The organism is Actinomadura harenae (assembly GCF_003696215.1).
Taxonomy (GTDB): domain Bacteria; phylum Actinomycetota; class Actinomycetes; order Streptosporangiales; family Streptosporangiaceae; genus Spirillospora; species Spirillospora harenae.
The window spans coordinates 1-113674 of the sequence record NZ_RFFG01000020.1 but is presented as its reverse complement, the minus strand read 5'-3'; the positions used below and the strand labels follow the sequence as shown (position 1 = coordinate 113674).

Below are 113674 nucleotides of genomic sequence, written 5' to 3'. Positions count from 1 at the left end.
CTGCGGGCCACCCTGCGGGGCGGCCGCCGGACGCGGAGCGGGGGCCGGACGCGGGCCGGGACGCGGTCCCGGAGCGGCCGGACGGGCCTCGCCCGCCGGGGAAGGGGCGCCCGCGCCGTTGCCCGAGGGGCTCGGCTTGGGCGGGGTCGGCCGGGGAGCCTGTGGCTTCTTCCCGGCCTTGGGGCCAGACTTGCCGGACCCCTGATTGAAAGCTTCTGCGAGCCTGCGAACGACCGGCGCCTCAATCGTGGAGGACGCCGAACGTACGAACTCACCCATCTCCTGGAGCTTGGCCATGACGACCTTGCTCTCAACACCGAACTCCTTGGCGAGTTCGTAAACCCGGACCTTCGCCACTGCACTCCCTACCTCGGTCCGGGGGTGCGGCCTCCGGACCGTCGTTACCTTGCCGTACTCATCGCGGCGTGCTCATCGAGCGCTCATAGCAATCTCGACCTGCTTCCGACTAGACGTCGCTTACTGTCCGGCCATCCTGCTGCTGCGCGGCGTATGCCGCAAGTGCGGAATCCAGCCCGCTGTGATCGAGCGCTCCCTGGACGCGAAAGGCCCGGGGGAACGCCCGACGCTTGACGGCGAGCTGGAGGCACTTCGGATCGGGATGCAGGTGAGCACCCCGGCCCGGTAGCCGCCCCTGCGGGTCGAGGACGATGACATCGTCCCGGACCACCAGGCGCAACAGGTCGGATTTGGCCGTGCGAACCCGGCAGCCCACGCACGTTCGTGCGGGGACCGCCCGGTCACCACCCATCAGTCTACCGCGCCGAGGCGTCGGCGGGACCGGCGGCCGGGGCCGCAGGCGAAGAAGATCCGGTTTCGCCGGATTCTTCCTCCCGCCGAGGGGTGCCTTCCGTCCGGTTCCGGGGCCCGCCGGCCGCGCCGGTCTCGGGACGTCCGGCGGCCTGTCCCGCCGGGCCCTCGGCCCCGCCCGCCGACTCGGTGTCGGAGCGGATGTCGATCTTCCAGCCGGTCAGCCGCGCGGCCAGGCGGGCGTTCTGCCCCTCCTTGCCGATGGCCAGGGAGAGCTGGTAGTCCGGCACCACCACGCGGGCGGTGCGGGCCGCCTCGTCCACCACGGTCACACTGTTGACACGGGCGGGAGACAGGGCGTTGCCGACGAACTCGGCCGGGTCGTCCGACCAGTCGACGATGTCGATCTTCTCGCCGTGCAGCTCGGCCATCACGTTGCGGACACGGCTGCCCAGCGGGCCGATGCACGCGCCCTTGGCGTTCACGCCGGGCTTGCGCGAGCGCACCGCGATCTTGGTGCGGTGGCCGGCCTCGCGCGCGATCGCGGCGATCTCGACGGTGCCGTCGGCGATCTCCGGAACCTCCAGCGCGAACAGCTTCTTCACCAGGTTCGGGTGGGTGCGCGACAGCTGCACCGACGGGCCGCGGTGGCCCTTGCGGACCTGCACCACGTAGGCGCGCAGCCGCTCGCCGTGCTCGTACCGCTCCCCCGGGACCTGCTCCTGCGGCTGCAGGACGGCCTCGAGCTTGCCCAGGTCGACCAGCACGTTCCGCGGGTCGTTGCCCTGCTGGATGACACCGGAGACGATGTCGCCCTCGCGCTCGGCGTACTCGCCGAGGGTCAGCTCGTCCTCGGCGTCGCGCAGCTTCTGCAGGATGACCTGCTTGGCCGTCGTCGCCGCGATGCGCGAGAAGTCGTCCGGGGTGTCGTCGAACTCCCGGACGACCGCGCCCTCGTCGTCGGTCTCGGTCGCCCACACGGTGACGTGCCCGGTCGCGCGGTCGAGCTCGACGCGCGCGCGGCCGGCCGCGCTGTCACCCCGGTGATAGGCGATCAGCAGCGCGTCCTCGATCGCCTTGACGGCGACGTCCAGCGAGATGTCCTTCTCGCTCTCCAGCAGCCGCAGGGCTGTCATGTCGATGTCCACGAGGCTCCCCCCTCTATTCCGGCTCGGCCGGAGAACGTGTTTCCTCGGCCTCGCCCGCGAGGTCGTCCACGGGCTCCCCGTCGCCGTGCTCGTCCGCATCGGCGTCGATCTCGGCGTCCATGTCCAGGTCGTTCAGGTCATCCAGGTCATCGGCGGCGTCGGTGGCGTCGGTGGCGTCCTTGCCGGCGCCCGCCTTCGCGTCCTTGCCGGCGGTGTCCGCGTCGGAGCGGAACTCGACCTGGACGTGGCCCGGGCCGAGGTCGGCGTACGCGAACTCGCGCCGCACCGGCTTGACCGGACGGCCCTTGACGCTCTTGCCCTTCGTGGGCGTGACGTCGATGACGACGCCGTCCTCGTCGGCGGAGACCACGCGGCCCTCGATCTGGCCGCCCTCCCCGTCCGTCAGCGGCGCCACGACCAGCCGCCCGGCGGCGCGCCGCCAGTGCCGGGCCTCGGTGAGCGGGCGGTCGACGCCCGGCGAGGTGACCTCCAGCACGTACGGGGCGGTGCCCATCACGTCCGAGGCGTCCAGCAGCTCCGAGGCCGCCTGGCTGAGGTCGGCGACGTCGTCGAGGCTGACCCCGTCGTCGCCGTCCACGACGATCTTCACGAGCCGGCGGCGTCCGGCCGGACGCACCTCGACCGCCTCCAGGTCGAACCCGGCGGCCGCCACCTCGGGCGTGAGCAGCCGGGTCAGCTCGGCGGCCGTCTCGTCGCGGGGCCGTCTGGCCCCGGCCTGCGCGGCCGGGCCCCCGGTCGGGGCCGCCGCGTCGGCACGGCCCCGGTGAGCGCTGCCGCCACGGGACTCGACGCTCATGGGACCTCCTCCTGTTGTGCGGAATCCACCGTGTGTCCGGTGACCCCTCAAGACTATCGACAGCCGGACACCTCAGCGGCCTTTCGGACAGCTCACCGGCGTGCCGCCGGGCCGCCGCGAGCGCCGGGATGTGGGATGCTTGGCCACTCCACCCACCCTCGTGATCCGGTGAGGAGTCGCGCGTGCCCGAGGCCGCGGCAGGGAAGGGCCTGTCCACGCGTCCGGCGGGGTCGCCGGCGGCATCGGCCGCGGAACCCCCCGCGGCGTCCACGGCACCGCCTTCAGCGCCCCGGACCGCGGCTTTGCCGCGCCGCTCGGTGCTGGGCGGATCGGCCGTCCTGGCCCTGCCCGCGCTGCCGCTGCTCGGCGGCTGCAAGGCGGTCGAGCCCGCGAAGGCCGACACGTCCGCGCTGCCCGTCCTGGTGGCCGCGATCACCGCCGAGCAGGACCTGGTGGCCCGGTACGAGGCGGCGCGTTCGGCGCACGGCGACCTGGCCTGGCTGCTCGACCCCGTCCTCGCCCACCACCGTTCGCATCTGGACGTGCTGCGCCGCCACTACGTCCCGGGGTCGGGACGGCGGGCCGGCGAGGGCGGCAAGATCCCCGCGTCACCGCAGGTCAAAGCGCCTGAAGGCGGGGTGGGTGCGGTGCTCGCCGATCTCCGGCAGGCCGAGACGGGGGCCGCGGCGCGGCTCGTGGCGGCCGTCGCGAAGGCCGACGCCGGGCTGGCGCAGGTGCTCGCGAGCATCGGCGCCTGTGAGGCCGGGCACGCCGAGGCGCTGGGGAGGGCGTCGTGACCGAGGTGACACCGGTCTCGGCGCTCCAGGAGGCGCTGAAGGCCGAGCACGCCGCCGTGTACGGGTACGGGGTGCTCGGGGCCAGGCTCCGCGGGACCACCCAGGACACGGCCCGCACGATCTGGGACGACCACCGGGCGCAGCGGGACGACCTGATCTCACGGCTGGCCGCGCGGGGCGTCCGGGGCGTGGCGGCGTCGCCCGTCTACAGGATTCCGGTGCGGCCGACGTCGGGACGGACGGCGGCGCAGCTCGCGGCGGCGCTGGAGCGCGATCTCGTGACCGCGTACGCGGGGCTCGCCGGGGTGGCGGATCCGGCGCTGCGGACGGTCGCGGCGCGCGAGATGCAGCAGGCCATGACGCGTTCGGTGCGCTGGCAGGCGATGGCGGGGACGGGCCGGACGACCGGGCCGTCCAGCGCGTTCCCGGGGCTGCCGGCGGCGTCGCTGGCCCCCGCGCCCGAGCCGGGAGGCACCGGCGGCTGATCCACCGGACGGTCCTATTCTGGGAACTATGAGGCTCTGGTCCTCGTTAGTCGGATTCGCAGGGTGCTGGGGCCATCGGGGGAAGGAATCCAGACCGTCATGTCCGTGACGCATGAGAAGTCCGCGCAGGGGAAGACCGCGCGTGGGAAGTCCGCGCGGGAGACGTCCGCTTCGGCGCCGGGGGCGGCGTCCTCGCTGGACGAGCTGAAGGCGGCCTACCAGGCGCAGCTGGCGCACCTGGCGGCCGAGCGCGACGAGGCCAGGCGCCAGGCGCGCCGGGCCAAGGCCGAGGCGGACGTCGCCCGCGCGAACCTGGCCAGCCTCCGGGCGCGGGTCGACCGGCTGCTCGGGTCCGTCCGCGACCAGCTCGGCCTGCCGCTCGCGACGGGCGCCGAGCCCACGCGCAAGCCCGCGGGCAAGGCCGCGGACGCTTCGGCGAAGGCGAGCGCGGAGCCCGCGGCCACGGCGGGCAAGGCAGGCAAGGCGGGCAGGGCCGCCGCCAAGGCCGAGAAGGCGGCGCGAAGGGCCTCCTGAGGTCTGTGGGCGGAGGCCGGCCTGGGGCCCGTCCTTCCTCTGTCGGGCGGGCCGGGCGGTCGATCTTCCGTCAGGCGGACCAGCGGTCGATGTGCGGGAGCAGGTCGCCCAGGCCGCCGTGCAGGACGGCGTCCGGCTCGGTCTCCCAGGTCGGGACGGTGCTGTTCGGCATGAGGGCGGCGCGCATCCCGGCCGACTTGGCTCCGTGGATGTCGTCGAACGGGCGGTCGCCGACGAAGACGCAGGTGGACGGGTCGTCCACGTCGACGGCGGCCATCGCGGCGCGGAACGCCTCGGCGTGCGGCTTGGTCCAGGGGATCTCGCTGGAGTAGACGGCGCCGTCCAGCAGGCCGAGCACGTCGTCGCGGGCGAAGATCCGCTCGTGCCAGTCGCGCGTCCACATGGTGTTGGACAGGACGCCGACCTTGACGCCGCGGGCCCTCAGCTCGCGCAGGAGGCCGGGGGCGGCGGGGTCGATGAGGGTGTGCGGCGTCCAGAGCTCGTAGACGGCGGTGAGCAGCGCCGCGCTGGGCTCGACGCCGGCCACGGCGAACACCTCGTCCAGGGTGGCGCTGCGGTGCTCGTCCGTACCGCGCCGCCACAGTTCCAGCTCGGCGGCGTTCAGGCGCTCGGCGGCGTCCGCGGCCTCGTCCGGGGCCAGGCCGGCGGCGCAGACCTCCCGCCACATGCGGGCGATGTCGATGTCGTGCCAGGGGGTCAGCGTGCCGCCCCAGTCGAAGATCACGGCCTTGACGCTCATGTCCGGAATCGTAGCCGCGAGGGGTGACGTCCCCGGCCCGGCTCGTGAACGCGGGCCGGGGGGCGTCCCGTCTCGCGGAACGCCCCCCGGGCCAGGGTGGATCAGCGGTCGCCCTTGGGCTGCAGGCTCTTGCGGTAGGCCCAGTAGACCATCCGCTTGCCGGCGTGCTCGGTGACGCCCCAGATGCGGTCGCCGCCCGAGTAGGGGTCGAAGGCGAAGGACTCGCCGCCGATCACTCCGGGGAGCGTGTACGGGTCGCGTCCGGCGCGGTCACTGATGATCCTGCCGGGACGGGTCGCGCCGCCGCCGCTGACGGAGTAGTAGACCGAGACGCCCTGGCCGGCCTTGTAGTAGGTCGCGACGCCCTGGACGTTCGGCGTGACCGTCCCGTAGACGGCCTTGGAGGTGACCACGCCGCCGCTCGCGGCCAGGGTCCCGTTCGAGGCCAGCGGCCACCGGACCACACGGATCGGACGGTTCGAGCTCATCCCGCCGGCGAGCTTGTACTCGGTGGTCACCAGGCTCGGCGTCGTGAAGGTCGGGTCGTAGCTGACGGTGCTGAAGCAGAGCTGCTTGTTCTGCGCCGACGGCTTGACGTCCCATGCCGGGCAGCTGCCGTTCGCGGTCCGGTCGAACTGGTAGCGGCCGGTCTCGAACAGCACGTAGTGCTCACCGTGCGCGTGGAACCTCCCGTCCGAGCCGACGCCCAGACCGCCGCCGGGCGTCACCTTGTAGGTGCGGCGGAGGTCGTAGACGCGCAGGCCCGCGGCGGTGTCGGGGAGGTAGGCGTAGTTGCCGACGATGGAGAGGCCGCCCGCGTGCTGCGGGGCCTCGGCGACGCCCTGGGCGCTCATGCCCCCGGTCGCGTGGCCGAGGTCGACGCTCACGTCCTTGGCCACGATCTTGCCGGACGCGTCGCGCGTCGGCACCGCGAGCTGGACGGAGTGGTAGCCGCCCGTCTTGGACACCTCGGGCCGCTTGCCGACGGTGAGGCGGGCCATGTCGGTGACGGGGCTCTTCGCCTTCGGGTCCTTGACGTGGTACCAGCTCAGGGCGAGGCCGTCGAGCCGGCTCGTCCTGCTGGTGGCGACGCCCTGCGGGATCCAGTTGGCGGACCCCTCGTCGTTCTTGCCGGTGCGGAAGTCGGGGCACCAGGCGCCGACCTTGACCTTGGCGTTGAGCGCCGCGACGGCCGTCTGGGCGGTCTTGGAGCAGCCGCTCTTGTAGGTCAGGCGGCGCACGTCGGTGCCGTCGGCGGCGACGTCGCGGAGCGAGACGGCCTTCATGGCGGTGCGCTTGTCCGCGACAAGGCGGTCCAGCGCGGTCAGCGCGGACGCGTCGGTCGGCTTCCAGGTCAGCTTGAAGGAGACGCCGGGGAGCGTCGAGGTCTGGCCGGGCGTCGTGGAGATCGCGGCGCGCGGCACCGCGGCGACCGTGTCGTCGGCGTCGTGGGCCGCGGCGATCCCGGTGGCGACGAGACCGGTGGCCAGTGCGCCGCAGGCGACGCCGAGCACGGTCGACACGCGCCGGGAGGGCATGCGGAGGGTGGGCATGCTGGGGGGCATGGCGTCCTTCCCAGGGGGCTCGGCCCCATGGACGGAGGGAGACGGAGGGAGACGGAGGGAGACGGGGGAACGGAAAGAGATCGACGGGCGAAGATCGCAATAAAGCGTAAGGAATCCGGCAATTCCCTGCGAGGCGGACACTCAGGACCGCGGGCCCGCTGTGACGGGACTCACGTTGCGATTTCGTGACCCGTGACAGGGAACACTCTTACCGATCACCGAGTTGCCCCTGCTGAGCGAGTTTGCGAGGTGACCGTGGCATGACAGCTTCCGTCGCGGCCCCCGTCTCGGATCCGGCGTCGGCGGAACGGCCGGATCTGCCGCTCGGGTCGTCCCGCGAACCGCGTTCACGGCGCGGACGGCGCATCGGAGCCCTCGTGCAGTGGGGGCTCGTCCTGGTCGCGCTCGGCTCACTCGTCGCGTTCAGCGACGAACTTCCCGACTTCCGCGCGATGTGGCAGGCCACCCTCGACGCGGACCGCCTGTGGCTGGTCGTCGTGGTCCTCGCCGAGGCGCTGTCGATGGGCGCGTTCGCCCGGCTCCAGCGGCGGCTGCTGCGGATCGGCGGGCACCAGATGCCGGTCCGCCGCGCGTTCGCGATCACCTACGCGGGCAACGCGCTGTCCACGACGCTCCCGGCCGGTCCGGCGGTGAGCGTCGTCTTCACCTTCCAGCAGTTCCGGCGGTCCGGCGCGTCCGCGCGGGTGGCCACGGCGGTGATCGTGGTCGGCGGCGTGATCACGACCGGGACGTACACGCTGATCGGGCTGCTGACGCTGCTCACCGACCCCGTCGCGCGCGGCCCGGCGCTGACCGCGCTGTCCTACCCGGCCACGGCCGCGGCGGTGCTCGCGCCCGCGCTGTTCTGGCGTCCGCTGCGGGTCCGGCTGGCCGTCCCGTTCCGGTGGGCGCACCGGCGGCTGACCGCGCACCCGAAGATCGCGCCCTGGGCCGACAAGCTGCTGGACGCGGCGCTCCTGCTGCGCCCGAGCGCACGCGACGTCGGCGTCCTCGCGGTGTTCGCGGTCATGAACTGGGTCTGCGACATCCTCGCGCTGTTCGCGGCGGCCCGTGCCGTCGGCCTCGACCTCAACCTGACCGGCGTGACGCTCGCCTACTTCGCCGCGCAGGCGGCGGGCAGCCTCCTGCCGCTGCTGCCCGGCGGCATCGGCGCGATCGAGTCCAGCATGGCCGCCTCGCTGGTCGCGCTGGGAGCGGCCGTGGCCCCCGCGGCCGCCGCCGTGGGCCTGTACCGCCTGGTCTCCTACTGGGGCGTCGTGGGCGCGGGCTGGGTCGCCTGGCTGGCCCTTCAGGAACGTGCGGGCGCTCGTGCGCGCGCGGCCCTCAGCCGGGTCGGACGCGTCGTCGTCGAGGGATGCGGGAGCTTCGCCTCCCTCACCCCGTACGGGCCCACTCCCCTGCCCCACTCCGCCGAACACCCTCACCACTGACGTCCGCGCGCGACGCGCTTCCGGGTGACGCCGTGACTAGCGTCCCAAGCGAGCGCTTGGTTATCTTGTCTCTGACAGCACAGCGGAACGCTCGGAGGCTCCATGTCGTCGCTACGGGTCAGCCTTGGTTATGAACTTGAGGTGCGTGGTCGCTCCCGCGAGGTGGAGCGGCAGGCGTTCCACAACGTCATGGAGCAGGTGGTGCTCGCCGACCAGCTCGGCTACGACACCGCCTGGTTCGTCGAGCACCACTTCACCCGGGGCTTCTCCCACTCGTCCGCCCCGGATCTGGTGCTGGCGGGGATCTCGCAGCGGACCGAGCGGATCCACCTCGGGCTCGGCGTGGTGCTGCTGCCGTTCCAGTCGCCGATCCGCACCGCCGAACGGGTCGCCACGCTGGACGTGATCTCGAACGGGCGCGTCGAGTTCGGCACCGGGCGCGGCGCGTCCCCGCTGGAGTACCAGGCGTTCCAGCGGCCGTTCGAGCAGTCGCGCAAGCTGTGGGAGGAGCACCTGGAGGCCGTCCTGGCGATCTGGGAGGCCGACGGGCGGCCGGTGACCCGCAGCGGGGAGTTCTTCGAGGTCCCGGACGTGGGGGTCTATCCGCGTCCGGTGCAGGAGCCGCATCCGCCGGTCTGGGTCGCGTCGACCTCGCTGGACGGGTATCTCGCCGCCGCGAGACAGGGGTTCAACCTGCTCGGCATGACGATGCTCAAGGGCCTGGACGACGTCGCCGAGGACATCGCGAAGTACAAGCAGTGCCTCGCCGACAGCGGCTTCGACCCGGACTCGCGCCGGATCGCGCTGATGATCCCCTGGTACGTCGCGCCCACCCAGCAGGAGGCCGTCGACACCGCCGCCGACGCCGTCCTGTGGTACCTGCGCAGGCAGATCAACCTGGTCGCGCCGCCCGGCTACACCGACGCGCGGCACGCCACCCACCGCGTCCTCGGCCAGCAGGCCGTCGGGATGCCGCCGGACGAGGCGATGGCGGTGCTCCGCGAGCAGACCATGGTCGTCATCGACGACGTGGCGGGCTCGCGGAAGGCCGTCGAGGCGCTCGAGGCGGCCGGCGCCACCGACCTGATCCTCCAGGCGCAGGTCGGCGGGCTCGCGCACGAGCACGTCTGCAACTCGATGAAGCTCTTCATGCAGGAGGTCGCGCAGTGAGCCGCTGGCTGACCAGGCACGGATTCCCGGCCGGGACGCGCGCGCGGGGGCCGCTGGCGGTCTCCTCCGAGGGCGACCTCGTCGTCCCGCTGCCGGACGACGCGGTCGGCATCGCCGCCGAGACACTGCGCGCGGCGGGGGTCGGGCCGTCCGACCGGGTCGTGGTCGCGCTGAACGACGACGGCGAGCCGGGCGGATCACTGATCGCGCGGGCCGCGGCATCGGTCGCGCAGGCGTCGGCGTCGGTGGGCGCGCGCGGGAGGATGCGGCTGCACTCGGCGCTGGAGGCCGTGGAGGCGACGACGCTGATCATCACGCCGACGGGCGCGATGGATCTGCTCGCGCGGCTGCACCTGGAGTTCCTGCTCGATCCGCTGGATCTGGAGCTGGAACGGATTCTGGTGGTGGGTGAGATTCCGTCACCGAACGCCGCGGCGCAGCTCGCCGCCGAGTTCGAGGCCGAGGTCCGGGAGCTGCTCGCCGATCCGTTCCTGGGCGTGCCCATTGCTTGGAAGCGGCCGTCCGATGCGGTGCTGACGGTTGTGCGGGACGGGGGGCTCGGGCTTGCGGCCCCGGACAAGGATGTGGTTCTGGAGGCTCCGCTTGGTGCAGGGGTCGCCGAGCTCGTGGTGTTCGCGGGTGACGAAGTGCGCCGCACGGGGTACGCGGTGCGGCTCGCGGGCGGAGAGGACGGAGTGCCCGCTCCCGCTCACACGGTCGGCGAACACGTGCTGGTCAGGGGGCGGTGGATCTCCGTCCCGAAGCTGGAGGCCGCGCTGTCGAAGATCGACGGGGTGGCGCGCTGGGACCTGCGGATCACCCGCGAGGGCACCCTCGACGCCGCCGCGCTCCACGTCCGGTTCAACCGCGACACGCTCGTGCGGAACCCGATGTGGAAGGGCCGCATCGCTCAGGCCCTGTACGCGCTGACCCCGGTGTCGATCGAGGTCGTCGTGGAGGAGGAGGTCGCTGAGTCGCGGCGTCCGGGCAACGTCACCGACGTCCGGGGACACCACCTCGGGCGCGACCGCTCCGCGCTGGGGGTGTGATGGACCTTGAGCCCGTCCCCGCGTGGGGGACGATCCCGCGCATGCTCCGGTCCCAGGCCGCGTACCATCCGGACGCCGAGGTGGTCGTGGCCGGGGACGTCCGGCTCACGATGGCGTCCCTGGCGGAACGGGCGTCCGAGGTCGCGCGTTCGCTGATCGCGCTCGGCGTCGGGCCCGGCGACCGGGTGGCGGTCTGGGCTCCGAACAGTCCGGACTGGGTCGTCGCCGCCTATGGGATCTGGGACGTCGGCGGGATCGTCGCCCCGGTCTCGACGCGTTTCAAGGGGCTGGAGGCGGCCGGGCTACTGCGGAAGGTCGGCGCGTCCGTGCTGCTCGCGGTTGAGGGCTTCATGGGGACGTCCTACCTGGGCATGATCGCGGACGCCGACCTGCCCGAGCTGCGGCATCGGGTCGTCCTGGGGGCGGGCGTCGCACCTTCGGGGGCGATGAGCTGGGACGGCTTCCTCGATGGCGGGGAGAAGACGTCGGCTTCGGAGGCCGAGGAACGGGCGCTCGCGGTCGGCCTGGACGACATCGCCTCGATCATGGCGACGTCCGGGACGACCGGCACGCCCAAGGGCGTCATGCTGCACCACTCGCAACTGCTGCGCGGGTACTGGGACTGGGCGGAACTCGTCACCCTGCGTCCGGGCGACCGCTATCCGATCATCGCGCCGTTCTCGCACGGCTTCGGGATCAACGCGGGCCTGCTCGCCTGCGTCCTGCGCCGCGCGACGATGATGCCGATCGCCCTGTTCGACCCGTCCGGGCTGCTCGATCTGATCGAGGAGAACCGGGTCAGCGTCCTGGCGGGCGCGCCGCCGATGTTCTTCAAGATCCTGGACGAGCTGGACGGGCGCGACGTGTCGTCCTTGCGCGTCCTGATCTGCGGGGCGGCCGCCGTCCCGCCCGAACTGATCCGCCGGCTGGTGGACCGGGTCGGCATCGAGCGGATGATCAACGCGTACGGGCTGATGGAGGGCACCGTCGTCTCGATGACACGGCCGGACGATCCGGTGGAGGTGATCGCCGGCTCGACGGGCCGTCCGGTGCCGGGCGTCTCGGTGCGGGTCGTGAACGACGACGGCGACGACCTGCCGTCCGGTTCACCGGGCGAGATCCTCGTCGGCGGGTACGGCGTCATGCGCGGCTACTGGAACGACCCGGAACGCACCGCCGAGGCCGTCGACGCGGACGGCTGGCTGCACACCGGCGACATCGGCATCGTGGACGACGCGGGCAACGTCGCGATCGTCGACCGCAAGAAGGAGATGTTCATCGTCTCCGGCTTCAACGCCTACCCGGCCGAGATCGAGGGCCTGCTGCTGACCTGCCCGGACGTCTCCCAAGTGGCGGTGATCGGCGTCCCGGACGACCGCCAAGGCGAGGTGGGCTGGGCCTACGTCGTCCCGCCGCCGGGGCAGGAGGTCCTGCCAGAGGCCGTCGTCGCCTGGGCGCGGGACAACATGTCGAACTACAAGGTCCCGCGCCGCGTGATCCCGGTGGACTCCCTGCCCGTGAACGCCAACGGAAAGATCGACAAACCCGCTCTGCACAAACGCGCCGCCGCCGAACGAGCGGGGTGAGTTCGGTTCAGCGCTGAGCGGCGTCGGGGCAGGTCTGCCGGTAGGGGGCGTCTGGAATGAGGCGTTTCCACTCGGTCGGGGTCAGCCCGCCTGCTGCGCGTTGGCAGACGGTGGACTGGGCGCTAACGAGGTCGATCCGCTGACGTTGCAGTGGGGCCCGCTGGTTGGCGATGTACAGGGTATTGCCGTCCGCGCTAAAGGCGAGGGCCATGGGGATGTCGCCGGAGACTGGGAGCGGGGAGCCGACGGGACGGTGCGAGCGGGTGTCCCAGAGCCGCACGATGCCGTTCGCGGTGGCGACGGCGAGGAACTGGCCGGCTGGGCTGAAGGCCATGGCCGTGACCCCGCCGGGCTCGGGCTCGGACCCGGCGAGGTCGCCCAGCCGCCGGGTGGCGTCGCCGTTCCAAAGGCCGACCCGACCGGCCCGGTCACCGACGGCGAGTTGCTTGCCGTCGGGACTGAAGACCATGACCACAGCCTCGCCCGGACGGTCCGCCGCAGGCCGAACCCGCCCTGAGGGAAGCTCGAACGCGAGGGACTGGTCGGTGACGAGAAGCCTGCCGTCGGGGTGCAAGGCCACGGCCGACAGCGTGCCTCCGATTCCTCGTGAGGGGATCGGCAGTGTCGCGACGGTGGCTCGACGGCGCATGTCCCACAGCCGCAGAGCGCCGGACTCGGCACCCGTGGGGCTCTCCAGGAAGAGCACCGATTCGGCCCCCGGGCCGAAGGTGACGCTGTTGATGGACCTGTCGCTCAGGCCGGTCAACGGTGTGGCACTCTGTCGGCGCAGGTCCCAGAGGGACATGCGGTTGCGTCCGGATTCGGGGCCGATCACGCTGCTGCCGAAGAGTAGTGAGTTCCCAGCGCCGTCAAAGGTGAGCAGCGGTTGGCACTGCGGGTCAAGGACTGGACGTGTGTAGTTGTCCCGGCACGGGACCGGCGGGAGGGTGGCGACGGTTCGTCCGGTGTCCGGGCGGGTCAGGCTGATCTGGAGGGTGCCGCCGTCCGGGATCGGGCGCATGCTGGCGAGCATCGTTCCGTCGCGGGCGAAGGTCGCCTCGGCGGCGGGGACATCCCGCCATGGGGCACCGGGATTCCGCAGGTCGAGGGTGTAGACCGTCCGTTCGGTGCCCGGAGGTCCGCCGATGTACCGAAGGCGCCCGGCGTGGGGATCGACGCGGATGTCGGTGGCCCGCTGGCCGGTGAGCGCGTGCCGGAAGACGGGCGTGTCGGGCCGGTCGAGCCGCCACAGCAGGATCTCCGCCCCGTCGGTGCCGACCAGGTGCGTGCGATCCTGGCTGAAGGCCGCTTCTTTCAGGGCGTTGTGGTCGACTCTGGCGGTCTGCCGCCCGGACGCGATATCCCAGACGCGCACGCCGTCGTCGTCGACGAAGGCGAGTCCCTTGCTTTCGGGGGTGAACAGGACGTGCTCCCTCAGACACTCGTAACCCGCTCGCGGAGCCCAAGGTGTGGGCAGACGGCGTCCGCTCCGGACATCCCAGATCCGGATCCGCTCGCCCGAGACGCACACCGCGAGACGGCGTCCGTCGGGGCTGAGCGTCGCGTCCGGGAAGACATCTTCGGTCAGAGGACCCGAGCGGCGTTCACGAATGAGCCGCCGGACGACGGAATACCCCTTGGTGGCATCGCCGCTGGCCAGACCGTTGTCCTTGCCGTGCACGCGCGGAAAGGACAGTTCGAGCAGCTTCTTCCCTTCGGACACGTCCCACAGGCGGACCACGTTGGCAGTGTTGGTCATCGAATACCCGATCACCCGGTCACCATCCGGCCCCATTTCCGCGCCCGCGTCGGCGGGGAACTCCCGTGTGACCCGGGCTGTGGTCAGATCACGGAGGACGAAGGTGCCGCGGGACCAGTCTCGGGGGAACACCGGGACGATCGGGGCATCCGAACGCAGGAACCCTGCCGACTCCGCGTCGCCGCCTAGGCCGGGCCAGAGGCTGACACGCTGCCCAGTGTCCAGGTCCCACCGGGTCGTCTGGTCGGCGCCGATGCTCGTCAGTGTCCGGCCGTCGGTGCTGAGCCTGCGGATCACCGCGGCTCCGCTGGTCGGGTCGGTGAAGGCGGCACTTTCCGGCTGCCAGGCGGCGGATAGGAGGGCTGAGCGGGACTCGGGGAGGTCGGCGATCTGGGAGGCGGCCAGGGACAGGCGCATCGCGGTGGTGGGGGCGGAGGAGCGCAGGCTTTCGGCGATGTCCGCGGCGCGGCGGGCGGCCGCCTCGGTGCGGCGCCGGTCGCCGATCTGGTTCTGCTGCCAGGCGACCAGAGAGGCCAGGACGGCGACGGCCAGCAGTGCGGACAGGACGACGTTCCGTGTGCGGCGTCGCCGACGGGCGCTTTCGCGTGCCGCGACGGAGCGGTCCAGGAACGTCCGCTCCAGTATGGTCAGGCCGTCCCGGTCGCCGGGGAAGCTGCGTTCGGCGAGGGCCAGGTTCGCGCCCCGGTAGAGCGCGCCGGAGTCGCGGCCGAGGGTCTCCCAGCCGTCGGCGGCTTCGGTCACCCGCTGCTGGACGCGGATCCGGTCCCGGTCCTGGTCGATCCATTCGCTGAGCCGGGGCCATGCCGTCAGGAGAGCCTCGTGCGCCAGGTCGGCGGTGCCCTCGTCGAGGGTGACCAGCCGGGCGGCGACGAGTCGTTCGAGCACGTCGGCGGCCTCGTCCCCCTCACCGACGCCGAGTTCGGCGACGGCCGTGGGACGGCGGGTGTCCTGGGTTCCGCTGCCGGGGGCGACCAGCCGCAGCAACAGGAGCCGGGCCACCTCGCGCTGCCGGTCGGTCAGCTCGTCGTAGAGGGCCTCGGCGGTGCGGGCGATCGCGCCCCGGATCCCGCCCGCCGCCTCGTAGGCGGTCTCGGACAGCGTCCGGCCGCGACGCCGCCGCCAGGTCTCCAGCAGGGCGTGGGACATCAGCGGGAGCCCTCCGGGTTCCCGCGCGACCTCGTCGACGATCCGGGCGGTCAGGGACCGTTCCACCACGAGCCCGGTCGCGGCGGCGGGCTTGACGACGGCTTCGCGCAGCTCGTCCGGGCCCATCGGCGTCACCAGGACCGTGCCGTCCTCGATCGCCTCGGCGAGGGCGAGGTGCTGGGCGCAGTGCCCGAGGAAGTCCGCGCGCACGGCGAGGACGAGACGTGCGTCGTCGTCCTCGTGGGCGAACTCCAGGAGGAGGTCGATGAAGCGTGCCCGCTCGTCCGGATCCTCGCGCAGGGTGAAGACCTCTTCGAACTGGTCCACGATGAGGACGCTGCGCGCGTTCTGCGGCTCGATGCGCGTGCACAGGTGTCCGCGTCCCGGTGTGACGACCCGGACGGCGGAACCCGCGTCTTCTAAGGCCGGGGCCAGCCCGGCGCGGAGCAGTGTGGATTTTCCGCTTCCGGAGGGTCCGACCACGAGGCTGACACTCCGGCTCTCGACCAGGGCGGCGAGCCGCTCCACGAGTCGGTCGCGGCCGAAGAAGCGGTCGCGGTCGGCGAGCTCGAAGCGCGCCAGTCCGGGATAGGGGCAGACGAGCCCGTCGTCGCGGGGCCGGTCCGCGATCTCTTCCGCTACCTCGTCCCAGCGCGACGCCCACTCGTCGGGGTCGCCGCCGCACGCGGTGACGTAGGCCAGGGCCACCTCGCGGGACGGGAGCCGCCGTCCCGCCGCCGCGTCGGCGAGGGTCGCGGTGGAGTAGTGGGCCTGGGCCGCCATCGCCCGGTAGGTGATCCCGCCCGCCTCGTCCCTCAGCTTGCGGAGTTCGAAGGCGAATCGTGCGACAGGTCCGTCCGTCGGATCCAGCGGTTTCTCACGACGCCCCAAGGTCGGTCCCCTCGTTCGTTCCCGGTCCCTGCCGCGCGGGCATGCACCCGGCCGCGCGCCCACATCTTGATCAAGATCGGGCGAGCCGTCCATCCGGGAAAACGCCTACTTCGCCGTCACGAGACGGATCCCCCCGCTTTGTCTGGAGTGACGGAGGGGACTGGCCAGACAATCCGGTGACTGACAGAACTGGAGAAGCCGCAGCTCGGAGGGGAGACACACCGGGCGGCGGCCACATGTCGCGAGTCACACCGCACGAAAGGACACCAGACACCCGTGAAGCACATCCGCATCACCCGTGGGGCCTCCGTCCTCGCCGCACTGAGCCTCGGCCTGACCTCCCTCGCCTCCGTGGCCACCGCGCCGGCCGCGTCCGCCACACCAGCGGAGTGCGCCTCGTGGCCACGCCCGTCCTCCCTCCCGCACGGCACCGTCATCCGAGAGGAGGCGCTGGAGGGTGACAAATCCATCAAGCTGGTGGTCGGTCAGATCAACGGCCGTCAGGCGGGCTGGGCGGTGATCGGCGGCTGGACGGGCATGCATGACTTCTTCTGGCTCGATGTCTCCACCACAGGGGGCAACGGGAACATGCAGTGCGGGCCGTTCTCCAGCTCCGGCCCCAATGAGCCTTGGTGGACGCCCGCGCACTACGCCAGCTCGGACCCGAACCTCAGGTTCCGCGCCTGCGCCCGGGCGGCGTGGACCGACTACGACGTCTGCACCAGCTGGTGGTAAGCCACTGATGGGCGCGACTCCTCGCGGTGCGGATGCGGGGCCCAGACGATCGGGGGAAGGAGCGGCGCTCAGCCGCGGTCGCGGACGGGGCGCCAGTTGATGAGGGTCTCGTCGTCGTGGTCGGTGAAGACGGCCTCGACGGCGAGACCGTCGTGGACCTCGGCGGGTTCGGTCAGGTTGCCGTACATGAGGAGGTCGTCGCCTTCGTCCAGGCGGACGGCGAGGATGGTGATCGGCTCGGTCATGGACGGGGCGAAGCGCTGGTGGTTGACGATCCAGGAGTAGACGCGGCCTCGGCCTGAGACGGGGGTCCAGGTCGAGGCGCGGGACCGGCAGGCGTTGCAGATCGCGCGGGCCGGGAAGCGGAGGCGGCCGCAGTCGGCGCACTGCTGGACGGTCAGTTCGTGTCGGCGGACGGCCTCCCACCAGGGGCGGGAGTCGCGGTCGGGTTCGGGGCGGACGATCACTGGTCGCTCCGGAGGACGAGGGCCGAGGTTCCGGCGAGGACGTAGCCGGGCTGGGCGGTCGAGAGGGCGGTCCGGGCGCCCGGGACCTGGCGGTCGCCGGCGTCTCCGCGGAGTTGGGAGACGGCTTCGGCGATGTGGTTGATGCCGTGGACGTACCCCTCGGACAGGAAGCCGCCGTGGGTGTTGACCGGCGGGCCCTCGCCGGATTCGACGTAGGGGCCGCCTTCGCCCTTGGGGCAGAAGCCGTAGTCCTCCAATTGGACGAGCACCGAGTAGGTGAAGCAGTCGTAGAGCTCGGCGACGTCGATGTCGGACGGGCCGACACCAGCCATCTTGTAGAGGCGTGGGGCCAGGCGGGCGGCTTCGGTGACCGTCCAGTCGGTGCCGGACGGAGTGGAGCCCGCACCGGAGAACATGCTGTCGCCGCCTCCCCAGGCGGCGGCGGAGATGAGGACGGGTTTGCGGCGGAGGTCTCGTGCGCGTGCGCGGGAGGTGACGACGACCGCGCAGGCGCCGTCGGTCTCCAGGCAGCAGTCGAGCAGGCGGAGGGGTTCGGCTATCCAGCGGGACGCGAGGTAGTCGTCCAGGGTGATCGGGTCGCGTTTCAGTGCGCGGGGGTTCTTCGCGGCGTTCTCGCGTTGGCGGACGGCGATACGGCCCAGTTGCTCGTGGGTCGTTCCGTAGCGGCTCATGTGCGCGCGCGTGTACATCGCGAACTGCTGCGGTGGGGCGAAGTAGCCGTAGGGGGCCTGGTACTGGACGTCAAAGATGGGCGCCGGGGCGCGTCCGGTGCCGCCCATGCGGAACTCTGAGCGGGCGTTGATGGCGCGGTAGCAGACGACGGTCTCGGCCATGCCGGACGCGACGGCCATGGCGGCCTGGGCGATGACGGAGTGGGAGACGCTGCCGCCGCCGAACTGGTCGAGGTACCAGGTGACCTCGGGGACGCCGAGGGCCGGGGCGACGACCCAGGGGGGCGTGCTGTCGCCGACGCGGTGGGTGGCGATGCCGTCGACGTCGTCCACGGTGAGGCCGGCGTCGGCGAGGGCGGCGGTGATCGCGTCCACGGCGAGGGTGAGCGTGGAGACGCCGGAGTCCTTGCTGAACGGGGTGTAGCCGACTCCGGCAATCGCGGTCCGGTCGCGGAATCCCGGCACGGGCGTCCTCCCTGAGATGCAGGCAAGCAAGCGCTTGTGTGACTTTACCATTCGGTGCGCTTGATCTTTCTGTCCGGAGAGGTCCGGATACGGGAAGAAGGCCCGAGGGCGCCGTGCTTGACAGTATCGAGAGGGCCCGCCTATCGTCCAAGCAAGCGCTTGGCTAAGAGAAGGGAACGGGTGTGATGGCCGAACACGCCACCGCGCTCCCGGCGACCGGGTCGGCCGAGCGACGCCACGGACCGGGAGTGGAACGCCGCATGCACGGATCCCCCAACGGGCACTCGGCCAGCGGTTCGGCGCCCGGAGCCGCCCGGACGGACGGCAAGGTCACCGACATCGACAGCGCCCGGTTCCGGTCCGTCCTCGGACGGTTCGCGACCGGTGTCGTCGCGATCACCGGCATCGACACGGCGACCGGCCGTCCCACCGGCCTCGCCGCCAACTCCTTCACCTCGGTCTCGCTCGACCCGCCGCTGGTGGCGTTCTGCGTCGCGCACACGAGCACGACCTGGCCGCGGCTGCGCGACGCCGAGCGGCTGTGCATCAACATCCTCAGCGAGCCGCAGCTCGAGGTCTGCAAGCGGCTGGCGCTCAAGGGCGGCGACAAGTTCGCCGACATCACCTGGACCGGGTCCCCCGGCGGCAGCCCGGTCATCGAGGGCGCGCTCGCCTGGATCGAGGTGTCGGTCGAGAACCAGCACGTCGCGGGCGACCACGTCATCGTCGTCGCGCGCGTCCACCACCTGGACAAGCACCACGAAGGCGAACCCCTGCTGTTCTACAAGGGGGCCTACGGCAGCTTCGCCTAGGAGTTCACCGGTTCCTCTTCCGGGTCGCGCAGGCGCGCGAGGACGTGCAGCGGGTCTTCGAGGACGTCGGCGAACGCGAACTCGGCGGCGCCGAGGAGCGTCGTGTCGTCGCCGAGCTGCGCCGTCCGCAGCCGGACGCGCTCGCGCGGCGCGGCCATGCCCTCCGTCGCCAGGACGCTGCGGACCTGCGCCGCCGACCCGAGGTAGACGTCGCGGAGCGTCCCGCCGAACACGACCAGGCCCGGGTTGAAGATGTTCACCAGGTTCGCCACGCCCCGGCCGAGCCACGTGCCGACCTGGTGCAGCGCGTCGCGGGCGACGACGTCGCCGCGGTCGGCGGCGTCCACGATCGCGCGGACGGCCTCCCGGCTCGTCATCCCGGTCAGGTCGGCGCGGCCCGCGAGGGTCAGCAGGGTCCGCTCCCCCACCTCCGACTCCAGGCAGCCGCGCGCGCCGCACGAGCACGGCCGGCCACCCGGGTTGACGCCCATGTGCCCGACCTCGCCGCCGTAGCCGTCCTGGCCGCCGAGCAGCCGTCCGCCGACGATGATGCCGCCGCCGACGCCGACGTCCCCGTGCAGGTAGACCATGTCGTCGCAGCCGACGCCCGCGCCGCGCTCGTGCTCGGCGATCGCGCCCATGTTCGCGTCGTTGGCGACGGCGACCGGCACGCCGAGCGCGAGCCGCCGGGACAGCATGTCGCCGAGCGTCACGTCCCCGACCCGCAGGTTCGGCCCGAACCGGATGACGTCGTCGCCGCGCCGGACGATGCCGGGGAACGCCAGCGCCGCGCCCACGCACACCGCGTCCCGGCCCGCCTTGCGGACGAGCGAGCGGGCCAGCCCGGCGAGCGTCCCGACCAGTTCGGCGGGCTCGACGGGGCCGCGTCCCTCGTGCGGGGACTCGCGCCGGTCGAGGACGACGCCGCCGAGCCCGACCCGCGCGACCGCGAGCCGGTCCACGCCGACGTCGAACGCCAGGACGTACACGCGCGTGGACTCGGGACGCACCACGAGCGACGGCCGTCCGGCGCGGCGGCCGGGGCTGCGGGGCAGTTCCTCCCGGACGAGCCCGGCCGCGGTGAGGTCGGCGGTCAGCGCCATGATCGTGCTGCGGTTCAGCCCGAGCGACTCGGCGAGCGTCGCGCGCGACGCCGGGCCGCGGACGTGGACGTACCGCAGCAGCGTGCCGAGGTTGTGCCGCCGGATGTCCTCCTGTGACGGTCCCGCCTTCATCCGCGGATCCCCAGCGACTCGCAGCGGCCCGCGGTGATCAGCTCGACGACCTGGGCGTGCGTGACATCGGCGGCGCGCACCTGCGCGACCGTCCGGCCCAGGTAGAGCGCGGCGATCCGGTCCGACACCGCGAACACGTCGTTCATGTTGTGCGAGATCAGGATGACCGCGAGCCCCTGGTCGGCGAGCCTCCGGACGATCTCCAGCACCTGCTGGGTCTGCGCGACGCCGAGCGCGGCGGACGGCTCGTCCAGCACGACCACGCGCGAGTCCCACAGCACCGCGCGGGCGATCGCGACAGTCTGCCGCTGCCCGCCGGACAGTTCCGACACCTTCCGCCGGACGGACCCGATCGTCCGCACGGACAGCTCGGCGAGGGTGCGGCGCGCGAGCTCCTCCATCGCCGTCTCGTCCAGGACGAGGCCCCGGCGGCGCTCGCGGCCGAGGAACATGTTCTGCACGATGTCGAGGTTGTCGGCGAGCGCCAGGTCCTGGTGGACGACCTCGACGCCGAGCGCGGCGGCCTCGCGGGGACTCGTCGGGCGCACCGGGCGGCCGTCGAACAGGTACTCGCCTCCGTCGATGGGGTGGATGCCGCCGACGCACTTCACCAGCGTCGTCTTGCCCGCGCCGTTGTCGCCGACGAGCGCGGTCACCTCACCCGCGTACGCGGTGAAGTCGACCTGCTGGAGGACTCGGACCGGCCCGAAGCTCTTGTCGATGCCGCGCAGGTCCAACACAGGGGTCTGTGACATTCCGGGGGGCTCCCACCAAGCCGCGCCGCCCGCGCGCGTGGAGCGGTCGTGGGCGCTGAGCGTAGCAGCCGGGACGTCCCGGCCCACAACCGCTCCCGCGCCGTCCCACGGGCCTGTTCCGGCCTCGGCCGGGGACGCCGTGAAGGGCGCGGCGGGAGACGCCGTGAAGGGTGTCGCGGGCGGGGCGTCCCGGACGGGAGTGGAGACGGGCGCGCCCCGGGGCCCCGCGTTGGCGGGGTCCCCGGGGCGCGGCCGGAAACGCATGACGCGTCCCGCTATCTTCCGGTCGCCGACCGGCGCCGGCGCGAGAGCGCGTCGATGCCCGCCGCCAGCAGCAGCACGCCGCCGGTGATCAGGAAGTTGGCGTAGGCGTCCACGCCGAGCAGGCCGAGGCCGTTGTCGATGATCGCGATGACCAGGCCGCCGAGGATCGCGTCCCGGGCCCGTCCGCGCCCGCCGAACAGGCTCGTCCCGCCGATGACGGCCGCGCCGACCGCGTACAGCAGCGTGTTGCCCGCGCCCGAGTCCGTCGCGACCGAGTTCAGCCGGGACGCCGCGACGATGCCGGACACCGCGGCCAGCCCGGAGGCGATCATGAAGACCGACATCCGGATCCGGGTCACGTTGATGCCCGCGCGGCGGGCCGCCTCGGCGTTGCCGCCGACCGCGTACAGGTGCCGTCCGTAGGCCGTGCGGTCCAGCACGAACGTCGCGATGATCAGCAGGACGGCCACCAGCGGCACGCCCCACGGGATGCCCGCGAGGGTGACCAGCGGGCTCGGCGCGCGGTCCAGGCTCAGCACGAACGTGCCGAACAGCAGGATCACGGCGACGACCAGCACCCGCGCCGCGACGAGCTGCACGGGCTTGCCGTGCAGGCCGCGCCGCCGCTGCCGGTCCCAGCGCCACAGCTGGCTCCCGGCGTAGCCGAGCGAGACCACGACGGCCAGCGTCCAGCCGAGCCAGATCGGCATGTTCTTGTTCGCGAGCGCGACGATGACGTCGTCCCGGACCGGGACGGTGCCGCCCTTGCCGATCAGCTTCAGGGTGATGCCCTGGAGGCCGAGGAACAGCGCGAGCGTCACGACGAACGACGGGATCCGGATGACCGACACCAGCCAGCCGATCGCGGTCCCGATGACGACGCCGACCGCGATCGCCGCGATGACCGCGACGTACCAGGGCTGGCCGGAGTCGACGATCAGCTTGGCCATGACCGCGCCGCACACGCCGCTCGCCACGCCCGCCGACAGGTCGATCTCGCCCAGCAGCAGGACGAAGACCAGGCCCATCGCGAGGATGGTCACCGGCAGCGCCTGCGTGAACAGGTTCGCGACGTTGCCCTTGGACAGGAACGTCTCCGGGCGGAGCCCGGTGAACAGCACGACCAGGAAGGCCAGGGCGAGGATCGCCGGGATCGCGCCCAGCTCGCCCGCGCGCACCCGCGCCCAGTAGTCGGAGACCGCGGAGCGCACGTCGAGCTGCCGGCGGTCGGCGGCGAAGTCAGCGTCCGCCAGCCTGGGGATGTCGGTGGACATCGCTTCCCCTATCAGATGGTCTCGGCCGCGGACGTCGGAGCCAGCCCGAGGTCGCCGGAGCGGCCCGCGGTGATGAGCTCCACGACCTGGCCGTGGGTGACGTCGGTGCGCTTGACCTCCGCCGCGACCCGGCCGAGGTACAGGGCGGTGATGCGGTCGGAGACCTCGAACACGTCGTTCATGTTGTGCGAGATCAGCACGACCGCGTGGCCGGTGTCGGCGAGCCTGCGGACCAGGTCGAGCACCTGCCGGGTCTGCGCGACGCCCAGCGCGGCGGTCGGCTCGTCCAGCACGACCACCTTGGAGTCCCACAGCGCGGCCTTGGCGATGGCGACGGTCTGCCGCTGCCCGCCGGACAGGCTCGACACCTGCTGCCGGACGGACTTGACGGTGCGGACCGAGAGGCGCGCGAGCGTCTCGCGGGCCTTCTCCTCCATCGCGTCCTCGTCCAGGACGATGCCCTTGCGCTGCTCGCGTCCGAGGAACATGTTCTGCACGATGTCGAGATTGTCAGCGAGAGCGAGATCCTGGTAGACGATCTCGATGCCGAGTTCGGCGGCGTCGCGGGGCCCGCCGATCTTCACCTCGCGGCCGTCGTACTCGATGACGCCGGAGTCGATCGGGTGGATCCCGGCGATGCACTTGATGAGGGTCGACTTGCCGGCGCCGTTGTCGCCGACCAGAGCCATCACCTCACCCTGGCGGAGGGTGAAGTCCACGTCGTGCAGGACGTGCACCGGGCCGAAGCTCTTGTTGACGCCGACCAGGCGCAGGACGGGTTCGCCGTTTTCTGCCACGTCATTCCCTTCGGGTTCGCCGTGCGCTCCGGAGCGCGCCCGGCCCGGTGGTGCCATGGGCCGGGCGCGTTCCGGTACTGCTCAGCGGTCGGTCGTCACTGGATGCCGGCGGCCGTGCACTTGGCCGCGTAGGCGCCCTTGCACAGCTCGTCCTTCTTGACGAAGCCGTCGTCGACGACCTGCTTGACGTTGTCCTTGAAGACGCCGATCGGGCTCAGCAGCATCGACGGGACGTCCCGCTTGCCCTGCGGGTCGTTCGTGGTGCCGTTGGTCTCGCCCTTCTGGCCCTTCATGACGTCGATGGCGAGCTTGGCGACCGCGTCGGCCTCCTGCTTCACCGGCTTGTAGACCGTCATGCACTGGGTGCCGTCCAGGATGTTCTGGAGGCCCTGCACCGTCGCGTCCTGGCCGGTCACCGGGACCTTGCCGGCCTGCGAGTTCTTCTTCAGGATCGAGATGGCGGCGTTGCCGACGCCGTCGTTGGCGGCGAGCACGCCGTCGATCTTGCCGCCCTGCTGGGTCAGCATCTGCTCGAAGATCGTGGCGGCCTTCTGGTTGTCCCAGTCCGGGACGGCCTGCTCGGCGACCTTCTTGTAGGTGGCGACCTTGTCCAGGACGCTGTGGGCGCCCTGGGCGAACAGCGTCGCGTTGTTGTCGGTCGGGGCGCCGTTCAGGTAGGCGATGTTCGCCTGCTTGTCGCCCAGGCACTTCTGCAGGCCCTTGCCGAGCTCCTCGCCGACCTTCACGTTGTCGAAGGAGACGTAGTAGTCGGACACGCCGCCGAGGGTCAGCCGGTCGTAGTCGATGGTCTTGACGCCCTGCTGCTGCGCCTTGCGCTGCACGGCGGCGGCCGAGTTGGAGTCCAGGCCGTCGACGATCAGGACGGTCACGCCGTTGGTGATCATCTGGTCGGCGATGGTCTGGAACCGCTGGGTGGAGCCCTCGGCGTTCTGGATGTCGTACTTGACACCGGCGGCCTTGAACGACTGCTCGAGGAAGGGGCGGTCGAAGCTCTCGTACCGGACCGAGGACTTGGTGTCGGGCAGGATCACACCGATCTTGCCCTTGGCCGCGGCGTCGCCGCCGGACGCCGTGTCCTTCTTGTCGTCCCCGCAGGCGGTGAGGGTGAGGGCCGCCGCGGCGGTGACCGCAGCGAGACCGATGATCCCCTTGCGCATGTGCCCGGGTCCTTTCTGGGGTGGCCGCGTCGCCGCGGCCGGTCGTCGGGGGTGGGAAGCACGCGGGACGGGTCAGTGGGGCTCCCCCCTCGCCGTCACGCGAAATGTTGTGTCCCGCAACTTATGTCGGGTTCGGCGGTGATGTCACCCCCAGGGCCGGATGAATTTGTTGTGAGCAGTAACAATCCAGTAACGCCAGCTCAACACGGATGAAACACCCGCCACCAGGACGGACTTCACGGCCCCCGCCGAAGCATCAAGATCAAGAAAAAGTTCGCCGCCCCAACATAAGTCCCGAAATCCGGCACGGAGGCCGGGCGGGCGTGGGCGGGAGCGCGGGAGCGGGCGGGAGCGGGAGGGCGCGCGGGAGCGGGAGAGCGCGCGGGAGCGGAGTCGCGGAGGGCGGCCATGCGAAACGGCCATGCGGGTGCGCATGGCCGTTTCGACGGGTTTCCCTTGTGCGCGGTGGGCGTGCCCGTGCGGGTGCCGCCCGTGCGGGTGTGGTCAGTCCAGCGCGGCGAGAACGCGTTGGATCAGGTCGGCGGCGTCCGCGACCGAACCCGCCGGGGCGAGGCGCTCACCCCAGGACCAGCGGTACCACCAGCCGTCCGCGTCCTCCTCGGCCAGGATGTTCTCCGTCAGCGCGGACGCGTCCGGGTTCGTCACGTGCAGGCCGGGCGCCTGCCCGCGCGGCACGGTGAGCCGTACCCGCAGGCCCCGCCTGACGAGCTCGTCGCCGAGCTCCTCCAGATATTCGATCCGCGTCTTGACCAGCGCGGCGGTTCCCGTGTCGTCAGGCGTCATCCTCGCTTCTCCCGTGGAATCGCGTGGCCCGACGAGCGTCAGACTGGCACGCCGCCGCCCGGGGCGCACGCACTGACGGCCGTGGCGCGCCCGTGTTCGATCACTCGGCAGGTCGTGGACGGCGTGTGCGAACCGATCCGCCCGATCATGTGTCTGATAATCGGGATATCGTGCGCTTGGCCAAGGCGAGGAAGGCGGGAAACCGGGATGAGTGGGGCTGATCGGGACTGGCGGGCCGACCTGACGAGGCCGGACAACCGGCTTCCTCAGCGGCCCGATGACGCTCGGTTCGGTTCCGCGCCACCGGCGTATCCCGAGCAGGCCGCCGTGTCGGCGTCCGGCCCGGGTCCGGTGACGCCGCCGGGACCGAAGCGGTCCGGGGCGTCCGCGTACTGGCACCGGCTGCACTACCCGGTCGGCGTCTTCCTGATCGCGTACGGCCTGGCGAGCGCCGTCGCGGCGGTCCTGTCGTGGAGCGACCGGCGCGACCAGGTCGCGTCCTACCTGGACTCCGGCGTCGCGGGCACCGTCCTCGCGGGGGTGAAGGGGCTGGAGCTGCTGCTCGTCGTGCTCACCGTCGCGGGGCTGCTGCGCCGCCGCGACGTGTGGTTCCTGCCGCCGCTCGCGGGCTGGATGGCGGGCTTCGGCGTCCTCGCCGTCCTGGACGTCCTGCGCGGCAAGTGGGGCGGCCTCGCGGAGCACTTCGGCTACCTGATCCTGTTCGGCGTCCTGCTGTTCGTCTCGTACGGGCTCGGCGTCAAGGCCCGTCTCAACAGCGGCTCGGGCGGCGCGGCCGACGGCGGCGGCCTCACGCGCACCCAGGAGCTGGCGCTGGCGGCACTGAACCGCATCCCCCGCCCGGCTCCCCCGTCGCGCTCCTGACCACCCGAGAACCTTGAGCCGTGCACCGGGCGCCTTGACGGCGCCCGGTGCACGGCGTTTTTGACGCTCCCCCACAAGCCACAGGTCCCACACGAGCGTTCGGCCACGGCCACGCAGGACGAAGCGGTACGGCCGCGCGGTGGACGCGGGGGCGCGGGTGGGGTCTCGTTCAGGGGCGGACGATGATCTTGGCGTGGTGTTCGGGGTCGGCCAGGTCGGTGAAGGCCTGGGCGAGGCCGGGGAGGCCGACCTCGCCGGTGATGATGGAGCCCGCGTCGATGCGGCCGGCGGCGATGTCGTGGAGGGTGGCCCGGTACTCGTCGGGCATGGCGCCGAAGGTGCCGCGGACGGTGATCTCCTTGGACGCGGCGACGCCCGGCTCGACGGTGTCGGGCTGCATGCAGACGCCGACGAGCATGACCGTGGCGCCCGCGGGGGCGCCGTCGATGACCTGCTGCAGGACGCCGGGGACGCCGACGCACTCGAACACGACGGCGCCGGGCGGCGTGGTTCCGAAGAGCTCGGCGGCGATGCGGTCGACGGTGGTGACCGGGACGCCGAACTCGGCCCAGCGGGTGTACGGGGACGCGACGGCCGGGTCGATCACCTCGTCCGCGCCGAGGGCCTCGGCGAGGGCGCGGCGGCGCGGGGAGAAGTCCACGGCGATGACCGGGCCGTGGCCGCGGGCCTTGAGCTGGGCGACGACGCCGAGGCCGATCGGGCCGAGGCCGAGGACGACCGCGACGTCGCCGGACGCGATCCCGCTGCGCCGGACGGCGCGGGCCCCGACCGAGAACGGCTCGGTGATCGCGGCGACCTTCGGGTCCAGGCCGTCCGGCACGGGCATCGCGAGGCCCTCGTTGAGGATCATGTACTCGCCGTACCCGCCGGGGAACATGGGGGCGTAGCCGACGATCCCGGCGCCTTGCGGGCCGAGGGCGATGGGCGGTCCGCAGACGACCGTCCCGACGGGCAGGGTCCTCTCGGTGCCGGGGCCGTGGGCCACGATCTCGGCGGCGAACTCGTGGCCGAAGACGAGGCCGTCGCGCGGGTCGTAGGGGGTGCCGCCGGAGCGGCGGGTGGTCTCCATGAAGCCGTCGGGGTCGGCGAGGGCGTGCAGGTCGGAGCCGCAGATGCCGCAGGCGAGGGTCCGCACCAGGAGCTGCCCGTCGAGGGGCACGGGGTCCGGGACGTCGGTGACGGTGAGGCTGTTGTCCTTGGTCGTCAGCGCGGCGCGCATCGGTTCCTCCCAGTATCCGGTGGCGGATTGTCGCTCCCCGCACCGAACCACGTTCGCGCCCCGTGCGGTAGCCCCGGGCGGAGGACGGATCTTGGCAGAAGTTGCCCTTGGTGCATGACGGGACATATGTCACCTTGCGAAGGCATGAGAGCCTCACGCCTGGCGGTGTCGCTCGTCGCGGCCGCGTCGCTCACGACGCCGGCCGCGCTCGCGACGTCCGCCTCCGCCGCACCGCCCTCGTCCCCCTCCTGCGACCCCACCCGGACCACGCCCGTGTACCGGGGGAAGGTCCCGTCCCCGAAGCAGGTCCTCGGCATCGAGCTGGGCGACCGCGAGGTGACCGCCGCCGAGTCCGACCGCTATCTGGAGGCCGTCGCGGCGTCCAGCGAACGCGTCGTGTCCGGGACGCTCGCCAAGACCGCCCAGGGGCGTCCGCTGAAGTACGCGATCGTCGGACGTCCCGAACTGCTCACCCGTGCCGGGCTCGCGCGCGTGCGCGAGGACGCGGCGACCCTGCGCGATCCCAGCACGCCCGCGAAGCTCGCCGAGCGGCTCGCCAAGCACGGCGTCCCGATCCTGTGGGTCAGCGCCAATGTGCACGGCGACGAGCCCAGCGGAACCGACGCGGCGCTGAAGGTGCTGCGCGACCTGGGCGACCGCACCGACTGCGCCGCGCGGACGATCCTCGACAACGCGCTCGTGGTCGTCCTGCCGACCCAGAACCCGGACGGCCGGACGCTGGACACCCGCCAGAACGCCTACGGCTTCGACATGAACCGCGACTGGTTCGCGCGCACGCAGCCCGAGGTCGACGGCAAGCTCTCGATGCTGAACCAGTACCCGCCGGTGCTGTACATCGACGCGCACGAGATGGGCGGGACGTCGTTCTTCTTCCCGCCGAACGCCGACCCGATCTACCACGAGACGCCCGAACAGGCGATCGGCTGGATCAACGACGTGTACGGCGCGTCGATGGCGGCCGAGTTCAAGCGCCAGGGCATCGACTTCTTCAACCGGGACACCTACGACCTCTTCTACCAGGGGTACGGCGACACGGTCCCGATCTCCGGCTTCCTCGCCGCCGGGATGACGCTCGAGAAGGGCGACGAGAGCCCCTACCCCGAACGGGTCGAGGAGCACTACCTGACGCAGTGGGTGTCGCTGTCGCAGGCCGCGCTGAACCGGCGGCGGATCCTGACCGAGTGGCATCAGATGGCCGTGGACGCCTACCGGCAGGGCGTGGCCGGGAAGCTGGAGCCGAACCAGATCTACAACCCGCCGAACAAGATCGACCGGCAGGTCCCGGACCGGCTCGTCCGGACGTACTTCCTGCGTGCGGACGATCCGGCGAAGGGGCCCGAGGTCCGGACGATCGTGCGGCGGCTGCAGCGGATGGGCGTGCGGGTGGACCGGCTCGTCCGGCCGTTGAGCGTGCCCGACTTCAAGCCCTACGGACGCGCCGAGACCTCGGCGACACTGCCCGCGGGGACCTATTCGATCAGCATGGCGCAGGGCCAGAAGCACTGGATCCAGGCCATGCTGAACGAGGATTCGTATACCCCGTTCCCGTACTTCTACGACGTGACCGCGTGGTCGATGCCGCTGCTGCAGAACGTCGCGGGCGGGTCGTCGGGGGCGGTGCTCCGTCCGGCCGTCGAGAAGGTCCCGCCGCTGCCCGCGGAGACACCGGGGCATTCCGGAAACGTGCCGAAGATCGGAATTCTCCAGTTGTCCGGGACGTCGTCCAGCGCGCGGCAGTCGGCGGGCTGGCTGCGGTCCCGGTTCGACCGCGAGTGGAGGCTGCCGTACACGCTGCTCAGCCCGGCCGACGTGGCGTCCGGGAAGCTCGCGGGCGTGCGGGCGCTTGTCGTCCCGGACGGCCCCGCCGAGGCGGCCGACCAGGCCCTGGGCGACGCGGGACGGGCCGCCCTGACGACGTTCGTCCAGGGCGGCGGCCGGTACGTCGGCTGGCAGGGCGGCGCGCAGCTCGCCGCGCGCCTGGGCATCACGACCGACACGTTCACCGACCCAACGTCGGACGTCCCGGGCTCGCTGTTCCGTGTGAAGGTGGACGGCCGCAGCCCGCTCGCGCGCGGGGTCGGCGCCACGGCCTGGCAGTTCTACGCCTACGACCCGGTGATGCGGCAGAGCGACCCGGCCAAGGTCGCGGTCGGCTACCCGGACGCGTCGTCGGCGGACTGGTTCGTCTCGGGCTACGAGCACGGGGCGTCCGAACTGGGCGGGACCGCGGCCGTGACGGACGAGCCGGTGGGCAAGGGCCGGACGGTCCTGTTCGGCGGCGAGCCCAACTTCCGCGCGTTCAGCGACGGAACGGCGAAGCTGCTGTACAACGCTCTGCTCGGGCCCGATCCGAAGGCCGGGGTGTCCGGGCTGGCGGCGGCTCGTCCGCGCGCGGTGGCGAACGCTCCGCTCCAGGTCGAATCCCCGATCCGGGTGTCGGTCAAGGTGGGCGACGCAGACCGGACGGCCGCGATCCTGCGTTCGGTGGGCGCGCACTATGCGGAGCGGCGTGCGGGTGATGTCGTCCACTACGTGATCGACAATCCCGGTGGCCTTCCGACCGACCACCACCCGTTCGCGGGACGGCTGCCGTCCCTCATCCGCCAGGCGGGCATCGTCCCCGTGGCGGTCGTCCTTCCCTGACGCAGACGCCCCTGAGGGCGGCCACCAGGCTCTGGGACCTGGGGCCGCCCTCAGGGCACGGTCGGCGTCAGCCCGCGATCCAGGCGATGGCCGTCATGGTTCCGGGCGGGACCTCGGTGAACCCGCCATCGCGGACGGCCACGGTGGCACGGTCCACACACTCGTTCCAGGGGACGTCCCGGGCCAGGTGCACGCGCAGGCCGTTCTCGAGCCAGCTCTTCCGTGCGCGCGCGCCCGCCTGCCGTAGCAGGAGGTGAGCGGCGTGCCCGCTCTGGGCCGCGGCCTTACCGGTGGTCATCGTGACGTTCGGGTTCAGCGCGATCTGGGCGTGTGGGCCGTCCGGCGGTGGGAGGGGCTCCTCGGCGAGCGGCAGATCCAGGCCGGCGACCTGAAGTTTGGTGATCTGTGGCGGGACCTCGTCCATCGGGCCCGGAGGGAACGCGCGCACCTGCGCGCCATAGGCCTCGGCCGTGACGCCCGGGAGTTCCTGGGCCTCAGGCCATCGCACTCCGCGCGCGCGCCGGGCCACCTTGCGGATGCGCCGTGACTCCCAGCCCTGGACGCAGGCGTGCCATTCGCCCTCGGGCTCCTGCGCACGCGGGTCGGCCAGCAGCCGCACCACGGCCGTCGCGGCCGCGGCGCACACGGCGTCATGGCTCGGTGGATCGGTCTTCTCCACGCGGACCACCAGTTGCATCGCCCAGGGCGGATCGTCAAGCGGGTCGTAGTCGGGTCGCACGCCTGGAGTATCCCAGTTCCAATCTCCTGCCCCGGACGCGGCTTCCCCGCCACGCATCGGGGTACGGGCACACATATCGCTTCGACGCCGCAGGGGACGCGGCGCGCGGGTGCGGCCGGAGAGGAATCCGAGCGGCGCGAGGCGGTTCGGAGGTCGCCGTGGCCAGGAGAACCTGGAACGAGTCCATTCCAGGCATCGGAACATTCTTCGTAGGAATCGACATCCAACCCGGCCGCTACCGGTGCGATGACGGCAAGGGCGGCTGGTGGGTCCGCTTCGCCGGGACGGGCGGCGGTGACCCTGTGGGTTCGTGGCCGCTGCCCGACGGTCCCACCGAGGTCGAGATCCCCGCTACCGACTTCGCGTTCGAGACCCATGTGCGCACGTACTGGCGCCGCGTCGCGGACGTGGGGTCCGAGCCGTCCCCGGACGCCTCGGAGCCCCGTCCGGTGACCGACCCGACGCTGCGGGCCGAACTCGACCCGCTCGTCCGGCGGCGGCGTCCGCTGGTGGCGCTCGCACCGTTCTCGGTTCTGGGCATGGGGTTCGCGGGGCTGCCCGTGCTCGGATCCATGTGGCTGCTCGGCATGACGATGCTGGCCGCCCTGGTCGCGATCGGCGCGCCGACGGTCTTCCTCGACCTGACGCGCGCGCACGAGCTGGACAAGCGCCGGGACCGCTTCGTCGTGCCGGAGGACCTGGACGACGAGGCGCGGGCCCTGCTCGCGCGCACGCAGACGGCCGTGGACGCCGTCCGCGCGAGCGAGGTCAACCGGGAGGGCCTCCTCGAGAGCGCCGAGAACGCGGTGATCCTGCCGCGCGAGGAGTGGGAGATCGCGCACGCCCTGGCCCGCCAGTCGCGCCTGCGCGCGGACGAGCCGGAGCGGGACGGCGACGTCCCCGAGGTCGAGGCGGTGCTGCGTCCCCTGCGGGAGAAGCTGAACCGGTCGGTGACCGCCGTGACCCGCCGCGTCGAGGCGCTGGAGCGGTACGCCGACCATGTCCGCGCGGCCGACGAGGTCCTCGTCGCCCAGCGCCGCGTGGACGACCTCACCGGGCGCGCGCACGAGTACGACGAACTGCTCGCCGAGACCGTCCGGGACGACATGGCGCTCCCCGAGATCGAGCGCATGACGGAACGCAGCGACGATCTCCTCACCCTCCTCCGCGCCCGCCTGAAGGACTCGGCCCCGGACGCCTAGGCCCTCCCCGTCGGGCATCGTCGGGCCGGTTTGGGACAGGCCGTCCTGGCAGGGCGCCGGGTTCGATGGCATGAGCCGCCGCCGGGCCCGCCACCTGCGTCCCCGGCACGAAGCAAGCGCTAGATCCCCACCTCCGGAAGGGGAGCGCGGCAGATTTGAGCAAGCGGTTGGGCGGACGCGGCATAATGAGAGCGTGACGACCACGAGCACTAATTCCGGACGACCCGAATCCGGCGGCGGGGAGCCCGCCGCCCGCCGCCGCGGCAGGGGCTCGTCGGCCGCCGCGTCGGAGCGCCGCGAGCACCTGGTGCGGCTCGCCGCCGAGCTGTTCGCCGAGAAGGGCTTCCAGGCCACGACGGTGCGCAACATCGCGGACGAGGCGGGCATCCTCTCCGGCAGTCTCTACCACCACTTCGACTCCAAGGAGTCGATCGTGGACGAGATCCTGTCCGGGTTCTTCGAAGAGATCATGACCCGGTACCGGGAGGTCATCGACCGGGGCGAGGACCCGCGGACGACCATCGCGGGCCTGGTCCGCATCGCGTTCGGCACGCTGGAGCCGCACCGCGCCGCGATCACGGTCATGCAGAACGACTGGAACTACCTCAAGGGCATGGAGCGGTTCGCCTACCTCACCAAGTCCGAGGACGAGGTGGAGAAGATGTGGGTGGACACCATCAAGGCCGGTCAGGAGCAGGAGCTGTTCCGCGCCGACGTCGACCCGAAGCTGACCTACCGGATGATCCGCGACACCGTCTGGGTCGCGGTCCGCTGGTTCAAGCCCGGTGGGCGCCTCAACGCGCAGGGTCTCGCCGACCACTACCTGAAGGTCATGTTCGACGGGATCAACACCCACTGAGGTTCGGTTCTTCTGGAGCCCGCTCCGCGCGCCGTGGCGCCGGAGCGGGCTTTTCGTCTTCCCTGGGCGCCTTCCCTGGGCGCCTTCCCTGGGCGCCTTCCCTCGGCGCCTTCCTGGGCGCCTTCCCTGGGCGTCAGTCGATGTCGAGGCTGTAGCGGCCGGTGGCGCAGCCTCCGACCCGCCAGGCGCCCGCGACGCGGCGGCCGGTGAACTCGACGTTCTTCCCGCGCGTGACGAGGACGGGGCGGGCCGCCGAGTCGGGGAGCCAGATGTCCAGGGCGCAGTCTCCGCCGGAGGCCGTCCCTTCCAGGTGGATTCCTCCTGCGCGCGTGTGGGTGAGCTTCGTCAGGCGTCCTGGGACGGCGCGGGGGTAGGCGCGGGACAGGGTCTCGACGGTGACGGAGTCGCGCGGGAGGTCCTTGCCCGTGGCGCAGTCCACCTTGTTGAGGGCGTTGCCGATGGGTTCGGCGCCGTTCTGGGGGTCGCCGCAGGCCTGCTTCCACACCCAGAACGCGCCTCCGATGCCGTGACGGTCCTCTTGGGCGGCGTAGCGCCGGATCTTGTCGTGGATGCTCTGCTCCGAGCCCCAGTAGCCCCATTCGCCGCTCCAGACCGGGATGTTCCGGGCGATGCGGGACGCGAGGGTGAAGCCGTGCTCGACCGACGTGATCGCCGGGAGGCCGAGCGAGGCGTCCATGGTGATCGACTCGGCGTAGAGGTGCGGGGCGAACACCACGTCGGGGTCGCCGGTGAAGGAGCCGCGGGGCATCGGGTCGAAGCCGGTGCCCGACCAGAAGATGCTCGGCTCGGCGAAGAACAGGTGCGGGCGGGCCTCGGCGGACCGGATCCGCTCCAGGACCCGGTCGTAGAAGCGGCCGAGCAGCAGCGTCGAGGTGACCGGGGCCTGCTCGCCGAAGCCGGGCTCGTTGAGCGGGTCGAATCCGGCGACGGACGGGTCGGTGCCGTAGCGGGCGGCGAGCATGCCCCAGGTGTCCACGAGGCGGGTCTGGACACCGTCGCGGTCGTAGTAGAAGTTCGTGAACGCGCGGTCGCCCGCCGGGGAGATGTCGCGTCCGGTGAACTGGCAGCGGGGCGCGCCGTCCGCGTGCGTCGCCCAGGTGGGCGCGCCGTCGTAGCCGTCCATGCGCGAGGTCCCGGCGGGGCAGGACGCGCCGCGCGGGGTCGGCGCGTTGCTCCACCCGTCCTGGTGCATGTCGAGGACGGTGTACATGTCGTTCGCGCGCGCCCAGGCGATGGCCTGGTCGACCCGTCCCAGGTAGGACTGGTCGTAGCGGCCGGGCGAGGGCTCGATCGCGGACCAGGAGACGCCGAGCCGGACGACGTCGAACCCGAGCCCCGCCATCTGCCGGAAGTCGTCCTCGCCGAGCGGACGGGTCGCGGGGAAGCCGGGGCGTCCGGCGTAGAAGTCGACGAGCTGGTTGACGTTGACGCCGCGCAGCAGGACCTGGCGTCCCGCCGCGTCCACGATCCGCGGATGGTCGCCGCGGACGGCCCGCAGCGGCGACAGCCCGTCCCCCACACGGCCGGACGGCACGGTGGACGCCCCCGAATCGGAACCGCCCGCCGCCACGACCACGCCCGCCAGGACGACGACCGCGAGCACGCCGGGGACGGCCCGTCCGATCCGGTGGGCGGGCCGGACGAGGCGGCCGGCGGGGACGGTGAGGAGGAGCGCGGCGAGTCCGGCCGTCCAGCCGACCGCCAGGCCCAACGAGACCCCCTCGGCGATCCGGACGTACAGGGCGGCGGGGGTTTGGAGGGGGCTTCCGAAGCCGTCCGAGATGACGAGCGCGACGACCTGTGCGACGCCGAGGCCCGCGCCCGCCCAGAGCGTCGCGATCCAGCCGCCCAGGAAGGTCGCGGGGAGGCCGCCGGAGCGGCGGGCGAACGTCCGCTGCGTGCGTGCGAGCAGGAGGAACAGGACGGCGAGCCCGGCGGCGAACGCCCAGGGTTCGGCGTCCGGGGACGCCGACGGCACCCACCCGGGCAGGTCCCGTGACCAGTGCGAGGACACCCACGGGCCGCTGACGGCCGCCGCGAGCGTCGCCGTCCCCGCGACCGCCCAGGCGGAGACGGGCGCGGCCTCCGCTTCCGCTTCCTCCGCGGGCCGGGACGAACGGCCGAACCACCACGCCACCGCCGCCGGGAGCAGCGCGTACAGCGCGGCCTTCGGAACCGTGTACGACGTCGACCAGACGATGTCGCCGAACCCGAACATCGGGACCGTCGCCACGGCGACCGTCACGGCCTTGGCCACCAGGACGGCGAGGACGGTTCCGGCCCAGACCGTGGCGAAGCGCCTGCGCGGCAGGCGTCCGAACACGTGCGTCACCCAGGCCGTCCCGGCGAGGACGAGCGGCAGGTGCACGGCGAGCGGCGCGAGCTGCCAGCGGGTACGGGGGGTGAGGTCGCCGGGCAGACCGTAGAGTGCGAAGAACCCGACGGGGTCGAGCAGCGCGGTGGCGACCACCGCGACGGCGAGGACCCCGGCGGTCAGGAACGGAAGCCGACGCGACGCCAATGCGACCCCTCGATGTGCGCTGCGCCCCTGTGACGCAGGACACGGAAATTACATGAAAAACACTCACATTCGCTAGGGGTGCCCGCGACCTGGCCACCGTCGGCTCCGTGAGCCCGGGAAACCCTCACGGCACGTCCCTCCCAGGGGCCCCGGTGCTTTTCGTCACACCTTGCCAAGTTAGGGTCACACGCGAAGCGACGGGGCCGTTGTGAACGATGAGGACTTCGGGGGGAGGGCGGCATGACGGGAACACCGGGACACAGGGCCGGACGGGAGGAACCGCCGCCCGCCGAGCTGCGCGAGGCGATGGCACGCGGGCTCATGGAGCAGTTCCCCGGCGTGCGGGTCTGGTACGGCGAGGCGACCGGCGCCTGGTGGGCGATGGTTCCGCTGCGCTCCGGCCCGCGGCTGGTCGAGGCCGAGACGTTCCAGCAGCTCAGGGACGCCATCATGAGCGTCCGCTCCCGAGGCTGAGCCGAGGGCGATCCGGCACGCGAACGGAAGCGCGTCGGCTTCGCCATCAGCGCGTCGGCACCGGGGCGGGCTCGAGCTCCGAGCGACGCCGGCGGAGGAACCTCGGGGTCCACCAGTTGGCCTCGCCGCAGAGTTCCATCAGCGCGGGGACGAGCAGCATCCGGACGACGGTCGCGTCGATGAGGATCGCGACGCCCATGCCGAGGCCGACCTGCTTGACCGCGACGTCCGCGCCGAGCAGGACGGAGAAGAAGACCATCACCATGATCGCGGCGGCGGCCGTGATGACCCGGGCCGTACCCGCGAGGCCGCCCGCGACGGCCTGCCGCGTCGGCATGCCGAGCTCGTGGTTCTCCCGGACGCGGGAGACCAGGAAGACCTCGTAGTCCATCGACAGCCCGAATAGGATCGGGAACATGATCATCGGGACCCAGGTCGCGACCGGGATCGCGCCCGGGAAGCCGAGCGCCTCGCCCGCCCAGCCCCACTGGACGACGGCGGTCAGCACACCGTAGGCGGCGGCGATCGACAGCAGGTTCATGAGCGCGGCCTGGACGGCGACGACGACCGAGCGGACGAGCGCGACCAGCAGGAACAGCGACAACCCGACGACGACCGCGACGAGCCAGGGCAGGCGGTGCTGGACGTTGTCGGCGAAGTCGATCGAGGCCGCGTTCGGGCCGCCGACGAACACCTTCCCGGCGAGGCCGGTGCCGCGCGTGGCGTCCGGGACGACCGTGTCGCGCAGGCGGTGGACGAGCGTCTGCGTCGCGGCGTCCTGGGCGCCGGTGCGCGGGTAGGCGATGGTCACCGAGGCCGCGCCGTCGGCGCTGGGACGCGGCGGCTGGACGCTCTCGACCCCCGGCGTGGCGCGGACGGCGTCCGCGACCCGGGTCGCGTCCCCGCCCTCGGCGACGATGACGAGCGGGGCCTCGACGCCCGGGCCGAAGCCGCGTGCCAGGATCTGGTGCGCCGCGTACGCGGAGTTGCCGTGCGGCTGCGTGGACGAGTCGGGCAGGCTGAGCCGCATCGACAGCGCCGGGACGGCGAGGACGAGGAGCAGTCCGGCGGCGATCAGCGCGGCCGGGAGGGGACGCCTCTGGACGACGTCCGCCCAGCGCTCGGCGAGGGGGCGCCCGGCGCGGCGGCCGAGGCCGGGCACGCGCAGCCGGTCGATGCCGCGGCCGGTGAAGCCGAGCAGCGCGGGCAGCAGGGTGACGGCGGTGACCATCGTCATCAGGACCGTGGTGGACGCGGCGACCGCGACCCCGGCGAGGAGCTTGTCGCCCATGACCAGCAGCCCGAGCATGGCCACGACGACGGTCGATCCGGCGAACAGGACGGCGCGTCCGGCGGTGGACAGGGCGGTGACAGTCGCGGTCTCGGGGTCCTCGCCGTCGTGCAGGGCCTCGCGGTAGCGGGTGACGATGAACAGCGCGTAGTCGATGCCGACGCCGAGGCCGATGAGGGCGGCGACGATCGGGCTGAACGAGGGCGCGGGCAGCAGGTGGCCGATCAGCCCGATGAGCGCGAGGGCGGTGCCGATGCCGAACAGCGCGGTGACGATCGGCAGGCCCATGGCCAGGACGGATCCGAACGCGATCAGCAGGATGACCATCGCGGCGAGGACGCCGATGCCCTCCGTGGGACCTCCGCCGGGCGTCTCGGCGGAGGCGACCGAGCTCCCGCCGAGCGCGAGCCGGACGCCGTCCTTGGTGCCCCGGACGTCGGAGATCAGCTTGGTGACGTCGCCCGCGGGCATGTCGTTGGACGAGACGTCGAGCTGGGCGGTGGCGAAGGCGCTGTGCCCGTCGGAGGAGATCCGGCCGGGCGCCTGGTAGGGCGAGACGACGCCGGTGACGTGCGGGGTCCGGGCGAGCCGCTGGAGCGCGGGCTGGACCAGGGCCCTGACCGCGGGGTCGCGGACGTCCCGGCCGTCGGCCTGGATCGCGAGCGTGACGCTGTCGCCGTTCGCCTGCGGGAAGTGCGCGTCGAGGATCTTCTGCGCCCTCGCCGATCCGGAGCCGCCGCCCCCGAAGGTGTTGGACGCCTTGGCCGACATCGAGAAGCCGATCGCCATGACGGCGACCGCGCCGAGCACCCAGAGCAGGACGGCGAGCCGGCGCCGCCGGTAGCAGAGCCGGGCGAGGCGGGCGACCGCGCCGTCGGTGGAGATGGTCTTCGTGGTCATGGCAGGAGGGTCCCTCCGGGGCCCATCCCGGCGCGTCGGGTGTCCGGAGACACTTCGCGGCACGGCTACTCCCCCCGGAGTACTCCCCCGGGAGTGTCCGCCGGCGCGGCGGGGGCCGCGGGGAGGACGGCGACGACGCGGAACCCCCGGTCCGGCCCGGGGGCGGCGGTCAGGGTCCCGCCGACGGCCTCGGCGCGTTCGCGCATGCCGGTGAGGCCGTGGCCGCCCCCGGAGGCGTCGGCGTCCGAACCCTGGGTCCCGCCGGGGCCGTCGTCGGCGATCTCGACGCGGACGTCCCGGCCGGAGTGGTCGATGGTGATCCGCGCGGTCGCCGTGTCGCCCGCGTGGCGCAGGACGTTGGTGAGCGACTCCTGGAGGATGCGGTAGGCGGCCTCGTCGGTCGCGGCGTCCAGCGGGACGGCCGTCCCGGACACCTCGACCTCGACCGGCAGGCCCGCCGAGCGCACCGCGTCCACCAGGCTCGGCAGGCGGCCGAGGCCGGGGGCGCGCGGCCCGTCGCCGTCCCCGCGCAGGAGGCCGAGGGTGGCGCGCAGCTGCGCGAGCGACTCCTTGCTGCTGGCGCGGATCGCGGCGACGGCGGCGCGGACCGGGTCGTCCGCCGGGTGGTCCGCGAGGCGGCGCAGCGCCGCGCCCGCCTGGACGGTGATCGTCGCCATCCCGTGCGCGACGGTGTCGTGCAGGTCACGGGCGATCCGGAGGCGTTCCTCGGCGGCGCGCCGGGCGGCCTCGCGCTCCTTCTCCTCGCCCGCCATCCGGAGCCGCTCGCGGGTCTCGGCGGCGAGCGCGCGGCGGCTGCGGATCACCTCGGCGAGCAGGATCACGACCGTGACCAGCGCCCACTGCTGGAGGAACGCGGCGACCGCGGTCGCGGGCGGGTCGCCCTTCCGGATCACGGCGAGGAACCCGAAGCCGAAGAAGAACGCGTTGATCCCCGTCGCCCAGCGCAGGTATCCGGCGAGGACGGCGGAGAACGTCGGCACGCCCACCACCCAGATCGGCGAGAAGCCCGGCGCCCCGGACGCGAAGTAGGCGGTCAGCAGGAAGCCCGCGAGCAGCAGCGACGTCATCGGCCGCCGCCGGTGCAGCAGGACGGGCAGCGGCAGCAGCGCGCCGAGCACGTAGTCGCGCGGGATGGCGGGGCGTTCGCGCGGGTCCTGGCTGACGTACACCATCAGCTCGACGATCCCGGCGACCAGCAGCGTGAGGACGCCGTCCACGACCGCCGCCGGCACGCGGGGCTTCCGGATGCCTCCCACCCCGTCACGGTAACCCCGCCCGGGGCGTCCGGACGACCTGCCCCGGAGGGCTTCAGGCGCGGGTGAGGACGGCGGCGCTGCCGTAGCTTCCGCCGAAGCCGGTGCAGAGGGCGACCGAGGCGCCCGCGACCTGGTTCGTGCCGGTTCCGCGGAGTTGCCGGACGGCCTCGGCGACGTTGTTGAGGCCGTGGACGTAGCCCTCGGACAGCAGGCCGCCGTGCGGGTTCACGGGATGGCGGCCGTTCCAGGCGATCTCCCCGGCGGCGAGCATGACGCCCAGGTCGGGCCGTCCGACCAGGCCGAAGTCCTCGAGCTGGCGCGGGACGAGCCAGGAGTAGGCGTCGTACAGCAGCGCCACGTCGATCTGCTCGGGTCTCATCCCGGCCGCCTCGTACAGCGGAGGGGCGACGTACGCGGAGAAGAGGCGGGTGACGTCGCCCGCCCGGTCCATCGTGGACGCGCCGGGCCCGCCGCCGCGCACGACCGCGTGGACGCGCGGGGCGTCCGGGGCGAGGTCGGCGCGGGTGAGGACGAGCGCGCACGCGCCGTCCGTCTCCTGGCAGCAGTCCACGCGCCGCAGCGGGGACGCGACCATCGGGCTGTCCTTGTAGTCGGACATCGCGAGGCGGCGGCGCTGAAGCGCGCGCGGGTTCCGGACCGCGTGCGCACGAGACTGGGCCACGACCGCGTACAGATGCCGTTCGGTGAGGCCGGTGTCGTACAGGTACCGCTGCCCGGCCAGGGCGAACTGGTGGACGGGCCCGGCCATGCCGTAGGGGTGGGTGAACTGCTCTTCCGTGCCTTCGCCGAGTTTGAGGCCGAGCGCGTTCATCCGCTTGCCGGAGCGTCCGTTCAGGGCCCGGTACACCAGGACGGTCCGGGCGAGACCCGCGTCGATGAGCATCGCCGCGTCCGCGAGGATCGACGCGCTCTGCGTCCCGCCGCCGTAGATCTCGTTGTGCCAGCCGATCTCGGTGACGCCCAGCTCACGGGCCAGGTAAAGAACGGGCGTGGAATCGTTCAGGTGGTAGCTGAGGATCGCGTCGGGCGTGTCGGCGGCCCCGCCGGTCGCCTCGGCGGCCTCCGCGAGGGCCGCGCGCGCGGCCTCGGCGGCGAGCGCCAGTTCGGTCCGGCCGGACGCGCGGGACAGCGCCGTCATCCCGATCCCCGCGACCGCCGCGCGTCCCGAGAACCCCTGCCTCATCCGGCCTCCGGCCGCGCCGTGTCGTCCGGGACGCCGCGGGCGCCGGTGCGCGCCCGCGGGGACGCCCGCCGGAGACGGGGCGCGATCCGTCCCCGGCGGGCCTCGTCGCCGAACCTAACCCGGCCACGGGGATTAAGACAAGCGCTTGCTCGGTTAGACTGGCGGACGAGCCCTGGAGCGCGGGCCCATGGCGACTCAGAGCTCGTACTGGACGGCGGTCCGGGACGCGATGAGCGGCTTCATGCCGTCCACCACGGCCCGGTGCTCCGGGTTGTCGCGGTAGGCGAGATAGGCGTCGCGGTCGTCGAAGTCGGCCACGATCGCGAAGTCGGCGCTGCCGGGGTTGACCCCCGCGTCCGACCCGAGGCTGTAGGCGCGGATCTCGGGGACGACCCCCGGAAGATCACTCAGCCGCGCGGCTACCTCCTCGACCTGGGCGGTGGTCGTACCCTCGATCCATGTGAAGAGCACCACATGACGGAATCCAGTCATGGAAGCACCGTAGCGGTGGGTAGGACGGAACCAGGCGACCTGTCCACGCATCAGAGAAACTAGGCCCAATGCCCCACCAAGGCCGTAAATAAACGTTTCCAGGCGGGAATGGGTTCCCACGGACCGTGGTTGCAGCCGTTCGGAGGTGTCTTCCGTGGACGCAGCGAGGCACGACGCAGCGAGGAGCACTGCGGCGCAGGACCCGGCGCTGGACACGACCACGGGCACGGCGACCGGCACAGGGTCAGGCACGGCGTCGGGGACGGGCGGGAGGCCGCACGCGGGGATGCACGCGGCGCCCACCTGGCCGCACGCCGTCGCGACGCTGGGGGTCGGGGCGATGCTCTCGGTCCCCGCGGTCCACGGCACGCCGTCCTGGCTTGACCGGCTGTCGCTGCTCACGACCGGGCGCCCACTGGCGCCCGCGCACGCGGTGGTGCTCGCGATCGCGCTGGTCTTCGTCGCCCGCGGGGCGCTGCTGCGCCGCCGCGCCGCCTGGTACGGGCTCATGGTCATGGTCGGGATGGGCCTCGCGGCGGTCGCGATCGGCGGCGACGCCTACTGGCGGCTGCCCGTGCTCGCCGCCGCGGCGGTCGCGCTGTGGTTCAGCCGCGACACCTTCGTCGTCCGCCCGCACCACGACCGGATCCGGTCGGCGGTCCGGCTCGGCGCGGTCCTGGTGGTGGTCGCGGCGGTCCTGACCGTGGTGCTCGGCGGGGTGACGATCCGCTCGGTCGGCCCGGACGTCGCGCACGGCCTGTCCGCGACGGGCGGGCCGTCCGGCGGGGCGGCCTGGCTGCCGGGCGCGCTGTCGCTGATCGGCGGGGTCGGCCTGCTGGTCCTGGTGGTCACGCTCCTCGCGCCCGACCCCGCGCCGCCGCCCGGCGACGAGGACGAGCGCCGCCGCGTCGCGGGCCTCGTCGCGCACCCCGGCTCGGACACGCTCGCGCCGTTCGCGCTGCGCCGCGACAAGGCGTACGTGTTCAGCCCGGACGGACGGGCCGCGATCGGCTACCGGGTGCTGTTCGGCGTCGCGGTCGCGGGCGGCGACCCGGTCGGCGCGCCGGACGCGCACGACTCCGCGATCAACGCGTTCCTCGACCTGTGCCGCCGGTCCGGCTGGCGTCCGGCCGTGCTGGGCGCGAGCACCGCGCTCGTGCCGTCCTGGGGCGGGCTGCGCTCGTTCGGGTTCGGCGACGAGGTCGTGCTGTTCCCCGAGACGTTCTCCCTGTCCGGACGGCAGATGCGCAACGTCCGGCAGGCGGTCCGGCGCACCCACAACTTCGGCGTGACGTCCGAGATCGTCCCGGAGCGGGAGATCGGCGACGAGCTGCGCGGCGGCCTGCTGGACGTCGCGAACCGCTCGCTCGGCGGAGCGGCCGAGCGCGGTTTCTCCATGAACCTGGACGAGCTGCTCACCGGCTACCACCCGGGCGCGGTCGTCGCGGTCGCCTACGGCGAGGACGGCGCGCCGATCGCCTTCCAGCGCTACGTCTCCGCCGGTCAGGGCCTCAGCCTGGACGCGATGCGACGGCTTCCGGACGCCCCGAACGGGCTGAACGAGCGGCTGATCGCCGACATCGCGGAGTGGGCGAAACAGCGGCGGATCGACGTCGTGTCGCTGAACTTCGCCGCGTTCCGCGAGCTGCTCGACGCCGACGAGCGCGGCCCGGTCCAGAAGGCCGGCTACCAGGCGCTGCACCTGCTGGATCCGTGGATCGCCGTCGAGTCGCTGTACCTGTTCGACCGCAAGTTCCGTCCCGGCTACCGGCCGCGCAGCATCGTGTTCCGCTCGTGGGGCGACATCGGCTGGCTCGCGGCCGCGCTGCTCACGCTGGAGTTCGGCCGCGTCGGCGACGTCCCGGCCGCCGACCACGCCCTGGAGCCCATCGCGGACCCGTCCGGGTTGGGCCATCCAGGCCGCACCCACTGAGTCTCCGACGAGAGAGCCCGCCGCCCGGACCGCAGAGTCCGGGCGGCGGGCTCGTCTTCAGGGACGCGAGGTCACTTGACCTTGCTGATGTCGACCACGTCCGCCGGGGCGTCGATCTGGAGCGGCGCGTCGTACTCGGAGAAGTCGAAGGTGCCCTCGGGCAGCTCGCCGACCGGGGCCGTGGAGTTGATCCGGAGCAGCTGCGGCGTCCCGTTCGCGGACACGAACACCGTCGTCTTCCCGCTCGAGCCCGTGAGGCCGATCGCCGGGACTCCCCCGATGTCCTCGCGGCGGGTCCTGATCCCGCCGGACGCGGTGAACTCCTTGCGCAACGGGGTGAAGACCTCCTGGTCGAACTGCTGGAGGCCGAGGAAGGTCTGGAACTGCTTGGCCTGGCTCGACGGGAACAGCACCCACTTGCCGCCGAGCACCGCCCCGGTCGTCTTGTCCTCGAGCGTGTCCGCCCAGAAGGCGGTGTCGGCGTTCATGTAGAACTTGCCGCCCGTGGTGCGGATCTTCACGGTGGAGGGGCCGCTCCCGAAGCCGCCCTGCATGGTGCCGTCCGCCTTGTCGGTGCCGACCCGGGCGTCAAGGCGCATCGCCTGCCCGTCGTCCTTGAAGTCGCCCCTCATCCGCACGGACTTGGCGTTCTTGAAGGCGTCGAGCGCGGTCTTCACGAGCTCCGCCGGGGGCTTGGCGGAGTTGTCGGCGCCGGACGGGGCGGCGGACGACGTGGCCGCGTCGAGGGTGCTCTTCGGTGCGGCGTCGTCCTTCTTGCCGCCGTCGCCGCCGCAGGCGGTCAGGGTGAGCGTCGCGGCGAGCAGTGCGGCGCCCGCGGTCATGGTGGTGGTGCGTCCCACGTGTGCCGTTCCTCTGGTCGATCTGGTGGTGTGAGTCCGAGGTGGGGCGCCCAGAGGTGAACGTAAGTTGACAAGTCGCACATAACACTTACATCTCATCGAAACGGGCGAACCTCCAGTGCGGCTCCCGTCCGGCCGGGCAGGCTGTTAGGCTTCCCAAGCGAGCGCTTGGTACGTAATGTTGGCAGGGTGCGGCTCCGCCCCCGGGGCGGGCGCCCGCCCCGCGCGTTGACGAAGGAGCCTGCGACGTGGCTGACCGCCCGATGAAGTTCTCGACCTTCCATCTGTTCCACCAGTTCGCGGGGCAGACCCCGGGCGAGGTGTACGAGTACCAGATCGAGATCGTCGAACTGCTGGAGGAGCTCGGCTTCGACGGGGTGTGGATCGCCGAGCACCACTTCCGGGAGTACGGCACCGTCCCGAACATCTTCACGATGCTGGCGAACCTGGCCGCGCGCACCGAGCGGCTGCGGCTCGGCACCGGCATCGTCGTCCTGCCGCTGCACAACCCGATCCACGTGGCCGAGGAGGCCGCGATGGTGGACCAGCTGTCCGGCGGACGCCTCCAGCTCGGCATCGGACGCGGCTACCAGGCGATCGAGTTCGAGAACTTCGGGCTCGACCTCGCCGAGGCGCGGGACCGGTTCAACGAGGCCCTCGACGTCATCCTCGGCCTCTGGACGCAGGAGAACTACGAGTACAAGGGCCGGTTCTTCGAGACCGAGCACCCGCTGAACCTGATGCCGAAGCCCGTGCAGCGGCCGCACCCGCCGGTGCACGTCGCGGCCGTCAGCCCCGAGACCGTCGAGATGTACGCGGCGCGCGGGCTGCCGATCCTCGCCGACCCGGCCGCGCCGTTCAAGAAGATCGCCAAGGCCGCCGCCACCTGGCACGCGACCGCCGCCGCGCACGGCGTGGACACCGATGACGTGGAGCTGGTCGCGAGCCGGATCGTGTACGCCGCGCCGTCCATCGAGCAGGCCCGCGAGGACCAGGCCCGGTTCGAGGCGGCGTTCGACCGCTCCCGGATCTTCAACCTGCAGAGCGCGCCGATCGACTCGGCCACCGGGCAGGCGGCCAAGGGCTTCGAGTACTACCAGAACCGCTATCTGAAGGGCGGTTCGGTCGACAGCGAGTTCCGCTGGGAGCAGCTCGAGGTGATCGGCGACCCCGAACGCGTCATCGGCCAGATCCAGGCGATCCGGGAGATGGGCTTCGGGCACCTGATGTGCGACTTCGGCTCCACCCGGCCGATGCCGCTTGCGGAGATGAAGAAGGTCCTGAGGTTCTTCGCGGCCGAGGTCATGCCCGCGTTCCGCTGATCCCACCCCCTGGAGGCGCGATGTCCGCAGTACACCGGCTCACCCTCGGAGACGTCCTCGCCGAGCACGCCCGCGGCAGGCCCGCCGGCGCGGCGGTCGTCGACGGCGACGTCCGGCTGACCTATCCGGAACTCGACGACCGGGTCGCGCGGCTCGCCGGGGCCCTCGCCGCGGGCGGCGTGGAGCCGGGCGGGCGGGTGCTGTGGCTCGGCCAGAACTCCTTCCGCGTCCTCGAACTGCTGCTGGCCTGCGGACGGCTCGGCGCGATCTTCTGCCCGGCGAACTGGCGGCAGTCCGCCGACGAGCTCGCGCACGTCCTGGCCGACCTGACCCCGAAGGTCGTCGTGTGGGAGGAGTCCGAGGCCGTCGAGAAGGCGCGCGGGCAGGTCCCGCTCGACGCGCGGTGGCTCCGGTCGGGCGAGGAGTACGAGGCGTTCCTGGCGTCCGGGGACCCCTACCTGCCGGAGGCCGCCGACGGCGGCGCTCCCGTCCTCGCGCTGTACACGGCCGCGTTCGACGGCCGTCCGAACGCGGCGCTGCTCAGCCACACGGCGCTCGTCGCGCACAGCATGGCCCTGCTGCACATGCGGCAGATGGAGGACGGCTTCACGTTCCTGGCCTGCGGCCCGATGTTCCACGTCGGGACGATGATGTTCACGCTCGCGACGTTCCAGCTCGGCGGACGGCTCGTCGTCACGCCCGCGTACGAGCCGGACGAGGTGTGCCGCCTGATCGACGCCGAGCGGTGCACGCAGGCGTTCCTGTTCGGGCCGATGATCGACGGGCTCGTCCAGGCGAACGCGGGCGGGAAGTACGACCTGAGCTCGCTGCGCTTCGTGTCGCACTCCCCCGAGTGGGACGCGATGATCACGGTCGACGACAGCCCGTGGTGCGCGTCCGGGATGGGCGGGTACGGGCAGACCGAGGTCGGCGGGATGCTGACCTTCCTCGGGCTCGGCATGGGCGGCGCCGGGTTCGCCGGACGGCCGTCCCCGCTCGTCCACGTGCGGCTGCTCGACGCCGACGGCAGGGAGGTGCCGCCGGGCGAGGTCGGCGAGATCTGCGCGCGCGGGCACAGCCTGTTCTCCGGCTACTGGAACCGTCCCGAGCTGAACGCCGCGAAGGCGGCGGGCGGCTGGCACCACACCGGTGACCTGGGACGGCGCGAGGCCGACGGCACGCTGACCTTCGTCGGCCCCACGCTGCGGATGATCAAGTCGGCGAACGAGAACATCTACCCCGCCGAGGTCGAGCGCGCGCTGAAGACGCATCCGTCCGTCGCGGACGCGGCCGTCATCGGCGTCCCGGACGAGCGGTTCGGCCAGTCCCCCAAGGCGGTCGTCGTCCTGAAGGACGGCGCGGAGGCGACCGCGGAGCAGATCGTCGAGCACGTCCGGGGCGAGATCGCGTCGTACAAGAAGCCGCGCGAGGTCGTTTTCGTGGAGTCGATCCCGAAGCGCGGCCACACGCCCGACTACGACGCCCTGGACGCCGCGCACGGCGGAGGCGCGTACCCGGGCGCCTGAGCCTCACCTGAGCGCCGGCCGGCGTCCGCGGGGACACCGGCCGGCGTTTCTTCGCATGAAAGTGGTCGGACCAGTTGACGTGCCGACCATCAGATCACCAGAATTCCGGCATGAGCGGTTTCTCCCCCGTCGAGCGGACCTCGGTGGCGTCGGCGGTCTTCGACCAGATCGCGGCCCGGATCCTGGACGGCACGCTGCCCGTCGGCGAACGCCTCCCGGCCGAGCGCGCGCTGACCGAGGAGTTCGGCGTCAACCGGCAGGCGCTGCGCGAGGCGCTCCAGCGGCTCGACCAGCTCGGCCTGGTCGAGATCCGGCACGGGGGCGCGACCCGGGTGCGCGACTTCCGCCGATCCGCCGGGCTCGACGTGCTGCCCCGGCTGTTCCTCGGCGCGGACGGCGGCATCGACGCGACGATCGTCCGGTCGGTGATGGAGATGCGGACGGCGATCGGCGCGGACGCCGCGTCCCTCGCCGCCGGGCGCGCGTCCACCGAGGTCAGGGCCGCGCTCCACGGCGTCCTCGCCGACCTGGACGCCCTCGTCGCGGGCGGTGGCGCGGACGACGCCGCCGGGCTCGCCGCGATCGACGTCCGGTTCTGGGACCTGCTCGTCGAGGCGTCCGGGAACGTCTGCTACCGCCTGTCGCTGAACGTCCTGCGCGACGCCTGCCGCCCGGTCGAGGCGCTGGTCGACCTGCTCATCGTGGACGAGCGGCGCGACGTGCCCGCCCACCGGGACCTGATCGCGGCCGTCGAGGCCGGGGACGGCGAGCGGGCCCGCGCCCGCGCCGCCGCCCTGCTGGACCAGGGCCGCGCAGCCGTGCTGGCCCACTTCTCCGAGGAGGACCGAGCGTGAGCCCCCGACCCGAGACCCCCGGCTGGCTCAAGCCGGGACTGACCCTGACCGGCGCGGCCCGCGAGTTCTTCCGGCATCCGAGCCCGAAGGTGCTCGTCCCGGCGGCCGTGACCGCCGTGGCGGCGCGCGCCGCACTCGGCCGCTGGACGCGCCGGGACGCGGCCGTGGCCGCCGGGATCGTCGCCGGCGAGCCGTTCGTCGAGTGGATCGTCCACGTGGGCGTCCTGCACTGGCGGCCGAGGACCGTGAACGGCCGCCGGATCGACCCGCTGCTCTCCCGCAAGCACCGGGCGCACCACCGCGACCCGCGCGACGCCGAGCTGGTGTTCGTCCCGATGCCGGTGGCCACCCGGGTGATCGCGGGGATCGTCGGCCTCAACACCGCGATCCTGCGCGACCGGCGGCTCGCGATGACCGGTGTCGCGACGTCGCTCACCGCGCTCGCGGCCTACGAGTGGACGCACTTCCTGATCCACTCGTCCTACCGCCCGAAGCACGCGCCCTACCGGGCCGCCTGGCGCAGCCACCGCCTGCACCACTACCGGAACGAGCGCTACTGGTTCGGCGTCGTCACGCCGATCTCGGACCAGGCACTCGGGACGTACCCGGCGAAGGACGACGTCCCGGCCTCCCCGACGGCCAAGACGCTCGGCATCGAGGAGATCGAGGAGCCGCTACCGGCCTGACCGGTGGGGAACGGCGGGCCGCCCGGCGTGGGCGGCCCGCCGTCCCGCTCGGGCGTCAGCGGTGCTGGGCGCCCCGGTAGACGGCCAGCGCGTCCTTCTGCCACTGCGCGCCGCAGGCGTCCCTGCCGCACGAGCCGAAGTAGCTCGCGGTCTGCCAGCCGACGCCGGTGCCGCTGTTGAACCTGATGAGGAACGGGCCGCCGCTGGCTCCGCCGCTCATGCCCTTGCAGTTCGCGAGGTAGATGACGCGCTTGTCGCTGCTGCCGCGCGGCTTGCCGGAGCAGCGCCACGGGTAGTCCCTGTCGCCCGGGATCCCGAGCAGGTTCGTGGAGTAGGAGCCCGGCGAGTAGTTGAACGCCACGCCCTCGGCGCCCGCCGCGTCCTGCACGTGCCTGCCGCTGCGCTTGTTCAGGACGATGAACGCGTTGTCGCCCTTCACCCCGGACGTGGTCACCCAGCCCGCCTTGCGCCAGGTGAACCAGCCGCGCGGAGCCTTGCCCTTGGAGTACGCGGGGGCGAACCGGTAGTTGCCGCCGCCCTCGCCGAACCCGCAGTGCCGCGCGGTCGCGATGGTGTCGTGGTTGTCGGACACCACGACGGTCGCCGAGCACATCCAGGTCTGGCCCTTGAGGCTGAAGTACAGCCGTCCCAGTGCCGGGGGCTGCCGCCACTGCGCGGTGACCTTCCCGGCCTCGCCCTTCGGCAGGACGCCGGAGCGGACGTAGGGCGCGGCCTGCGCGGACGCGTCCGCCGAGGCGCCGCCTCCGGCCGACGCGGCGGCCGTTCCCCGGTACTCCCTGGCGCTCGCGATCCGCTCCTTCGTCCAGAACGCGTCGACCTGCGCGGAGCTCTGCCCGGCATCGACGAACCGGACGTTCGGGGCCGGCGCGGCAAGCGCTGCAGGCGCGGCAGGCGCTGCAGGCGCGGCAGGCGCTGCGGGCGAGGCGGTGGCGGCGGTCCCGGTGAGGGAGACGGACGCGGCGGCGAGCGCCCCGGCCGCGCCGGCCATCACGAGTCTGCGCATCTGGCGTCCTCCTTGCTCTGGGGGATGGGACCTCCGCAAGGCTGTCCACGGACGATCACCCGTTGGTCACTTTTGTGTGGCCATAGAGCGAATATTCAGGCACTGCACAGCCGATCGATAGGACAGGGTCAGAGGACGGCCACGGGGGTGACCGGGCTCGCCGTGCCGCCCTCGATCCGCAGCGGGGCGGCGAGGAACAGGAAGTCCGTCCGGGACGTCTCGGACAGCTCCTCCAGCCACAGCATCTCCAGCAGCGGGATCCCGTGCCGCCAGAGAAGGATCATGTGGAGGTCGTCGGCCAGGCCCTCGTCGGCGAGCTGGCGCTCGTTGAGGCCGCCGATCGCCGCGTTGTCGGACGCGACCGCGCACACGTCGAGCCCGGCGAGCCAGCGGCCCGCGTCCGCGGACAGGCCGGGCTGCCCGCTCCAGTACGCGTCGGGGCCGTCCTCCCAGGTCAGCGGCCATCCGGTGCGGATCACGGCCACGTCCCCGGGACGGACGTCCACCCCGCACGCCTCCAGGTCCTCCGGGGTGACGCGGTCGCCCGCCGCCAGGTGCCGGACGCCGCGCAGGCGCGGGACGTCGAACAGGACGCCGCGCGCGACGACCGGCCCGGCCTTGTCGATGCCGCAGCGTCCGGCACCGTAGGAGCGGACCCGGTTCGCCGGGTGCCCGTTGTACAGCTCGTCGCCCGACCACATGTGGCAGAGGGCGTCCATGTGGGTGGTGGTGCCGTGCGGGGTCACGACGAGCGCGTCGTCGGCCATCCGCAGCCCCGCGCCGATCGCCCTGGTCCCGGCCGCGTAGTCGCCGCCGTCCACGGACATGAAGTGCTGTGGCAGCGGGCGTCCGCGCAGGTGCGGGACCGTCGTCGGCGCGGGCGAGGACGTGGCGCCGCGGATCGGCAGCGACAGGCCCAGCACCCGTCCCTCCCGGACGCAGGACGCGGCGGCCAGGACGGCCTCCGGGGTCAGCAGGTTCAGCGCGCCGCGCTCGTCCGAGGCACCCCAGCGTCCCCAGTTGTTCGGCTCATCGAGCATCATTCGGTTCAGACCCTTCCCGAGGAGAGGACGCCGCCATGACCGCGCAGGGAACCACGGTGCAGGGGCACTGCGATCCGGCCTTCGCCGCCGTCCGGGACGTGTTCGAGCGGAACTTCGCGGAGGGCCGGGAGATCGGCGCGGCCGTCGCGGTCTACTCCGGCGGCCGCAAGGTGGTGGACCTGTGGGGCGGGCTCGCCGACCGCCGCACCGGGCGCCTGTGGCTCGAGCACACGCCCGCGTTCGGCTTCTCCTGCACCAAGGCGCTGACCGCGACGGCCGCCCTGCTGCTCGCCGAGCGCGGCGCGTTCGACTGGGACGCGCCGGTGACCGCCTGGTGGCCCGGGTTCGGCGTCCACGGCAAGGACGCCGCGACCAACGAGCACCTGTTCACGCACCAGGCCGGGCTTCCGGCGTTCGCGCGTCCGGTGACGGCCGAGGAGGCCGCCGACGCCGACGCGCGCGCCGCCGAGCTGGCCGCTCAGGAGCCCGAGTGGAAGCCCGGCACCGCGCACGGCTACCACGCGCTGACCTACGGCTGGCTCGCGGGGAACCTGGTCCGGCACTTCGCCGGGATGCCCGCCGGGGAGTTCGTCAAGAAGGAGTTCGCGGCGGACCTGGACCTGTGGGTCGGGTCGTCGGACGAGGTGATCGAGCGCGCGGCGAGGCTGACGAACGTCCGCGGCGTCCAGAACGAGACCGGGCCGCGCGCGGTGGACGACGAGGCGCGCCTCACCCGCCTCGCCAACGCCTTCCTCGACACCGAAAGCCGCATGAACCGGGGGCTGAACAACCCGAGCCCGGGCAAGGGCGGGTTCAACAACCCGGTCGTGCTGCGCGCGGGCTGGCCGTCGGCCGGGATGGTCGCGACCGCGCGCGCGTTCGGACGGTTCTACGCGAACCTGGTGGCCGGACGGTACGTCCGCCCGGAGACCCTGCGCGAGGGCATCCGGACGCGGGTGCGCGGCGAGGACCTGACGCTCACCGTGGACAGCGCGTTCGGCCGCGGCTTCATGCGTCCGTCGATGACGTTCTTCACGCCGGAGGCGGGCCAGGAATCGGCGTTCGGGCACACCGGCGCGGGCGGCGCGCTCGGCCTCGCGGACGTCGACGCGGACCTCGCCATCGCCTACCTGCCGAACCGCATGGGCGACCAGCTCTCCGGCGACCTGCGCTCGTACCGGCTGGTCGAGGCCGCCTACGCCTCTCTGTAGCCCGGTCACTGCATCGTGATCCCGCCGCTGACCGAGAGGGTCTGGCCGGTGATGTAGGCGGCGCGGTCGGTGCAGAGGAACGCGACGAGGCCCGCGACGTCGGAGGGGCGGCCGATGCGGCGCAGCGGGATCTGCCGGGCGAGCTTGTCCAGCAGGTCCGGGTGCCGCTCGGCCACCTTCCGGACCATGGGCGTGTCGGTCGGTCCCGGGCAGACGACGTTGCTGGTGACGCCGCCGCGCGCGGCCTCGCGGGCGAGGGTCTTGGCGAGTCCGAACAGCCCGGACTTGGTGGCGGCGTAGGCGCCCTCGCCGCCGGATCCGGCGCGCGCGCCGTCGGACGAGACGAACACGAGCCGGCCGTGGCCGCGTTCGGACATCCCGGGCAGCAGGGCGCGGGTGAGCTGCATCGGCGCGCGCAGGTTGATCTTCCACATCAGGTCCCAGTGCGCGGGGTCGCTCTCGGTGAACGGCTCGACGAAGCTGACGCCCGCGTTGTGCACGAGGACGTCCACCGGCCCGACGTGCGCGGTGAACGCGTCGATGGACGCCGAGTCGGCGAGGTCGACGCGGCGGGCGGTGGCGCCGAGCGGCTTCGCGGTCTCGGCGGCGGCCTCCGCGTCGAGGTCGGCGACGACGACGTGCGCGCCGAGGGAGGCGAGGTCGGCGCAGATCGCGCGGCCGATGCCGCCAGCGCCGCCGGTGACGACGGCGACGCGTCCGGTGAGGTCGAGACCGTCCATCAGCCCTCCCAGGCGCGGACCAGGTCGCCGGCGGTGGCGCGCGCGGCGAGCAGCGGGATCGTGTGGGCGAGGACGGCGTCGCCGTACTCGGCGGGCGTCCCGGCGACGGCGTCGGTCACGCAGACGACCCGGTAGCCGAGGTCGACCGCCTCCAGGCACAGGCCGGGGATACCGAGGTTGAGCGACAGCCCGACGGCGACGACCGTGGTGACTCCGAGCGAGCGCAGCGTCATGTCGAGGGACGTCCCGGTGAACGGCGAGAACCCGTGGTACCGGCGGGATTCGAGGTCGGACGGGTCGGACAGCTCGGGCAGCACCTCGATGGCGGCTGTCCCCTCCAGCATGTGCGAGGGGTCCTTGAGCAGGGCGCGCAGGAAGGGCGAGTTGCGCGTGTGGCTGCCCGCGCGGTCGGGACGGAACGCGGCCGTGCACTGCACGACGCGCACCCCGGCGGCGCGGGCGGCCGCCGCGACGCGCGCGGCGTTGGCCGTCACGTCGCGGTCGGCGCAGGTCTTCACCAGGTCGGGGAAGCGGGCCAGGTCGCCGGCGACGCCGCGCTGCATCTCCATGACGAGCAGCGCGGTGTGGCCGGGGGCCGCGAGGTCGGTGAGATCGGTCGGCACCCGGCCAGCCTAAGCGACCTAGCATTTGCTTGGGTAGTCGCGGGTCAGTCTCGACGCTCCGGCCGGGGACGGCTCTGCCCGTACACGTGGACCCGCCGCCCCCGGTACTCGGTGTCGCGCAGATGGCGGTGCCCGATCCGCTCGGCCACGGCGACCGAGCGCTCGTTGCCCGGAAGGATCAGGGAGACCACCTCCTCGGCGTCCAGCACGGTGAAGGAGAAGGCGAGCGCCGCGCGGGCCGCCTCCGACGCGTACCCCTTGCCCCAGTGCCCGCGCGCCAGGCACCAGCCGACTCCGAGGCCGGGGAAGCCGTGCGGGCTCCACGGTCCGGCGCGTCCGACGAACGCCCCGCTGCCCTTCTCGATGAGCGCCCAGTGCGAGTAGCCGCGGATCTCCCGGTGCCCGATGAACATCGCCAGATTGCGCCACACGTCGTCCACGGACCGCCCGACCCCCTCGGCCAGCCCCGCCCCCACCTCCGGGTCCGCCATCATCGCGGCGTAGTCGTCGAAGTCGGCGCCCGTCAGCGGCCTCAGCACCAGCCGCTCCGTCTCCAGTTCGGTCATGGGCCAAGTCTGGGGCGGCGCTACGGTTTCCGCCATGGAGATCACGGTTCCGCACGCCTGGCCGTCCACACCGCAGGAGGCCGAGGCGATCCAGAACGCGTTGCGCGGGCAGGTCGACGCGTCCGGTTCGGTGACTCCGCGCACGGTCGCCGGACTGGACGTCTCGTACGCGGGCGACGGCGGCGGCGTCCACGCGCGGGTCGCGGCGGCGGCCGTCGTGCTGGACGCCGGGACCCTCGACGTCGTGGAGGAGTCGGTCGCGGTCGGCACGTCGGACTTCCCGTACGTCCCGGGCCTGTTCGCGTTCCGCGAGCTGCCGACGCTCATCGAGGCGCTGCGCGGCCTGTCCACGACGCCCGACCTGCTCGTCTGCGACGGCTACGGCCTCGCGCATCCGCGCCGGTTCGGGCTGGCGTGCCACCTCGGGATCATCACCGGCCTGCCCGCGATCGGCGTCGCCAAGACCGCGTTCGTCGGCACGCACGAGCAGCCGGGCGCGAGGCGCGGCGACGGGTCCCCGCTGCTGCTGGACGGCGCGGAGGTCGGCCGCGTCCTGCGCACCCAGGACGGCGTGAAGCCGGTCTTCGTCTCCGTCGGCCACCGCGTCGGCCTGGACGAGGCGTGCCGCCTGGCGCTCGCGCTCGCGCCGCGCTACCGCCTGCCCGAGACGACCCGCCGCGCCGACCGGCTCTCCCGCGACCGCCTCGCGGCCTCGTAGGGAACGCCGGACCCGGGCCGCATTCCGCGCTCTTGTCGCTCAACCAAGCGTGCGCTAGTTTGGGCCGCGATGGACGACCCGCGCCCCGCTCCGACGCCGAGCCCGCCGACCGAGCCCTACTGGGCGGCCTGCCGGCGCGGTGAGCTGGCGCTCCAGCGCTGCGCCGGATGCCGCCGCTTCGTGCACTTCCCCGAACCCCGCTGCCCCTACTGCGGCGGAACGGAGCTCGCGTACGAGGCGGTGTCCGGACACGGCACCGTGCACACGTTCACCGTCGTGCACCGTTCGTTCCTCCCCGGATTCGCGCCGCCCTACACCGTCGCCTGGCTCGACCTCCCCGAGGGCGCGCGCGTCTTCGGGGACGTCACCGGGTGCCCGCCGGAGGACGTCCGGATCGGCATGCCGGTCCGGGTCCGGTTCGCCGACCTGCCCGGGTTCGGGCCGATCCCCCACTGGAGACCCGCATGACCGATCTTCCGCGCCTCGGCAACGTGCTCTACCCCGCGCAGGACGTCGAGCAGGCCGTCGCCTTCTACCGGGACGGGCTCGGCCTCACCCTGAGGTTCCAGGACGGCGGGCGGTACGCCGCGTTCGACGGCGGCGGCGCCACCTTCGCGATCGCCGGGCCCGAGGAGGACGTCACCGGCGGCGCGCCCGCCGCGTCCTTCAAGGTCGAGGACGTCGCGGCGACCGTCGAGCGGCTCACCGCCGCCGGGGCGACGCTCGTCCGCGGCCCCGAGGACGGCCCGCACGAGGTCCGCGCCGTCCTGCGCGACCCGGCCGGGAACCCGTTCGTGCTCTATTCCTCCCGCTGACCGACCGCTTCCGATCCACCGATCGCCTTCCTCGCCTCCCGCCGTCCGTCCGCACCCACCCCCTGCAGCTTGAGCCGAAGGAGCCGAGCCGTGGCGCGAGAGAACAGTCCTTCCACCAGCAGCGACTTCAGCAACTACGCCCACGCCATCCTGACCGCCAACGCCCTCCGCACCCCCGACAAGACCGCGCTGACCTACTGCGGCGAGCAGAGCTTCACCTATGACCAGCTCAACCGGCGGGTCAACCGCGTCGCCCACGCCCTGCTCGCCGCCGGGATCACCCCGGGCGCGCGCGTCGCGTCCCTGATGAACGAGACCCTGCACGTCGCCGAGGTGTACCTCGCGCAGATGAAGATCGGCTCGGTCGTCGCCGCGCTGAACCCGTACTGGCCCGCCGACACCCTCCGGCAGGTCGTCGAGCACTCCGAGTGCACCGCGTTCGTGTACGACGCGACCGTCGAGGGCCTGGTCGAGCAGATCCGTCCCGGGCTGCCGAACGTCAAGCTGTGGCTGCGCGTCGGCGGGGCGGCCGAGGACACCGTCGACGTCGACGCGCTCGCCGCGAACGCGGGCGAGAGCGAACCCCCGCTCGGCGGGTTCGGCGACGACCTGCTCGCGCTGTTCTACACGTCCGGGACGACCGGCCTCCCGAAGGCCGTCATGCACACGCACTTCTCGTCGCTGGCGTCCGCGCAGATCTGGCTGGACGTCGAGCACGGCCCGGACTCGGTCATGGGCACCGGCGCGATCATCTGGGGCATCGGCTTCCCCGCGCTGGTCGGCCCGGCGTTCTACGCGGGCATGACGCTGGTCCTCGAACAGGACTGGGGCCCGGCGAACTTCCTCCGGGTCGTCCCGCGCGAGAAGGTCACGCACGTCTCGCTGATCCCGAGCTTCTTCTCCGCGCTGCTCGGCTCCGACGACCACGAGGGCGTGGACCTCTCCTCGCTGCGGGCGATCGTGCTCGGCGGCGAGCCGCTGCCGCCCGCGCTCCGCGAACGCATCCTGACGCGCGTCCCGGGCGCGGCGATCTACAGCTACTACGGCCAGACCGAGGCCCCCTACACCTGCTTCGGACGGCAGGACGACGGCAGCCAGGACATCTCGTCCGTCGGCCGCGCCCGCACGTCCTGCGCGGTCCGGATCACCGACCCGAACGGGAACCGGGTGCTGGACGAGGTCGGCGAGATCAACCTCGCCGGGCCGAACATGATGGCCGGCTACGACAAGCTGCCCGGCAGGACCGCCGACGTCCTGCGGGACGGCTGGTACGTCGGCGGCGACCTCGGCCGGATGGACGCGGGCGGCTTCGTCCACGTCCTCGGACGCCGCGAGGACGCGATCCTCAAGGGCGGCCAGTGGACCCAGCCCGTCGAGATCGAGGAGGCCGCGATCGAGCTCGACGGCGTCGCCGAGGCGGGCGCGGTCGGGATCCCGGCGCACCCCGAGGGGCAGGACGCGGTCGAGCAGAAGGTGCTGGTCGCGGTCGTCGCGCGCGCGGGGGCGTCGCTCACCGAGGACGCCGTCAAGGCCGCCCTCGCCGCCCGGCTGCCCGCCCACCGGCACCCCGACGCGGTCGTCATCGCCGAGGAGCTCCCGCACACGCAGGACGCGTCCGGCGGCCCCGGCAAGCTGCTGCGCCGCGGCATCCGCGACGCCTACGCCGACCGCGTCTGAGGAGGACCGTGAACCACGTTCCCGAACACCAGGTCAAGGCGTGGATCTCCGGATTCGGGGTGAGCGTGCCGCGCGGCGCGACCGCGAGCGCCCCGGACGGGCTCGAGGCCGCCGCCGCGGAGCTGACGCCGCCGCTGGTCGTCAAGGCGTTCGGCCCCGGCCTGCTCCACAAGAGCGACGCGGGCGCCGTCCGGCTGGGCCTCGGCTCCGCCGGGTCCGCCGCCGAGGCCGCCGCCGGGATGCTCGAGGCGCTCACCGCGAAGGGGATCGTCCCGGACGGCTTCCTGGTCGAGGAGCAGGCGGAGCCGGGCGTCGAGATGATCGTCGGCGCGGTGCGCGACCCGGCGTTCGGGCCGGTCCTGATGGTCGGGCTCGGCGGCGTCTGGACCGAGGCGCTGCGCGACACGTCCCTGCGGCTGGCCCCGATCGGCGAGGGCGACGCGCACGCGATGCCGACGGAGTTGCGCGGTTCGTCCCTGCTCGACGGGTTCCGGGGACGTCCGCCGGTCGACCGCGACGCCCTGGTCGCGGTGCTGCTGGCGATGAGCGACATGGTCACGGCGCTCGGCGAGGGGTTCACCGAGTTCGAGCTGAACCCGGTGATCTGCGGGCCGTCCGGAGCGGTGGCCGTGGACGCGCGGCTCGTCGGACGCGACGACCTGGACCTCCCCGCGCCCTCCGTGGACGCGCCGCCGCCGGTCACCGACTTCGACCGGCTGTTCGCGCCGCGCGGCGTCGCGGTCGTCGGGGCGTCCACGAAGCGGCCGAACTTCGGGAACATGTTCCTCACCTTCTACAAGGCCGTCGGGTACCAGGGGCGGCTCGTCGCCGTCCATCCGTCGGCGGAGGAGATCGACGGGGTGCCGTGCGTCCCGTCGCTCGCCGAGGCGGACGTCGACTACGCGCTGGTCGCCGTCCCCGCCAAGCAGTGCGCCGACGTCGTGCGGCAGGCGAGCTCTCAGAACGGGCACGGAGTGCCGTTCGTGCAGGTCATGAGCGGCGGCTTCCGCGAGATGGGCGAGCCCGAGCTCGAGACCGACCTCGCGGAGGCGGCGCGTGAGGCGGGCGTGCGGCTACTCGGCCCGAACTGCATGGGCGTGTACTCCCCGGCGGGCGGGCAGACGTTCATCGGCGGCGAGCCGGGACGGCCGGGACGGATCGCGGTCGTGTCGCAGAGCGGCGGCCTCGCGGGCGAGATCATCAAGGTCGGCGAACGGCGCGGCCTGGCGTTCTCCAAGGTCGCGACCGTCGGGAACAGCCTCGACGTCACCCCCGCCGAGCTGCTCCGCTACCTCGACGCCGACGACGGCACGTCCGCGATCGGCCTGTACCTGGAGGACCCGCGCGACGGACGCGGCCTGTTCGACGCGTTGCGCGCGGCGCGCCGTCCGGTCGTCGCGCTCGTCGGCGGACGCAGCGCCCAGGGACGGACCGCCGCCGCCTCGCACACCGGCGGGATGATCGGCGACGACCGGATCTGGACCGCGCTCGGCGTCCAGACCGGAACCGCGATCGTCCGGTCCCAGGACGACCTGATCGGCGCACTCGACGGCCTCGACCTGCACGGACACCGTGAGGTGCGCGGCGACGGCGTGCTCGTGATCGGCCCGAGCGGCGGCGCGAGCGTGCTGGCCGCCGACGTGTTCGACGGCGCGTCCCTCGGCCTGCCGCAGTTCCCGGACGCCGCCGTCGAGGCCCTGCGCGGGCTCGGACTCGGCGCGGGCAGCTCGCTCGCGAACCCGCTCGAGATCCCCGTCGGGCCGCGCGGCGACCCCGACCTGGTCCGGAACGCCGTGGCGGCCATCCTGGAGCGGCGCGCGTTCTCCGACGTCGTCGCGCACGTCAACGTGCAGAGCTTCTTCACCTTCGGGAACAGCGCCGACCCGCTCGTCGCCTACACGCGCGCGGTCGGACGGCTCCAGGCGGACGTCCCGGACACGCGGATCACCCTGGTCGTCCGGAACGCCGAGTGCGCGCCGCCCGGCGTCGAGGACGAGGTGCGGGCCGTCGCGCGCGAGGCGGGCGTCCCGGTCTACCGGAGCATGGAGGCCGCCGCGAGCGCGGTCGCCGCGATGAGGAGGACCCTCGATGGGAAGTCTTGACGGCAAGGTCGCGATCGTCACGGGCGGCGCGCGCGGCATGGGCAAGGCGCACGTCCGGCGGTTCGTCGCCGAGGGCGCGCGCGTCGTCGCCGGCGACCTCCTGGAGGAGGCCGGGGCCAAGCTCGCCGCCGACCTCGGGGACGCCGTCCGGTTCGTCCGGATGGACGTGACGAGACCCGACGACTGGGCGAACGCCGTGCGCACGGCCGTGGAGACCTACGGCGGGCTGCACGTCCTGGTCAACAACGCGGGCATCCTCAAGCACAAGACGATCGAGGACATGACGCTCGACGAGGCGCGGGCGATCATCGAGGTGAACGTGCTCGGCCAGTGGCAGGGCATCAAGGCCGTCACCGCCGCGATGCGCGACTCCGGCGGCGGGTCGATCATCAACGTGTCGTCCACCGAGGGGTTCATCGGCGCGGCCGGGCTGTCGGCGTACAGCGCGTCCAAGTTCGGTGTGCGCGGGCTGACGAAGTCGGCGGCGCGCGAACTCGGCAGGTACGGCATCCGGGTCAACTCCATCCATCCCGGAGGGATCGTCACCGGGATGTCGATGCAGCAGGACGTCATCGACGCGACGGCCGACCGCGCGGAGGCCCTGATCGGGGGCCTGCCGCTCGGCCGGCTGGGGAACTCGCGCGAGGTGTCCGGGCTGGTGGCCTACCTCGCCTCGGACGACGCGTCCTACTGCACGGGCAGCGAGGTGCTCGTGGACGGCGGCCTGGTCACCGGCTCGGGCTACTGACGCGGGCCACCGCCGCGGGCAACTGACGCGGGCAACTGACGCGGGCTACTGACGCGGGCCGCCGACGGCCTCGGCGGGACGCCGGTCGGCCCAGTTCTCCACGGCCTCCAGCTGCGCGGCGAGCGAGATCAGCGTCGCCTCGTCGGAGTCGTGGCCGAGCAGCTGCGCGCCGATCGGCAGGCCGTCCCGGCTGAACCCGGCCGGGACGTTCACGCCCGGCCAGCCGAGGACGTTCCAGGTCCAGGCGTAGGGGCAGGCGGCGGCGACGCCCGACTGCGTCCGCTGGTACCCCGCCCCCTCGAACGCGCCGACCCGCAGCGGCAGCTGCGCCGTGGTCGGCGTGAGGACGACGTCGGCGGTCTGGAAGATCCGCCCGACCCGGTGCCGGAAGTACGGGTCGAGGCGGCGGGCGAGCGGCAGCAGGCGGCGGCCCGCGATCCGGCCGATCCTCGCCTCCACCTCGGTGCGCGGCTCGGGGCGCGGGTTCGGCATGGCGTCCAGCCAGTCCGCGACGCCGGTCGTGCCGCGCGGCACCAGGCCCATGAAGATCGGCCCGTAGTCCGGGTCGGCGGGGAACACCTTGTGGCCGAGCGCCGTGAGCCGCCGCGCGAGCCGCTCCACCGCGAGCCGGATCTCCGGGTCGAGCCTGCCCGGCACGCCGAACGCGGTCCGGAACGAGACGGCGACGCGCAGGCGCCCCGGCTCGCGCCGGGCGGCCTCGGCGAACGGGGTGACGGGACGGTCGAGCCGGTAGGCGTCCTCGGGGTGGCTGCCGGTCAGGACGTCCAGCATGAGCGCCGCGTCCCCGACCGTCCGGGCGAGCGGGCCCCAGACCGTGATCCCGTTGAACGGGTCGCGGTTCGGGAAGCCCGACACGCGTCCGCGCTGCGGCTTGATCCCGACCAGGTGCGACCAGGCCGCGGGGATGCGGATCGAGCCCGCGCCGTCCGAGCCGACCGCCGCCGCGACCATGCCCGCCGCGACCGCCGCCGCGCTCCCCCCGGACGACCCGCCCGGCGTCCGCTCCGGGTTCCACGGGTTGCGCGCCCAGCCGAACCCGGGCGACTCGCTGAACGGCCACAGCCCGATCTCGCAGGTCGTGGTCTTGCCGACGATCACCGCTCCCGCCGCGCGCAGCTTCCGGACGACCTCGGCGTCCTCGGTGGCCGGCCGGTGGTCGCCGATCACCGCGAACGGCGTGGTCTCGCCCTGGAGGTCGGTGTCGTCCTTGATCGCGACCGGGACGCCGAGCAGCGGCAGCCGCTCCCCGTCCGCGAGCCGCCGGTCCGCCTCGTCCGCCTCCGCCAGGGCCGCCTCGTGCCGGACGACCCGGAACGCCCGCAGCGACTCCAGCGCGTCGATCCGGGCGAGGGTCCGCTCCACGAGTTCCCGCGACGAGACCGCGCCGCCCGCCAGCAGCGCCGCCTGCTCGGCCAGGCCGAGGAAGTCGTCCATCCGGGCACCTCTCTCCAGTTGTCGTTCGTTCGAACGAACGATAGCTCCCGGCGTCGGGATGGGGAAGACTGGACCCGATATGAGCACCACCCCGCGTGACCGCATGCTCCAGGCGACCCTGGACCTCATCGCCGACCAGGGCGTCGGCGCCGTCACCAACCGCGCCGTCGCGCGCGCCGCCGGGGTCTCCCTCGGCTCGCTGACCTACCACTTCCCGAGCCAGTCCGACCTGCTGCGCGAGGCCCTCGCCGCGTTCGTCGACGACGAGATCACCCGGATCACCGCGCACGTCGAGCAGCTCCGCGACGCGGGACTCGACCCCGACCGCGCCGCCGACGAGGTCGAGAAGGCCATGGCCGGCTTCGCCGCCGACCACCACCAGATCGCCAACCTCGAGCTGCACCTGCACGCCGCCCGCGACCCCGAGGTGCGCGCCACCTCGGCCCGCTCGGTCGCCGCCTACGACCGGCTCGCCGCCGCGATCCTCACCGCGCTCGGCATCAAGGACGCCGACCGCCACGCCCCCGCGGTCGTCTCCCTGCTCTACGGCCTCGCCGTCCGGCGCCTGGCCACCGGCGCCACCTCGGCCACCGGCACCGCCGACGCCCTCCGCACCCTCCTGGTCGGCCTCCCCCGCTGACCCCGGAAACGCGACCGGCCCGCACGGCCCCGAGCGGGGTCACGCGGGCCGTACGGACCGATCACCTGTCAACCAGAGCCAGAGCCAGACCCTGGCTCCCGCCACACTAAGCACCCGAACCCCCTCGCCAGGCCTCCCTTAACCCTCCCTTAGGCCCAGCCTGAGCCCCCGTTATCCCACCGGCTCTGAGCTGCGAAAGAACGTCAGGACTCCCGCGGCGGCGGACGGGTGGCGGGTGGGGGCGCTTAGGATTTCGGGATGCGGGTTCCGTCTGATGGGGAGATTCGGGGGCTGCACGAGAAGCACGCTCCCTCGGCCGAGGCGTTCGAGCTGGTGTTCACGCACTGCGAGATCGTGGCTCGGATCGCCGGGCAGTTCAGTGACAGTCCGCTGGTGCGGGCGGGGGCGCTGCTGCATGACATCGGCGTGTACCGGCTCTACGGGCCGGACGGGCGGCTCGACTCCGCCGACTACATCCGGCACGGGGTGCTCGGTGAGGAGCTGTTGCGCGAGGAGGGCCTGCCGGAGGCGTTGTGCCGGTTCTGCTCGCATCACACCGGGGTCGGCCTGACCTGCGCGGACGTGCGGGAGCAGGGGTTGCCGCTGCCGGAGGCCGACTTCCTCGCGGAGACAGACGAGGAGGCGGTCGTCATGTACGCGGACAAGTTCCACAGCAAGTCGACGCCCCCGGTGTTCGTGTCGGCGGCGACCTACACGGTGAAGGTCGGGCGGTTCGGCGAGGACAAGGCGCTGGCGTTCAAGGCGATGCGGGAGCGGTTCGGGGATCCCCGGCTGGACGTGTTGGCCGGAGAGTACGGCTTCGCGATCATCTGAGGGGCAGGGCGCCGTCCGATGAGTTTTGGGATGTCCCGGGGTCTGTCCTTGCGCTAATCGGAGCAGGGAGGTCCATATGAGCGGTATCACCGGAATCTGGGCGGCGGGCGTCCCGGTCAGTGACCAGGACAAGGCCGTCGACTTCTACGTCGGCGTCCTCGGCATGGAGGTGCGGCGGGACGTGCCGCTGGGACGGTTCGGCGGGCGCTGGATCGAGGTCGCCCCGGCCGGGGCGGCGACGACGATCGCGCTGGTCCCGGCGAGCGAGCAGTCGCCCGCCGGGCGGCGCACGGAGATCCGGCTCGCGACCGCGGACGCGCGGGCGCTGCGTGACGAGCTGGTGGGCAGGGGCGTGGACGCCGACGACGTCCTGGTCTGGGAGGGCGCGCCACCGATGTTCGCCTTCCGCGACCAGGACGGCAACGGCCTGTCCGTCACCCAGGTCTAGTCGGACCGCGTGTGCCGCCGCCGGACGAGGCGGCGGGAGCGGCGCTGCGGCGGGAGCCAGCGGGTCCGGAACCACATCTGGATCTGGGCCCCGCCGAGGGCGGACCGGTGGATGCGCAGGTGGCCGCCCGTGGACTCGGCGGCGCGGCGGGCGATGTCCAGGCCGAGCCCGGTCGAGCCGCCGCCGCTGCGGCCGCGTTGCAGGGCCGCCTCGGGGTCGGCGATGCCGGTCCCGGCGTCCGCGACGAGGATGCCGGTGACGCCGCGTCCCTGGTGCAGGGTGACCGCGAACCCGGCGCCCTCGGCGGTGTGCTTGAAGACGTTGCCGAGCAGGGAGTCGACGGCGGCGGCGAGTTCGCTGCCGGGCAGCGGCAGCGGCGCCGGGCGGTCCGCGCCGATCAGCTCGCACGACCGGCCCTCGTCCTCGGCGAGGACGGACCAGAACCGGACCCGGTCGCGCAGCACCTTCGCGGCGTCGCAGCTGCCCCGCGCGGTCGGCCGCCGGACGGTCCGGATGATCTGGTCGACCTCGCGTTCGAGCCGGTCCACGGCCTCGCGGGTCTGGTCGGCGACCGGCCCGTCGCCGAGGGCCTCGGCGTTCAGCCGCAGCGCGGCGAGCGGGGTGCGGAGCCGGTGCGACAGGTCCGCGGCCATCTCGCGTTCGGCCGCCAGGAGCTGGACGACGTGGTCGGCCATCGCGTTGAACGCGAGCCCGGCCTCGGCGACCTCGGGCGGGCCGTCCGGGGCGACGCGGGCGCCGAGGTCGCCGTCGCCGAACGCGGCCGCGGCGTCCGAGAGCCGCCGGGTCGCGCGGATCACGCGCGCGCCGTGCCGGTCGGCCGCCAGCACCGCGCCGCCGACCAGCACGGCCGCGACCAGGCCCATCACCAGCCAGGACCGGGTGACGCCGCGGGTCAGCTCCGAGCGCGGCACGACGACCTCGACCACGACGACCCGGCCGCCCGCCAGGGACACCGGCTGGAGCAGCGACTCCCCGCCGGGCACCGGGACCGTGGTCGAGTGTCCGCGCGCGATCGCGGCCACGACCTGCGCGGACGTGGCGCCCGGACGGTGCGGCGCGGGCACGGTCGAGTCGTCCGGAAGGTGAAGGACCATGCGGTGGGCGGCGCCGGCGGGCCGTGCCGCGACGGCGCGCTCCAGGTCGGCCGGGGCGGACGCGACGGCGAGGTCGGGCACGATCGACGCGGCCTGCCGTTCGGCGGCGCTCACCGCCCGGTCGCGCGCGGTGTCCCGCATCAGCAGCGCGAGCGGGACGAGGAACGCCAGCGCGGCCATCGCCGAGGCCGCGAGCGCCACCATGACCAGCGTCCGCCTCACCGCGCCGCCCCCGCCACCCTCACAGCCCCGCCCCCCTCACAGCCCTGCGCCCCCGGGCCCGGCCGGCCGCGTCACGGGGCGGTCAGGCGGACGCCGACCCCGCGGACGGTGTGCAGGTAGCGCGGGCGCGCGGCGGTCTCCCCGAGCTTGCGCCGCAGCCAGGACAGGTGGACGTCGATGGTCTGGTCGTCGCCGTACGGCTGCCGCCACACCTCGGCGAGCAGCTCGCGGCGCGCGACGACGCGTCCGGGGCGGGCGGCGAGGTAGGCGAGCAGGTCGAACTCGCGGCGGGTCAGCTCCAGGGGCGCGCCGTCGAGCGCGGCCTCGCGCCGGTCCGGATCGATGCGCAGCCCGCCGACCCGCAGTTCCGCGACCGGGCCGGACCGCGCCGCCCGGCGCAGCACGGCGGCCAGCCGCGCGGACAGGTGCTCGGCGGAGAACGGCTTGATCAGGTAGTCGTCCGCGCCCGCGTTGAGCAGCCGGACGATCCCGGGCTCGTCGTCGCGGGCGGTGGCGATGACGACGGGCACGTCCGACACGCCGCGCAGCATCTTCAGCACCTCGCCGCCGTCCAGGTCGGGCAGCCCGAGGTCGAGGACGACCACGTCGGGGGGAGCCTGGGTCACCTCGCGCAGCGCGTCCATCGCGGTCCCGGCGCTGCGGACCACGTGGTCGCGCGCGCCGAGCTCGCGGACCAGCGCGGTGCGGACGTCCGGATCGTCCTCCACCACGAGCACTCTCGCCATGGTCCGCACGGTATGTCAGCGCCGGGGCACACGGGGCGGGATGTCACATGTTGTCAGGGAGGTCGAAGGTTTCGGCGAAGGTCTCGGCGAAGGCGGCCACGGCCTCGACCGCGTCCCGGGAGCGCCGCCAGGGCCGGACGATCAGCCGGTCCACCCCGAGTGCCGCCCATTCGTCCACCTCGGCGGGGTCCTCGAGGGCGTAGGCGTGCGCGGTGATCTCGAAGGGTTCACCACCGCGTCCGGCCTCCTCACGGAGTTCGCGGAGCAGCTCGATGCGGGGCCGGATCCGGTCGGGGGTCTGGGGCATGGAGATCCAGCCGTCGCAGAGGGTGGCGGCCCGGCGGAGGGCGGCCCTGGACTCGCCGCCCGCGAGGACGGGCAGGCGCGGCTGGACGGGTTTCGGTTCGAAGGCGACCTCGGGGAAGGCGTAGAACTCGCCCCGGTGCTCGACGGCGGGTTCGGTCCAGAGGCGGCGGGAGACGGCGATGGCCTCGTCCAGGCGGCGGCCCCGGGAGGCGAAGTCGAGGCCCGCGGCGAGCCATTCGCCCTCGTACCAGCCCGCGCCGACGCCGGCGATCGCGCGGCCGTTGGAGATCTGGTCGAGGGTCGCGAAGGCGCGGGCGGCGGTGAAGGGGTGCCGCAGCGCGTAGAGGTAGACGGCGGTGCCGAGCCGGACACGGCTGGTCAGCGCGGCGAGGGCGCAGAGGTAGGCGGGCGCGTCGTACAGCGGCGTCGCCGGGTTGATGCCGGGTTCGTCGGTGCCGGGGTAGGTCGCGGTGGACAGGTCCGTCGCGAACACCAGGTGCTCGGCGAGCCAGACCGACTCGAAACCGGCGTGGTCGGCGGTGACGGCCAGGTCCTTCCAGGCCGCAGGGTGGACGAGGCCGAGCGGAATGCCGAACTTCACGTGATCCTCCCGTCGGCGCGGTCGCGTGCGAGGGCTTCGGGAGCGCGCCGGCCGGACGGCCCGTGGCCCCCGCCGCCGGACGTCTCGACGATCAGGGCCTCCCCCGCCGCGAGCGGCTGCCGGGTGGCCTTCGTGCCGAGCGGCTCGGTCCTGCCGTCGGCGCGTTCGCGCAGGTAGGAGCCCGCGCGTCCGGGTGATCCGCCGGACGCGCCGGGCGGCGGGCGGCGCAGGCGCTCGCCCCGGGTGTCGACCCGCGCGTCGTCGAGCACGCGCAGGACGGTCCGTGTGCCGAGGCCGCCCCGGTGCCGTCCGGCGCCGCCCGAGTCGGGGATCAGGGAGATCTCCTCGATCCGCAGGGGCAGCCGCGCCTCGACCGGCTCGACCTGCGGGATGATGTTGCGGCCGCCGCCGAACAGCGCGCCCGTGGCGTCGACGCCGTCGCCGTCCGGCCGGGCGCCGGTGCCCCCGAGGTCGAACGCCATGTGCAGCCAGGGCGTCCGGACGCCGCTGATGCTGAACGCCTGGAGGATCCCGGACGCGGCGGCGCCGTCCGGGGCGATCGCCGCGAGGACGGCCTCCTCGGCGGCGGCGACCGTGCCGAAGCGTCCGCCTCCCGGGAACGGCGGCGTGCAGTGGACGAGCGTGCCGCGCGGCAGGCGGACGTCGACGGGCGTGAAGCAGCCCTCGTTCATCGGCAGCGCCGGGTCGACGAAGCACCGCACCGCGTACAGGACGCCGCCGATCGTCTGCGAGAACCCCGAGTTCACCGGCAGCGGGACCTGTTCGTCGGTGCCGTCGAAGTCGACCGTGAGCGCGCCCGCGCCGTCCGAGGTGACGGCGACGCGGACGGTGTGCCCGTCGTCCAGCGTGTAGGACGCGCGGCGCGTGCCCGCCGGGATGTCCGCGAGGCCGTCGCGCATGCGGCGTTCGGTGTGCGCGAGGTAGTCGGCGATGCCGCGCGCGAGGCCCTCGGGCGTGTGCGCCTCGATGATCTCCTCGAGGCGGCGGGCGGCGACGTTGGCCCCGGCGATCAGCGCGCGCAGATCCCCGACGAGCCGTTCGGGCGTGCGGCTGTTCGCCGCGAGAACGCGCACGAGATCGTCGGCGAGCCCCTCGGCCGTCGCGATCCGGACGGGCGGCAACTGGAGCCCCTCAAGGAACACGTCGGTCGCGTCGGAGGCCATCCCACCTGCGGAGATACCCGAAAGGTCGGCGACGTGGATGAGCGTTCCCGTGAAGTAGGCGGGCGCGCCGTCCACGAGAACGGGCCTGAAGACGAGCAGGTCGTTGGCGTGGATGCCGCCCTGGTAGACGTCGTTCAGCACGAACACGTCACCCGGCTCCATGGTCTCGGGCGGGTGCGCGTCCAGCAGGAACGGCAGGGCGCCGCGCAGGCTGGCGCACTGGATCAGCGCGGTCGAGAGGGAGTGTGCGACGAGCCGTCCGCGCGCGTCGAGGATCGCCGCCGCCGCGTCCGCGCCCTCCACGATGAACGCCGAGTACGCGGACCGGACGACCACGATCCCGGCCTCCTCGGCCGCGACGCACAGCGCGTTCCGCAGGATCTCCGCCGTCAGATCGGGGGACGTCATGACCGGGCCTCCAGGAGGATCGCGCCCTCGTCGTCCACGGTGCCGCGCCATCCGGACGGGACGAGCAGCGAGCACTGCGGTTCGGTGACCATGCAAGGCCCGTCGAACGACTCGCCGGGCGCATGGCTCGTGCGCGCGCGTACAGGCACGTCCACCCACTCACCCGAAAGCCAGATCCGGCGGGACGCCGTAGGCGACGGCACGGGAGTGATCCGCGGCGAAGGCTGAGCGTCCCCGGGAAGCGTCACTCGTACGCGCGCGGTGGTCAGCTCGGCGGGATCGCGCAGGTCGATGCCGTACGACTCGTGGTACCGCTTGTAGAACTCCTGGGCCGCGCCCCGGACGGTCTCCGGCGTGACGGGCCCTGCGGGCAGCTCGACGGTGAACGCGTGCGCCTGCCCGACGAACCGGACCCCGACCGACCGGACGACCACGGCCTCACCGTCCGCCGACAGATCGGCGCGCGCAGCCCGCTCCAGCTCGGCCAGCAGCCCGGCGAGCTCCCCCAGCGACTCCCGGCCGGCCGAGCAGGACGTCAGCCGCGCGACCGGCTCGAGGAACGTCCGGGCCCGCTCGATCGCGAGGTCGGCGTGCAGCAGCCCGGCCGCCGACCCGACCCCGGCGTGCGGCGGGACGAGCACCCGCCCGATCCCGAACCGCTCCGCCAGGCCGGCGGCGTGCGTCGGAGCCGCGCCGCCCAGCGCGACCAGCGTGAACCCGCGCGGGTCGATGCCGCGCCGGACGGTCACGACGTGCACGGCCGCGCCCATCTGCGCGCCCGCGATGTCGTGGATCGCGGCGGCGGCGCGGGTCACGTCCACGCCGAGGGGACGCGCCACGTGCTCCTCGATCGCGGCGCGGGCGAGCGACGCGTCCAGGCGGAACGCGCCGAAGCCGTCCGGGTCGAGGTAGCCCAGGACGAGATCGGCGTCGGTCACGGTGGGGAGGGTCCCACCGCGCCCGTAGCAGGCGGGGCCGGGGTCCGCGCCCGCCGAGCGCGGCCCGACGCGCAGGGTCCCGGCGTCCGCCCAGGCGAGGGACCCGCCGCCGGACCCGACCTCGGCGAGGTCGATCGCGGGCACCTTGATCGGGACGCCGGTCCCGGGACGCCGTCCGCCGTGGCTGCCCTTGCCGCCGACCTGGAACTCGTGCGTGACGCCCGGACGCCCGCCCCGGACGAGCCCGGCCTTCGCGGTCGTCCCGCCCATGTCGAAGCAGACCAGGTCGGCGAGGCCGCGCCGGGCCCCGAGCCGCGCGGCGGCGACGACCCCGGCGGCGGGTCCGGACTCGATCGTGTACACGGCGCGGTCGGCGGCGAGCGCCGCGGGCAGCACGCCGCCCGCCGACTCCATCACCCGGACCGGCGCGCGGACCCCGGCCCCGCGCAGCCGCTCCTCGAGTCTGCGCAGGTAGGCGGCCATGACCGGCCCGACGTAGGCGGACATCAGCGTCGTCGTGGCCCGCTCGTACTCCCCCAACTCCGGCCACACGTCGCAGGACGCGACGACCGGCGTGCCGTCCGGCAGCCGCGCCGCGACGATCTCCGCGAGGCGCCGCTCGTGCGCGGGGTTCAGGTACGAGTGCAGCAGGCAGATCGCGACGGCCGAGACGCCCAGCTCCGCGATCCGTCCGGCCACGGCTTCGGCGGCCGCCTCGTCCAGGGGGGTGAGCACGGCGCCCGTGGCGTCCAGCCGTTCCGGGACGGTGAACGTGTGCGTCAGCGGGACGGGCGGCTCCGGCTGCACGAAGAACCGGTCGTACCGGTCCTCCTCGACCCGGGCCTGCCGTCCGAGCGCGAGCATCGACCGGAACCCCTCGGTCGTGACGAACGCGACCGGCACGCCCGTCCGCTCCAGGATCACGTTGGTCGCGAGCGTCGTCGCGTGGACGACCCGGGTGACCGCGCCCGCCGGGACCCCCGCGTCCGCGAGGACCCGCCGGACGCCGCGCAGCAGCCCCTCGGTCGGGTCGTCCGCGGTGGTCAGCGTCTTGGCGACCACGACGCGGCCGTCCGGCCCGGTCAGCACCACGTCGGTGAACGTCCCGCCGACGTCGGTCGCGAGGGTGACGCTCATCCGCACCTCCGCAGCATCACCTAGCTAGCGCTTGGTACGTTAACGGGCATGATGCTGGACGGCAAGATCGCGGTGATCACCGGTGCGGGCCCCGGCCTCGGCCGCACCCTGGCGGCGCTCATGGCGCGCGAGGGCGCGGACGTCGCCGTCGCCGCGCGCAGCGCCGACACCCTCGACACCATCGCCGGGCAGGTGCGCGCCGAAGGCCGCGACGCCCTGCCCGTCCCCACCGACATCGCCGACCCCGCCCAGGCCCGGCGCCTCGCCGAAACGGTCATGGCCCGTTTCGGCCGCGTCGACGTCCTCGTCAACGCCGCGTTCCCCGGCTCGCACCGCCGCGCCGTCCTCGACATGGACGATGCCCACCTCGACCAGTGGCGCAGGTCCGTCGAGATCGCCGCCTACGGCACCCTCCTGGCCTGCCGCCACATCGCCCCGCACATGGTCGCCGCCGGGACGGGCTCGATCGTCAACGTCACGTCCATGTCGTCCCGCAGCGGCTACGCCGGACGCAGCGACTACGCGGCGGGCAAGGCCGCCGTCCACCTGCTGTCCCACTGCCTCGCGGACGAGCTCGGCCCGTCCGGCGTCCGCGTCAACTGCGTCGCGCCCGGCTGGATCGCGTCCGACGTCCTGGACGACTGGATGCGCGCCCGCGCGGAGGCCGAGAACACCACCTTCGAAGACGTCCAGGCCCGCGACACCGCCGCCATGGCCCTGCGCCGCATCGCCACCGAGGAGGACGTCGCGCGGGCCATCGTCTTCCTGGCGTCCGACCAGGCGGCCGCCACAACAGGCGCGACCATCGACGTCAACGCCGGACAGCACTTTTCCTGACGCGGCACTTTTCCTGACGCGGCGCTTCGCTCAACGCTGGGGCGCGATGAACAACGCCTTCGCCTCGACGGTGACGAGCCCCTCGGGGTCGAGAATGCGGCCCGCGGCGTGGGACCGGCGGCCGGAGCTGCCGGTGACCTCGGCCTCGACCGTGAGCGGAACGCCGATGGGCGTGGGACGCCGGTACCGGAGTTCGAGGGACGCGGTGACGCCCGGGACGGCCTTCGAGGCGGCCGCCATGCCGAGCACCTGGTCGAGGATCATCGCGGTGATACCGCCGTGGACGAAGGTGGGCGGCCCCTCGTAGACGTGGTTGAGGGTGAATCCGGCGCGCGCGCCCGTCTCGGTGAACTCGATCGTGAGCGGCGGCGCGAGCGGGTTGCCGAGACCGGTGACCGGGTTGGTGACGTGGCGGAGGGGGCCGTGGCCGCCGTAGCGGGCGACGGGCGGCGCGTCCCGGCGGACGGCGGCGAGGCGCCCGGTGAGCGCCTCCACCTGCTCGCCGACGGCCGCCAGCTCGTCGATCTCCACGTCGGTGAGGACGACGGCCTCGGTCAGCTCGCGGACCCGGTCGGCCAGGGCGGCCAGCGCCGCCAGGTGCTCCTCGTCCAGTGCCCGGCGGCCCCTGCGGGCCCGTTCGATGGCCGATCCCACACCGGTCATGCGCGCCTCCCTTGTCAGAACGCGATTCTAGAAGGCGGACGGCGCGCCGTGCCGCTGACGGCGCGCCGTGCCGCTCGCTCCCGCCCGAATCCCTGACGGTCTCGGCGCGGATCGTGCCATTTGCTTCGGCAGAGGTGACGATGTTGGCGTGACGACGGATATTCACGGATTCTTCGAGTGCCGGATGCGCAGCGACCCGCTCGACCGCTGGCGCGGCGTGCTGGATCTGCGGGACGTGTACGGCGGGCGGTCCGACCCGGCGTTCGGATGCCTCTTCGGCGTGCACGAGCGGCTGGGCTTCCGTCCGGTGGCGAGCGGGCGCGGCCTGCCGCTGGACGTCTCGCCGCAGACGCGCGGCGCCCAGCGCGAGGGCCTGTCGGGGCACACCTGGATCGGCTGGCAGGAGCTGGCCGGCATCGACTGGGACGAGCCGTCCGAGCGTCCCGACAGCCGCGTCCGGCACTACCGGCGGCGCGACGACGGGACGCTGGAGCTGGTCGGCACCTACCTGTGGGACACCGGCTTCACCGGCCGGGTGGACGTCGAGACGAGCGCGGGCGGCCCCGCCGACTGGGCCGAGCGGCGGGAGTGGACGGACGGGAGCACGGTGTACCGGGCCGACCGCGCGCGCCGCCGGGACGCCGTGGACACCACCGTCTGGAACCCGGTCTGGAAGATCATGGAGGTGCTGGCGGACGTGCACGGCCCCGGCAACGTGCGGCTGGTGGTCTGGTTCGGCTGACCGGCGGGCCCGATCCACCGGCACTGTTCCCAAGCAAATGCTTGGTGCTACCGTGAGCAGCCGATCCCGAGGGAGGCCACGGTGGCGGAGACGGTGATGCGCGCGGCGGTGCTGCGGACGTTCGGCGAGCCCTTGGAGATCGCCGAGGTGACCATCGCGGCGCCGCGCGCGGGCGAGGTGGCGGTGCGGATCGCCGCCTCCGGCGTGTGCGGGTCCGACATCAAGGCCCTGGACGGCAAGAGCCCCGTCGTGCGGCACCTGCCGTGCGTCCTCGGCCACGAGAGCGCGGGCGTCGTGGAGGAGGTCGGGCCGGGCGTGCTGAACGTCCGGCCCGGCGACCACGTGGTCATCGCCATGAACGGCCCGTGCGGGCGCTGCCGCGCGTGCGCGCGAGGCCACGCCCACCTGTGCTCGGGCAAGACCCGGATGTCGTCCATCATGGGCGTCTTCCCGGACGGCTCGACCCGCCTGTCGCTCGGCGGCGAGACCGTCCGGCCCTACATCGGGATCGGCGCGTTCGCCGAGCGCGCGGTCGTGACCGAGGCGATGTGCGTCAAGGTCTCCAAGGACGCGCCGCTCGACCTGCTCGCCCTCACCGCCTGCGGCGTCGTCACCGGATACGGCGCGGTCATGAACACCGCGCGCGTCGAGCCCGGGTCGAGCGTCCTGGTGGTCGGCTGCGGCGGCGTCGGGCTCAACGTGATCCAGAGCGCGGTGCTCGCCGGGGCCACCATGATCATCGCGGCGGACGTCGTCCCGTCCAAGCTGCGCCTGGCCGAGGAGTTCGGCGCGACGCACACGCTGCTGGCCGACGACCTGCCGAAGCAGGTGGGCGAGATCGTGCGCGGCGGCGCCGAGTACGCGTTCGACGTGACCGGCGTCCCCGAGGTGCTCGCGAAGGCGTTCGCCGCGACGCAGCCCGGCGGGACGACGGTCATGGTCGGCTCCCCCGCCGCCGGCGACGACCTGCGGATCCCGCCCGGGCAGCTGTTCGCCTCGCGCCGCCTGATGGGCACCCAGGGCGGCGACGCGACCCCCGCCCGGGACCTGCCGATCCTCGCCGACCTGTACCGGCGCGGACGCCTCAACCTGGACGGGCTCGTCAGCGAACGCGTCCCGCTGGAGAAGGTGAACGAGGCGGTCGCGCACGTGCGCGGCGGCGCGGTGGCCCGCTCGGTCGTCGTCTTCGACTGAGCTCACCGAAGGGACCGGGCGCGGTGTCACGCCTCGTCCGAGGAGCTCGTTCACGGTAAATTGCCAGGTCGGCACCCCCGTCCACCTGGAGAATCGTGAACGAGCTCCCGCCAACGCCGCCCGGACCCCAGCCACCGCCCGAATCTCAGCCGCCGTCCGGATCCCCGCCGCCGACCGAACCCCGGCCACCGTCGGACGACACCCCGATGTACGGCCCGCCGCCGCACCCCGCCCCTTACGGCTCGCCGTACGGCGCCCCGGGCGGCTACGACCCGCGTTACGGCTACGGCCCGCCCGGCGTCCCGCAGAACCCGTACGCCCAGCAGGGCATGGTGACGTCGCAGGAGACGAACGCGGTCGTCCTCGGCTACGTGCTGATGCTGTTCGTCGGCTTCCTCGGGCCGCTGGTCGTCTACCTGGTCAAGAAGAACACCTCGCGGTTCGTCCGGCACCACATGGCGCAGGCGCTGAACTACCAGCTCACGATGCTGATCCACCTGCTGGCGCTCGGCACGGTCTGCGCGGTCCCGGCCATCCTCACCGGGAAGCCCGCGTTCCTCATCCCGCTGGTCCTGGTCTACCTGGAGCTGCTGTTCGGCGGCTGGGTCTTCCCGATCTACGGCGCGGTGACCGGCGGCAAGGGCAAGTGGTCCCGGTTCCCGACCTTCTTCTGCCTCCGCATGATCCGCTAGCCGACCGGACGCGTCAGCCGGGCAGGTGCTCGGCGGCGTACCGGTCCAGGACGGGCAGCACGGCGTCCCGCCCGCCGCCGGGGACGCGCAGCACGACCTCGTCCACGCCGATGCCCGCGAAGTAGGCGAGCTTCCCGGGCGTCGGCACGGTCCCGAACGGGACGACCCGCGCCATCGGGCGCCCCGCCGCCTCGCACGCGGCGCGCAGGGCGGGCAGCGCCTCGCGGACGCCCGCGCCGCCGATCGGCATCCAGCCGTCGCCGTACTCCGCGACGTGCGCGAACAGCGTCGGGCCGGGCGCCCCGCCGAGCAGCACCGGCACCCGGCCCGCCACGGGCTTCGGCCATGACCAGCTCGGCGCGAACGACGCGTACTCGCCCTTGAACGCGGCCTCGTCCTTCGTCCACAGCTCGCGCATCGCGAGCAGGTTCTCTCGTACGCGCGCGCGTCGTGTCGTCCAGTCGACGCCGTGGTCGGCGGCCTCCTCACGGTTCCAGCCGTAGCCGACGCCGAGGACGACGCGTCCGCCCGCGATCCGGTCGAGCGTCGCGACGGCCTTCGCGGTGACGACCGGGTCCCGCTGGGCGGCGAGCATCACGCCGGTCCCGAGCGTGATCGTGCTGGTCAGGACCGCCGCCGCGGAGAGCGCGACGAGCGGGTCCGGGGTGCGCCCGTACTCGCCTGGCAGGGTGGCGTCGCCGGTCGGCGGCGGAGTCGTCCGGGCCACCGGGATGTGGGTGTGCTCGGGCAGGTAGAGCGAGGCGAAGCCGCGTTCCTCGGCGGCGACGGCCAGCTCGTGCGGCGGCATCGTGCGGTCGGTGGCGAACATGGTGATCCCGAGGCGCATCCGGGTTCCCTCCCGCGCGGCCCCGGGCCGGGCCCGCCCCGGCGGCCGCGGGCGGCGCGACACGCGTCACACTGTATCCACAACCAAGCGATTGCTTGCCCTCCGTCGATTGATGTAGCGTGCGCTTGTTCGGTCAATCCGAGGAGGTCGGGCCGATGCCGTTCGCAGAGCTGGGCGACGTGCGGCTGTTCTTCACCGACGACCCGCCCGCCGACGCGGGACGGGAGCCGCGCGGCACGCTGCTGCTCGTCCACGGCTACGGCGCCGACTCCGACGACTGGGTCTTCCACCTCCCCGCGTTCACCCGGCGGTACCGGGTCATCGCCCCCGACCTGCGCGGCCACGGCCTGTCGTCCGCCCCCGCCGGCGGCTACGCCCCGCGCGACCTCGCCGGAGACCTCGTCCGGCTGCTCGACCACCTCGGCGTCGCCGGGCCCGTCGTCGCGATCGGCCACTCCCTCGGCGCCATGGTCGTCAGCGCCCTCGCCGTCGAGCACCCCGGGCGCGTCCGCGCCCTGGTCTGCGTGGACCCGGCGTACGGCCAGTCCCCCGAGGTCGCCGCCGCCTTCCCCGCGATGTGCGCGGGCCTGCGCTCCGGCGACCCGTACCCGACCGCGCTGGCGAACGAGGACTGGTGCCACACCCCCGCCTCGCCGCCCTGGCTGCTCGCCTGGCACCGCCGCAAGATCCTCGCCACCGCGCCGCGCGCCCTCGCCGAGGCGTTCCCCGCCATGTACGAGGGGGACGCGGCGTTCGGCCTCCGCCCGCACGGCGACGCCTACCTCGCCCGCCGCGCCTGCCCGGTCCTGTCGTGCTGGTCGGCCGCCCAGGCCGACACGTCCGCCTGGGAGCGGGGCCTGCTCCGGCACCCCGCGTCCCGCTCCGAGGTCTGGCCCGGCGGCGGCCACCGGCTGCACGCCGAGCGCCCGGCCGAGTTCACCCTCGTCGTCCGCCGCTGGCTGGACGGCCTCGACCGCACCCACCCGGCCGGAAGCCCCCCGATCGGGGACCTCCGGGCCGCTTCCGCCCCGACCGAACCCGCTCACTGAGGAGACGCCCGCGTGAAGTTCGCGATCTTTCTGAACCCGCAGATCCCCGGCTCCGGGTGGGCCGCCGAGGAGAACGCCAAGGCCCGGCGGCCGATCGGGCGGGACCGCGAGTCGTACCAGAAGCTGCTGCACGAGGTCCGCGAGATCGCCGTGCACGCCGACCGGATCGGCTTCGACGCCCTGATGATGACCGAGCACCACTTCCACTCGGAGGGCTTCGAGTTCTCGGTCAACCCGCTGATGTTCCTGACCGACCTCGCCGCCCGCACCGAGCGCATCCTGCTCGCGCCGCTCGGGCTCGTCCTGCCCACCTGGGACCCGATCCGCGCCGCCGAGGACGTGGCGCTGCTCGACCACTTCTCCCAGGGACGGCTCCGGCTCGGCGTCGCCCGCGGCTACCAGGCGCGCTGGGCGAACGTGCTCGGCCAGCGCTGGCACGCGTCGGCGGCCCGCTCGGACGGCTCCAAGTCCGACAACCGCAACTTCGACGTCTTCGGCGAGGTCCTGAAGATCATGAAGCTGGCGTGGGAGCAGGACAGCCTGCGCTACAAGAGCGACGTCCTCGACTACGAGGTGCCCGCGCCGTTCGAGGGACTGGAGGGCTGGCCCGCGCAGGAGTGGACCCGGACGTTCGGCGCGCCCGGCGAGATCGACGACCAGGGCGTGCTCCGCTCGGTGTCGGTCTGCCCCAAGCCCTACCAGGACCCGCACCCCGAGCTGTGGCAGCCGTTCACCGTGTCGGACCGCTCGGTCGTCCGCGCCGCGCAGGAGGGCATCCTGCCCTGGATGTTCACCCCGAACCCGGACGAGCACGCCAAGAAGGCCCGGCTCTACCAGGAGGAGTGCGCCAAGCTCGGCCGCGCCTACAAGCTCGGCGAGCACACCGGCATCCTGAAGATCGTCGGGATGGCCGACACCCGCGAGGAGGCCATCGCCACCTACGGCAAGGGCATGCAGAAGGACTTCGCGTCGTTCTTCGGCCCGTTCGGCTACCTGGAGGTCCTGCGCACGCAGGAGGACGACAAGCACAAGCCGATCTCGCCCGAGAAGGGCGACTACAAGCGCATGGCCGACGTCGAGATGGCGCTGATCGGCGGCCCGGACGACGTCAAGCGCGGCATCCAGCGGATGCTCGACCGGATGCCCGACCTGGAGTGGTTCGGGCTGTTCATGCAGGGCCAGCAGGGCGTCCTGCCACTGGACACGGTCAAGCGGAACCTGGAGCTGTTCGCCACCAAGGTCATCCCCGAGTTCCAGGACTGACGCGGTGGAGTTCTGGCTCGGCGCGTCCTTCGTGGACGCCGGCGAGTACCTGCCGCTCGCCACGGCCGCCGACCGGCTCGGCTACGACGTGGTCGCGATCTCCGACCACCTCTTCCACGCCGACTACGGGTCGCCCTACCCGTACAGCGAGACCGGCGCGCCGCCCTACCCCGAGGGCACGCACTGGCCGGACGCGTGGGTCGCGATCGGGGCGATGGCGGCGGCGACGCGCCGGGTCCGGTTCGCCACGAACGTGTACATCGCCCCGGCACGCGACCTGTTCACCGTCGCCAAGGCCGTCTCGACCGCGGCCGTCCTGTCCGGCGACCGGGCGATCCTCGGCGTCGGGGTCGGCTGGTGCGAGGACGAGTTCCGGCAGACCGGCCAGGACTTCCGGACGCGCGGCAAGCGCCTGGACGAGATGATCCCGGCGCTCCGCGCGCTCTGGAAGGGCGGCCGGGTCGAGCACCGCGGACGGTTCTTCGACCACGGCCCGCTCAGCATCGCGCCCGTGCCGTCCGCGCCCGTCCCGGTGTTCATCGGCGGGGACAGCGACATCGCGCTGCGCCGCGCCGCCCGCGTCGGCGACGGCTGGATCGGCAACCGCATCTACAAGGAGGACGAGCTCTCCGACCTGCTCGAACGCCTCAAGGGCCACCTCGCCGAGCACGGCCGCGCCCTGGACGACCTCCAGATCGTCGCCCCGATCGCGAAGCGGCCCAGCGCCGACCTCTACCGCAAATGGCGCGAACGCGGCGTCACCGGCACGCTCGCCGCGCCCTGGTGGATGCCGACGGACGAGGAGAAGGCCCGGTACACCGGCGCCGACCTCAAGATCGCGAGCATGGAGCGCTTCGCCGACGAGGTCATACGGAAAATGTGATCCTCACGTAAGGAGCCGGGCGACGGCGCGCACCGGCGCGCCGTCGCCCGTGCCCGGCCCCTCCAGCCGCAGCGGGAACAGCGTCACCTCGGCGGGCCCGGTGATCCGCTCCAGCCCGGTCAGGTTCTCGCAGACGACGGCGGACGCCCCGAGCAGCACGCGGTGCGCGTCCAGGGAGTCCGCCGGGTCCACGCTCGCCGTGTCGATCCCGACCGTCCGGACCCCGGCGGCGATGATCGCCGAGGCCGTCTCCGGAGCCAGATAGGGAGGGGACGTCCAGTACTCCTCGCTCCCCCACCGCCCTGACCAGCCCGTACGCACGAGCAGCACCACGCCCGGACGCAACCCGTCCGGCAGCAGGCCGGGGCCGATCGCCCGCCCCGGCGCACCCGGCGTCTCCATGACCCCCGTCGCGTCCATGACCACCACCGGGCCCGCGAACCGCTCCAGCGGCAGGTCCGCCAGGCGCGGCAGCGCGTCGTCGATGTGGAACGGCGCGTCCACGTGGGTCCCGGACTGCGAGCCGAGATGCAGCCGCGCCACGTTCGCGCCGTCCGCCGCGACGGTCAGGGCGGGTTCCGCCCGCACCTCCGGATCGCCCGGATACACCGGCATGCCGCGCTCCACGGGGTGCGTGAGGTCCACGAAGGTCATGGGCACATCATCGCGTCCGATAGCGTTTCGTGTGTGCTGCCGCTCGTAACCGCCATCCGGTACGTGACACCGCTCCGCGAGGGCGGGTCGCTGCCGGGCGTCGTCGAGGCCGACGACCTCGGCACCTACGTCATGAAGTTCCACGGCGCCGGGCAGGGCCGCAAGGCCCTGGTCGCCGAGGTGATCGCCGGGGAGCTGGCCCGCCGGCTCGGCCTGCGCACCCCCGAGCTGCGGGTCATCGACCTCGACCCGGTGATCGGACGGCACGAGCCCGACCCCGACGTCCAGGACCTCCTCAAGGCCAGCTCCGGCTGGAACCTCGCGGTCGACTTCCTGCCCGGCTCGCTCGGCTTCGACCCGATCGGCTGGACGCCGGACCGGAGGTTCGCCTCCCGCGTCCTGTGGTTCGACGCGTTCATCGGCAACGTCGACCGCAGCTGGCGCAACCCCAACATGCTGGTCTGGCACAAGGACGTCTGGCTGATCGACCACGGCGCGAGCCTGATCTTCCACCACGCCTGGGCCAACGCCGAGCGGCTGTTCGCGGGCCCCTACGACGTGGACGACCACGTCCTCACCCCGTACGCCGGGCACCTGGCGGAGGCCGAGGCCGAGTTCCTCCCGAAGATCACCCCGGACCTGCTGCGCGAGCTGACCGCGCTCGTCCCGGACGCCTGGCTCGAGGGCGAACCCGGCTTCGACACGCCGGACGACGTCCGCGACGCCTACGTCCGCGTCCTGACCCGGCGGGTCGCCGACCCGCGCGACTGGCTGCCGTCCCTCGACGTCTCCGACCGGCGCCCCCACACCGAGGAGCGGCGCGGCGAGAAGCGTCCCGGCTGGCTCGGGGGTCCCGCGTGAGCGCCGTCCGGCCGAGCAAGGCGAACGTGGGTGCGACGGCGTCCGGCAAGCAGGTGTTCGAGTACGCCACGCTCCGCGTGATCCCGCGCATCGAGCGCGGCGAGTCCATGAACGTCGGGGTGATCGTCTACTGCCGCGCGCTCGACTACCTCGGCTGCGCCACCCGGGTGGACGAGCCGCGCCTGCTCGCCCTCGACCCGTCCCTCGACCTCGACGGGGTCCGCACGGCGCTCGCCGCCGTCAGCGGGCTCTGCAGGGGCGGGCAGGACGCGGGGCAGGCCGCCGAGGAGTCGCCCGGCGGGCGTTTCCGCTGGCTGACCGCGCCGCGCAGCACGATCGTCCAGCCCGGTCCCGTCCACGCGGGCCTCACCGGCGACCCGGCGGCCGAACTCGACCGCCTGCTGACGCTGCTCGTCGCCTGAGCCCGGCGCGGCGTTCAGAACAGGGCGGGTTCAGAAGAGGATCGACATGAACTCGCCGACCTCGGCGAAGCCGACCCGGCGGTAGGCGGCGCGCGCGCGGACGTTGTAGTCGTTGACGTACAGCGACACGACCGGCGCGATCGACCGCAGCGACTCGCTGACCAGGGCCGCCATGCCCGCCACCGACAGCCCCTGGCCGCGCAGGTCGGGCGGCACCCACACGCCCTGCACCTGGCAGGCGTGCGGCGTGACGGCGCCGACCTCGGCCTTGAACATGACCCGGCCGCCCTCGATCCGGGCGAACGCGCGCCCGGACCGGATCAGCTCGGCGACCCGGGCCCGGTACAGGACGCCGCCGTCCCCCGAGTTCGGCGAGATCCCGACCTCCTCGGTGAACATCGCCACACAGGCCGGGTAGACCAGGTCGAAGTCGGACATCAGGACCCGCCGGACCCCCGGGTCCACGGGAACCGCCGGGGCCCGCGAGGTCGCCATGACCGGCTGGAGCCCGCGCACCGCGCGCGGCGGGCCCCAGTACGGGCCGAGGATCTCCCAGAGCCCGGTCACCGCGGCGACCGGGCCCACGATGGACGAGCAGCGCCGGCCCTGCGCCTGGGCGCGTTCGGCGAACGCGCGCACGGCGCCCGGGCCGGCGTTGACCGGGATCAGGTTCGCCCCCGCGTAGCAGAGCGACAGCAGCCGCCCGTCCCGCTGGTAGCCCCACATCTGCGCGCCGAGCCGCCGGGGGTCGAGCCCGGCGGCGTGGACGCGCGAGCCGACGAACACGTTCGCGACCGGGTCGGCGTCCAGGATGCGCAGCGCCTCGTCACGGTGCCGGTCGTCCAGCACCCGCACCGGCGACGCCCCCAGCATCCGCATGGCTATCGGGCCGCCATCACCGTTGTCAGCACCACGTGTCCAAGACTAGATCCTCCCCCCGACCGGTGCGGACACCGGTCCGGGGGCCTGGACGCGGACCGGTGTCCGGTGCCGCGCGGACGCGTCGCCCGGGGTGGGCGGCGGCGGGGCCTTGCAGGTGGCGTTCTTCCTCGGAAGGGCGCCGGACGCGAAGTAGCGGGCGACGGTCCCGTCCACGCAGGTGTCGCCGTTCAGGGTGACGCCGTGGATGCCGCCGCCGACCTGGACCAGCAGCCGGGAGTTCGGCAGCAGCCGGTGGGTCTCCTGCGCGCCGTTGAACGGGGTCGCGGCGTCCTCGGTGCCCTGGACGAGCAGGACGGGCGTCAGGTTCGCGGGCCCGTGGACCTTCGGCCGCGGCCCGCCCGCCGTCCTCCAGGTCGCGCACGGGGCGTTGTACCAGGTGTTACTCCAGGTCTCGAACGTGTATCCCGCGCGATAGAGACGGACGCTGTCGTCGTGCCACTTCTTCCAGTCGCGCGGCCACGCGGCGTCCCGGCACTGGACGGCGTTGTAGACCGCATAGTCGTTCTGGTCGAGGAAGCCCGGCTTCTCCCACGCCGCCCCGAGAGGCGCGGGATCGCCGCTCCGGAAGGCGGACAGCACCTTGGCGTGGGTGGGCCAGCCGATGGTGCTGTAGCCGTCGCCGAGGAACAGGTCGTCCAGCTCGGACGCGCCGATCCGGCCGTTCACCGGGTGGGCCTTCAGGTCGGTGCGGGCCTGCCGGTAGGCGGCGGCGACCTGCTTCTCGTCGGTGCCGAGGTGGTACACCGAGTCGTACTTGGCGATCCAGGCGAAGTACGCGCGGATCCGCTTCTCGAACGCCACGTCCTGGTCGATGTTGTCGTCGTACCAGACGCCGCTGGGCCGGACGACGCTGTCCAGCACCATCCGCCGGACCCGGTTCGGGTACATCGCCGCGTACACCGTGCCCAGGTAGGTGCCGTACGAGTAGCCCATGTAGTTGATCTTCCGCTGGCCGAGGGCGGCGCGGATGTCGTCCAGGTCGGCCGCCCAGTCCGCGGTGCCCATGTGCGCCAGCAGGCGCGGGTAGCGGCGGGCGCAGTCGGCCGAGAACCGCGCGGCGCGGGCGCGCCAGGCGCTCTCCTCCGCGGCGTTCGCGGGGGTGGTGTCGGCGCGCGGACGGCCCGGGTCCTGGTAGGCCTCGTCGCAGATCATCGCGGGCTTGCTGCCCCCGACGCCGCGCGGGTCGAACCCGATCCAGTCGTAGGCGGCGGCGACGCCGTGCGGCATCCCGGCGGCGAACAGGGTCGGCATGTCGCGGCCGTGCGCGCCGGGCCCGCCGCGGTTCAGCAGGACGATCCCCTGCGACCGGGCCGCGGTGTGCCGCGCGCGGGTCAGCGCGAGGGTGATCTTCTCGCCCCGGGGGCGGGCGTGGTCGAGCGGCACCCGGACGGTGCCGCATTCCAGGCCGCGCAGGCGGCTCTTCTCGACGGGGTCGTTCTTGGGGCAGGGCCGCCAGACGACCGCCTCACGGGCGGCGGCGGGAACGGACAGGACGGCGAGGACGGCGACCGCCGCGGCGGCCCCGGCCGTCGCGCGGTGGACTATGGGGTTGCGCACCCTGGAGTTCTACCGGCCGGGTCCCGCCGGTCCCGCGACCCGCGATTTCCGCGATTCCGGGCGAAACCCATGGAAGCCCAGGAAGGCGGACGCGCAGGTCAGAGCATGAGAAACGGGGCCGCCCCGGAGGAGCGGCCCCGCGTGTCTCACGGGTGTCCGGACGTCAGAGACGCGTGCCCGGATGTCAGAGACGGGTGTCCGAGCGTCAGAGACGGCCGGCCGGGAGGTCCTTGCCGGCGTGGACGCCCGCCGAGCGCAGCTGCTGCGTCGGGTTCGGGTCGTTCAGCGCCGGGTCGGCCTTGCAGGAGTCGTTCACGCCCTTGCCGGCCTTCGGCAGCCACCCGGTGGACAGGTACTTGCCGACCTTGTCGTCCAGGCACTTGTTGCCGTTGAGCGTGTTGGCGTGGGTCTTGCCGTCGATCTCCAGCAGCAGACGCGAGGACGGGAAGCGCTTGTGCATCTCGTAGCCGCCCGCGACCGGGGTCGCGGCGTCCAGGGTGGACTGGACGAGCAGGATGCCGCCCAGGCCCTTCTTGCCCTGGATCTTCAGCGCCGGGCCGCCCTTGAACGGCCAGTACAGCACCGGGGCGTTGTACCAGACGTTGCTCCAGGTGTTGAAACGGTTGCCCTGCTTGACGAGCTTCTTGGCGTCGCTCTTCCACTTGGCCCAGCTGCGCGGCCACGCGGCGTCCGCGCCCTGGACGGCGTTGTAGACGGCGAAGCCGTTGTCGTCGTCGCCCGGGTCGACGCTGTCGAGCAGCGGCTTCGGGTCCTTCTTGACGATCCACGCGGACAGGGCCGCGGCCGGGTCCTCGTAGGCCGAGGTGTAGTAACCGGCGGACAGCACGATGTCGTCGAGCTCGTCACCGCCGACGAGGCCGCCGATCGGCTTCTTCAGGGCGGCGGCGCGGGTCTTGTAGTACAGCGCCTCGACGGCCTTGCCGGACTTGCCGAGGTGGTAGACCGAGTCGTACTTGGCGATCCACGCGAACCAGAGCTTGATGTTCCGCTCGAACGCCTTGTCCTGCTCGATCTGCGAGCCGTACCAGACGGTCTTCGGGTTGACGTTGCCGTCCAGCACCATGCGGCCGACGCGCTTCGGGAACATGGTCGCGTAGGTCGCGCCCAGGTAGGTGCCGTAGGAGAAGCCGTAGTAGTTCGTCTTCTTGGCGCCGAGGGCGGTGCGGATGCTCTCCATGTCGCGGGCCACGTCCGTGGTGCGCATGTGCGGCAGCAGCCAGCCGAACTTCTTCTGGCAGTCCTGCGCGTACTTCTTGGACTTGGCCAGCCAGTACTTCTCGATCTTGGCCGAGGTCGGCGTGTAGTCCGGACGCGGCGGCTTGGCGTAGTGCGCGTCGCAGGTCAGCGCCGGCTTGCTGGATCCGACGCCGCGCGGGTCGAAGCCCACGAAGTCGTACTTGGCGGCGGCCGCGGCCTGGCCGGTGCCCGCCATCCAGCGGGGCAGCTTCTCGGAGTACAGGTAGCCCGAGCCGCCGGGGCCGCCCGGGTTGCCGAGCATGATGCCCTGGTAGTTCTTGGTGTCGGTGTGGTGCGTCCGCGAGATCGCGATCTGGATCTTCTTGCCGTTGGGCTTGGCGTAGTCCAGCGGGACGGTCACGAAACCGCAGTCGGCCTTGGCCTTGATCAGGCTCGGGTCGGTGCACGCGACCCAGCTGACCTTGGCCTTGGCCGTGCTCTGCGACGGGGCCGCGACGGCGGCGGACGCGGTGCCGCCGACGCCCACCACCGCGGCGGCCGCGGCGATGACGATCTTCTTCATCCAGTGGTCCTTCGGGAGGGGGCGCGCCCCGCCTCGGGGGGAGGCGGGGCGCGCCGTCACGTGGTGTTCGGCGCCGTGGTCCGCGGTCAGCGGATCTTCGGCAGCGCGAGCTCGGGCAGGCCGGCGACGGCGGTCAGCGACTTGGCCGCGACGGCGGTCGGGTCCGGGTCGTTGGTCGCCGGGTTGGCGTCGCAGCTGTCGTCGACGCCGCGGGAGCCCGCCGGGACGGACGCGGTGTCGAGGTAGGACACGGCCTTGTTGAACAGGCAGAGGTTCCCGAGGCTGTTGGCGTGGGTCTTGCCGCCGACCTCGACGAGCAGGCGCGAGTTGAGCTCACGGTGCTGGACGAGCACGCCGTCGTACGGGGTCGCGGCGTCCAGGGTGGACTGGATCAGCAGCGTCGGCGTGGCGGTCTTGTGCGCGTTGACCTTCAGCTTCGGTCCGCCGTTGAACGGCCAGTAGAAGATCGGCGCGTTGAACCAGACGTTCGGCCAGGTGTTGAAGCGGTAGCCCTGCTTCACCAGCTTGACCGCGTCGTTGTGCCACTTGTTCCAGTTCTTCGGCCAGTGCGCGTCCGCGCCCTGGACCGCGTTGTACACGGCGAATCCGTTGTCGTCGGACGTGTCGCCCTGGCGGTCCAGGAGCGGCTGCGCGTCCTTGCCGACGATCCACGCCGACAGCGCGTCCGCGACGCCGACGTACTCACTGGTGTAGTACGGCGCCTGCTGGACGATGTCGTCGAGCTCGTCCGGGCCGATGGTCCCGCCGATGGGGGCCTTGGCGGCCGCGGCGCGGGCCTTGTAGTAGTTGGCCTCGACGGCCTGCGCGGTGGTGCCCAGGTGGTACTTGGAGTCCCACTTGGCGATCCAGCCGTTGAACAGCTTGAAGTTCCGCTCGAACGCGCGGTCCTGGTCGAGCTGGGTGTCGTAGAAGACGCGGTCCGGGTTGACGTTGCCGTCCAGGACGAAGTGACCGGTCTTGCCCGGGAACAGCGTCTCGTAGGTCGCGCCCAGGTAGGTGCCGTAGGAGAAGCCCCAGTAGTTGAGCTTCTGGTCGGCGCCGAACGTGCGGCGGATCTGCTCGAGGTCCTTGGCGGCGTCGGTGGTGCGCATGTGCGGCAGCATCCAGCCGAACTTCTTCTGGCAGTCCTGCGCGTACTGCTTGGACTTGGCGAGCCAGGCCGCCTCCTCCTTGCGCGAACCCGGGTTGTAGTCCGGGCGGACCGGCTTCTGGAAGTCGCTGTTGCAGCGCAGCGCGGGCTGGCTGTGGTCGACACCGCGCGGGTCGAAGCCGATCAGGTCGTACTTGGCGGCGAGCGCCGCGTAGCCGCGCTTGTTCAGCAGCAGCTTGAAGTACGGGCCGTAGACCAGGCCGCCCCCGCCGGGACCGCCGGGGTTGAAGGTCAGGACACCGCGGTAGTCCTTGGTGTCGGTGTGCTTGACGCGCGTCACGGCGATCGAGATCTTCTTGCCGTTCGGCTTCGCGTAGTCCAGCGGGACTTCCAGCTGGCCGCACTCGGCGTTGGTCGCCTTGTAGTAAGCGCCGTAGCCGTCGTCCGGGCAGGAGCCCCAGGCGACGCTGGAGGCGCCGGCCTCGGCCTTCGGCGCGGTCGGGGCCGGGTCGGCCACCGCGGCGGTCGCGGCGCCGCCGACGCCGAGCGCGGCGGCGGTCGTGATCAGGAGGAGCTTCTTCACCAAACCCCCTCGGCCGGGGCGCACCACACCCCTCGGTGGGGACGTCTGGGGGGCAGACCCCGGCATCGCTCCGTCAACAGTTAGGCAGATTGTGGTGTTTGTTCGGGTTCTGACGGGAGAGCCCGATGTGAGTAGATATCAAACTGTGATCAAAGTGCGGGAACACGCTGCGCACTCCGGACGTCACGCCAATCATCCGAGAGCCTCGGGAATCGCCGCCCGAGACCCTCGGGAATCGCCGCCCGAACGAAGGCGGCCCCCGCCGACGAGGGTCGGCGGGGGCCACGGAATCGCAGGTCACAGCGCCGTCACCGGAGGCGGCGGCAGCGGCAGCGGCAGCGGCGGCGGCGGCGACTTACTTGGTGATGTCCAGCCCGAGGCCCTTGACGGACGTCGAGGCGAGGCCGTTCGCGGGCGGCGTCGGGTCACCGGTCGACTTGACGAAGGTCAGGCCCGCGGACGGACGCTGGCCGGTCAGGAAGTAGGTGTCCCACACGCTGTCCACGGCCGGGTTGCCGCGGTGCACGATGCAGTGCGTACGGCCGTCGGACTCGACGAGCATGCGCGAGCCCTTCAGCGCCCGGTGCAGCTCCAGCGCGCCCGGGTACGGCGTCGCGGCGTCGCTGGCGGCGTTGAACATCATGATGTTCGACGGCAGCTTCTTGACGTGGCGGACGTCCACCGGCGTGCCGGCCTTGGCGGGCCAGTTCAGGCACGGCGCGTTGAACCAGACGTTGCCCCAGGTCAGGAACGGGTGCTTCTTCTGGATCTTGTCGTTGTCGCGCTGCCACTTGGCCCAGTTCGTCGGCCACTGCACGTCGGTGCACTGGACGGCGTTGTAGCCGAAGTAGCTGTTGTCGTCGGACTCGCCGGTGGTCTGGCCACCGAACGCGTCCGCGAAGCCGGCCATGTCGCCCTTCTTGTAGGCGGCCAGGCCGTTCGCGGGCGGGAACCAGTAGCTCGGCAGCCGCCGGTACGCCGCGTTCTGGATGTTGTCGGTCAGCGAGTCGGACGAGACCGCCGTGACCTCACCGGACGCCGGGTCCTTGTAGAGGACCGGGTTCTTGGCCAGCTTGGCGCGCAGGTCGTAGAACCAGCTGCGGACCGCGGCCTTCGTGGTGCCCAGGTGGTACACGTTGTCCCACTTGGCCAGCCAGCCGAAGAAGTAGTCGATGTTCCGGTCGAACCAGATGTCCTGCTGCAGGTTCGCGTCGTACCAGACACCGCTCGGGCCGATGTTGCCGTCGAGGGCCATGCGGCCGACGTTGTTCGGGAACAGCGCCGCGTAGACCTGGCCCAGGTAGGTGCCGTAGGACGCGCCGTAGTAGTCGATCTTCCGGTCGCCGAGGGCGCGGCGGATGGAGTCGACGTCCTTGGCCGAGTCGATGGTCTTGTCGTGCTGGAGCAGGCCGATCTTGTCGGCCTTGCCGCAGTCCTCGGCGTACTTCTTGGTCTTGGCGAGCCAGACCTTCTCCGACTTGGCGTCGCCCGTGCCGTAGTCGGGCCGCGGCTCGAGCTGGAACGACAGGTCGCACTGGATGGCCGGGACGCTGTGCGCGACGCCGCGCGGGTCGAACCCGACGAAGTCGTAGGCGTCCTGCATGGCCTTGCTGCTCTGGTTGAACACGCGGCCGCCGAAGTAGGCGCCGCCGTTGCCCGGGCCACCCGGGTTGACGACCATCTGGCCCTTGGCGGGGCCGGAGCCGGTGTGCGGCGTGACGGTCACCTCAAGGGTGATCTTCGTGCCGTTCGGCTTGGCGTAGTCGAGCGGGACGCTGAGCTCGGCGCACTTGATGCGCTTGGAGCCCTGCGCCTGGGCGGTGTCGGTCGCCGACACCGACTTGACGATGTCCGCCGAGCAGGCGTGCCAGGCGAGCGACGACGCCGGCTTCGCCGTCTGTGCGGCGGCGGCGGCCGTGCCGAGCCCGGCGAGCCCGAGTCCGGTCACCGCGGCGACCGTGACGAGTCGTTTCACGGACCACTCCTCCTTCGGACCCCCGCGCGGGAGGGTCCTGAAATGGACGTACCGAGCGATCTTCGTCAACGCGACATATGGGAAGTCAGCCGCCAAATTGTGTTGTATCCATACCGAGTCCTCGCCGAGACCCGATCGAGATCAGGCCGATTCAGGACACCGAGGCTGAATAGGTGATATTCGGCCGACCAAAAAGGAACCGGGCCCCGCCTCCGAGGAGGCGGGGCCCGGCAGGGGGACGTCGCTTACTTGAGGACGTCGTTCAGCAGGGCGCCCGTGGCGGCCGCGCTGCGCATCCCGGCGGGCGGGGTGGGGTCACCCAGCTGCGGGACGTGCACGGTGCTCTTCGACGGCAGCTTCCCGTTCAGGAAGTACGCGTCGAAGTAGGCGTCCACCGCCGCCGAACCGCGGTGCACGATGCAGTGCGTGCGGTCGCCGTCCTGGACGACCAGGTGCGAGCCCTTGAGGCGGCGCTGCATGTCCTGCGCGCCCTTGTACGGGGTCGCGGCGTCGTCGGTCGCCTGGAACATCAGGATGTTCTTCGGCAGGTTCTTGACCGCGCCGACGTTGACCGGCTTGGCGGCCTTGGCCGGCCAGCCGAGGCACGGCGAGTTGAACCAGACGTTGCCCCAGGTCCCGAACGGGGCGATCTTGTTCGACTTGACGTTGTCCTTGTGCCACTTCTTCCAGCTCGTCGGCCACTGCACGTCGGTGCACTGGACGGCGTTGTAGACGGCGAACTCGTTGTCGTCCACCGGGCCGGACGTCGGGCCACCGAAGGTGTCGACGAAGGTGGCGATGTCGCCCTTCTTGTAGGCGGACAGGCCGGTGGCCACCATGTTCCACATGGACGCGCTGCGACGGTAGCCGGCGTTCTGGGCCACGTCGACGAGGCTGTCGGAGCTGGCCGCCGCGCTCTTGTCGGCCGAGTAGACCGGCTTCTTCGCGAGCTTGGAGCGCAGACCGTAGAAGTAGGAGCGAACCTCCTTCTGGGTCTTGCCCAGGTGGTACACGGAGTCGTACTTCGCGACCCAGCCGAAGTAGTAGTCCATGTTCTTGTTGAACGCGACGTTCTGGTCCAGGTTGGCCTGGTACCAGACGCCGGACGGGCCGACGACGCCGTCGAGGACCATGCGGCCGACCTTGGTCGGGAACATGGTCGCGTAGACCGAGCCCAGGTACGTGCCGTAGGAGGCGCCGTAGTAGTCGAGCTTCTTGCTGCCGACGGCGATGCGGATCGAGTTGACGTCCCGCGCCGAGTCGGTCGTGTGGATGTGCTTCAGCAGGCCGATCTTGTCGGCCTTCTTGCACGCGGCGTCGTAGCCGTAGGTGCGCTTCAGCCAGATCTTCTCCGACTTGGCGTCGCCGTTGCCGTAGTCCGGACGCGGCTCACGGCCGTAGGCGGTGTCGCAGCTCAGGGACGGCTTGCTGTCGCCGACGCCGCGCGGGTCGAACCCGATGACGTCGTAGGCGGCGCGCATCGCCGGGGAGTTCTGCGCGAACACGCGCGGGCCGAAGATGCCGCCCGCGCCGCCCGGGCCACCCGGGTTGACGACGATCGAGCCCTTGGCCTTGCCCTTGCCGTTGTGCGGGGTCTTCGTCACGAACAGGCTGATCTTCTTGCCGTTCGGCTTGGCGTAGTCCAGCGGAACCTGGAGCTGACCGCACTGCACGATCTTCGAGACCGGGAAGATCGGGTCGTAGTTCGCCGCCACCGTCTTGACGAAGTCGGTGGAACACGCGTGCCACTTGACCTTGGACACCTGGTTGGCGTCGACGGAGCCGGTGGCGGCCGAAGCGGCGGTGGCTCCGAGGGCGGTGACCCCCAGGCCGGCCGTCGCTGCCACGATGACGAGTCTCTTCACAGACCACTCCTCCACACCGGACCCTCCAACGGGTCCGGTTCACGGTGATTCGCCCGAAATCTTGGCGATCACGGAGGTCGCGGAGGTACCCCAAAGGCATCGATCGTTGTTACATGGTTGCCTTTTCGTGATTTTTGTCGCTTAGATGAGGGGAAGGTAAAAATCACCATGAACGCGAAAAAGCCCCTGGGATGTCCCAGGGGCTTCGCGTGCGCGCGGAGGTGCACCCGAGGGGGCGCGGCCTCGGCGTCCCTCCGGCGACGGAGGGGCCAGGTGTGTCCAGGAGCCAGGTGTGCCCAGGAGTCAGGTGTGCCCAGGGGCCGGGTGTGTCCGTCGTGTCAGGAGACCGTGACGGTGGCTCCGGGGCCGCTCACCGTGCCGTCCTCGCCGATCTCGAGGCCCATCTCCTCGGCGATGCGCATCGCCTCCTCGATGAGGGTCTCGACGATCTGCGCCTCCGGGACGGTCTTGACGACCTTGCCCTTGACGAAGATCTGGCCCTTGCCGTTGCCGGACGCCACGCCGAGGTCGGCCTCGCGGGCCTCGCCCGGGCCGTTCACGACGCAGCCCATGACGGCGACGCGCAGCGGGACGGGGAAGCCCTTCAGCCCGGCGGTGACCTCTTCGGCCAGGGTGTACACGTCGACCTGGGCGCGGCCGCAGGACGGGCAGGACACGATCTCCAGGCCCCGCTGCTTCAGCCCGAGGGACTCCAGGATCTGCGTGCCGACCTTGACCTCCTCGACCGGAGGGGCCGACAGGGACACCCGGATGGTGTCGCCGATGCCCTGCGCCAGCAGCGCGCCGAACGCCACCGACGACTTGATCGTGCCCTGGAACGCCGGACCGGCCTCGGTGACGCCGAGGTGGAGCGGGTAGTCGCAGGCGGCGGCGAGCTGCCGGTACGCCTCGATCATCACGACCGGGTCGTTGTGCTTCACCGAGATCTTGATGTCGCGGAAGTCGTGCTCCTCGAACAGGGAGCACTCCCAGAGGGCGGACTCGACCAGCGCCTCGGGCGTGGCCTTGCCGTACTTCTCCAGGAGGCGCTTGTCGAGGGAACCGGCGTTCACGCCGATCCGGATCGGGACGCCCGCGTCCTTGGCGGCCCGGGCGATCTCGCCGACCTTGTCGTCGAACTTCTTGATGTTGCCCGGGTTCACCCGGACCGCGGCGCAGCCGGCCTCGATCGCCGCGAACACGTACTTCGGCTGGAAGTGGATGTCGGCGATCACCGGGATCGGGGACTTGCGCGCGATCGCCGGGAGCGCCTCCGCGTCGTCCTGCGACGGGACGGCCACGCGGACGATCTGGCAGCCGGACGCGGTCAGCTCCGCGATCTGCTGGAGCGTGCTGTTCACGTCGGCCGTGAGCGTCGTGGTCATCGACTGCACCGACACCGGGGCGTCGCCGCCCACCGGCACGCCGCCGACCATGATCTGCCGGGACTTGCGACGTTCGCCGAGCGGCCAGGCCGCCCCGGCAGCCTCTCCGTCGCCGCTCCGGATCGTCGGAATACCCAGTGAAACGCTCATCCCACTCCCTCACGCTTTCGCCCACCCAAGCCTAAGTGCCTGAGGTGGGTGACGTGACGCGGACGGGTGACGAAGTCGGTCACTGTTTGTAGCTATCCCGTGTCATCCGGGTATCTGGAGGGGGTTGAACAGGTCCGCGACTATCAGGAGCAACCCGAACCCCACCAGTATCAGGACGGCCAGATACGTGATCGGCATGAGCTTGGTCATATCGACCGGGCCGGGGTCCGGCAGGCCCTTCCGCCGGGCCAGCCGCGCCCGGACCCGCTCGTAGGCCACGACGGCCAGGTGCCCGCCGTCCAGGGGCAGCAGCGGCACCACGTTCAGGGCGCCGAGGAAGACGTTGATCGACACCACCAGCTGGAGGAACAGGAAGGTCTTGTCGCGGGCCGAGCTGTGCGAGGAGAAGATCTGGCCGGACACCTCCGTGGCCCCGACCACACTGCCGACCTGGCCGCCGGGAGTGCTCGCCCGGTCCGGGGAGAACAGCTTGGGCACCGCCTGCGGCAGGCTCACCACGACCTGCCCCACGGCCTTGAGCATCGTGCCGAGCGACTCGCCCGCGTAGCCGAGGGCGGCGACCGGGCCCAGCCGCTCGTAGTGCCGTCCGACGATCTTGGACGCGACGCCGATGAAGGCCGCGCCGTCCACGCCCGCGAGGGTGACCCGGAAGGTCAGCCGCGAGCCGCCGCGCTCGACGACCACCGGGACGACCTGGCCGGGACGAGCCCTGTCGATCGCGTCCCGGAACTGCGTCCAGTCGGCGACCGGCGTCCCGTTGAAGATCACGATCCGGTCCCCGGCCTGGATCCCGGCGGCCTTCGCGGGCGACACCGGGCGCCCCGCGCAGGACGTGGACGCGGACGCGGACGCGCCCGCCGGGACGCAGGCGCCGACCGAGTCGACCGTGGAGCTCGGCGTCCCGGCGTGGAACTCCCCGACCGTCATCGCGGTCACGGCGAGCAGGAGGAAGGCGAACACGAAGTTCACCACCACGCCCGCCGAGATCACCACGGCGCGCCGCCCGGCGGGCTGCCGGTAGAAGGCCCGCTCCCGGTCCTCCTCCGGGATCTCCTCCAGCGGCGTGTAGCCGACGATCCGGACGAAACCGCCGAGCGGCAGCGCCTTCACGCCGTACTCGGTCTCGCCGCGCGTCCGGGACCACAGCGTCGGGCCGAACCCCACGAAGTACTGGGTGGCCTTCATGCCGAACCGCTTGGCGGTCAGCAGGTGCCCGCCCTCGTGCAGCATGACCGACACCAGCAGCGCCACGACGAAGGCCACGGCGCCGAGGAGAAAGGCCATCCGGCGGGCCCCCTTCGGGCGGTCGGGCAGACCGGCCGGCCGGGGGCCGCTCCCCCGGTCAGCCGGTCTCGGTCAGCGCGCGGGCGCGTTCCCGGGCCCACGCGTCCGCGGCGAGGACGTCCTCGACGGTGAGGTCCGCCGGGTGGGCGCCGCGCGCCGCGTGCTCCTCCACTACCCGCGCGACGGTGTCGACTATCCCCAGGAAGGGCAGGGTTCCCGCCCTGAAGGCGTCGACGCACTCCTCGTTGGCCGCGTTGAACACCGCCGGGAACGTGCCTCCCTCGGTTCCGACGTGGCGGGCGAGCCGGACGGCGGGGAACGCCTCGTCGTCGAGCGGGAACAGCTCCCAGGTGTGGGCGCGCGTCCAGTCCACGCCGGGGGCGGCGTCCGGGACGCGGTCCGGCCAGTCGAGGCCGAGCGCGATGGGCAGCCGCATGTCGGGCGGGCTGGTCTGCGCGAGGGTCGAGCCGTCCACGTACTCGACCATGGAGTGGATGTAGGACTGCGGGTGGACCATGACCTCGATCCGGTCCATCGGCACGTCGAACAGCAGGTGCGCCTCGATCACCTCGAGGGCCTTGTTCACCAGGGTCGCCGAGTTGATCGTGACGACCGGGCCCATGTCCCAGGTCGGGTGGTTCAGCGCCTGCTCGACCGTGACGTCCGCCAGCTCGGCGCGGGCGCGGCCGCGGAACGGCCCGCCGCTCGCGGTCAGCACCAGGCGGCGCACCTCCTCGGGGCGCCCGCCGCGCAGGCACTGCGCGAGCGCCGAGTGCTCGGAGTCGACCGGGACGATCTGCCCGGGACGGGCCCGCCGCTTCACCAGCGGGCCGCCGACGATCAGCGACTCCTTGTTGGCGAGCGCGAGGGTGCTCCCGGCGTCCAGCGCGGCGAGCGTGGAGGCGAGGCCGAGCGCACCGGTCACGCCGTTCAGCACCACGTCGCAGGGCAGCGCGGCGACCTCGGCGACCGTGTCCGGACCGGCGACGATCTTCGGGATCGGGTACTCGCCCGCGCTGTACCCGCGCTTCTTCGCCTCGGCGTAGAAGGCGAGCTGGAGGTCCTGCGCGGCCGAGGCGCGCGCCACGGCGACGACCTCGGGATGGAACTCCAGGGCCTGCTCGGCGAGCAGCTCCACCCGCCCGCCGCCCGCCGCCAGGGCGGTCACCCTGAACCGCCCGGGATTGCGGCGGATCACGTCGAGGGCCTGCGTGCCGATCGACCCGGTCGAGCCGAGCACCACCACCTCGCGGGGCTGCGCCGTCTCGGCGGCTTCTCCGGGGTTGCCGGCCGGGGTTCCAGTCGCGGTTCCAGTCACCGTCCCATTGTCGGCCATGACCGGCCACGCCGTGGACGGCCCGCACAGAACCCCCGCGATGTCCTCACATGCTGGAACACCCAAACCCGCCGAGCCCCCCTGACCGACTTTGTCCAGTTATGCCACTATCCCTGTCAGCTCGTCCGGCATACCGTCCGCAGGCGGGCTCCACTCGCATCCCCGTCTCCACCCCCGACTCGAGGAGACCTGATGGGACGCCTCCCCCACCGCCCCACCCCCCGCCGCATCGCCCTGACGCTGCTCGCCACGGCCGCCGCCGTCCCGCTCGCCGCGGGCCCCGCCCTCGCGGATCCCGCTCCCACCGCACCGCGCGACCGGACCCCGACCGCCCCGTACTTCCCGGACCCGACGGCTCCGAAGCCCACCGCTCCGAACCCCACCGCGCCGAACCCGACCGCGCCGGATCCGACCGCGCCGCTCGCCCCCGGTCCCACGGCGCCGGTCGTCCACCCGCTGGCCACGAGCACGGCGTCCCAGCAGGCGCTGGCCCGGTTCTGGACGCCGCAGCGGATGCGGTCGGCCACCCCGATGGACACGCTGACCAGCGCGAGGCGGATCACGCCCGAGCAGGTCAAGAAGGGCCTGCCCGCGGTCGTCCAGTACTCGCAGCCCAACGGCGGCGCGGCCTGGACGGGCGGCGGCGCGATCACCAAGACCGCCGGACGCGTCTTCTTCACCTACCAGGGCCGGACCGCCTCCTGCTCCGGCGACGCCATCACCAGCAGCAACAAGAGCGTCGTCGTCACCGCCGGGCACTGCGTCAAGCTGGGCGGGGCCTGGCACACCGACTGGGTGTTCGCCCCGGGCTACTCCAACGGCAACGCGCCCTACGGCACCTGGGCCGCGTCCAAGACCCTGTCCACCCCGCAGTGGACCGCCGGCGAGGACATCAACTACGACGTCGGCGCGGCCGTGGTCGCCCCGCTGAACGGCCAGCTGCTCACCGACGTGGTCGGCGGGCAGGGCATCGCGTTCAACCAGGCGCGCGGCCAGGTCATGTACGCGTTCGGGTACCCGGCGGCGTCGCCCTACGACGGGACGAAGCTGATCTACTGCTCCGGCTCGGTCATCGACGACTTCCTGACGAGCAACGACCAGGGCATCGGCTGCGACCAGACCGGCGGCGCGAGCGGCGGCCCCTGGTTCCTGAGCTTCAGCGAGTCGGCGGGCACCGGCGTGCAGAACTCGGTGAACAGCTTCAAGTACAACTTCCTGCCGAACTACATGTTCGGGCCCTACTTCGGCACCGACGCGCAGAACCTCTACAACACCGCCCAGGCGTCCTGACGTCTCCGCCCGGCACGGCGCGCCGGTCCTAACCCGTCCGCGTCGTGCCGGGCGGACGGTCAGCCCTGACCCGCGAGGGGCAGGGAGAGGACGAACGCGGCCCCGCCGCCGGGAGCGTCCTCGACGGTGAGCGTGCCGCCGTGCCGGACGGCGATCTCCCGCGCGATCGGCAGGCCGAGGCCGCTGCCCCCGGCGTCCCGGCTGCGCGCCGCGTCCAGGCGGGTGAACCGGTCGAAGATCCGCTCGCGCTCGCCCCGCGGCACGCCCGGCCCGTCGTCGGCGACGGTGACGGTGACGACCGCCCGCCCGTTTCCCGCCTCACCGGCCCGGACGGTATCGGCCTGAACCGTGTCGGCCCGGACGGTATCGGCCCGGACCGTATCGGCCCGGACGGTCACCGCCACCTGGGACTCGGCGTGCCGGTCGGCGTTGGCCAGCAGGTTCACCAGGGCGCGGGCGAGCTGCAGCCGGTTCCCGACGACCAGGACCCCCGGCTCGGCGTCGATCGTGACCGGAAGACGCGCATCGCGCCGCCGCTGCTCGGCCCGCACCAGCTCGCCGAGGTCCAGGACCGTCCGGGCGGGCTCGACGCCGGCGTCCAGCCGGGCGAGCGCGAGCAGGTCGTCCACGATCTGGTGCAGCCGGTCGGCGTCGCGCAGCGCGTCCCGCATCGTGCGCTCCGGGTCGGTGCCGCCCGGGTCGTCCAGGGCCAGTTCCAGGCGGGTGCGCAGGCCGGTCAGCGGGGTGCGCAGCTCGTGCGAGGCGTCCGAGGTGAAGCGGCGCTGCTGCGCGACCGCGGCCTCCAGCCGGTCCAGGGTGGCGTTCACGGTGGCGGCGAGCCCGGCGATCTCGTCCCCGGTGTCCGGCTCCGGGACGCGCCGCGACAGGTCCGACGCGGTGATGTCGGCGAGGCCCTGCTCGATCCGGCGGACGGGCCGCAGCGCCCGGCCGACCGCCCGCCACACCCCGGCCGCGACCAGCCCGAGCACCCCGGCGCAGAGGAGGCCGAGCGCGGCCTCGGCGACGAGGCTCCCGGCGAACCACGGCTCCGGGACGGCCGCGTACACCGTCGCCTCGCCGTACGTGGTGACGACGTCGTACCCGACCACGACCGCGCAGCCGCGCGCGACGTCCCGGTCGCCGCAGATCCGGACGTCCACGCGGGTGTCGCTGGACTCGGGCCGCCGCGTCGTCATCGGCGGCCTCCCGGTCAGCGCGGCGGACGCGGCGAGCACCCGGCCCGTCCGGTCGTCCACGATCTGGATCGCCAGCGCACGGCCCTGCGGCGGGACGGGATCGGGAAGCCTCCCGGACGTCGCGGCGACGGCGACGCGGCGGGCGGCCTGCGCGGCCTCGTCGTGCACCTGCGCGCGGGCGACCCACTGGAGCAGGATCCCGGCGGCGGCCACCAGGATCGCCAGCAGCAGCCCGGTGCCGAACGACGCGGCGAGCGTGACCCGGCCGCGAATGGAGCGCGGGCGCGGTGACCGGACGCCTCTTCTCCGAGGCGCCTCCTCCCCCGGCTCGAAGGCACCGGCCCGCATCTCTCCTTTCTAGGCGGGCACCGTCCAACACCCGGCAAAGCACGCGCCCGGACCGTTCCAGGGCCGCGTCCTCTCTACCGGATTAGGCGCATCTCCGCAGGTCACGACACGACAGCGTGGAATATCGGCGCACCGATGCTTTGCCGCTACTTGCACCCCGCGTATCCGATACAACACAATCGCCGATCTATAACTGAAGTTACGTGATCCCGACTCCCGCCACGGGGGGAATGGCAATGGTTCCGCAGGGCGAGCTGAGGTTCGATCCCAGCGCGCTGAGCGCCGCGCAACGTGAGGGCGACGCGTGCGTCGTCTGCCACAAGAGGTGGCCACGTCCGCGCGTGCGCGTCGGGCGACTGCCGGACGGCCGGGAGGTGGTGGCGTGCGACGACTGCGCGCCCGTCCTGCCCGTCCCGCGCAGCCGGCCGAGAACCACGCGGAACGACGGAGAGCGGGACACGGACGCCGAAGGACCGGTGGTGGAGCCGGCGTCGGCGACAGCGGCGGCCGTCGAGTAGGCCGCCTCTCAACTGGAGTTCTCTCCAGGAGAGGGTGACCCGGAGATTCGGGGGGAGATCCGGGCCACCCCGCAAGGGCGCGCCCGGCTGGGGGCGGTCGGGCGCGCCACCCCTCTCCGCCTCTCGCGCCGCGCTACTTCGCGGCGAGCACCTCGTCCCAGCGGCGCACCCACTCGGTGTAGTCCGTGCAGGCCGTGCCGCGGCCGTCACCACCGCCCTTGGCGCACGTCTTCGCCGGGGTGTGCGCGAACAGCACCCGGTCGATGAAGTCGCGGTCGCCCACGTGGTAGGCCTCGCAGAACGCCGACTTGAGGCGGTCGCCGGAACACGCCTGCGGGTTGGCGGGCGCCACGCCGTTCCACTCGGCGACCTGCTGCTGGACGTCCGGTGAGGCCGTCCACTGAAGCCACTGGTACATGCAGTTCGGGTGCTCGGAGCGGGCGCCGATCATCCACCCGGTCATCCAGCCGGACACGCCGTCGGACGGCGCGACGCCCTGCACAGGACGGCCCGCGCGGGCCAGCACGTCCACCTGGTAGGGCCACGCCTCGCCCAGCACCGCGTTGGTGACCTGGCCCGCGCGGTTCGGCTGGCCGCCCGCGAACAGCCCGACCGCGTCGGACGCCTGGCTCCAGTACTGCGCGACGTACGGACGCTGGCGCTTCAGCAGCCCGACGGCGGCGTCGAGCTGCTTCGGGGTGAGCGAGTACGGGTCGCGGATCTTCAGCGAGCGCTGGTGGGACCGCAGGTACAGGGCGGCGTCGGAGATGGTCAGCGGGGAGTCGCGCATGACGACCTTGCCGCCGTACCGGCGCACCTGGTCGATGTCGAACAGCCCGCCCCACCCGGTCGGCGTCTGCACCTGCTGGGTGTCGTACATGAGCAGGTTGAAGCCCCAGGTGAACGGGACGGCGTAGGACTTCGTGCCGTCCTTGCTGCGGAGAAGGGTCCGCAGCTTCGGCTCGAGCCTGCGGTAGCCGTCCACGAGGTCGGGGTTGACCGGGGCCACGTCGCCGTCGCCGACGAGCTGCCCGGCGATCTCGGGCGGCGCGGCGACGCCGTCGTAGCGGCGGCCCTTGTTGTGGAGGAGGTCGCGCGCCTCCTGCGGGGTGCGGACGACCCGCCAGCCGACCTTGCAGCCGGTGCGCTCCTCGAAGGGGGTGATCCAGTCGACGCGGGGGTCGCTGCCGCCGTTCTCCATCTGGCCGGGGAGGGTGACCAGGTTCAGCGAGCCCTCGCCCTTGCCGAGCGCGGTCGCCATCCGGACCGTCCCGGTCTCGTGGGACTTGCCGCTGCACGCCGCGAGGAGCGAGACGGCCAGCCCCGCGGCCACCGCGACCGCCGTCACGCGCGTCCGGGCGCGCCTGCGGCCCGGGCCTCCGGGCTCGTGTCCGTCACGCCGCCCGTCACGCCGCCCGTCACGCCGCTCCGCGCGCCCCGCACCGGTCCACCGCAGCATGTCGCTCCCGCTCCCCGTCCGCCGTCGGGGAGACTTTACCGCCGCGTCGGCGGTTTCCGGACGGCCATTACGGCGGAACACCCGGACCTGATCGGGCCGCACGATCGAAGCGGGCCCGCGGACGCACTTTATTCGGCCTTTCGTGCGAGCCATTCCCGGGTTGTCCGGAGAATGTGAAACCGCCGCGACCCGGGAGGCAGTGGGTGCTGGCGTCCGCGCCACACACGGAGGTTGCTGGAGAGGGATATGGCGCGGGCTACTGCCGGTTTCCCGGGGCACGGCGGCACCGGAGGGGGCGTGGCGAGGTTGGGGAACAGCGGATCACCTTGCAGTGCTGCCTGGCCACGCGGCCACCGGTCCCCGGCGGACGGGCGACGGTGTGACGCCCTCGAGACGGAGGAGATTCGAGGGGCGCCGCGCGTCCCGCCGGAGGTCGCGGGACGGCCGGAGGCCGTCGTTCCGCGGGTGCTGCCTGAGATCGTTGTGTTGGATCACCTCGATCCGTGCGATGAGCCTGCGCGGGGTCTCGGCCTCGACGAAGTCCCCGATGTCCAGGGGCCGCGGCGGCAGCGCCCACCAGTGGCCGGTGCGGGAGCCGAACCAGAAGGTCCAGCCCGGAAAGCGCCGGGAAAGCGCCTCGACCTCCGCCGAGTGGTCGTCAGTCATCGGGTGACCTTCCTGCCGGCGCGGTTCCGGAGTGCGGAGACGCCTGTCGGGCCGTGACCTTTTTTAATTCCGTCCCCATTAATTGGGACAGTTCAGATTGTGTCCCCGGCCACAGGGCCAGTCAATACTTGTAGCTATTATTTGTCGGGGCGCGAATGGCGAAAATTGACGACGGAAACATCCGGGCGGCAGAAAATCCCCGCGTCGGACCTGCGACTTCGCCGTTCCGGCGCACGTCGCTCACCGGGTGCTGCGCCCCGTTCACCCCGGAGACACCCGGCGCGCCTAGCGTGGACGGCCCTGTGACCGACGACACCGATCGCGGCCGCCGCTCGACCGGCAGGCAATTCGCGAAGTTTCCAGCCATCTGGGCGTTTCCACGCCGAGTGTCCCTGCGGCAGGCCGCCGTCCGGACGCCTCCGCTGCGCGCGCCCGACCCGCCCGAGCCCGACCCCTCCAAGCCCGAGCCGCCCGAGGGCGGACCCGCGTCAGGTGGAGGCGGGCGACGTTCGTCCCTGGGAAGCGCGTTTCCGCAGGGTGCGGCGGAGTGGCGTGCGTCCACGCGGCGGCACGCGCTGTTCCTCATCGCGCTGCTAGGCGCGACGGCACTGCGCTGGACGACGCTCCGTGCCTATCCATCCGGTCTGTGGTTCACCGGCGACTCGTATTTCTACATCGGGCACGCGCTGAACCCACGGCCGTCCCCCACGCGCACGACCGGCTATTCGATGCTGTTGTGGCTGCTCAGGCCCGCGCACAGCCTCTATCTGATCGTGTTCGTCCAGCACGTCCTGGGACTGGCCGTCGCGGTGATGCTGTACGCGCTGCTGCGGCGCGCGCGGCTTCCCGGGTGGGCGGCCGTCCTGGCGGCGCTTCCCGTGCTGTACGACGGGTACCAGATCGAGCTCGAACACCTGGTCATGTCGGAGACGCTGTTCACGTTCTTCCTGGTCGCGGGCGTGGCGATGCTGCTCTGGCGTCCGCTCGGACCGGACCGGGCGCGGCCGTCCTGGAAGCAGGCGGTCGCCGCCGGGGCGCTGCTGAGCGCCGCGACGCTCGTGCGGTCGGCGGGCGCGCCGCTCATCCCGCTGCTGCCGCTCGTCCTGCTGCTGTGGCGCGGCGGCTGGCGGTCCGCGGTGGCCTTCGGGACGGCGGCGGCCGTCCCGCTGCTCTCGTACGCGTTCTGGTTCCAGCAGGTCAACGGCACCTTCGCGCTGACGACCAGCGACGGGATCTTCCTGTGGGGACGGACGGCGAACTGGGCGTCCTGCACGAAGATCCCTCTCCCCCCGGACGAACAGGGCCTGTGCCTGCCCCGGCGCGTCCAGGCCCAGCGGATCCCTCCCGGACGGCTCGACTGGATCGGCACGATCCCCCCGCGTCAGCGCTGGCGCTTCGTGGCCGCGCCCGACGCGAACCGGACGCTGCGCGACTTCGCCTTCCGCGCGATCCTGGCCCAGCCGCGGGCGTACGCGAGCGACGTCCTGCGCGGCGTCGGCTACACGTTCGAGAACCGGCGGCGCCCGTACCCGAACGACACGACCGAGATGCTGTACCACTTCCGGGACCGCCCGCAGATCTTCCCCGGCGGACGGGGCTGGAGCGGGCACGGCGGGACCGCGCTCGGCGACATCCTCACCTACACCAGGGGCGGCGCCCCGAGCCGCGTGAACCTGCCCGAGGCGAAGCGCATGATCGCCTACCAGGACCGTGTCCACCTGCCGGGACCGGCGCTCGGCGTCCTGTTCGCGGTGGGCGCGGTCGCCGTGCTGCGGCGCGGCCGGACGGCCCTCCTCGCGCTCGGCACGGCCACGACGCTGCTGGTGTTCCCGATCGCGTCCGCGGACTTCGACTACCGGTACGTCCTGCCCGTCCTGCCGTTCCTGTGCCTGGCGGCGGGGCTGGTGCTCGCGCCCGGGAACGGAAACGGCCCCGGCGGTGCCGGGGCCGTCCACCAGTGGATACGGGCTAGCCGTTGGTGGGGAATCCCAGGTTCACGCCGCCGTGGGACGGGTCCAGCCAGCGGGCCGTGACCGCCTTCGTGCGGGTGTAGAAGTGGACGCCCTCCATGCCGTGGGCGTGGCTGTCGCCGAACAGCGACGCCTTCCAGCCGCCGAAGGAGTAGTACGCCATCGGCACCGGGATCGGCACGTTGATGCCGACCATGCCGACCTCCACCTCGTTCTGGAAGCGGCGCGCCGCCCCGCCGTCGTTGGTGAAGATCGCCGTCCCGTTGCCGTACGGGTTGTCCGAGAGCAGACCCATCGCCTCGTCGTAGGAGCCGACGCGGGCGATCGTCAGGACGGGGCCGAAGATCTCGTCCTTGTAGCAGTCCATCTCGGCGGTGACGTGGTCGAGGACGGTCGGGCCGAGCCAGAAGCCGTCCGCGCCGCCGCCGAGGACCGGCGTCTCGCGTCCGTCGACGGCCAGGGTCGCGCCCTGCGCCACGCCGCTGTCCAGATAGGACGCGACCTTGTCCCGGTGCACGCGGGTGACCAGCGGGCCCATCTCGGACTCGGGGTTGTCGCCGGGCCCGATCCTCAGCTTGGCGACCCGCTCCTTGATCTTCGCGAGCAGCTCGTCCCCGACCGGGTCGACCGCGACGACGACCGAGATCGCCATGCAGCGCTCGCCGGCCGAGCCGAACCCGGCCGAGACGGCCGCGTCGGCGGCGAGGTCGAGGTCGGCGTCCGGGAGGACGACCATGTGGTTCTTCGCGCCGCCGAGGGCCTGCACGCGCTTGCCGTTGCGCGCCGCCGTCTCGTAGATGTACCGCGCGATCGGGGTCGAGCCGACGAAGCTGACCGCCTTGACGTCGGGGTGCTCCAGCAGGCCGTCCACGGCGGCCTTGTCGCCGTGGAGGACGTTGAACACGCCCTCCGGCAGCCCGGCCTCGGCCCACAGCTCGGCGATCCGGACGGACGCCGACGGGTCCTTCTCGGACGGCTTGAGCACGAAGGTGTTGCCGCAGGCGATCGCCACCGGGAACATCCACATCGGCACCATGGCCGGGAAGTTGAACGGGGTGATCCCGGCGCACACGCCGACCGGCTGGAGGATGGAGTACGCGTCCACCCTGCTCGACACGTTCTCCGAGAAGCCGCCCTTGAGCAGGTGCGGGATGCCGCAGGCGAACTCGACGACCTCCAGGCCGCGGGCGACCTCGCCCGCCGCGTCCGACACGACCTTGCCGTGCTCGGCGGAGATCAGCCGGGCCAGCTCGTCCCGGTGCCGGTGGACGAGCTCGCGGAACCGGAACAGGATCGCGGTCCGCTTCGACAGGGACGTGTCGCGCCAGCCCGGGAAGGCGGCCTTCGCGGCGGCGACGGCCGCGTCCACCTCGGTGGACGAGGCGAAGTCGACGCTGCCCGACACCACGCCGGCGGCCGGGTCGTAGATGTCGCCCCGCCGCTCGGCGGTTCCCTCGAAGGGCTTGCCGTTGATCCAGTGGGTGACGTGCTTGCTCACTTGCGGGCCCCGTTCACGGTTTCCAGAGAGTCGATCAGGATGCCCAGGCCCTCGGCGGCCTCGGCGTCGGAGAGGGTCAGCGGCGGCGCCATCCGCACGGTGTTGCCGTACAGGCCGCCCTTGCCGACCAGCAGGCCGCGCTCGCGCGTCGCCTCCATGACCGCGGTGGCCAGCTCGGGGGCCGGGTCGCCGGTCTCGGGGTCGGCGAACTCGATCGCGAACATCAGGCCGCGGCCCCGGATCTCCTTGACGATCGGGAAGCGCGGCGCGGCCTCCCGGAGACCGCCGATGATCGTCGCGCCCTGCCTGCGGGCGTTCGCCTGGAGGTCATGGTCCAGGACGTAGTCGAGCGTGGCGTTCGCGGCGGCCGTGGAGACCGGGTTGCCGCCGAACGTGGCCAGGCCGACCGCGTGCAGGTTGTCCATGAGGTCGCCGCGGGCGACGACGCCGCCGATGGCGAAGCCGTTGCCGAGCCCCTTGGCGAAGGTCATGATGTCCGGCGTCACGCCGTGGTTGCCGATGCCGAAGAAGCTGTCGCCGGTGCGGCCCCAGCCGGTCTGCACCTCGTCCGAGATGAACAGGATGCCCTGCTCGTCCAGGACCTCGCGGTAGGCCGCGAACAGCCCGTCGGGGGCGGCGGTGAACCCGCCGACGCCCTGGATCGGCTCGGCGATGAGCGCCGCGACGTCCCCGCCGGTCGCCGTCGCGAGGACGTGCCGCAGGTCGGCGACGCAGGCCTCGATGTACTCGGCGTCCGACATGCCCTTGAACTGGGGCAGGTGCCGGTCGGCGCCGTGCAGGAAGTGGACGTTCAGCGGGGAGTAGGAGTTGTTCTTCCAGGCGCGGTTCGAGGTGACGCCGACGGCGCCGAACGACCGGCCGTGGTAGCTCTGCCGCATCGCCAGGACCTGGTCGGTCTTGCGGGCGTAGGTCGCGAGCAGCAGGGCGGTCTCGTTCGCCTCGGTGCCGGAGTTGGTGAAGAAGACCTTGGCGTCCGGGATGCCGGACAGCCGGGCGATCTTCTCGGCCAGCTCGACCTGGCCGCGCAGCAGGTACGCGGTGGAGGTGTGGACGACGCCGGTGGAGAGCTGCCGCTCGACCGCCTCGCGCACCTCCGGCACGTCGTAGCCGATCATGTTCGTCAGGATGCCGACGAAGAAGTCGAGGTAGGTGGCGCCCTCGGCGTCGGTCACGCGGCTGCCCTTGCCGCCGACGAGCTCGATCGGGTGCGCGTAGTTGAGCGCGAGCCACGACGGCATGACCGCGCGGTGGCGCTGGAGAAGCGAGGCGTGTTCGGACATGTCCCCATCCTTGATCGTCGTCCGGCGGCTCGGCTACCCGCACAGTGTCAACATGCGCGGCGAAGTATTGACGGCCTGGCAGGCAGATTGCCACGATATCCGCAGTCGGTCCGGGGCCTCTATCAGCGGATCCGCAGAATCTGCGGCTGTCCGACCCCGACAGCATGTAAGTGGCCGGGAGGATCACCCTGACACTGTGTCGGATACCATCGGGCTCGATGCTTCCCACCGTCGCCGACGTCCTCCAGCTGGAGGCGGTCCGCCGCGGCCAGCCCAGAGTGGTCGCGGGCGCCGACCGCCTCGGCAACCGCGTCCGCTGGGTCCACGTCGCCGAGGTCGCCGACATCGCGCACCTCCTCCACGGCGGCGAGCTCGTCCTCACCACCGGCATCGCCCTCCCGGACGAACCGGACCGGCTGCGCGTCTACATCTCCGAACTCGCCGAGGTCGGCGTGTCCGGGCTCATGGTCGAACTCGGCCGCCGCTACGCCGCCGCCCTGCCCGCCGCGCTGCTCGCCGCCGCCGAGGAGCACGGCCTGCCCGTCATCGTCCTCGCGCACGAGCCCGCGTTCGTGGACATCACCGAGTCCGTCCACGCCCGCATCCTCCAGGACCAGTTCGCCGAGCTGCGCGCGTCCGAGCAGCTGCACGAGATCTTCACCCAGCTGTCGGTGGAGGGCGCGTCCACCGAGGAGGTCGTCCGCCAGGTCGTCGCGCTGTGCGGCCACGCCGTCGTGCTGGAGAACCTCTCCCACCAGGTGCTCGCGATGGACTCCGGCCCCCGCGACCCGGCCGAGCTGCTGTCGGCGTGGGAGACCCGGTCCCGGGCCGTCCGGCCGAGCAACCGCACCGCGTTCGACGAGGCGTCCGGCTGGCTGGTCACCACCGTCGGCGCGCGCGGCGAGGACTGGGGACGGCTGATCATCACCCTCGGCCGCCCGCCCACCCCGCGCGAGACCGTCCTGATCGAACGCGCCGCCACCACGCTCGCGCTCGGCCGGCTGCTCGACCGGCACGCCGAGTCCGTCGAGCGCCAGGCGCACCGGACGATCATCGCCCGGATCCTCGCGCACTCCTACTCCGACCCGCAGGAGGCCGCGGCCCGCGCCCGCGCCCTCGGCGTCCCGCTGTCCGGGCGCCGCCTGCTCGGCGTCGTCCTGCGGCCCCGCACCTCGTCCGCGCCGACCTCGCCCATCATCACCGGGGAGCTGGCCGAGCTCGCCGAGACGGCCGCCGCCGCGTGCAAGGACGCCCGGCTCTCCGCGCTCGTCGGCGTCCTCGACGAGGGCGGCCCGCACGCCCGCGTCGGCGTCCTCGCCTCGCTGCCCGCGCGCGCCGACGCCGAGACCGCGCTGAACGACATGGCCACCCGCATCCGCAAGCAGTCCGGAGCCGACTACGTGATGGCGGCCGGGTCCGTGGTCGAGTCGATCCGCGACGTCCGCCGCTCGTTCCTGGAGGCCGAGCAGGTCGCCGACGTCGCCGCGCGCTCCTCGTCCAACCCGGGCCGGCTCTTCTACCGGCTGCCCGACCTGCGGCTCCGCGGCCTGCTCCACCTCATGCGGGACGACGCGCGCCTCCAGACCTTCGTCGAACGCGAACTCGGCCCGATCCTGGAGTACGACGCCCAGCGCGGCAGCGACCTGACCCGCATCCTCGAGCTGTACCTGGAGTGCGGACGCAACAAGGCGGTCGCCGCGCAGCGCGCCCACCTGTCCCGCCCGGCGTTCTACGAGCGGCTGCGGCGCATCGAACGCGTCCTCAACGCCGACCTGGACGACGTGGAGTCGTGCGCGTCCCTGCACGTCGCGCTGCTCGCGCTGTCGTCCGTCCGCTGGGAACGCTCCTGACACGACGGGAACGGCCGGTGACGCTCCTCGCGTCACCGGCCGTCCTCGTCCGGCGCGTCAGGCCATCTGGTTGACGGCACGCCAGGCCGCGTCGATCGCGGCGTCGGCGTAGGCGCGGTTCTCCGAGTCGGAGTTGGCGATCGTGACCCGCCCGAACGGCCTCCGGCCGAGGACGGACGGCAGCGGGCCGTCCGGCCAGAACGTCGCCCACGGACGGCCGTACTCCAGCGCGTAGCCGTGGCCCCAGCGGTTGACCGTGATGGCCTGGATGTCCTTGGCCGGGTCGAAGCCGCCCGCCGCCAGCAGCCGGGTCAGCTGGTCGCGGATCGTCCGCTCGTACTCCGAGAACGGGCGGGCGAACAGGTCGCGGCGTCCCGGGCCGATGCCGCCGCGCGGGTTGCGGTACCCGGGCGCCGTGGCCATCCGGATCATGTGCACCAGGATCGGCTGGGACGGGTCCTTGGAGAACTGGTAGTCGGGGAAGCTCACCGGGTAGTCGAGCTCGGCGACCACCCAGTCACCGCTGGTGAAGCGGGTGTGGTAGATCTTCAGTTTCTCCCACGCCTCCCAGTTCCGCAGCTGCACCATCGCGTAGACGATCGGCAACTTCGTCCCGAAGAACAGGTTCTGCTTCTGGTCCTTCGGCAGGTCCTGCATGAGGTAGGGGATCATGGTGTTGTAGCAGGCCATGACCACGTGGCCCGCGTGCGCCCGGTACACCTTGCCGCCGCGGTCGAAGTCGACCTCCACCTCGTCCGCGTTGAGCAGGCCGTCCTTGTGCTGCACCCGGACGCACGGCGCGTTCAGCCGCAGCCGGACGTCGTTGCCCGCCACGTCCAGCTTGCTGTAGTCGATGCGGGCGAGCGGCTCGGCGTCCATGTTCTCGGGGGCGCCGGTGTTCGGGATGAGCTGCCCGATCATCAGCTTGCACAGCCCGTAGTTGCCGTCCGGGAAGTGGTAGATGTACGGGTCGTCCTCGTTCCACTGGATCTGGACCGTGGGACCGCAGTACCGGTTCGGCGTCGTCCCCCGGTCCACCTTCAGCCCGGCGAAGCCCGGGTACTCCAGCGCCCACGAGTCGAGCGCGCCGAACGCGTCGATGCCGAAACCCCACTCGTCGCTGGTGAAGGTCTGGAGGTAGTTGAGCACCTCCGCGGGCATCTTGGCGTAGTCCTGGAGGTACTCCTTGTACGTCAGGTCGACGAGCTTCTGCTTCTTCTGGTCGGGCGTCATGCCCGCCATGTAGTCGGCGGGCTTGTTCTGCAGCGTGAGGTACGCGGCCTTCGCCTGGCCGCTCATCGGGGCGTTCGCGAGGCTCTTCGCGGTCTGGGTGTCCCCCTCCATGACCGCGAGGTAGTCCTGGTTGAACAGGTCCCGGGTGAAGAACTCCGAGTCGTTCAGCTTCCACTGCTTGTTGAAGTTCTGGTTGTAGTACGTGTTGAACTTCTGCAGTTGGACGCCCAGGTCGGAGAGCAGCTTCTTGGCCACCGGGCTCCACACGGTGGGCGCCTCGATGGACTGCGAGCCGCCGTAGCCGACCAGCGGCTTCCCGTTCGCCTGGAACTCGTTGCGGCGCGCGTGCCCGCCGAACTCGTCGTGGTTGTCCAGGATGAGGATCTTGGCGTCCGGCTTCTTCTGCTTGTAGAAGTGCGCCGCCGACAGGCCGCTGATCCCCGCGCCGACCACGATGAGGTCGTAGCGCTCACCGGTGTCCTCGACGGGCTTGCCGCCGGCCCAGTAGATCCCGTCGCGCAGCTCGTGCGGGACGCGCATCGCCGGGTTGGTGCTGCCGCGGAGCCCGGTCATGGCGGGCGGGTACGAGCGGTTGCCCGCGCCGGCGTAGTTCCAGCCGTCCGGCGGGTTCACCACCTCGTTGTGGATGCCGCCCCACGAGCCCGCGGAGCAGCCCGACAGCGCCCCCGCGGCCACGGCCCCTCCGACCGCGACCGCCATGCCGTCCATGAAGTCACGCCGGCTGATCTTCCGGTCCATTCCGAGTTCCTTGTCGGAATGGACCGGTTCATAGGAGTTTTCCTCCGCCATCAATCCCCCCGATACACATGCCCCCGGGGGAAGATCTTCCACGCTTGGGCGGGACGAAAACAACTACTACCCCGGCGGGGACGGTCAACCTGCAAGAAAGGCCCGAGAAGGCTATCAGCGCATGCTCTGACCTGCGCAGGCACCCCCACCGGTTCAAGACAAACCTAAGCCTGACAGTGATTTGCGCAACATCATCACAGCGGGTCAGTTCGTCCACCTAACAAGCTTCGGCCACCCATTGAGTTCCGGTCGGAGACCCGCCGGAGAGCCCCCGCGACAGGGCACCGGAGAACGCGCGCGCTAACCTCGGAGAGTGGAGCTAGGACTGGACGGCCGCCGCGCCGCCGTCGCGGCGGCGAGCAGCGGACTCGGCTTCGAGGCGGCACGGGCCCTGATCGCCGAGGGCGTGACCGTCGCCATCTGTGGACGTGACCGCGACCGGCTGACCGTCGCCGCCAGACTCCTCGGCGACCGCGCGCACCCGGTGCTCGCCGACGTGGCCACCCCGGAGGGCGCGACCGCGTTCGTCCGCGAGGCGCAGGACGCGCTCGGCGGCGTCGACATCCTCGTCACCAACGCGGGCGGCCCGCCGCCCGGCGGCTTCGCCTCCACTCCCCTGGACGCCTACGCCCCCGCGCTCGACCTGAACCTCATGTCGGTCGTCGCGATGTGCAAGGCCGCCGTCCCCGCCATGCAGCAGAACGGCTGGGGACGCGTCGTCGCGATCACCTCGATCTCGGTGCGCCAGCCGATCCCGACGCTGATCCTGTCCAACACCGCCCGCGCCGGCGCGACCGGCTTCCTCAAGACGCTCGCGCTCGAGGTCGCCAAGGACGGCGTGACCGTCAACTCCCTCCAGCCCGGCTACCACGCGACCGAGCGGCTCCGCTCGCTGCGCGGCGGCGACTGGGACGCGGTCGCCAACGAGATCCCCACCGGCACCGTCGGCGACCCGGCCGACTTCGGCGCGTTCGTCGCGTTCCTCTGCTCGAAGCAGGCCCGGTTCGTCACCGGCAGCGCCATCACCGTCGACGGCGGCGAGTACGCCGGCCTCTTCTGACCGGCGGACGCCCCGCTCCTGCTGTGACGACGTTCACAGACGCCGCGACCTGCGGTGCCGTCACCGTGGCTGACAGCTGCGTCAAGCGCTTGGTCGGTTTCGCCTAGCATGCGCGGCATGGCCTCCCCTGCCGAGTGGACCCCGCCGTCCGACCACCTGATCCGCGCGGCCGACCTCGCGCTCCGCCCGTGGCGCGCCTGGACCTCCCCGGTCTTCCACGGCCTGGAGAACCTGCCCCGTTCGGGCCCCGCCCTGCTCGTCGGCAACCACACCCTGTACGGCGTGATCGACGCGCCGCTCATCTTCTTCGAGATCCACCGGCGGCACGGCGTGTGGGTGCGCTCGCTCGCCGACCACGCGCACTGGCTCATCCCGGGCTGGCGCAGGATCATGGACGTCGGCGGCTCGGTGGACGGCACTCCCGGCAACTGCCGCGCGCTGCTGGACGCGGGCCAGATGGTCGTCATCTTCCCCGGCGGCGCCCGCGAGGCCGCCCGCTCCCGGCACGACCTCTACCGGCTGCAGTGGGAACGCCGCCTCGGCTTCGCCCGGCTGGCCGTCGAGGCCGGCTGCCCGATCGTCCCGTTCGGCTCGGTCGGCGCCGAGGAGATGTTCACGACCGTCCTCGACTCCGACAACCGCCTGCTCGCCCCCGCCCGCGGCCTCGCCCGCGCCGTCCTGGGCGACCGCGCCAAGGGCCGCGACGACTTCATGATGCCGCTCGCCCGGGGCATCGGCCCCACGCTCGTCCCGCGCCCCGAACGCCTCTACTTCCGCTTCGGCACGCCCATCGACACCACCCCCTGGCAGGGCCGCGAGCACGACGACCTCGCCGTCACCGAGGTCCGCGACCTCGCCCGCAAGTCCGTCCAGGAGATCATCGACACCCTCCGCGCCGAACAGTCCACCGACAAGAACCGAACTCCCCTGGCCCGCCTCACCCGCACCCTCACCCTCACCAGAAACACACCCCTCACCCCTCGTCAGCACCCGCAAGGAGCCCCGCAGGATGAGAGGCCCTAGGCCTGGCGCACACCGGCTGACGGTGCACGCCGCCTGGGCTGGCCCATGACGGATCTCACGCGGACACCTGAGGCCGCGCAGCGAGTGCGCTACCAACCGTGCGGGGCGACGCCGAAGGCGAGCCCCGCACGGTTGATCGCGAAGCGATGCCGCACTCGCACGAGCTTCCGGGCCGCGCCCGAGCCACCAGGCGAGGGCGCGGCCCGGAAGCTCAATCAAACACTGCGACGGCGCTTCTGGAAGGGGAGGTAGCGGTCGGCGCGGCGGGGGCGGGCGGGCATGCCGGTGGACTCGACGGCGAGGATGCGGTCGAAGCGGAAGGCGCGGACGCCGTGGCGGAGGCGGCACCAGCCGACGAGGTACCAGTGGTCGCGATGGACGAGGCAGGTGACGGGTTCGACCTCGCGGATGGTGACGTGGGCGCCGGCGTCGCCGTAGCAGAGCCGGACGACGCGGTGGTCGGTGATGGCGGCGGCGATCACGCGGGCGCGGTCGGCGACGGTGGCGGAGAGCGGGTCGGTGAGGGTCGCGAGGGTGGTGGCGACGACCTCGTCGTGGTCGGCCCCGGGGGGCATGAGGTGGCGGAGGGCGCGGCGGGCGGTGGCCGCCTGCGGGCCCGCGCCGAGGTGGGCCAGGGAGAGCGCGAGGGACGCGATCTCGGCGGCGGTCAGGGTGGGCTCGGGGACCTCGAAGAGCGCGTCGGCGGCAGGACCCGTGCTGGTCCGGCCGGAACTGGGGGTCGCGACGTTCGCCATGATTCGATTATATGTTCGACCACCGACATTTCGCGGGGGCGTCCGGCACCGGTCGGCCCTCCCCTTGAGGTGTCGTACGCGCATGGTGAACACTGATCCCTCAAAACGGCACCTTTTTCCTGGATGGCGGGGGCGATCATGGGTTTGCTGGGGAGCCGCGTTGGCTGACGCGGGGCTCGGTCGGCTCATGACGAGGGAAGAGGCCGACGAGGCCCTGGCGCGCCTGCGGGACGAACGGGACCGGATCAGCGCGGGCCTGCTCGACCTCGACGCGCAGCCCGGGCGCCGCATGCTGGACGGTGCGGCGATGTCCGGCGCGAGCGCGGAGCTGCAGGCTCGGGTGGCCGACCGGATGGCGCGGTTGTGGTTGCTGTTCGACCGGTACCGGCAGGCGCTGTCGGCGGCCGAGGAGCTGCGCGAGCGGCACGCCCGTCCGAAGTCGCCCGAGCTGGCCGAGCTGACCCGCCTGCTGGACGGGCGGTCCGTCGAGCTGGAGCCCGAGCACGTGCCGCTGGAGAAGCGCGGCCTGCTCGGCGGGCCCGGCCCGGAGCGGCTGACGCTGGAGGCGACGGTGCGGCGGATGACGGCCCTGTACGGCGAGGTCGCGCAGGACATCGCCGCCGTGGACGCGGCGTGGACGGCGCTGCTGCCCGCGCTGGAGACCGCCGAGTCCCGGCATCGCGAGGCGGCCGCGCTCGCCGCCGCTCTGGAGGCGTCCACCACGGAGGTGAACAGGCTGGGCCGCGAGGTCGCGGAGGCCGGACACGTCGTCCGGTCCGATCCCCTGTCGCTGATGCGGAAGGGCGGCCCGGACACATCCGCGTTGACCAGGCTCGCCAACGGCTTGGGCGAGGTCGCGGCGCGTCTGGAGGAGGCCCTGCGCCTCCGCGAGGGCTACGCCGGACGCCTCGACGCCACCGAGAGCCTTGTCGACGAGGTCAGGCGCGCGCACGAGGCGGCCTTGCGCGCGCACGCGGAGGCCCTGGAGAAGATCGCCTCGCCTGGGCTTTCCGAGCCGTCCGATCTGGCGGGCGCGCTCGCCGACCGGCTCGCGGCGCTGCGCTCCCTGCCGTCCACCGGACGCTGGGACGAGCTGGCCGAGCGCCTCTCCGACCTGGAACGTGCCGCGGCCGACGCGCGCGCCCGCGCGCAGCGCGACCGGGAACTCGCCACCGGGTTGCTGGAGCGCCGCGAGGAACTGCGCGGCCGCCTGGCCGCCTACCGCGTCAAGGCCGCCCGCCTGGGGCTGGCCGAGGACGCCGAACTCCTGACGATCCACGAGCGGGCCCGCGAGCTGCTCTGGACGTCCCCCTGCGACCTGCGTGCCGCGACGGTGGCTCTGTCGGGGTACCAGCAGGCCGTGAACTCGCGGGCGAAGGGAACCGATCGATGATCCCGTGCACGCAGCCCGGTTGCTCCGGAAACGTCGAGGACGGTTACTGCGTCATATGTGGCATGCCCCCCTCGCAAGGCACGCCGCCCCCATCGGGACAGCAGCCGCCTAACGGACAGCGACCGCAGGGCGCCGCCGCGCCGCCATCCGGTCCGCGGAAGTGCGCACAGCCCGGCTGTGCCGGCACCATCCAGGACGGCTACTGCGACGTCTGCGGCAACGCGGCCGAGCAGGCGCCCACGGCGGCGCCGGCGTCCGCTTCGGGGCCCTCCAGGGCGTCCGGGCAGGCTCCGGTCACGCGGCCGAGCGCGCCGACCGGGAGCTTCGCGTCCGGAAGCGTGATGACCGGAAGCACGGGGTCGGGCGGCACCGCCAGCGGCGGCACCCGGTCGTCCGGCAGGCGGGGGCAGCTCGGGTCGGGCCTGGTCGAGGTCCCGCGCGTCCCGTACCGGGACCCGGCGACCGCCGTCCGGCGGAACCCGGAGGTCCCGGAGAACCGGCGGTTCTGCGGGAACTGCGGCGAGCGGGTCGGCCGCAGCCGGGGCGACCAGCCCGGACGCGCCGAGGGCTTCTGCCCCAAGTGCGGCCACGCGTTCTCCTTCACGCCGAAGCTGAAGCCCGGCGACATGGTGCACGGGCAGTACGAGGTGCTCGGCTGCCTGGCGCACGGCGGGCTCGGCTGGATCTACCTGGCCCGCGACCACCGGGTCAACGGCCGCTGGGTCGTGCTGAAGGGCCTGCTGAACACCGGCGACGCGGACGCGCGGGAGGCGGCGGAGGCCGAGCGGGAGTTCCTCGCCACCGTCGAGCACCCCAACATCGTCAAGATCTACAACTTCGTCGAGCACGACGGTGACGAGTACATCGTCATGGAGTACGTCGGCGGGAAGTCGCTGAAGGACATCCTGCTCGAGCACCGCACCACGGTGGACAAGGACGGGCTGCCCCTGGCGCAGGCGATCGCCTACGCGCTGGAGGTGCTGCACGCGTTCTCCTACCTGCACGCGCGCGGCCTGGTGTACTGCGACTTCAAGCCGGACAACGTGATCCAGTCCGAGGAGCAGCTGCGGCTGATCGACCTCGGCGGCGTCCGCAGGCTGGACGACCAGGACGGCGCGATCTACGGCACGGTCGGCTACCAGGCCCCGGAGATCGCCGAGCGGGGCCCGTCGGTCACGTCCGACCTGTACACGGTCGGACGCGCGCTGGCCGTGATGACGTTCCCGTTCAAGGGCTACACGGGCGAGTTCAGCGACCGGATCCCGCCGCGCGCGGAGGTCCCGCTCCTGGCGCGGTTCGAGTCGTTCGACCGGCTGCTGCGCCGCGCCACGCACCTCGACCCGGCGCAGCGGTTCCAGGACGCCGAGGAGATGGCCGACCAGCTGCTCGGCGTGCTGCGCGAGGTGCTCGCCGCCGGGGACGGCCATCCGCGGCAGGCGCCGTCCGGGCTGTTCGGGCCGGAGCGGTTCGCGTCCGCCGACGCCGCCGAGGCGGGCACGACGGCCGACCCGGCGCGCGCCGCGCTGCCCGCGCTG

General features: G+C 72.6%; 99 protein-coding genes and 1 pseudogene. 46 read left to right on the top strand and 54 right to left on the bottom strand.

Annotation, left to right across the window (positions count from 1 at the left end; genetic code table 11):
* The 4 genes and pseudogenes from EBO15_RS13975 to rimP all read right to left on the bottom strand — a co-directional run.
* Positions 1-357 (bottom strand): translation initiation factor IF-2 N-terminal domain-containing protein (locus EBO15_RS13975; RefSeq protein WP_199744520.1); only part of this gene is annotated, 357 nt, incomplete at its 3' end.
* Positions 358-466: 109 nt separating this feature from the next.
* Positions 467-769 (bottom strand): YlxR family protein, encoded by a 303-nt coding sequence (locus EBO15_RS13970; protein ID WP_122194793.1) that lies wholly within the window; start codon positions 767-769, stop codon positions 467-469.
* A gap of 4 nt (positions 770-773) precedes the next feature.
* Positions 774-1904 (bottom strand): transcription termination factor NusA, encoded by a 1131-nt coding sequence (gene nusA / locus EBO15_RS13965; RefSeq protein ID WP_233616179.1) that lies wholly within the window; start codon positions 1902-1904, stop codon positions 774-776.
* Between the two features lie 211 nt (positions 1905-2115).
* Positions 2116-2733 (bottom strand): annotated as a pseudogene (gene rimP / locus EBO15_RS13960) (ribosome maturation factor RimP); the annotation flags it as partial.
* 182 nt (positions 2734-2915) lie between these two features.
* On the opposite strand from rimP, the gene EBO15_RS13955 reads away from it, so the two are divergent.
* The 3 genes from EBO15_RS13955 to EBO15_RS13945 all read left to right on the top strand — a co-directional run bounded on the left by EBO15_RS13955 (position 2916) and on the right by EBO15_RS13945 (position 4549).
* Positions 2916-3530 (top strand): hypothetical protein, encoded by a 615-nt coding sequence (locus EBO15_RS13955; RefSeq protein WP_233616175.1) that lies wholly within the window; start codon positions 2916-2918, stop codon positions 3528-3530.
* Entirely contained in the window at positions 3527-4015 is a 489-nt protein-coding gene (locus EBO15_RS13950; RefSeq protein ID WP_233616174.1) for a ferritin-like domain-containing protein, read from the top strand. The genes EBO15_RS13955 and EBO15_RS13950 overlap by 4 nt, the downstream gene beginning before the upstream one ends.
* Before the next feature lie 99 nt (positions 4016-4114).
* A complete protein-coding gene (locus tag EBO15_RS13945; protein ID WP_122194789.1) occupies positions 4115-4549 on the top strand; it encodes a hypothetical protein in 435 nt (144 codons plus the stop codon).
* A 70-nt stretch (positions 4550-4619) separates the two neighbouring features.
* On the opposite strand, the gene EBO15_RS13940 is transcribed toward EBO15_RS13945, so the two are convergent.
* Both EBO15_RS13940 and EBO15_RS13935 read right to left on the bottom strand, forming a co-directional pair.
* The gene (locus tag EBO15_RS13940) at positions 4620-5309 is read right to left on the bottom strand and encodes an HAD family hydrolase (RefSeq protein WP_122194788.1); all 690 of its coding nucleotides are present in this window, start codon (positions 5307-5309) and stop codon (positions 4620-4622) included.
* 101 nt (positions 5310-5410) lie between these two features.
* Positions 5411-6874: a hypothetical protein gene (locus EBO15_RS13935; RefSeq protein ID WP_147481489.1), complete on the bottom strand. Its 1464-nt coding sequence runs from the start codon at positions 6872-6874 to the stop codon at positions 5411-5413.
* A 260-nt stretch (positions 6875-7134) separates the two neighbouring features.
* Here EBO15_RS13935 and EBO15_RS13930 point away from each other — a divergent pair, with 260 nt between their 5' ends.
* From EBO15_RS13930 to EBO15_RS13915, 4 genes are all read left to right on the top strand, one after another.
* Positions 7135-8325: a lysylphosphatidylglycerol synthase transmembrane domain-containing protein gene (locus EBO15_RS13930; protein ID WP_122194786.1), complete on the top strand. Its 1191-nt coding sequence runs from the start codon at positions 7135-7137 to the stop codon at positions 8323-8325.
* Between the two features lie 102 nt (positions 8326-8427).
* Positions 8428-9495, top strand: a complete 1068-nt coding sequence (locus tag EBO15_RS13925; protein WP_122194785.1) for an LLM class flavin-dependent oxidoreductase — start codon at positions 8428-8430, stop codon at positions 9493-9495.
* Positions 9492-10544: a hypothetical protein gene (locus tag EBO15_RS13920; protein ID WP_122194784.1), complete on the top strand. Its 1053-nt coding sequence runs from the start codon at positions 9492-9494 to the stop codon at positions 10542-10544. Before EBO15_RS13925 ends, EBO15_RS13920 begins: the two co-directional genes overlap by 4 nt.
* A 41-nt stretch (positions 10545-10585) precedes the next feature.
* Entirely contained in the window at positions 10586-12130 is a 1545-nt protein-coding gene (locus EBO15_RS13915; protein WP_233616173.1) for an AMP-binding protein, read from the top strand.
* A gap of 7 nt (positions 12131-12137) precedes the next feature.
* Here EBO15_RS13915 and EBO15_RS46790 read toward each other — a convergent pair whose 3' ends face one another.
* On the bottom strand, positions 12138-15947 hold the full coding sequence (locus EBO15_RS46790) for an nSTAND1 domain-containing NTPase (protein WP_122194783.1): 3810 nt from the start codon (positions 15945-15947) through the stop codon (positions 12138-12140).
* A 276-nt stretch (positions 15948-16223) separates the two neighbouring features.
* On the opposite strand from EBO15_RS46790, the gene EBO15_RS13905 reads away from it, so the two are divergent.
* Positions 16224-16682, top strand: a complete 459-nt coding sequence (locus EBO15_RS13905) for a hypothetical protein (RefSeq protein ID WP_122194782.1) — start codon at positions 16224-16226, stop codon at positions 16680-16682.
* A 68-nt stretch (positions 16683-16750) separates the two neighbouring features.
* Here the strand turns inward: EBO15_RS13905 and EBO15_RS13900 are convergent, their stop codons facing one another.
* Together EBO15_RS13900 and EBO15_RS13895 are read right to left on the bottom strand one after the other, a co-directional pair.
* Positions 16751-17149 carry a Zn-ribbon domain-containing OB-fold protein gene (locus tag EBO15_RS13900; protein ID WP_122194781.1) on the bottom strand — a complete coding sequence of 133 codons (399 nt, stop codon included), beginning with the start codon at positions 17147-17149 and terminating at the stop codon, positions 16751-16753.
* Positions 17146-18306 (bottom strand): thiolase C-terminal domain-containing protein, encoded by a 1161-nt coding sequence (locus EBO15_RS13895; RefSeq protein WP_122194780.1) that lies wholly within the window; start codon positions 18304-18306, stop codon positions 17146-17148. Before EBO15_RS13895 ends, EBO15_RS13900 begins: the two co-directional genes overlap by 4 nt.
* Positions 18307-18566: 260 nt before the next feature.
* Here EBO15_RS13895 and EBO15_RS13890 point away from each other — a divergent pair, with 260 nt between their 5' ends.
* Positions 18567-19118 carry a flavin reductase family protein gene (locus EBO15_RS13890; protein ID WP_122194805.1) on the top strand — a complete coding sequence of 184 codons (552 nt, stop codon included), beginning with the start codon at positions 18567-18569 and terminating at the stop codon, positions 19116-19118.
* Here EBO15_RS13890 and EBO15_RS13885 read toward each other — a convergent pair.
* The 6 genes from EBO15_RS13885 to EBO15_RS13860 form a co-directional block, all read right to left on the bottom strand.
* Positions 19115-20353 (bottom strand): ROK family transcriptional regulator, encoded by a 1239-nt coding sequence (locus tag EBO15_RS13885; RefSeq protein WP_122194779.1) that lies wholly within the window; start codon positions 20351-20353, stop codon positions 19115-19117. The genes EBO15_RS13890 and EBO15_RS13885 overlap by 4 nt on opposite strands.
* On the bottom strand, positions 20350-21108 hold the full coding sequence (locus EBO15_RS13880; protein ID WP_122194778.1) for an ATP-binding cassette domain-containing protein: 759 nt from the start codon (positions 21106-21108) through the stop codon (positions 20350-20352). The genes EBO15_RS13885 and EBO15_RS13880 overlap by 4 nt, the downstream gene beginning before the upstream one ends.
* 275 nt (positions 21109-21383) lie before the next feature.
* A complete protein-coding gene (locus EBO15_RS13875; RefSeq protein ID WP_122194777.1) occupies positions 21384-22646 on the bottom strand; it encodes a sugar ABC transporter permease in 1263 nt (420 codons plus the stop codon).
* Positions 22647-22657: 11 nt separating this feature from the next.
* Positions 22658-23443: an ATP-binding cassette domain-containing protein gene (locus EBO15_RS13870; RefSeq protein WP_233616172.1), complete on the bottom strand. Its 786-nt coding sequence runs from the start codon at positions 23441-23443 to the stop codon at positions 22658-22660.
* Positions 23444-23538: 95 nt separating this feature from the next.
* Complete coding sequence (locus tag EBO15_RS13865; RefSeq protein ID WP_122194775.1) at positions 23539-24621, bottom strand: sugar ABC transporter substrate-binding protein; 1083 nt, start codon at positions 24619-24621, stop codon at positions 23539-23541.
* A 504-nt stretch (positions 24622-25125) separates the two neighbouring features.
* Complete coding sequence (locus tag EBO15_RS13860) at positions 25126-25425, bottom strand: hypothetical protein (RefSeq protein WP_199744519.1); 300 nt, start codon at positions 25423-25425, stop codon at positions 25126-25128.
* A 207-nt stretch (positions 25426-25632) separates the two neighbouring features.
* On the opposite strand from EBO15_RS13860, the gene EBO15_RS13855 reads away from it, so the two are divergent.
* Positions 25633-26307 (top strand): hypothetical protein, encoded by a 675-nt coding sequence (locus EBO15_RS13855; protein WP_147481488.1) that lies wholly within the window; start codon positions 25633-25635, stop codon positions 26305-26307.
* A 169-nt stretch (positions 26308-26476) separates the two neighbouring features.
* Here the strand turns inward: EBO15_RS13855 and EBO15_RS13850 are convergent, their stop codons facing one another.
* The gene (locus EBO15_RS13850) at positions 26477-27547 is read right to left on the bottom strand and encodes a zinc-binding dehydrogenase (protein ID WP_122194773.1); all 1071 of its coding nucleotides are present in this window, start codon (positions 27545-27547) and stop codon (positions 26477-26479) included.
* 144 nt (positions 27548-27691) lie between these two features.
* On the opposite strand from EBO15_RS13850, the gene EBO15_RS13845 reads away from it, so the two are divergent.
* Complete coding sequence (locus tag EBO15_RS13845; RefSeq protein ID WP_122194772.1) at positions 27692-30211, top strand: M14 family zinc carboxypeptidase; 2520 nt, start codon at positions 27692-27694, stop codon at positions 30209-30211.
* A gap of 67 nt (positions 30212-30278) precedes the next feature.
* On the opposite strand, the gene EBO15_RS13840 is transcribed toward EBO15_RS13845, so the two are convergent.
* Complete coding sequence (locus tag EBO15_RS13840) at positions 30279-30950, bottom strand: aminoacyl-tRNA hydrolase (protein WP_122194771.1); 672 nt, start codon at positions 30948-30950, stop codon at positions 30279-30281.
* Positions 30951-31108: 158 nt separating this feature from the next.
* Between EBO15_RS13840 and EBO15_RS13835 the strand changes: the two genes are divergently transcribed.
* Both EBO15_RS13835 and EBO15_RS13830 read left to right on the top strand, forming a co-directional pair.
* Positions 31109-32152, top strand: a complete 1044-nt coding sequence (locus EBO15_RS13835; RefSeq protein WP_122194770.1) for a hypothetical protein — start codon at positions 31109-31111, stop codon at positions 32150-32152.
* A 193-nt stretch (positions 32153-32345) separates the two neighbouring features.
* Positions 32346-33011 (top strand): TetR/AcrR family transcriptional regulator, encoded by a 666-nt coding sequence (locus tag EBO15_RS13830; protein ID WP_122194769.1) that lies wholly within the window; start codon positions 32346-32348, stop codon positions 33009-33011.
* Between the two features lie 133 nt (positions 33012-33144).
* On the opposite strand, the gene EBO15_RS13825 is transcribed toward EBO15_RS13830, so the two are convergent.
* Positions 33145-35553 carry a cellulase family glycosylhydrolase gene (locus EBO15_RS13825; RefSeq protein WP_122194768.1) on the bottom strand — a complete coding sequence of 803 codons (2409 nt, stop codon included), beginning with the start codon at positions 35551-35553 and terminating at the stop codon, positions 33145-33147.
* Between the two features lie 240 nt (positions 35554-35793).
* Here EBO15_RS13825 and EBO15_RS13820 point away from each other — a divergent pair, with 240 nt between their 5' ends.
* The gene (locus tag EBO15_RS13820) at positions 35794-36027 is read left to right on the top strand and encodes a hypothetical protein (protein WP_122194767.1); all 234 of its coding nucleotides are present in this window, start codon (positions 35794-35796) and stop codon (positions 36025-36027) included.
* Between the two features lie 46 nt (positions 36028-36073).
* Here the strand turns inward: EBO15_RS13820 and EBO15_RS13815 are convergent, their stop codons facing one another.
* From EBO15_RS13815 to EBO15_RS13800, 4 genes are all read right to left on the bottom strand, one after another.
* Positions 36074-38218, bottom strand: coding sequence for an MMPL family transporter (locus EBO15_RS13815; protein WP_122194766.1), 2145 nt, complete (start codon positions 38216-38218; stop codon positions 36074-36076).
* Positions 38219-38283: 65 nt separating this feature from the next.
* Positions 38284-39495 (bottom strand): sensor histidine kinase, encoded by a 1212-nt coding sequence (locus EBO15_RS13810; RefSeq protein WP_122194765.1) that lies wholly within the window; start codon positions 39493-39495, stop codon positions 38284-38286.
* A 52-nt stretch (positions 39496-39547) separates the two neighbouring features.
* Positions 39548-40699, bottom strand: coding sequence for a thiolase C-terminal domain-containing protein (locus tag EBO15_RS13805; RefSeq protein ID WP_122194764.1), 1152 nt, complete (start codon positions 40697-40699; stop codon positions 39548-39550).
* Between the two features lie 195 nt (positions 40700-40894).
* A complete protein-coding gene (locus tag EBO15_RS13800; RefSeq protein WP_122194803.1) occupies positions 40895-41191 on the bottom strand; it encodes a Dabb family protein in 297 nt (98 codons plus the stop codon).
* A 154-nt stretch (positions 41192-41345) separates the two neighbouring features.
* On the opposite strand from EBO15_RS13800, the gene EBO15_RS13795 reads away from it, so the two are divergent.
* The gene (locus tag EBO15_RS13795; RefSeq protein WP_147481487.1) at positions 41346-43124 is read left to right on the top strand and encodes a bifunctional lysylphosphatidylglycerol flippase/synthetase MprF; all 1779 of its coding nucleotides are present in this window, start codon (positions 41346-41348) and stop codon (positions 43122-43124) included.
* 71 nt (positions 43125-43195) lie between these two features.
* Here EBO15_RS13795 and EBO15_RS13790 read toward each other — a convergent pair whose 3' ends face one another.
* Positions 43196-43984 carry a hypothetical protein gene (locus EBO15_RS13790; protein ID WP_122194762.1) on the bottom strand — a complete coding sequence of 263 codons (789 nt, stop codon included), beginning with the start codon at positions 43982-43984 and terminating at the stop codon, positions 43196-43198.
* Between the two features lie 263 nt (positions 43985-44247).
* Between EBO15_RS13790 and EBO15_RS13785 the strand changes: the two genes are divergently transcribed.
* The 4 genes from EBO15_RS13785 to EBO15_RS13770 all read left to right on the top strand — a co-directional run bounded on the left by EBO15_RS13785 (position 44248) and on the right by EBO15_RS13770 (position 48372).
* Positions 44248-45306, top strand: a complete 1059-nt coding sequence (locus tag EBO15_RS13785) for an LLM class flavin-dependent oxidoreductase (protein WP_122194761.1) — start codon at positions 44248-44250, stop codon at positions 45304-45306.
* 20 nt (positions 45307-45326) lie between these two features.
* Positions 45327-46832, top strand: a complete 1506-nt coding sequence (locus tag EBO15_RS13780; RefSeq protein ID WP_122194760.1) for an AMP-binding protein — start codon at positions 45327-45329, stop codon at positions 46830-46832.
* 110 nt (positions 46833-46942) lie between these two features.
* Entirely contained in the window at positions 46943-47686 is a 744-nt protein-coding gene (locus EBO15_RS13775; RefSeq protein WP_122194759.1) for a FadR/GntR family transcriptional regulator, read from the top strand.
* Positions 47683-48372 carry a sterol desaturase family protein gene (locus EBO15_RS13770; RefSeq protein WP_122194758.1) on the top strand — a complete coding sequence of 230 codons (690 nt, stop codon included), beginning with the start codon at positions 47683-47685 and terminating at the stop codon, positions 48370-48372. Before EBO15_RS13775 ends, EBO15_RS13770 begins: the two co-directional genes overlap by 4 nt.
* Before the next feature lie 55 nt (positions 48373-48427).
* On the opposite strand, the gene EBO15_RS13765 is transcribed toward EBO15_RS13770, so the two are convergent.
* Both EBO15_RS13765 and EBO15_RS13755 read right to left on the bottom strand, forming a co-directional pair.
* Positions 48428-49396, bottom strand: coding sequence for a hypothetical protein (locus EBO15_RS13765; RefSeq protein WP_147481486.1), 969 nt, complete (start codon positions 49394-49396; stop codon positions 48428-48430).
* Between the two features lie 128 nt (positions 49397-49524).
* Positions 49525-50436, bottom strand: a complete 912-nt coding sequence (locus EBO15_RS13755) for a cyclase family protein (protein WP_122194802.1) — start codon at positions 50434-50436, stop codon at positions 49525-49527.
* A gap of 38 nt (positions 50437-50474) precedes the next feature.
* On the opposite strand from EBO15_RS13755, the gene EBO15_RS13750 reads away from it, so the two are divergent.
* Positions 50475-51650 carry a serine hydrolase domain-containing protein gene (locus EBO15_RS13750; protein ID WP_122194755.1) on the top strand — a complete coding sequence of 392 codons (1176 nt, stop codon included), beginning with the start codon at positions 50475-50477 and terminating at the stop codon, positions 51648-51650.
* A 5-nt stretch (positions 51651-51655) separates the two neighbouring features.
* Here EBO15_RS13750 and EBO15_RS13745 read toward each other — a convergent pair whose 3' ends face one another.
* From EBO15_RS13745 to EBO15_RS13735, 3 genes are read right to left on the bottom strand one after another with little or no spacing between them, the layout of a single operon-like run.
* Entirely contained in the window at positions 51656-52390 is a 735-nt protein-coding gene (locus EBO15_RS13745) for an SDR family NAD(P)-dependent oxidoreductase (RefSeq protein WP_122194754.1), read from the bottom strand.
* Entirely contained in the window at positions 52390-53013 is a 624-nt protein-coding gene (locus EBO15_RS13740) for a cysteine hydrolase family protein (RefSeq protein WP_122194753.1), read from the bottom strand. Before EBO15_RS13740 ends, EBO15_RS13745 begins: the two co-directional genes overlap by 1 nt.
* A gap of 44 nt (positions 53014-53057) precedes the next feature.
* Positions 53058-53579 carry a GNAT family N-acetyltransferase gene (locus tag EBO15_RS13735; RefSeq protein ID WP_158628220.1) on the bottom strand — a complete coding sequence of 174 codons (522 nt, stop codon included), beginning with the start codon at positions 53577-53579 and terminating at the stop codon, positions 53058-53060.
* 34 nt (positions 53580-53613) lie between these two features.
* Here EBO15_RS13735 and EBO15_RS13730 point away from each other — a divergent pair, with 34 nt between their 5' ends.
* The 6 genes from EBO15_RS13730 to EBO15_RS13705 all read left to right on the top strand — a co-directional run bounded on the left by EBO15_RS13730 (position 53614) and on the right by EBO15_RS13705 (position 59639).
* Entirely contained in the window at positions 53614-54297 is a 684-nt protein-coding gene (locus EBO15_RS13730) for an endonuclease V (protein ID WP_122194751.1), read from the top strand.
* Between the two features lie 69 nt (positions 54298-54366).
* Positions 54367-54765 (top strand): Zn-ribbon domain-containing OB-fold protein, encoded by a 399-nt coding sequence (locus EBO15_RS13725; RefSeq protein ID WP_122194750.1) that lies wholly within the window; start codon positions 54367-54369, stop codon positions 54763-54765.
* On the top strand, positions 54762-55112 hold the full coding sequence (locus EBO15_RS13720; RefSeq protein ID WP_122194749.1) for a VOC family protein: 351 nt from the start codon (positions 54762-54764) through the stop codon (positions 55110-55112). The genes EBO15_RS13725 and EBO15_RS13720 overlap by 4 nt, the downstream gene beginning before the upstream one ends.
* A gap of 90 nt (positions 55113-55202) precedes the next feature.
* Positions 55203-56789: a class I adenylate-forming enzyme family protein gene (locus tag EBO15_RS13715; protein WP_122194748.1), complete on the top strand. Its 1587-nt coding sequence runs from the start codon at positions 55203-55205 to the stop codon at positions 56787-56789.
* Between the two features lie 8 nt (positions 56790-56797).
* Positions 56798-58891: an acetate--CoA ligase family protein gene (locus tag EBO15_RS13710; RefSeq protein ID WP_122194747.1), complete on the top strand. Its 2094-nt coding sequence runs from the start codon at positions 56798-56800 to the stop codon at positions 58889-58891.
* Complete coding sequence (locus EBO15_RS13705) at positions 58878-59639, top strand: glucose 1-dehydrogenase (protein ID WP_122194746.1); 762 nt, start codon at positions 58878-58880, stop codon at positions 59637-59639. The genes EBO15_RS13710 and EBO15_RS13705 overlap by 14 nt, the downstream gene beginning before the upstream one ends.
* A gap of 45 nt (positions 59640-59684) precedes the next feature.
* Here EBO15_RS13705 and EBO15_RS13700 read toward each other — a convergent pair whose 3' ends face one another.
* A complete protein-coding gene (locus EBO15_RS13700; protein ID WP_122194745.1) occupies positions 59685-61199 on the bottom strand; it encodes an amidase in 1515 nt (504 codons plus the stop codon).
* On the opposite strand from EBO15_RS13700, the gene EBO15_RS13695 reads away from it, so the two are divergent.
* The 3 genes from EBO15_RS13695 to EBO15_RS13685 all read left to right on the top strand — a co-directional run bounded on the left by EBO15_RS13695 (position 61174) and on the right by EBO15_RS13685 (position 63016).
* On the top strand, positions 61174-61734 hold the full coding sequence (locus EBO15_RS13695; RefSeq protein ID WP_122194801.1) for a TetR/AcrR family transcriptional regulator: 561 nt from the start codon (positions 61174-61176) through the stop codon (positions 61732-61734). The two genes, EBO15_RS13700 and EBO15_RS13695, sit on opposite strands and share 26 nt — an antisense overlap.
* A gap of 258 nt (positions 61735-61992) precedes the next feature.
* On the top strand, positions 61993-62568 hold the full coding sequence (locus tag EBO15_RS13690; protein WP_122194744.1) for an HD domain-containing protein: 576 nt from the start codon (positions 61993-61995) through the stop codon (positions 62566-62568).
* 76 nt (positions 62569-62644) lie between these two features.
* Positions 62645-63016 carry a VOC family protein gene (locus EBO15_RS13685; protein ID WP_122194743.1) on the top strand — a complete coding sequence of 124 codons (372 nt, stop codon included), beginning with the start codon at positions 62645-62647 and terminating at the stop codon, positions 63014-63016.
* On the opposite strand, the gene EBO15_RS13680 is transcribed toward EBO15_RS13685, so the two are convergent.
* From EBO15_RS13680 to EBO15_RS13660, 5 genes are all read right to left on the bottom strand, one after another.
* A complete protein-coding gene (locus EBO15_RS13680; protein ID WP_122194742.1) occupies positions 63013-64353 on the bottom strand; it encodes a sensor histidine kinase in 1341 nt (446 codons plus the stop codon). The two genes, EBO15_RS13685 and EBO15_RS13680, sit on opposite strands and share 4 nt — an antisense overlap.
* Positions 64354-64424: 71 nt before the next feature.
* A complete protein-coding gene (locus tag EBO15_RS13675; protein ID WP_122194741.1) occupies positions 64425-65099 on the bottom strand; it encodes a response regulator transcription factor in 675 nt (224 codons plus the stop codon).
* Between the two features lie 43 nt (positions 65100-65142).
* Positions 65143-66006, bottom strand: coding sequence for a TIGR03619 family F420-dependent LLM class oxidoreductase (locus EBO15_RS13670; RefSeq protein WP_122194740.1), 864 nt, complete (start codon positions 66004-66006; stop codon positions 65143-65145).
* The gene (locus EBO15_RS13665) at positions 66003-67598 is read right to left on the bottom strand and encodes a hydantoinase B/oxoprolinase family protein (RefSeq protein ID WP_233616170.1); all 1596 of its coding nucleotides are present in this window, start codon (positions 67596-67598) and stop codon (positions 66003-66005) included. Before EBO15_RS13665 ends, EBO15_RS13670 begins: the two co-directional genes overlap by 4 nt.
* Positions 67595-69673, bottom strand: coding sequence for a hydantoinase/oxoprolinase family protein (locus tag EBO15_RS13660; RefSeq protein ID WP_122194738.1), 2079 nt, complete (start codon positions 69671-69673; stop codon positions 67595-67597). Before EBO15_RS13660 ends, EBO15_RS13665 begins: the two co-directional genes overlap by 4 nt.
* Positions 69674-69721: 48 nt before the next feature.
* On the opposite strand from EBO15_RS13660, the gene EBO15_RS13655 reads away from it, so the two are divergent.
* Positions 69722-70510, top strand: coding sequence for an SDR family oxidoreductase (locus EBO15_RS13655; protein WP_122194737.1), 789 nt, complete (start codon positions 69722-69724; stop codon positions 70508-70510).
* Between the two features lie 30 nt (positions 70511-70540).
* On the opposite strand, the gene EBO15_RS13650 is transcribed toward EBO15_RS13655, so the two are convergent.
* Positions 70541-71173 carry a PaaI family thioesterase gene (locus tag EBO15_RS13650; RefSeq protein ID WP_122194736.1) on the bottom strand — a complete coding sequence of 211 codons (633 nt, stop codon included), beginning with the start codon at positions 71171-71173 and terminating at the stop codon, positions 70541-70543.
* Between the two features lie 148 nt (positions 71174-71321).
* Between EBO15_RS13650 and EBO15_RS13645 the strand changes: the two genes are divergently transcribed.
* From EBO15_RS13645 to EBO15_RS13635, 3 genes are all read left to right on the top strand, one after another.
* Positions 71322-71915 (top strand): hypothetical protein, encoded by a 594-nt coding sequence (locus EBO15_RS13645; protein ID WP_147481485.1) that lies wholly within the window; start codon positions 71322-71324, stop codon positions 71913-71915.
* A gap of 96 nt (positions 71916-72011) precedes the next feature.
* Positions 72012-73109, top strand: coding sequence for an alcohol dehydrogenase catalytic domain-containing protein (locus EBO15_RS13640; protein WP_122194800.1), 1098 nt, complete (start codon positions 72012-72014; stop codon positions 73107-73109).
* A gap of 206 nt (positions 73110-73315) precedes the next feature.
* The gene (locus EBO15_RS13635; protein ID WP_122194734.1) at positions 73316-73801 is read left to right on the top strand and encodes a DUF4870 domain-containing protein; all 486 of its coding nucleotides are present in this window, start codon (positions 73316-73318) and stop codon (positions 73799-73801) included.
* Between the two features lie 13 nt (positions 73802-73814).
* Here the strand turns inward: EBO15_RS13635 and EBO15_RS13630 are convergent, their stop codons facing one another.
* Positions 73815-74648, bottom strand: coding sequence for an LLM class F420-dependent oxidoreductase (locus EBO15_RS13630; RefSeq protein ID WP_122194733.1), 834 nt, complete (start codon positions 74646-74648; stop codon positions 73815-73817).
* Between the two features lie 155 nt (positions 74649-74803).
* On the opposite strand from EBO15_RS13630, the gene EBO15_RS13625 reads away from it, so the two are divergent.
* The 3 genes from EBO15_RS13625 to EBO15_RS13615 are packed head-to-tail and all read left to right on the top strand — an operon-like array spanning position 74804 to position 77843.
* The gene (locus EBO15_RS13625; RefSeq protein ID WP_122194732.1) at positions 74804-75697 is read left to right on the top strand and encodes an alpha/beta fold hydrolase; all 894 of its coding nucleotides are present in this window, start codon (positions 74804-74806) and stop codon (positions 75695-75697) included.
* A 12-nt stretch (positions 75698-75709) separates the two neighbouring features.
* Positions 75710-76960, top strand: a complete 1251-nt coding sequence (locus tag EBO15_RS13620; protein ID WP_122194731.1) for an LLM class flavin-dependent oxidoreductase — start codon at positions 75710-75712, stop codon at positions 76958-76960.
* A gap of 4 nt (positions 76961-76964) precedes the next feature.
* On the top strand, positions 76965-77843 hold the full coding sequence (locus tag EBO15_RS13615; RefSeq protein ID WP_122194730.1) for a TIGR03619 family F420-dependent LLM class oxidoreductase: 879 nt from the start codon (positions 76965-76967) through the stop codon (positions 77841-77843).
* Positions 77844-77846: 3 nt separating this feature from the next.
* On the opposite strand, the gene EBO15_RS13610 is transcribed toward EBO15_RS13615, so the two are convergent.
* Positions 77847-78497: a cyclase family protein gene (locus tag EBO15_RS13610; protein ID WP_122194729.1), complete on the bottom strand. Its 651-nt coding sequence runs from the start codon at positions 78495-78497 to the stop codon at positions 77847-77849.
* Positions 78498-78530: 33 nt separating this feature from the next.
* Between EBO15_RS13610 and EBO15_RS13605 the strand changes: the two genes are divergently transcribed.
* A complete protein-coding gene (locus EBO15_RS13605; RefSeq protein WP_122194728.1) occupies positions 78531-79358 on the top strand; it encodes a HipA family kinase in 828 nt (275 codons plus the stop codon).
* Positions 79355-79780, top strand: a complete 426-nt coding sequence (locus tag EBO15_RS13600) for a DUF3037 domain-containing protein (protein ID WP_122194727.1) — start codon at positions 79355-79357, stop codon at positions 79778-79780. The genes EBO15_RS13605 and EBO15_RS13600 overlap by 4 nt, the downstream gene beginning before the upstream one ends.
* Positions 79781-79810: 30 nt before the next feature.
* Here EBO15_RS13600 and EBO15_RS13595 read toward each other — a convergent pair whose 3' ends face one another.
* The 9 genes from EBO15_RS13595 to dxr all read right to left on the bottom strand — a co-directional run bounded on the left by EBO15_RS13595 (position 79811) and on the right by dxr (position 93769).
* Positions 79811-80653: a GNAT family N-acetyltransferase gene (locus EBO15_RS13595; protein ID WP_122194799.1), complete on the bottom strand. Its 843-nt coding sequence runs from the start codon at positions 80651-80653 to the stop codon at positions 79811-79813.
* A 51-nt stretch (positions 80654-80704) separates the two neighbouring features.
* Positions 80705-82279 (bottom strand): alpha/beta hydrolase, encoded by a 1575-nt coding sequence (locus EBO15_RS13590; protein ID WP_233616169.1) that lies wholly within the window; start codon positions 82277-82279, stop codon positions 80705-80707.
* 205 nt (positions 82280-82484) lie between these two features.
* Entirely contained in the window at positions 82485-84059 is a 1575-nt protein-coding gene (locus EBO15_RS13585; RefSeq protein WP_233616168.1) for an alpha/beta hydrolase, read from the bottom strand.
* A gap of 86 nt (positions 84060-84145) precedes the next feature.
* Positions 84146-85753: an alpha/beta fold hydrolase gene (locus EBO15_RS13580; RefSeq protein ID WP_233616167.1), complete on the bottom strand. Its 1608-nt coding sequence runs from the start codon at positions 85751-85753 to the stop codon at positions 84146-84148.
* Positions 85754-86108: 355 nt separating this feature from the next.
* Entirely contained in the window at positions 86109-87728 is a 1620-nt protein-coding gene (locus EBO15_RS13575; RefSeq protein WP_122194726.1) for an alpha/beta hydrolase, read from the bottom strand.
* Between the two features lie 245 nt (positions 87729-87973).
* A complete protein-coding gene (locus EBO15_RS13570) occupies positions 87974-89593 on the bottom strand; it encodes an alpha/beta hydrolase (protein WP_158628219.1) in 1620 nt (539 codons plus the stop codon).
* A gap of 338 nt (positions 89594-89931) precedes the next feature.
* Positions 89932-91128: a flavodoxin-dependent (E)-4-hydroxy-3-methylbut-2-enyl-diphosphate synthase gene (gene ispG / locus EBO15_RS13565; RefSeq protein ID WP_267898404.1), complete on the bottom strand. Its 1197-nt coding sequence runs from the start codon at positions 91126-91128 to the stop codon at positions 89932-89934.
* Between the two features lie 102 nt (positions 91129-91230).
* Positions 91231-92433 carry a M50 family metallopeptidase gene (locus tag EBO15_RS13560; protein WP_122194724.1) on the bottom strand — a complete coding sequence of 401 codons (1203 nt, stop codon included), beginning with the start codon at positions 92431-92433 and terminating at the stop codon, positions 91231-91233.
* Positions 92434-92491: 58 nt separating this feature from the next.
* On the bottom strand, positions 92492-93769 hold the full coding sequence (dxr, locus tag EBO15_RS13555) for a 1-deoxy-D-xylulose-5-phosphate reductoisomerase (protein ID WP_122194723.1): 1278 nt from the start codon (positions 93767-93769) through the stop codon (positions 92492-92494).
* Between the two features lie 192 nt (positions 93770-93961).
* On the opposite strand from dxr, the gene EBO15_RS13550 reads away from it, so the two are divergent.
* Positions 93962-95059, top strand: a complete 1098-nt coding sequence (locus EBO15_RS13550) for a trypsin-like serine peptidase (RefSeq protein WP_199744518.1) — start codon at positions 93962-93964, stop codon at positions 95057-95059.
* A 59-nt stretch (positions 95060-95118) separates the two neighbouring features.
* Here EBO15_RS13550 and EBO15_RS47490 read toward each other — a convergent pair whose 3' ends face one another.
* Entirely contained in the window at positions 95119-96255 is a 1137-nt protein-coding gene (locus EBO15_RS47490) for a sensor histidine kinase (RefSeq protein ID WP_456047872.1), read from the bottom strand.
* 584 nt (positions 96256-96839) lie between these two features.
* Here EBO15_RS47490 and EBO15_RS13540 point away from each other — a divergent pair.
* Positions 96840-97121 carry a hypothetical protein gene (locus EBO15_RS13540; RefSeq protein ID WP_199744522.1) on the top strand — a complete coding sequence of 94 codons (282 nt, stop codon included), beginning with the start codon at positions 96840-96842 and terminating at the stop codon, positions 97119-97121.
* A 133-nt stretch (positions 97122-97254) separates the two neighbouring features.
* Here the strand turns inward: EBO15_RS13540 and EBO15_RS13535 are convergent, their stop codons facing one another.
* A complete protein-coding gene (locus EBO15_RS13535) occupies positions 97255-98580 on the bottom strand; it encodes an extracellular solute-binding protein (protein WP_122194721.1) in 1326 nt (441 codons plus the stop codon).
* A 321-nt stretch (positions 98581-98901) separates the two neighbouring features.
* The gene (locus EBO15_RS13530) at positions 98902-99246 is read right to left on the bottom strand and encodes a hypothetical protein (protein ID WP_122194720.1); all 345 of its coding nucleotides are present in this window, start codon (positions 99244-99246) and stop codon (positions 98902-98904) included.
* Positions 99247-99632: 386 nt separating this feature from the next.
* Between EBO15_RS13530 and EBO15_RS13525 the strand changes: the two genes are divergently transcribed.
* Positions 99633-101279, top strand: coding sequence for a phospholipid carrier-dependent glycosyltransferase (locus tag EBO15_RS13525; RefSeq protein ID WP_158628218.1), 1647 nt, complete (start codon positions 99633-99635; stop codon positions 101277-101279).
* Here EBO15_RS13525 and EBO15_RS13520 read toward each other — a convergent pair.
* Positions 101215-102714: a CoA-acylating methylmalonate-semialdehyde dehydrogenase gene (locus EBO15_RS13520; protein ID WP_122194718.1), complete on the bottom strand. Its 1500-nt coding sequence runs from the start codon at positions 102712-102714 to the stop codon at positions 101215-101217. The genes EBO15_RS13525 and EBO15_RS13520 overlap by 65 nt on opposite strands.
* Entirely contained in the window at positions 102711-104015 is a 1305-nt protein-coding gene (locus EBO15_RS13515; protein ID WP_122194717.1) for an aspartate aminotransferase family protein, read from the bottom strand. Before EBO15_RS13515 ends, EBO15_RS13520 begins: the two co-directional genes overlap by 4 nt.
* A 218-nt stretch (positions 104016-104233) precedes the next feature.
* Here EBO15_RS13515 and EBO15_RS13510 point away from each other — a divergent pair, with 218 nt between their 5' ends.
* Positions 104234-105865: a PucR family transcriptional regulator gene (locus EBO15_RS13510; protein WP_122194716.1), complete on the top strand. Its 1632-nt coding sequence runs from the start codon at positions 104234-104236 to the stop codon at positions 105863-105865.
* Positions 105866-105922: 57 nt separating this feature from the next.
* Here EBO15_RS13510 and EBO15_RS13505 read toward each other — a convergent pair whose 3' ends face one another.
* On the bottom strand, positions 105923-107857 hold the full coding sequence (locus tag EBO15_RS13505; RefSeq protein WP_158628217.1) for an NAD(P)-binding protein: 1935 nt from the start codon (positions 107855-107857) through the stop codon (positions 105923-105925).
* Between the two features lie 364 nt (positions 107858-108221).
* Between EBO15_RS13505 and EBO15_RS13500 the strand changes: the two genes are divergently transcribed.
* Both EBO15_RS13500 and EBO15_RS13495 read left to right on the top strand, forming a co-directional pair.
* On the top strand, positions 108222-108968 hold the full coding sequence (locus tag EBO15_RS13500) for an SDR family oxidoreductase (RefSeq protein ID WP_122194714.1): 747 nt from the start codon (positions 108222-108224) through the stop codon (positions 108966-108968).
* Positions 108969-109085: 117 nt separating this feature from the next.
* Positions 109086-109991, top strand: a complete 906-nt coding sequence (locus EBO15_RS13495) for a lysophospholipid acyltransferase family protein (protein WP_122194794.1) — start codon at positions 109086-109088, stop codon at positions 109989-109991.
* A gap of 215 nt (positions 109992-110206) precedes the next feature.
* On the opposite strand, the gene EBO15_RS13490 is transcribed toward EBO15_RS13495, so the two are convergent.
* Positions 110207-110746: a helix-turn-helix transcriptional regulator gene (locus EBO15_RS13490; RefSeq protein ID WP_122194713.1), complete on the bottom strand. Its 540-nt coding sequence runs from the start codon at positions 110744-110746 to the stop codon at positions 110207-110209.
* Between the two features lie 187 nt (positions 110747-110933).
* Here EBO15_RS13490 and EBO15_RS13485 point away from each other — a divergent pair, with 187 nt between their 5' ends.
* Complete coding sequence (locus EBO15_RS13485; RefSeq protein ID WP_122194712.1) at positions 110934-112139, top strand: hypothetical protein; 1206 nt, start codon at positions 110934-110936, stop codon at positions 112137-112139.
* Positions 112140-112338: 199 nt separating this feature from the next.
* Here EBO15_RS13485 and EBO15_RS47485 read toward each other — a convergent pair whose 3' ends face one another.
* Entirely contained in the window at positions 112339-112494 is a 156-nt protein-coding gene (locus tag EBO15_RS47485) for a hypothetical protein (protein ID WP_456047871.1), read from the bottom strand.
* Between EBO15_RS47485 and EBO15_RS13480 the strand changes: the two genes are divergently transcribed.
* Positions 112481-113674: protein kinase domain-containing protein (locus tag EBO15_RS13480; RefSeq protein WP_456047870.1), on the top strand; the 1194-nt coding region annotated here is incomplete at its 3' end. The two genes, EBO15_RS47485 and EBO15_RS13480, sit on opposite strands and share 14 nt — an antisense overlap.

Coding starts and splice junctions, on each gene's coding strand:
- EBO15_RS13755 (WP_122194802.1), bottom strand. CDS start 50,436: ATGCTCGATGAGCCGAACAACTGGGGACGCTGGGGTGCCTCGGACGAG.
- EBO15_RS13945 (WP_122194789.1), top strand. CDS start 4,115: ATGTCCGTGACGCATGAGAAGTCCGCGCAGGGGAAGACCGCGCGTGGG.
- EBO15_RS13515 (WP_122194717.1), bottom strand. CDS start 104,015: ATGTCCGAACACGCCTCGCTTCTCCAGCGCCACCGCGCGGTCATGCCG.
- EBO15_RS13695 (WP_122194801.1), top strand. CDS start 61,174: ATGAGCACCACCCCGCGTGACCGCATGCTCCAGGCGACCCTGGACCTC.
- EBO15_RS13855 (WP_147481488.1), top strand. CDS start 25,633: ATGAGTGGGGCTGATCGGGACTGGCGGGCCGACCTGACGAGGCCGGAC.
- EBO15_RS13720 (WP_122194749.1), top strand. CDS start 54,762: ATGACCGATCTTCCGCGCCTCGGCAACGTGCTCTACCCCGCGCAGGAC.
- EBO15_RS13885 (WP_122194779.1), bottom strand. CDS start 20,353: ATGAAGGCGGGACCGTCACAGGAGGACATCCGGCGGCACAACCTCGGC.
- EBO15_RS13940 (WP_122194788.1), bottom strand. CDS start 5,309: ATGAGCGTCAAGGCCGTGATCTTCGACTGGGGCGGCACGCTGACCCCC.
- EBO15_RS13730 (WP_122194751.1), top strand. CDS start 53,614: ATGGAGATCACGGTTCCGCACGCCTGGCCGTCCACACCGCAGGAGGCC.
- EBO15_RS13915 (WP_233616173.1), top strand. CDS start 10,586: ATGCTCCGGTCCCAGGCCGCGTACCATCCGGACGCCGAGGTGGTCGTG.
- EBO15_RS13805 (WP_122194764.1), bottom strand. CDS start 40,699: ATGAGGCAGGGGTTCTCGGGACGCGCGGCGGTCGCGGGGATCGGGATG.
- EBO15_RS13750 (WP_122194755.1), top strand. CDS start 50,475: ATGACCGCGCAGGGAACCACGGTGCAGGGGCACTGCGATCCGGCCTTC.
- EBO15_RS13850 (WP_122194773.1), bottom strand. CDS start 27,547: ATGCGCGCCGCGCTGACGACCAAGGACAACAGCCTCACCGTCACCGAC.
- EBO15_RS13925 (WP_122194785.1), top strand. CDS start 8,428: ATGTCGTCGCTACGGGTCAGCCTTGGTTATGAACTTGAGGTGCGTGGT.
- nusA (WP_233616179.1), bottom strand. CDS start 1,904: ATGACAGCCCTGCGGCTGCTGGAGAGCGAGAAGGACATCTCGCTGGAC.
- dxr (WP_122194723.1), bottom strand. CDS start 93,769: ATGGCCGACAATGGGACGGTGACTGGAACCGCGACTGGAACCCCGGCC.
- EBO15_RS13585 (WP_233616168.1), bottom strand. CDS start 84,059: ATGAAGAAGATCGTCATCGCCGCGGCCGCCGCGGTGGTGGGCGTCGGC.
- EBO15_RS13625 (WP_122194732.1), top strand. CDS start 74,804: ATGCCGTTCGCAGAGCTGGGCGACGTGCGGCTGTTCTTCACCGACGAC.
- EBO15_RS13785 (WP_122194761.1), top strand. CDS start 44,248: ATGAAGTTCTCGACCTTCCATCTGTTCCACCAGTTCGCGGGGCAGACC.
- EBO15_RS13930 (WP_122194786.1), top strand. CDS start 7,135: ATGACAGCTTCCGTCGCGGCCCCCGTCTCGGATCCGGCGTCGGCGGAA.
- EBO15_RS13665 (WP_233616170.1), bottom strand. CDS start 67,598: ATGACGTCCCCCGATCTGACGGCGGAGATCCTGCGGAACGCGCTGTGC.
- EBO15_RS13655 (WP_122194737.1), top strand. CDS start 69,722: ATGATGCTGGACGGCAAGATCGCGGTGATCACCGGTGCGGGCCCCGGC.
- EBO15_RS13635 (WP_122194734.1), top strand. CDS start 73,316: ATGTACGGCCCGCCGCCGCACCCCGCCCCTTACGGCTCGCCGTACGGC.
- EBO15_RS13890 (WP_122194805.1), top strand. CDS start 18,567: ATGCACGGATCCCCCAACGGGCACTCGGCCAGCGGTTCGGCGCCCGGA.
- EBO15_RS13800 (WP_122194803.1), bottom strand. CDS start 41,191: ATGACTGGATTCCGTCATGTGGTGCTCTTCACATGGATCGAGGGTACG.
- EBO15_RS13880 (WP_122194778.1), bottom strand. CDS start 21,108: ATGTCACAGACCCCTGTGTTGGACCTGCGCGGCATCGACAAGAGCTTC.
- EBO15_RS13490 (WP_122194713.1), bottom strand. CDS start 110,746: ATGGCGAACGTCGCGACCCCCAGTTCCGGCCGGACCAGCACGGGTCCT.
- EBO15_RS13650 (WP_122194736.1), bottom strand. CDS start 71,173: ATGACCGGTGTGGGATCGGCCATCGAACGGGCCCGCAGGGGCCGCCGG.
- EBO15_RS13775 (WP_122194759.1), top strand. CDS start 46,943: ATGAGCGGTTTCTCCCCCGTCGAGCGGACCTCGGTGGCGTCGGCGGTC.
- EBO15_RS13640 (WP_122194800.1), top strand. CDS start 72,012: ATGCGCGCGGCGGTGCTGCGGACGTTCGGCGAGCCCTTGGAGATCGCC.
- EBO15_RS13735 (WP_158628220.1), bottom strand. CDS start 53,579: ATGACCGAACTGGAGACGGAGCGGCTGGTGCTGAGGCCGCTGACGGGC.
- EBO15_RS13630 (WP_122194733.1), bottom strand. CDS start 74,648: ATGCGCCTCGGGATCACCATGTTCGCCACCGACCGCACGATGCCGCCG.
- ispG (WP_267898404.1), bottom strand. CDS start 91,128: ATGAGCGTTTCACTGGGTATTCCGACGATCCGGAGCGGCGACGGAGAG.
- EBO15_RS13845 (WP_122194772.1), top strand. CDS start 27,692: ATGAGAGCCTCACGCCTGGCGGTGTCGCTCGTCGCGGCCGCGTCGCTC.
- EBO15_RS13690 (WP_122194744.1), top strand. CDS start 61,993: ATGCGGGTTCCGTCTGATGGGGAGATTCGGGGGCTGCACGAGAAGCAC.
- EBO15_RS13560 (WP_122194724.1), bottom strand. CDS start 92,433: ATGGCCTTTCTCCTCGGCGCCGTGGCCTTCGTCGTGGCGCTGCTGGTG.
- EBO15_RS13725 (WP_122194750.1), top strand. CDS start 54,367: ATGGACGACCCGCGCCCCGCTCCGACGCCGAGCCCGCCGACCGAGCCC.
- EBO15_RS13675 (WP_122194741.1), bottom strand. CDS start 65,099: ATGGCGAGAGTGCTCGTGGTGGAGGACGATCCGGACGTCCGCACCGCG.
- EBO15_RS13685 (WP_122194743.1), top strand. CDS start 62,645: ATGAGCGGTATCACCGGAATCTGGGCGGCGGGCGTCCCGGTCAGTGAC.
- EBO15_RS13495 (WP_122194794.1), top strand. CDS start 109,086: ATGGCCTCCCCTGCCGAGTGGACCCCGCCGTCCGACCACCTGATCCGC.
- EBO15_RS13535 (WP_122194721.1), bottom strand. CDS start 98,580: ATGCTGCGGTGGACCGGTGCGGGGCGCGCGGAGCGGCGTGACGGGCGG.
- EBO15_RS13540 (WP_199744522.1), top strand. CDS start 96,840: ATGGTTCCGCAGGGCGAGCTGAGGTTCGATCCCAGCGCGCTGAGCGCC.
- EBO15_RS13485 (WP_122194712.1), top strand. CDS start 110,934: ATGACGAGGGAAGAGGCCGACGAGGCCCTGGCGCGCCTGCGGGACGAA.
- EBO15_RS13875 (WP_122194777.1), bottom strand. CDS start 22,646: ATGTCCACCGACATCCCCAGGCTGGCGGACGCTGACTTCGCCGCCGAC.
- EBO15_RS13610 (WP_122194729.1), bottom strand. CDS start 78,497: ATGACCTTCGTGGACCTCACGCACCCCGTGGAGCGCGGCATGCCGGTG.
- EBO15_RS13530 (WP_122194720.1), bottom strand. CDS start 99,246: ATGACTGACGACCACTCGGCGGAGGTCGAGGCGCTTTCCCGGCGCTTT.
- EBO15_RS13970 (WP_122194793.1), bottom strand. CDS start 769: ATGGGTGGTGACCGGGCGGTCCCCGCACGAACGTGCGTGGGCTGCCGG.
- EBO15_RS13865 (WP_122194775.1), bottom strand. CDS start 24,621: ATGCGCAAGGGGATCATCGGTCTCGCTGCGGTCACCGCCGCGGCGGCC.
- EBO15_RS13550 (WP_199744518.1), top strand. CDS start 93,962: ATGGGACGCCTCCCCCACCGCCCCACCCCCCGCCGCATCGCCCTGACG.
- EBO15_RS13595 (WP_122194799.1), bottom strand. CDS start 80,653: ATGCTGGGGGCGTCGCCGGTGCGGGTGCTGGACGACCGGCACCGTGAC.
- EBO15_RS13510 (WP_122194716.1), top strand. CDS start 104,234: ATGCTTCCCACCGTCGCCGACGTCCTCCAGCTGGAGGCGGTCCGCCGC.
- EBO15_RS47490 (WP_456047872.1), bottom strand. CDS start 96,255: ATGACGACGCGGCGGCCCGAGTCCAGCGACACCCGCGTGGACGTCCGG.
- EBO15_RS13660 (WP_122194738.1), bottom strand. CDS start 69,673: ATGAGCGTCACCCTCGCGACCGACGTCGGCGGGACGTTCACCGACGTG.
- EBO15_RS13815 (WP_122194766.1), bottom strand. CDS start 38,218: ATGACCACGAAGACCATCTCCACCGACGGCGCGGTCGCCCGCCTCGCC.
- EBO15_RS13820 (WP_122194767.1), top strand. CDS start 35,794: ATGACGGGAACACCGGGACACAGGGCCGGACGGGAGGAACCGCCGCCC.
- EBO15_RS13705 (WP_122194746.1), top strand. CDS start 58,878: ATGGGAAGTCTTGACGGCAAGGTCGCGATCGTCACGGGCGGCGCGCGC.
- EBO15_RS13860 (WP_199744519.1), bottom strand. CDS start 25,425: ATGACGCCTGACGACACGGGAACCGCCGCGCTGGTCAAGACGCGGATC.
- EBO15_RS13700 (WP_122194745.1), bottom strand. CDS start 61,199: ATGCGGTCACGCGGGGTGGTGCTCATATCGGGTCCAGTCTTCCCCATC.
- EBO15_RS13505 (WP_158628217.1), bottom strand. CDS start 107,857: ATGGACCGGAAGATCAGCCGGCGTGACTTCATGGACGGCATGGCGGTC.
- EBO15_RS13765 (WP_147481486.1), bottom strand. CDS start 49,396: ATGCGCAGACTCGTGATGGCCGGCGCGGCCGGGGCGCTCGCCGCCGCG.
- EBO15_RS13935 (WP_147481489.1), bottom strand. CDS start 6,874: ATGCCCCCCAGCATGCCCACCCTCCGCATGCCCTCCCGGCGCGTGTCG.
- EBO15_RS13745 (WP_122194754.1), bottom strand. CDS start 52,390: ATGGACGGTCTCGACCTCACCGGACGCGTCGCCGTCGTCACCGGCGGC.
- EBO15_RS13780 (WP_122194760.1), top strand. CDS start 45,327: ATGTCCGCAGTACACCGGCTCACCCTCGGAGACGTCCTCGCCGAGCAC.